The sequence below is a fragment of the Paenibacillus terricola genome (genome assembly GCF_014779765.1).
In the GTDB taxonomy this organism is placed as follows: domain Bacteria; phylum Bacillota; class Bacilli; order Paenibacillales; family Paenibacillaceae; genus Paenibacillus_T; species Paenibacillus_T terricola.
In genome coordinates this window covers 229895-345237 of the sequence record NZ_JACXZA010000007.1, presented here as the reverse complement: position 1 = coordinate 345237, position 115343 = coordinate 229895, and the positions used below count along the sequence as shown (strand labels likewise).

General features: G+C 49.1%; 111 protein-coding genes, 1 tRNA gene, 2 pseudogenes and 1 riboswitch (2 of these 115 running past the window's edge). Of the genes and pseudogenes, 72 read left to right on the top strand and 42 right to left on the bottom strand.

Annotated elements, in window-relative coordinates:
- The 3 genes from H8B09_RS25460 to H8B09_RS25450 all read right to left on the bottom strand — a co-directional run.
- On the bottom strand, positions 1-369 hold the beginning of the coding sequence (locus tag H8B09_RS25460) for an ABC transporter substrate-binding protein (RefSeq protein WP_191206392.1). Its footprint begins 1053 nt before the window's first position; only the first 369 of its 1422 coding nucleotides appear in the window; its start codon is at positions 367-369; the stop codon falls past the left edge of the window.
- A gap of 89 nt (positions 370-458) precedes the next feature.
- Positions 459-1280, bottom strand: a complete 822-nt coding sequence (locus H8B09_RS25455) for a carbohydrate ABC transporter permease (RefSeq protein WP_191206391.1) — start codon at positions 1278-1280, stop codon at positions 459-461.
- Positions 1277-2239 (bottom strand): carbohydrate ABC transporter permease, encoded by a 963-nt coding sequence (locus H8B09_RS25450; protein WP_191206390.1) that lies wholly within the window; start codon positions 2237-2239, stop codon positions 1277-1279. Before H8B09_RS25450 ends, H8B09_RS25455 begins: the two co-directional genes overlap by 4 nt.
- Before the next feature lie 425 nt (positions 2240-2664).
- Between H8B09_RS25450 and nirB the strand changes: the two genes are divergently transcribed.
- Entirely contained in the window at positions 2665-5439 is a 2775-nt protein-coding gene (gene nirB / locus H8B09_RS25445) for a nitrite reductase large subunit NirB (protein WP_191206389.1), read from the top strand.
- 50 nt (positions 5440-5489) lie between these two features.
- On the opposite strand, the gene H8B09_RS25440 is transcribed toward nirB, so the two are convergent.
- The 3 genes from H8B09_RS25440 to H8B09_RS25430 all read right to left on the bottom strand — a co-directional run bounded on the left by H8B09_RS25440 (position 5490) and on the right by H8B09_RS25430 (position 7744).
- Positions 5490-6200 carry a DUF421 domain-containing protein gene (locus H8B09_RS25440; protein WP_191206388.1) on the bottom strand — a complete coding sequence of 237 codons (711 nt, stop codon included), beginning with the start codon at positions 6198-6200 and terminating at the stop codon, positions 5490-5492.
- Between the two features lie 898 nt (positions 6201-7098).
- Positions 7099-7464, bottom strand: coding sequence for a FlxA-like family protein (locus tag H8B09_RS25435; RefSeq protein ID WP_191206387.1), 366 nt, complete (start codon positions 7462-7464; stop codon positions 7099-7101).
- A 203-nt stretch (positions 7465-7667) separates the two neighbouring features.
- A tRNA-Arg gene (locus tag H8B09_RS25430) sits at positions 7668-7744 on the bottom strand.
- Positions 7745-7902: 158 nt separating this feature from the next.
- On the opposite strand from H8B09_RS25430, the gene H8B09_RS25425 reads away from it, so the two are divergent.
- From H8B09_RS25425 to H8B09_RS25415, 3 genes are all read left to right on the top strand, one after another.
- Complete coding sequence (locus H8B09_RS25425) at positions 7903-8304, top strand: GntR family transcriptional regulator (RefSeq protein WP_191206386.1); 402 nt, start codon at positions 7903-7905, stop codon at positions 8302-8304.
- A complete protein-coding gene (locus tag H8B09_RS25420) occupies positions 8304-9524 on the top strand; it encodes a DUF1648 domain-containing protein (RefSeq protein ID WP_191206385.1) in 1221 nt (406 codons plus the stop codon). Before H8B09_RS25425 ends, H8B09_RS25420 begins: the two co-directional genes overlap by 1 nt.
- A gap of 174 nt (positions 9525-9698) precedes the next feature.
- Entirely contained in the window at positions 9699-9893 is a 195-nt protein-coding gene (locus H8B09_RS25415; protein ID WP_191206384.1) for an aspartyl-phosphate phosphatase Spo0E family protein, read from the top strand.
- Between the two features lie 15 nt (positions 9894-9908).
- Here the strand turns inward: H8B09_RS25415 and tadA are convergent, their stop codons facing one another.
- Positions 9909-10394: a tRNA adenosine(34) deaminase TadA gene (gene tadA, locus H8B09_RS25410; RefSeq protein ID WP_191206438.1), complete on the bottom strand. Its 486-nt coding sequence runs from the start codon at positions 10392-10394 to the stop codon at positions 9909-9911.
- A 429-nt stretch (positions 10395-10823) separates the two neighbouring features.
- Between tadA and H8B09_RS25405 the strand changes: the two genes are divergently transcribed.
- The 3 genes from H8B09_RS25405 to rluF all read left to right on the top strand — a co-directional run bounded on the left by H8B09_RS25405 (position 10824) and on the right by rluF (position 14253).
- The gene (locus H8B09_RS25405) at positions 10824-12644 is read left to right on the top strand and encodes a PAS domain S-box protein (RefSeq protein ID WP_191206383.1); all 1821 of its coding nucleotides are present in this window, start codon (positions 10824-10826) and stop codon (positions 12642-12644) included.
- Between the two features lie 109 nt (positions 12645-12753).
- Positions 12754-13542, top strand: a complete 789-nt coding sequence (locus H8B09_RS25400; RefSeq protein WP_318152762.1) for an NAD-dependent epimerase/dehydratase family protein — start codon at positions 12754-12756, stop codon at positions 13540-13542.
- Between the two features lie 6 nt (positions 13543-13548).
- Positions 13549-14253 carry a 23S rRNA pseudouridine(2604) synthase RluF gene (rluF, locus tag H8B09_RS25395; protein WP_191206382.1) on the top strand — a complete coding sequence of 235 codons (705 nt, stop codon included), beginning with the start codon at positions 13549-13551 and terminating at the stop codon, positions 14251-14253.
- A 70-nt stretch (positions 14254-14323) separates the two neighbouring features.
- On the opposite strand, the gene H8B09_RS25390 is transcribed toward rluF, so the two are convergent.
- On the bottom strand, positions 14324-15175 hold the full coding sequence (locus H8B09_RS25390) for a flagellar motor protein MotB (RefSeq protein ID WP_191206381.1): 852 nt from the start codon (positions 15173-15175) through the stop codon (positions 14324-14326).
- Positions 15162-15962, bottom strand: coding sequence for a flagellar motor stator protein MotA (gene motA, locus H8B09_RS25385; protein WP_191206380.1), 801 nt, complete (start codon positions 15960-15962; stop codon positions 15162-15164). Before motA ends, H8B09_RS25390 begins: the two co-directional genes overlap by 14 nt.
- 271 nt (positions 15963-16233) lie before the next feature.
- Between motA and H8B09_RS25380 the strand changes: the two genes are divergently transcribed.
- Positions 16234-16527 carry a hypothetical protein gene (locus H8B09_RS25380; protein ID WP_191206379.1) on the top strand — a complete coding sequence of 98 codons (294 nt, stop codon included), beginning with the start codon at positions 16234-16236 and terminating at the stop codon, positions 16525-16527.
- Positions 16528-16552: 25 nt separating this feature from the next.
- On the opposite strand, the gene H8B09_RS25375 is transcribed toward H8B09_RS25380, so the two are convergent.
- Entirely contained in the window at positions 16553-17044 is a 492-nt protein-coding gene (locus H8B09_RS25375; protein WP_397376097.1) for a GNAT family N-acetyltransferase, read from the bottom strand.
- A gap of 132 nt (positions 17045-17176) precedes the next feature.
- On the opposite strand from H8B09_RS25375, the gene H8B09_RS25370 reads away from it, so the two are divergent.
- The 5 genes from H8B09_RS25370 (at position 17177) to H8B09_RS25350 (ending at position 22651) form a co-directional block, all read left to right on the top strand.
- Positions 17177-18409 (top strand): MFS transporter, encoded by a 1233-nt coding sequence (locus H8B09_RS25370; protein ID WP_191206377.1) that lies wholly within the window; start codon positions 17177-17179, stop codon positions 18407-18409.
- 221 nt (positions 18410-18630) lie between these two features.
- Complete coding sequence (locus tag H8B09_RS25365) at positions 18631-19506, top strand: alpha/beta hydrolase family protein (protein ID WP_224753984.1); 876 nt, start codon at positions 18631-18633, stop codon at positions 19504-19506.
- A 412-nt stretch (positions 19507-19918) separates the two neighbouring features.
- Positions 19919-20767, top strand: a complete 849-nt coding sequence (locus H8B09_RS25360) for a sulfurtransferase (protein ID WP_191206376.1) — start codon at positions 19919-19921, stop codon at positions 20765-20767.
- Positions 20768-21280: 513 nt separating this feature from the next.
- Entirely contained in the window at positions 21281-21694 is a 414-nt protein-coding gene (locus H8B09_RS25355) for a MerR family transcriptional regulator (protein WP_191206375.1), read from the top strand.
- Positions 21695-21697: 3 nt separating this feature from the next.
- Positions 21698-22651, top strand: coding sequence for an aldo/keto reductase (locus H8B09_RS25350; RefSeq protein WP_191206374.1), 954 nt, complete (start codon positions 21698-21700; stop codon positions 22649-22651).
- A 105-nt stretch (positions 22652-22756) separates the two neighbouring features.
- On the opposite strand, the pseudogene H8B09_RS25345 reads toward H8B09_RS25350, so the two are convergent.
- Together H8B09_RS25345 and H8B09_RS25340 are read right to left on the bottom strand one after the other, a co-directional pair.
- Positions 22757-22951: pseudogene (locus H8B09_RS25345) on the bottom strand (DoxX family protein); the annotation flags it as partial.
- A 604-nt stretch (positions 22952-23555) separates the two neighbouring features.
- Positions 23556-24791 (bottom strand): fibronectin type III domain-containing protein, encoded by a 1236-nt coding sequence (locus H8B09_RS25340; RefSeq protein WP_191206373.1) that lies wholly within the window; start codon positions 24789-24791, stop codon positions 23556-23558.
- Between the two features lie 586 nt (positions 24792-25377).
- Here H8B09_RS25340 and H8B09_RS25335 point away from each other — a divergent pair.
- From H8B09_RS25335 to H8B09_RS25315, 5 genes are all read left to right on the top strand, one after another.
- Positions 25378-26001, top strand: coding sequence for a YdeI/OmpD-associated family protein (locus tag H8B09_RS25335; protein ID WP_191203390.1), 624 nt, complete (start codon positions 25378-25380; stop codon positions 25999-26001).
- Positions 26002-26261: 260 nt separating this feature from the next.
- Positions 26262-27272, top strand: a complete 1011-nt coding sequence (locus tag H8B09_RS25330) for a medium chain dehydrogenase/reductase family protein (protein ID WP_191206372.1) — start codon at positions 26262-26264, stop codon at positions 27270-27272.
- A 23-nt stretch (positions 27273-27295) separates the two neighbouring features.
- Positions 27296-27718: a MerR family transcriptional regulator gene (locus tag H8B09_RS25325; RefSeq protein WP_191206371.1), complete on the top strand. Its 423-nt coding sequence runs from the start codon at positions 27296-27298 to the stop codon at positions 27716-27718.
- Positions 27719-28415: 697 nt separating this feature from the next.
- A complete protein-coding gene (locus tag H8B09_RS25320; RefSeq protein ID WP_191206370.1) occupies positions 28416-28685 on the top strand; it encodes a CD3324 family protein in 270 nt (89 codons plus the stop codon).
- Positions 28686-28835: 150 nt separating this feature from the next.
- On the top strand, positions 28836-29366 hold the full coding sequence (locus H8B09_RS25315) for a GNAT family N-acetyltransferase (RefSeq protein WP_191206369.1): 531 nt from the start codon (positions 28836-28838) through the stop codon (positions 29364-29366).
- A 247-nt stretch (positions 29367-29613) separates the two neighbouring features.
- On the opposite strand, the gene H8B09_RS25310 is transcribed toward H8B09_RS25315, so the two are convergent.
- Together H8B09_RS25310 and cysD are read right to left on the bottom strand one after the other, a co-directional pair.
- Positions 29614-31218 (bottom strand): sulfate adenylyltransferase subunit 1, encoded by a 1605-nt coding sequence (locus H8B09_RS25310; RefSeq protein ID WP_191206368.1) that lies wholly within the window; start codon positions 31216-31218, stop codon positions 29614-29616.
- A complete protein-coding gene (gene cysD, locus H8B09_RS25305; RefSeq protein WP_191206367.1) occupies positions 31218-32114 on the bottom strand; it encodes a sulfate adenylyltransferase subunit CysD in 897 nt (298 codons plus the stop codon). The genes H8B09_RS25310 and cysD overlap by 1 nt, the downstream gene beginning before the upstream one ends.
- A 262-nt stretch (positions 32115-32376) precedes the next feature.
- On the opposite strand from cysD, the gene H8B09_RS25300 reads away from it, so the two are divergent.
- The 6 genes from H8B09_RS25300 (at position 32377) to H8B09_RS25275 (ending at position 37704) form a co-directional block, all read left to right on the top strand.
- Positions 32377-33411 carry a LacI family DNA-binding transcriptional regulator gene (locus tag H8B09_RS25300; protein WP_191206366.1) on the top strand — a complete coding sequence of 345 codons (1035 nt, stop codon included), beginning with the start codon at positions 32377-32379 and terminating at the stop codon, positions 33409-33411.
- A gap of 235 nt (positions 33412-33646) precedes the next feature.
- Positions 33647-34027, top strand: coding sequence for a nuclear transport factor 2 family protein (locus H8B09_RS25295; RefSeq protein WP_191206365.1), 381 nt, complete (start codon positions 33647-33649; stop codon positions 34025-34027).
- Positions 34028-34251: 224 nt separating this feature from the next.
- A complete protein-coding gene (locus H8B09_RS25290; RefSeq protein ID WP_191206364.1) occupies positions 34252-34983 on the top strand; it encodes a YybI family spore inner coat protein in 732 nt (243 codons plus the stop codon).
- Positions 34984-35276: 293 nt separating this feature from the next.
- The gene (locus H8B09_RS25285; RefSeq protein ID WP_191206363.1) at positions 35277-35723 is read left to right on the top strand and encodes an OsmC family protein; all 447 of its coding nucleotides are present in this window, start codon (positions 35277-35279) and stop codon (positions 35721-35723) included.
- A gap of 649 nt (positions 35724-36372) precedes the next feature.
- Positions 36373-37056 (top strand): zinc metalloprotease, encoded by a 684-nt coding sequence (locus tag H8B09_RS25280; RefSeq protein ID WP_191206362.1) that lies wholly within the window; start codon positions 36373-36375, stop codon positions 37054-37056.
- 24 nt (positions 37057-37080) lie between these two features.
- Entirely contained in the window at positions 37081-37704 is a 624-nt protein-coding gene (locus H8B09_RS25275) for a hypothetical protein (protein ID WP_191206361.1), read from the top strand.
- 95 nt (positions 37705-37799) lie between these two features.
- Here H8B09_RS25275 and H8B09_RS25270 read toward each other — a convergent pair whose 3' ends face one another.
- Positions 37800-38237: a DUF4362 domain-containing protein gene (locus H8B09_RS25270; RefSeq protein ID WP_191206360.1), complete on the bottom strand. Its 438-nt coding sequence runs from the start codon at positions 38235-38237 to the stop codon at positions 37800-37802.
- Positions 38238-38600: 363 nt separating this feature from the next.
- Between H8B09_RS25270 and H8B09_RS25265 the strand changes: the two genes are divergently transcribed.
- From H8B09_RS25265 to H8B09_RS25235, 7 genes are all read left to right on the top strand, one after another.
- Complete coding sequence (locus H8B09_RS25265; protein WP_224753983.1) at positions 38601-40112, top strand: hypothetical protein; 1512 nt, start codon at positions 38601-38603, stop codon at positions 40110-40112.
- Positions 40113-40158: 46 nt separating this feature from the next.
- Positions 40159-40389 (top strand): hypothetical protein, encoded by a 231-nt coding sequence (locus H8B09_RS25260; RefSeq protein WP_191206358.1) that lies wholly within the window; start codon positions 40159-40161, stop codon positions 40387-40389.
- A gap of 225 nt (positions 40390-40614) precedes the next feature.
- Entirely contained in the window at positions 40615-42354 is a 1740-nt protein-coding gene (locus H8B09_RS25255) for a sensor histidine kinase (RefSeq protein ID WP_191206357.1), read from the top strand.
- Between the two features lie 4 nt (positions 42355-42358).
- Complete coding sequence (locus H8B09_RS25250) at positions 42359-43924, top strand: response regulator (protein ID WP_224753982.1); 1566 nt, start codon at positions 42359-42361, stop codon at positions 43922-43924.
- Between the two features lie 150 nt (positions 43925-44074).
- On the top strand, positions 44075-44989 hold the full coding sequence (locus tag H8B09_RS25245; protein ID WP_191206356.1) for an ABC transporter permease: 915 nt from the start codon (positions 44075-44077) through the stop codon (positions 44987-44989).
- Between the two features lie 83 nt (positions 44990-45072).
- Entirely contained in the window at positions 45073-45936 is an 864-nt protein-coding gene (locus H8B09_RS25240; protein ID WP_224754010.1) for a carbohydrate ABC transporter permease, read from the top strand.
- A gap of 58 nt (positions 45937-45994) precedes the next feature.
- Positions 45995-47563, top strand: coding sequence for an ABC transporter substrate-binding protein (locus H8B09_RS25235; RefSeq protein ID WP_224753981.1), 1569 nt, complete (start codon positions 45995-45997; stop codon positions 47561-47563).
- Positions 47564-47783: 220 nt separating this feature from the next.
- Here H8B09_RS25235 and H8B09_RS25230 read toward each other — a convergent pair whose 3' ends face one another.
- The gene (locus H8B09_RS25230) at positions 47784-48413 is read right to left on the bottom strand and encodes a transposase (protein ID WP_191206354.1); all 630 of its coding nucleotides are present in this window, start codon (positions 48411-48413) and stop codon (positions 47784-47786) included.
- A gap of 20 nt (positions 48414-48433) precedes the next feature.
- Between H8B09_RS25230 and H8B09_RS31330 the strand changes: the two are divergent.
- Both H8B09_RS31330 and H8B09_RS31115 read left to right on the top strand, forming a co-directional pair.
- Positions 48434-48583, top strand: a pseudogene (locus tag H8B09_RS31330) (stalk domain-containing protein); the annotation flags it as partial.
- A 60-nt stretch (positions 48584-48643) separates the two neighbouring features.
- Positions 48644-49519 (top strand): WG repeat-containing protein, encoded by an 876-nt coding sequence (locus H8B09_RS31115; RefSeq protein ID WP_397376095.1) that lies wholly within the window; start codon positions 48644-48646, stop codon positions 49517-49519.
- 149 nt (positions 49520-49668) lie between these two features.
- On the opposite strand, the gene H8B09_RS25220 is transcribed toward H8B09_RS31115, so the two are convergent.
- On the bottom strand, positions 49669-50319 hold the full coding sequence (locus tag H8B09_RS25220) for an NADPH-dependent F420 reductase (RefSeq protein WP_191206352.1): 651 nt from the start codon (positions 50317-50319) through the stop codon (positions 49669-49671).
- A gap of 142 nt (positions 50320-50461) precedes the next feature.
- On the opposite strand from H8B09_RS25220, the gene H8B09_RS25215 reads away from it, so the two are divergent.
- On the top strand, positions 50462-50794 hold the full coding sequence (locus H8B09_RS25215; RefSeq protein ID WP_191206351.1) for a winged helix-turn-helix transcriptional regulator: 333 nt from the start codon (positions 50462-50464) through the stop codon (positions 50792-50794).
- Between the two features lie 79 nt (positions 50795-50873).
- Here the strand turns inward: H8B09_RS25215 and H8B09_RS25210 are convergent, their stop codons facing one another.
- On the bottom strand, positions 50874-52325 hold the full coding sequence (locus H8B09_RS25210) for an S-layer homology domain-containing protein (protein WP_191206350.1): 1452 nt from the start codon (positions 52323-52325) through the stop codon (positions 50874-50876).
- Positions 52326-52622: 297 nt separating this feature from the next.
- Between H8B09_RS25210 and H8B09_RS25205 the strand changes: the two genes are divergently transcribed.
- The 3 genes from H8B09_RS25205 (at position 52623) to H8B09_RS25195 (ending at position 54429) form a co-directional block, all read left to right on the top strand.
- Positions 52623-53033, top strand: coding sequence for a VOC family protein (locus H8B09_RS25205; RefSeq protein WP_191206349.1), 411 nt, complete (start codon positions 52623-52625; stop codon positions 53031-53033).
- 187 nt (positions 53034-53220) lie between these two features.
- Complete coding sequence (locus H8B09_RS25200; protein ID WP_224753980.1) at positions 53221-53595, top strand: VOC family protein; 375 nt, start codon at positions 53221-53223, stop codon at positions 53593-53595.
- A gap of 105 nt (positions 53596-53700) precedes the next feature.
- Entirely contained in the window at positions 53701-54429 is a 729-nt protein-coding gene (locus H8B09_RS25195) for an HAD family hydrolase (protein WP_191206347.1), read from the top strand.
- Positions 54430-54514: 85 nt separating this feature from the next.
- On the opposite strand, the gene H8B09_RS25190 is transcribed toward H8B09_RS25195, so the two are convergent.
- Positions 54515-54985: a CcdC family protein gene (locus tag H8B09_RS25190; protein WP_191206346.1), complete on the bottom strand. Its 471-nt coding sequence runs from the start codon at positions 54983-54985 to the stop codon at positions 54515-54517.
- Positions 54986-55368: 383 nt separating this feature from the next.
- Here H8B09_RS25190 and H8B09_RS25185 point away from each other — a divergent pair, with 383 nt between their 5' ends.
- On the top strand, positions 55369-56319 hold the full coding sequence (locus H8B09_RS25185; protein WP_191206432.1) for a phosphotransferase family protein: 951 nt from the start codon (positions 55369-55371) through the stop codon (positions 56317-56319).
- Between the two features lie 106 nt (positions 56320-56425).
- Here the strand turns inward: H8B09_RS25185 and H8B09_RS25180 are convergent, their stop codons facing one another.
- Positions 56426-56596, bottom strand: coding sequence for a hypothetical protein (locus H8B09_RS25180; RefSeq protein WP_191206345.1), 171 nt, complete (start codon positions 56594-56596; stop codon positions 56426-56428).
- Positions 56597-56772: 176 nt separating this feature from the next.
- On the opposite strand from H8B09_RS25180, the gene H8B09_RS25175 reads away from it, so the two are divergent.
- From H8B09_RS25175 to H8B09_RS25160, 4 genes are all read left to right on the top strand, one after another.
- Complete coding sequence (locus tag H8B09_RS25175; RefSeq protein ID WP_224753979.1) at positions 56773-57225, top strand: MarR family winged helix-turn-helix transcriptional regulator; 453 nt, start codon at positions 56773-56775, stop codon at positions 57223-57225.
- Positions 57226-57282: 57 nt separating this feature from the next.
- Positions 57283-58107, top strand: coding sequence for an NmrA family NAD(P)-binding protein (locus tag H8B09_RS25170; protein ID WP_191206344.1), 825 nt, complete (start codon positions 57283-57285; stop codon positions 58105-58107).
- Between the two features lie 557 nt (positions 58108-58664).
- Positions 58665-60014 (top strand): phosphoribosyltransferase-like protein, encoded by a 1350-nt coding sequence (locus tag H8B09_RS25165; RefSeq protein ID WP_191206343.1) that lies wholly within the window; start codon positions 58665-58667, stop codon positions 60012-60014.
- A gap of 89 nt (positions 60015-60103) precedes the next feature.
- Positions 60104-61135 carry a retron St85 family RNA-directed DNA polymerase gene (locus tag H8B09_RS25160; protein ID WP_191206342.1) on the top strand — a complete coding sequence of 344 codons (1032 nt, stop codon included), beginning with the start codon at positions 60104-60106 and terminating at the stop codon, positions 61133-61135.
- Between the two features lie 180 nt (positions 61136-61315).
- On the opposite strand, the gene H8B09_RS25155 is transcribed toward H8B09_RS25160, so the two are convergent.
- The 4 genes from H8B09_RS25155 to H8B09_RS25140 form a co-directional block, all read right to left on the bottom strand.
- On the bottom strand, positions 61316-63607 hold the full coding sequence (locus tag H8B09_RS25155) for a preprotein translocase subunit SecA (protein WP_191206341.1): 2292 nt from the start codon (positions 63605-63607) through the stop codon (positions 61316-61318).
- A 72-nt stretch (positions 63608-63679) separates the two neighbouring features.
- On the bottom strand, positions 63680-64171 hold the full coding sequence (locus H8B09_RS25150) for a small multi-drug export protein (protein ID WP_191206340.1): 492 nt from the start codon (positions 64169-64171) through the stop codon (positions 63680-63682).
- 28 nt (positions 64172-64199) lie between these two features.
- Positions 64200-64655, bottom strand: coding sequence for a hypothetical protein (locus H8B09_RS25145; RefSeq protein ID WP_191206339.1), 456 nt, complete (start codon positions 64653-64655; stop codon positions 64200-64202).
- Between the two features lies 1 nt (position 64656).
- The gene (locus tag H8B09_RS25140; RefSeq protein WP_191206338.1) at positions 64657-64863 is read right to left on the bottom strand and encodes a helix-turn-helix transcriptional regulator; all 207 of its coding nucleotides are present in this window, start codon (positions 64861-64863) and stop codon (positions 64657-64659) included.
- 211 nt (positions 64864-65074) lie between these two features.
- On the opposite strand from H8B09_RS25140, the gene H8B09_RS25135 reads away from it, so the two are divergent.
- From H8B09_RS25135 to H8B09_RS25115, 5 genes are all read left to right on the top strand, one after another.
- The gene (locus H8B09_RS25135; protein ID WP_224753978.1) at positions 65075-65620 is read left to right on the top strand and encodes a sigma-70 family RNA polymerase sigma factor; all 546 of its coding nucleotides are present in this window, start codon (positions 65075-65077) and stop codon (positions 65618-65620) included.
- Complete coding sequence (locus tag H8B09_RS25130) at positions 65607-66890, top strand: hypothetical protein (protein ID WP_191206337.1); 1284 nt, start codon at positions 65607-65609, stop codon at positions 66888-66890. The genes H8B09_RS25135 and H8B09_RS25130 overlap by 14 nt, the downstream gene beginning before the upstream one ends.
- 130 nt (positions 66891-67020) lie before the next feature.
- Positions 67021-67704 carry a response regulator transcription factor gene (locus H8B09_RS25125; protein WP_191206336.1) on the top strand — a complete coding sequence of 228 codons (684 nt, stop codon included), beginning with the start codon at positions 67021-67023 and terminating at the stop codon, positions 67702-67704.
- A 174-nt stretch (positions 67705-67878) separates the two neighbouring features.
- Entirely contained in the window at positions 67879-69930 is a 2052-nt protein-coding gene (locus tag H8B09_RS25120) for a serine hydrolase domain-containing protein (RefSeq protein ID WP_191206429.1), read from the top strand.
- Between the two features lie 19 nt (positions 69931-69949).
- Positions 69950-71221 (top strand): sensor histidine kinase, encoded by a 1272-nt coding sequence (locus tag H8B09_RS25115; protein ID WP_191206335.1) that lies wholly within the window; start codon positions 69950-69952, stop codon positions 71219-71221.
- A 579-nt stretch (positions 71222-71800) separates the two neighbouring features.
- Here H8B09_RS25115 and H8B09_RS25105 read toward each other — a convergent pair.
- From H8B09_RS25105 to H8B09_RS25095, 3 genes are read right to left on the bottom strand one after another with little or no spacing between them, the layout of a single operon-like run.
- The gene (locus H8B09_RS25105) at positions 71801-73906 is read right to left on the bottom strand and encodes a carboxypeptidase regulatory-like domain-containing protein (protein ID WP_191206333.1); all 2106 of its coding nucleotides are present in this window, start codon (positions 73904-73906) and stop codon (positions 71801-71803) included.
- A complete protein-coding gene (locus H8B09_RS25100) occupies positions 73881-74240 on the bottom strand; it encodes a hypothetical protein (protein ID WP_191206332.1) in 360 nt (119 codons plus the stop codon). Before H8B09_RS25100 ends, H8B09_RS25105 begins: the two co-directional genes overlap by 26 nt.
- A complete protein-coding gene (locus H8B09_RS25095) occupies positions 74209-74757 on the bottom strand; it encodes a sigma-70 family RNA polymerase sigma factor (protein ID WP_224753976.1) in 549 nt (182 codons plus the stop codon). Before H8B09_RS25095 ends, H8B09_RS25100 begins: the two co-directional genes overlap by 32 nt.
- A gap of 174 nt (positions 74758-74931) precedes the next feature.
- Here H8B09_RS25095 and H8B09_RS25090 point away from each other — a divergent pair, with 174 nt between their 5' ends.
- The 3 genes from H8B09_RS25090 (at position 74932) to H8B09_RS25080 (ending at position 78670) form a co-directional block, all read left to right on the top strand.
- Positions 74932-75831 carry a DMT family transporter gene (locus H8B09_RS25090; RefSeq protein WP_191206331.1) on the top strand — a complete coding sequence of 300 codons (900 nt, stop codon included), beginning with the start codon at positions 74932-74934 and terminating at the stop codon, positions 75829-75831.
- A 167-nt stretch (positions 75832-75998) separates the two neighbouring features.
- Entirely contained in the window at positions 75999-77591 is a 1593-nt protein-coding gene (locus H8B09_RS25085; protein WP_191206330.1) for an RNA polymerase sigma factor, read from the top strand.
- Complete coding sequence (locus H8B09_RS25080; RefSeq protein WP_191206329.1) at positions 77561-78670, top strand: cysteine peptidase family C39 domain-containing protein; 1110 nt, start codon at positions 77561-77563, stop codon at positions 78668-78670. The genes H8B09_RS25085 and H8B09_RS25080 overlap by 31 nt, the downstream gene beginning before the upstream one ends.
- A gap of 146 nt (positions 78671-78816) precedes the next feature.
- Here H8B09_RS25080 and H8B09_RS25075 read toward each other — a convergent pair whose 3' ends face one another.
- Together H8B09_RS25075 and H8B09_RS25070 are read right to left on the bottom strand one after the other, a co-directional pair.
- On the bottom strand, positions 78817-79431 hold the full coding sequence (locus tag H8B09_RS25075; RefSeq protein ID WP_224753975.1) for a zf-HC2 domain-containing protein: 615 nt from the start codon (positions 79429-79431) through the stop codon (positions 78817-78819).
- Between the two features lie 3 nt (positions 79432-79434).
- Positions 79435-79914, bottom strand: coding sequence for an RNA polymerase sigma factor (locus H8B09_RS25070; protein WP_318152759.1), 480 nt, complete (start codon positions 79912-79914; stop codon positions 79435-79437).
- Between the two features lie 420 nt (positions 79915-80334).
- Positions 80335-80421: riboswitch (cyclic di-GMP riboswitch) on the top strand.
- A gap of 196 nt (positions 80422-80617) precedes the next feature.
- Between H8B09_RS25070 and H8B09_RS25065 the strand changes: the two genes are divergently transcribed.
- The 3 genes from H8B09_RS25065 (at position 80618) to H8B09_RS25055 (ending at position 87138) form a co-directional block, all read left to right on the top strand.
- Entirely contained in the window at positions 80618-82369 is a 1752-nt protein-coding gene (locus H8B09_RS25065) for a methyl-accepting chemotaxis protein (protein WP_318152758.1), read from the top strand.
- A gap of 21 nt (positions 82370-82390) precedes the next feature.
- On the top strand, positions 82391-86152 hold the full coding sequence (locus H8B09_RS25060; protein ID WP_224753974.1) for a non-ribosomal peptide synthetase family protein: 3762 nt from the start codon (positions 82391-82393) through the stop codon (positions 86150-86152).
- Between the two features lie 209 nt (positions 86153-86361).
- Positions 86362-87138, top strand: coding sequence for a DUF695 domain-containing protein (locus H8B09_RS25055; protein WP_191206326.1), 777 nt, complete (start codon positions 86362-86364; stop codon positions 87136-87138).
- A gap of 68 nt (positions 87139-87206) precedes the next feature.
- Here the strand turns inward: H8B09_RS25055 and H8B09_RS25050 are convergent, their stop codons facing one another.
- Positions 87207-87608, bottom strand: a complete 402-nt coding sequence (locus tag H8B09_RS25050; protein WP_191206325.1) for a TerB family tellurite resistance protein — start codon at positions 87606-87608, stop codon at positions 87207-87209.
- Between the two features lie 252 nt (positions 87609-87860).
- Here H8B09_RS25050 and H8B09_RS25045 point away from each other — a divergent pair, with 252 nt between their 5' ends.
- Together H8B09_RS25045 and H8B09_RS25040 are read left to right on the top strand one after the other, a co-directional pair.
- Positions 87861-89726, top strand: a complete 1866-nt coding sequence (locus H8B09_RS25045; protein WP_191206324.1) for an AbfB domain-containing protein — start codon at positions 87861-87863, stop codon at positions 89724-89726.
- Between the two features lie 335 nt (positions 89727-90061).
- Positions 90062-90391, top strand: coding sequence for a DUF4870 domain-containing protein (locus H8B09_RS25040; RefSeq protein ID WP_191206323.1), 330 nt, complete (start codon positions 90062-90064; stop codon positions 90389-90391).
- A gap of 267 nt (positions 90392-90658) precedes the next feature.
- Here the strand turns inward: H8B09_RS25040 and H8B09_RS25035 are convergent, their stop codons facing one another.
- On the bottom strand, positions 90659-91630 hold the full coding sequence (locus H8B09_RS25035) for an alpha/beta hydrolase (RefSeq protein ID WP_191206322.1): 972 nt from the start codon (positions 91628-91630) through the stop codon (positions 90659-90661).
- A gap of 163 nt (positions 91631-91793) precedes the next feature.
- Here H8B09_RS25035 and H8B09_RS25030 point away from each other — a divergent pair, with 163 nt between their 5' ends.
- Positions 91794-92666: an alpha/beta fold hydrolase gene (locus H8B09_RS25030; RefSeq protein ID WP_191206321.1), complete on the top strand. Its 873-nt coding sequence runs from the start codon at positions 91794-91796 to the stop codon at positions 92664-92666.
- A 351-nt stretch (positions 92667-93017) separates the two neighbouring features.
- On the opposite strand, the gene nagA is transcribed toward H8B09_RS25030, so the two are convergent.
- The 3 genes from nagA to H8B09_RS25015 are packed head-to-tail and all read right to left on the bottom strand — an operon-like array spanning position 93018 to position 95784.
- Complete coding sequence (gene nagA / locus H8B09_RS25025; RefSeq protein WP_191206320.1) at positions 93018-94199, bottom strand: N-acetylglucosamine-6-phosphate deacetylase; 1182 nt, start codon at positions 94197-94199, stop codon at positions 93018-93020.
- On the bottom strand, positions 94196-94924 hold the full coding sequence (gene nagB / locus H8B09_RS25020; protein ID WP_191206319.1) for a glucosamine-6-phosphate deaminase: 729 nt from the start codon (positions 94922-94924) through the stop codon (positions 94196-94198). The genes nagA and nagB overlap by 4 nt, the downstream gene beginning before the upstream one ends.
- On the bottom strand, positions 94921-95784 hold the full coding sequence (locus H8B09_RS25015; protein WP_318152756.1) for a MurR/RpiR family transcriptional regulator: 864 nt from the start codon (positions 95782-95784) through the stop codon (positions 94921-94923). The genes nagB and H8B09_RS25015 overlap by 4 nt, the downstream gene beginning before the upstream one ends.
- A gap of 342 nt (positions 95785-96126) precedes the next feature.
- On the opposite strand from H8B09_RS25015, the gene H8B09_RS25010 reads away from it, so the two are divergent.
- From H8B09_RS25010 to H8B09_RS24950, 13 genes are all read left to right on the top strand, one after another.
- The gene (locus H8B09_RS25010) at positions 96127-96996 is read left to right on the top strand and encodes a PRD domain-containing protein (RefSeq protein ID WP_224753973.1); all 870 of its coding nucleotides are present in this window, start codon (positions 96127-96129) and stop codon (positions 96994-96996) included.
- A 37-nt stretch (positions 96997-97033) separates the two neighbouring features.
- A complete protein-coding gene (locus tag H8B09_RS25005) occupies positions 97034-97540 on the top strand; it encodes a PTS sugar transporter subunit IIA (RefSeq protein ID WP_191206317.1) in 507 nt (168 codons plus the stop codon).
- Positions 97541-97573: 33 nt separating this feature from the next.
- Positions 97574-99028 (top strand): N-acetylglucosamine-specific PTS transporter subunit IIBC, encoded by a 1455-nt coding sequence (nagE, locus tag H8B09_RS25000; RefSeq protein WP_191206316.1) that lies wholly within the window; start codon positions 97574-97576, stop codon positions 99026-99028.
- A gap of 60 nt (positions 99029-99088) precedes the next feature.
- Entirely contained in the window at positions 99089-99349 is a 261-nt protein-coding gene (locus H8B09_RS24995; RefSeq protein WP_191206315.1) for an HPr family phosphocarrier protein, read from the top strand.
- Position 99350: 1 nt separating this feature from the next.
- Positions 99351-101120, top strand: a complete 1770-nt coding sequence (gene ptsP, locus H8B09_RS24990; RefSeq protein WP_191206314.1) for a phosphoenolpyruvate--protein phosphotransferase — start codon at positions 99351-99353, stop codon at positions 101118-101120.
- A gap of 188 nt (positions 101121-101308) precedes the next feature.
- Positions 101309-101776, top strand: coding sequence for a MarR family winged helix-turn-helix transcriptional regulator (locus tag H8B09_RS24985; RefSeq protein ID WP_191206313.1), 468 nt, complete (start codon positions 101309-101311; stop codon positions 101774-101776).
- Positions 101777-101795: 19 nt separating this feature from the next.
- Positions 101796-102167, top strand: coding sequence for a VOC family protein (locus H8B09_RS24980; RefSeq protein ID WP_224753972.1), 372 nt, complete (start codon positions 101796-101798; stop codon positions 102165-102167).
- A gap of 142 nt (positions 102168-102309) precedes the next feature.
- Positions 102310-102645: a PadR family transcriptional regulator gene (locus H8B09_RS24975; RefSeq protein WP_191206312.1), complete on the top strand. Its 336-nt coding sequence runs from the start codon at positions 102310-102312 to the stop codon at positions 102643-102645.
- 11 nt (positions 102646-102656) lie between these two features.
- Positions 102657-103478, top strand: a complete 822-nt coding sequence (locus H8B09_RS24970; protein ID WP_224754004.1) for a permease prefix domain 1-containing protein — start codon at positions 102657-102659, stop codon at positions 103476-103478.
- Between the two features lie 213 nt (positions 103479-103691).
- Complete coding sequence (locus tag H8B09_RS24965) at positions 103692-104684, top strand: lysylphosphatidylglycerol synthase domain-containing protein (protein ID WP_191206310.1); 993 nt, start codon at positions 103692-103694, stop codon at positions 104682-104684.
- Positions 104677-105876, top strand: a complete 1200-nt coding sequence (locus tag H8B09_RS24960) for a glycosyltransferase family 4 protein (protein ID WP_191206309.1) — start codon at positions 104677-104679, stop codon at positions 105874-105876. The genes H8B09_RS24965 and H8B09_RS24960 overlap by 8 nt, the downstream gene beginning before the upstream one ends.
- Before the next feature lie 155 nt (positions 105877-106031).
- Positions 106032-106592, top strand: a complete 561-nt coding sequence (locus H8B09_RS24955) for a DUF1697 domain-containing protein (protein WP_191206308.1) — start codon at positions 106032-106034, stop codon at positions 106590-106592.
- Position 106593: 1 nt separating this feature from the next.
- Positions 106594-107139, top strand: a complete 546-nt coding sequence (locus tag H8B09_RS24950) for an AAA family ATPase (protein ID WP_191206307.1) — start codon at positions 106594-106596, stop codon at positions 107137-107139.
- 171 nt (positions 107140-107310) lie between these two features.
- Here H8B09_RS24950 and H8B09_RS24945 read toward each other — a convergent pair whose 3' ends face one another.
- Positions 107311-108084, bottom strand: coding sequence for a hypothetical protein (locus tag H8B09_RS24945; protein WP_191206306.1), 774 nt, complete (start codon positions 108082-108084; stop codon positions 107311-107313).
- On the bottom strand, positions 108081-108611 hold the full coding sequence (locus H8B09_RS24940) for an RNA polymerase sigma factor (RefSeq protein WP_224753971.1): 531 nt from the start codon (positions 108609-108611) through the stop codon (positions 108081-108083). Before H8B09_RS24940 ends, H8B09_RS24945 begins: the two co-directional genes overlap by 4 nt.
- Positions 108612-108797: 186 nt before the next feature.
- Here H8B09_RS24940 and H8B09_RS24935 point away from each other — a divergent pair, with 186 nt between their 5' ends.
- Positions 108798-109361: a P-loop nucleotide/nucleoside kinase family protein gene (locus H8B09_RS24935; protein WP_191206304.1), complete on the top strand. Its 564-nt coding sequence runs from the start codon at positions 108798-108800 to the stop codon at positions 109359-109361.
- A 176-nt stretch (positions 109362-109537) separates the two neighbouring features.
- On the opposite strand, the gene H8B09_RS24930 is transcribed toward H8B09_RS24935, so the two are convergent.
- Positions 109538-110197 carry a LuxR C-terminal-related transcriptional regulator gene (locus H8B09_RS24930; RefSeq protein ID WP_191206303.1) on the bottom strand — a complete coding sequence of 220 codons (660 nt, stop codon included), beginning with the start codon at positions 110195-110197 and terminating at the stop codon, positions 109538-109540.
- Positions 110198-110364: 167 nt separating this feature from the next.
- A complete protein-coding gene (locus H8B09_RS24925) occupies positions 110365-110994 on the bottom strand; it encodes a DUF975 family protein (protein WP_191206302.1) in 630 nt (209 codons plus the stop codon).
- Positions 110995-111257: 263 nt separating this feature from the next.
- On the opposite strand from H8B09_RS24925, the gene H8B09_RS24920 reads away from it, so the two are divergent.
- Positions 111258-111401, top strand: a complete 144-nt coding sequence (locus H8B09_RS24920) for a hypothetical protein (RefSeq protein WP_224753969.1) — start codon at positions 111258-111260, stop codon at positions 111399-111401.
- Between the two features lie 96 nt (positions 111402-111497).
- On the opposite strand, the gene H8B09_RS24915 is transcribed toward H8B09_RS24920, so the two are convergent.
- The 4 genes from H8B09_RS24915 to H8B09_RS24900 all read right to left on the bottom strand — a co-directional run bounded on the left by H8B09_RS24915 (position 111498) and on the right by H8B09_RS24900 (position 115088).
- Positions 111498-112460, bottom strand: a complete 963-nt coding sequence (locus H8B09_RS24915; RefSeq protein WP_224753968.1) for an NAD(P)-dependent alcohol dehydrogenase — start codon at positions 112458-112460, stop codon at positions 111498-111500.
- Between the two features lie 52 nt (positions 112461-112512).
- Positions 112513-112989 (bottom strand): gluzincin family metallopeptidase, encoded by a 477-nt coding sequence (locus H8B09_RS24910; RefSeq protein ID WP_191206300.1) that lies wholly within the window; start codon positions 112987-112989, stop codon positions 112513-112515.
- Positions 112990-113505: 516 nt separating this feature from the next.
- Entirely contained in the window at positions 113506-114186 is a 681-nt protein-coding gene (locus H8B09_RS24905) for a M15 family metallopeptidase (RefSeq protein ID WP_318152755.1), read from the bottom strand.
- A gap of 89 nt (positions 114187-114275) precedes the next feature.
- Positions 114276-115088, bottom strand: a complete 813-nt coding sequence (locus H8B09_RS24900) for a CPBP family intramembrane glutamic endopeptidase (protein WP_191206299.1) — start codon at positions 115086-115088, stop codon at positions 114276-114278.
- A gap of 221 nt (positions 115089-115309) precedes the next feature.
- Here H8B09_RS24900 and H8B09_RS24895 point away from each other — a divergent pair, with 221 nt between their 5' ends.
- Positions 115310-115343, top strand: the start of a protein-coding gene (locus tag H8B09_RS24895; protein ID WP_191206298.1) for a hypothetical protein. The gene runs 308 nt beyond the window's last position; only the first 34 of its 342 coding nucleotides appear in the window; its start codon is at positions 115310-115312; its stop codon lies beyond the right edge, outside the window.

Genomic DNA, 115343 nt, shown 5'->3' with positions numbered 1-115343 from the left:
ATTCGGGCTGTCTTTGGAGCCCATGGAAGCCTTCAACTTACTTAGGCTCTCGTCGTAAGTGCCTTGGAATACGGCTTCAACCTGAATATTCGACTGGCTGGCGTTGAAGTCGGATACGATCTTCTTGATCGCTTCCTCGTTAGCACCTGTCATGGAGTGCCACCAGGTGATCTTGACTGGAGCAGCCGAGCTGGTCGTCTTATCGCTGTTGCTCGGCTGTGTTGTCGATTCATTCGCGGTCGTCGATGCGGGGGTTTGTTCCGAGGTTTTGTTCGTATCGTTGTTGTCGGAGCTGCCACATGCGGATGCTACCAGCAGAAATGCAATGGAGGATGCGGCTAACATTTCTTTCGAACGAAGCTTCTTCATGTTTCAGTACTCTCTCCCTTTTCATATCCATTATTTTATTTATCAATCAACTGCTTATTGCAGCGGATCGCGTGCCGAAGAAGGTTGTCCTAACCCTTCAAAGCGCCAACGGTCATGCCGCGGACCAATTGCTTAAGCCCAAGCGCCAGCATGAGCAGCGATGGCAGAATAACAAGTACGATGCCTGAGAACACAAGGTTCCACTGCGTCGTCTCCTGGTGCTGCAGCATGCCAATGCCAATCTGTACGGTTCGCATTTGGTCGCTATTCGTGATGAGAAGCGGCCATAAGTAGGAATTCCACATATGAAGGAAAGAATAGACGGCGAGTGTTCCTAGTGCTGGCCGCGACAGCGGAATAACATGCGATAGAAAGATTCGGACGTGTCCGCAGCCATCCATGCGCGCCGCTTCGAACAATTCCATCGGAAGCTGCAGGAAAAACTGACGTAACAGGAACGTCCCGAACGAGGCGGCTAAGAATGGGACGATCAAGCCTTGATACGAATCTAGCCAGTCCCATCCACGAATGGTCAGGTAGTTCGGGATGATCGTCACTTCCCACGGAATCATCATCGTCGCCATAAAAGCGGCGAATAGCAGGTTCTTGCCTTTGAAGTTCATACGTGCGAACGCATAAGCGGCCATGCTGGAGGTCACGAGTTGACCAAGCATAACGACGATGGAGACGAGGAACGTGTTCTTGATGAAAGCCGCGATAGGGACGAGATCGAATACATCTACGAAGTTGCGAAAGTTCAAATGGTGTGGAACGACGTGCGGCGGGTACGAGCTTGCTTCACCCATCGACATGAGCGAGGTGGCGAAGGCGTATAGCACCGGGTATATCACCGCAAGCGCAAGGATGGCGAGTACGATATAGTGAACGGACGCTGTAATCTGACGCCTCATTGATAATGCACCTTCTTCTCCGCCCATTTGAACTGCACCAGCGTAAGGATAATGATGATGATGAACAGCACCAGTGCTTGTGCGCTGCCTGTTCCGAAGCGGAAGTTCTCGAATGCTTCCTGATAGATCGAGAAGACGAGCACATTCGTGCTGTTCATCGGACCGCCATGAGTCAGAATGTTGATCTGCCCGAAGGCTTGGAACGAGCTGATGATAGAGACGATCACAAGGAAGAACAGCGTTGGCGATAACAGCGGCAGCAGAATGCGGACAAACAGCCGAAGCGGGCCGGCGCCGTCGATTGCTGCGCTCTCGCGGATTTCATCCGGGATGCCGCGAAGGCCGCTGGATAGAATGATGTAGTTAAAGCCGAGATTCATCCACACGGTCATGAGCGATACGGAGAGCAGCGCCCACTTAGGATCGACCAGCCAGTTAATCGGCGACATATGCAGCAAGCTAAGAAAATAGTTGAACATGCCGAGACTGGGATGAAATAAGAACATCCAGATAACGGACGATGAGCCGACAGAAAGTACGACAGGAAGCGAGTAAGCAAATTGGAAGAGGGTAAGGCCTTTGCGCTTACCATTCGATAAGGCAGCCAGAAGCAAGGCAACAAGGATGCTCGTGGGCACAGTCAGCAGAGCGAAATATAACGTGATCTTCAGTCCATGAAGGAAGAAGTCGTTCTTAACGAGGTAGATGAAGTTATCAAGTCCGACGAAGCCATTTACGCGACCGGTCAGGTCGGTGGAGTGAAGGCTTAGATAGACGGATTGGATCATGGGATAAAAGAAGAAGATCCCGAACAAGATTAGCGACGGGCCTAGGAAAACGTAGGCGAGCAGATTCTCGCGCCATTTTAACCCGCTTAAGGTACCCGTTCCACGCAATAGAGCGATGCGCTGGCTTACTTTTTCACGAGGAAGGTTCAACGTATCATCCAGGCCGTTCATCCGAATGCTCCTTTCAAGATGAGAGTCAGTGGGTCGTGATGTCGAGGGATGTCCCAACTCACTGTATCCTGCTAGTGTAATCTGGAAGTTTTTCCTGCATTAAGTATCTGTTAAGAGGAAGTGTGCGGGGAGAGGACGAATATGAAAAATAGGACGTTTCTGTTAGAGACGTTTAGAAAGATTGTTAACTTGATTTGCAAGATTCGCGACTTATTGCTTATTGGATGGATGATTCAATTTTCAGAAAATGTCTTATTATCGTCTTGTAGTATCGTTGTAGCGTTTGGTCTGCTTTGTTATGTTAGGGCAAGAGATCATGCATTTCTAAATAATCTGTAACTTATATCACAGCTGCAGTTGTTGCTTACAATTAGAATGATAGAAACAGAGAGATGAACAAGCACGATCTTTAGGAGGGGAAAGGCATGAATGCACAGGAACGCGAGCGTTTAGTTGTCATTGGTAATGGTATGGCAGGGATTAACACAGTAGAAAATATGTTGAAGCTCTCACCCCATACTTTTCAGATCACTGTTTTCGGCAGCGAGCCCTATCCGAACTATAATCGTATTCAACTATCTTATGTTCTTGAGAAGAGTAAAGCAGTGGAGGATATCATTCTTAACGATTGGGATTGGTATCGTAACAACGGGATCGAATTATTCACCGGCACTACGGTCACAGCTATTGATACAGTAGGCAAGAGGGTTATTGCAGATAACGGAATGGAAGTTCCATACGATAAACTGATTATCGCGACGGGTTCAAAGCCTTTCATGCTGCCGGTTCCAGGCGTGGACAAGGAAGGTATCGTTGGCTTCCGGGATATAGCCGACTGCGAGCTTATGCTTCGCACCGCGAATGAATATAAGAAAGCGGCCGTCATCGGTGGTGGCCTGCTCGGTCTTGAAGCAGCGAAAGGTCTGTTGAAGCTGGGCATGGACGTTACCGTGGTTCACCTCTTCGAGGATTTAATGGAACGGCAATTGGATCATACGGCTTCCCATATGCTGCAGGTTGAGCTTGAAAGCCAAGGCTTGAAATTCGCAACAGGTAGAAAGACGGTAGAGTTCCTCGGAAAGGACCGCGTATCGGGACTGAAGTTCAGCGACGGTACGGAGCTTGATGCAGAATTCGTCGTTATGGCGGCAGGCATTCAGCCGAATGTCCAGCTGGCTAAAGCGGCAGGGATTGAAGTGAAACGCGGAATCGTCGTAGACGATTACATGCGTACTTCGGTACCGGATGTATTCGCAGTTGGCGAATGTAACGAGCATCGCGGAATATGCTACGGCTTAGTCGCGCCGCTGTTCGAGCAGGGAGCAGTGCTGGCCAAATATCTATGCGGAGCGGAAACCAAGCCGTATGAAGGAACTGTCGTTTCCACGCAGCTGAAAATTTCGGGCGTTGATGTTTTCTCCGCTGGTGAGTTTCAGGATGCCGCAGACCTTGCTGTCGTACGGATGCACGACGAATGGCGTAGGGTCTATAAGAAGATTTTGCTTCGCGAAGGCCGAATCGTCGGGGGTGTGCTGGTCGGTGACGGCAAAGAGGCTACGCGTCTTCAGCAGTGGATCCGCACGGGTACCGTCATGACGGAGGATATCCACGGTAGGCTCATGGGCGCAACTGTAACGGAGACCGGCAACTCGGTAGCGGAGCTGCGAGACGAAGAAATCGTATGCGGCTGTAACGGGGTAACGAAGAAACACATCGTTGATGCGATCAATGAGCATGGTTTGACGACGGTAGAGGAAATCAAAGTCACAACAGGGGCGTCGCGTTCTTGCGGTGGCTGCCGCCCGGTCGTTGAACAAATCCTGCAATATGTGCTCGGCGACAAGTATGATTCGGCTGCAGCGAAGAAGGAAGGCATCTGCGGCTGCACGACGCTGAGCAGGGACGAGGTTGTAAGGAACATTAAAGAGAAGGGCCTTATTACTTCGAAAGAAGTGCGATATGCACTCGGTTGGAGCAATGAAGAGGGCTGCTCGAAATGCCGTCCTGCACTCAATTATTATCTAGGCATGATATGGCCGACCGAACATGCGGAGGAGCGGGATGCACGTTTCGTTAACGAACGGATGCACGCTAATATTCAGAAGGACGGTACGTTTGGCGTCGTTCCACGGATGTATGGCGGCGTAACGACACCGGAGGATCTTCGCCTTATTGCGGACGTCGCGGTTAAGTACAACGTTAAGCTCGTCAAGGTAACCGGCGGTCAACGGCTTGACCTGCTGGGGATCAAACGGGACGACCTGCCGAAAGTGTGGGAAGAGCTTGGTATGCCGTCCGGGTATGCTTACGCCAAAGCATTACGCACCGTGAAAACATGCGTCGGCTCGCAATTCTGCCGATTCGGGACGAAGGACTCGATGGGCATGGGCATTCTACTGGAGAAGAAGTTCGAACGGCTCGACATGCCAGCGAAATTCAAAATGGCCGTCAATGGCTGCCCGCGCAACTGCGCCGAGTCCTCAACCAAAGATATTGGCATCGTCGGCAACGAAGGCGCATGGGAGATCTACGTCGGAGGTAATGGCGGCATCAAGGCGCGCCTTGCAGAGCTGCTGTGCAAGGTAACGACGGACGAAGAGCTTCTCGAGATCGTATCTGCCTTTATGCAGTATTATCGCGAGACGGGCAAGTATCTGGAGCGGACGTCGGATTGGATCGAGCGAGTTGGGATGAAGACGGTCATCCAGAACGTGGTTGAGGACGTGGAGCAGCGCAAACAGCTCGCCGAACGGATGGAGCTTGCACTGGGTCAGGTGAAAGAGCCGTGGAAAGATATTCTCGACAATTCGAAGCTGCGGGAGCGTCTATTCGAGAACAGCCAAAGCGCGGCCGGTGCTGTCGACGAGAAAGACTTCCATTACTACTCGGTTGGAACGCTGGAGCAGTATACAGAGCGGTTAGGCCGAGTCGCCCGGCTGGAAGGGCAAGAGATTGCCGTATTCCGAACTTCGGAAGGCAACGTATATGCGCTTGAGAATAGAAGCCCTGGACCTCGTGGCGGTACAATCGTAGAAGGCATCGTATCGGGCGACATCCTGTTCGATCCAATCTGCGATTGGAGGATCGGTCTGACGGACGGCCAAGTGCAGGCCCCGGATAAGGGCCAGGTTCGGACATATCCTGTTCGAGTGAAAGACGGCGAGGTGTTCATCGGGATTCGTGCGGGTGTAGTGAATTAGTTCGTAGTTAGGGTTTGAGGAGAACCGCGAAGCTCTAAGCTCGCGGTTCTTTATTCTTGATCGACCGGATGTTGGATTCGATCCTCATAGGAATCGAAAAATAAATGCCCATTCGAGCTTATTACGGCGTAGTTGACCGAATCCAACGCCAGCCCTCTTACTTTTGCCTGCGATACGAGCCATTCTTTCGTAATGCCGTTTTGCTGGAAATTGTCCTCAATAGTTTTACCGTCCATAATTAGCTCGATTGGGAACGATGTTCTGGGACCGGCAGGTATATTCATGTCCTTACGCGTTACAGGCAGATATTCTGGCTTTCTCAGCACCGAGACTCGTCCGTTCAGTTCGAGCACCGCATAATGGACTTCCTCTATATTAAAAATGAATTTCTCCCTTAGCTCCTGATTAAGCGTATCCAGCGTAATTTTCAGCTTTCGCATGTTACTCTCCATTATCTTGCCATCCTGAATCAGAATCGTAGGCTGACCGGAGATCCATTTGCGAAGCGGTCGGCTGCGCAGCGCTACTATCATAAGCAAAAAGGCAATGCCGCCGAACATAAGGAATGCCGTTAGCAGCTGCCGCAGACTAATCGTTGTATTAAAAGCAATATTAGCCGTAAATGCGCCTAACGTAATTGCTGCTACGAAATCATGATAGGTCATTTGGGAGATTGTCGATTTGCCCAGTATGCGGGCAATCACCATCATGATAAGAAAGGCTAAGATTGTTCTTAGGCCTGTTAATATAATATGATCCATCATCAATCTCTCCCTGTAATGCGATTAATCGGTTCATCTAGGCTAACTCTATCAAGTATAGCCAGATGTGGATTAAGATAAACGAGAGCGATATAGACTTTGAATGAAAAACTGCGAAAAACGTGGAAAAACCGCGATAGCATGACTATTTTGCGCCTAAATCACGTTCTACAGAATATTCTGAATATTTACACAAATGATAGAATCGTATATTCTTAAGTCAGCAACACGAACCACACAACCTACAAGAAAGGCTTCGATCAACAAGATTGAGCAACAATAATAGGAACAGAAGTAACAGAAACAAAGAAGCAAGTGAAGCAAGTGAAGCAAGAGAGACAAGCGAAGCAATGGAAGTATCAAACCTCGAAACAGAAAGGGGATAGTCCATTGTACTAGGTGAGCGAAGCGTGTTACGCATAAAGTTAAGCAAAAGAAACCAAAGGAGAAAGGGAAGCAAGTGAGACAAGTGAGCAATGGAAGTATCAAACCTCGGACGGAAAGGGGATAGTCCATTGGACCAGGTGAGGCGAAGCATGTTACGCATAAAGCTAAGCGAACATGCGGGTATCAATGAAGCACAGCGATTTATCAAAGGTAGGGTATCACAGATTGCTTGAAGGGATGAGATTCCACCTAACTACGAATGCGTTAACCCATCTGCTACATGAATTTTAAGATTCAAATAGAAGGGCGAGGATAACGGCATTATGAAGAAATGGAGCGCGAACAATTGAATAGTTACGATACGCGACAATAAGGGTTCCGGTTATCATGGATAAGCGGGACTCTTATTTTTGTGCGTATACATACCCCGAAACAAAAAGAACCGCACCATAGTACGGTTCTTGAATCTTCATTATATGGCACGCCCGATACGATTCGAACGGGCACATCCCTATACGCGATAATCGATCGTTCTATCGGAGTTCGCCACGGGGCCGACGTTCAAGCGGCCGCCTAGGGAGCTTGTCCCTTTCTGTGCTTCATTCTTCTCGCTTTCGCTCGTTCTGCTGCCGGCTGCGTTATTCTTAGCGGCAACTGCCCGTTTTTGCGCAATTTGCTGCTCCAACAGCTGCATTTGTTGTTCCAACTGCTTAATTTTCTCGCTCTTCGTTTTCTCATCGTCCTTGCTTTGGCGTTCCTTGGATATTTCTTGTTGAAGCTCGGTTTTCTGCTTTTCTAGAGCCGCTGCTTCGGATGAAGAAGAGTTGGACGTACTTGCTGTACTCGTGCCGCTGCTTGATACACCGGAAATATTCATCGTGATGCTCCTCACTTTGTGGATGATAGGCAATACTTTACATACACAAGTAAGTATAGAATAGGTTAGACCATCAAGCCTGAATGCCTGCTGAATAGATGCTGAATAAAAAAGGGTCAAGTCTCGGTCCTGCTAAAGTCCGACTTGGCATTTGCCCAATAAAACAAAAAAACCTTGCCTAGGCAAGGTTAATAGTAAAAGTATGGCGCGCCCGATACGATTCGAACGTACGACCTGCAGTTTAGGAAACTGTCGCTCTATCCTGCTGAGCTACGGGCGCGCAGTACTTCATATTTTACCATGGACAGCCTGTACGGCGCAACTTCATAGCATTTGACTAGTTGGGATAGGCTGACAGCTATTTACTTATTCATGCCCAACTGTTATATTAGATATATAACACATACAATAAACAATACAGTAAGGAGATGTCCGCCTATGTTTGTTCGGATCGATCTGGAGTCGGACGTACCGATCTATACACAGCTTACGAATCAGATCATGGAAGGGATCGCCACGGGAGAGCTCCAGCCGGGAGAGGCGTTGCCTTCGGTGCGGTCTCTCGCAGCAGATCTTGGGATTAATCTGCACACGGTAAACAAAGCCTATACGATATTGAAGGACAGCGGGTTCATCCAGATTCATCGGCAAAAAGGGGCCGTCGTGCAATCCGGCGGCATGCCGCCTGCCGACGACGCGTATAAGGAGCGGTTAGCGGAGGCGCTGCGGCCGATGGCAGCAGAGTCGCTGGGCCGCGGGATGTCATTGGAGGATTGGCTGACGATCTGTCGCGCCTCCTTCGAGCAGTTGAAAGCTAAGCGTGAAGGGAGACCTATCTAATGAACAATATGACACAATGGATCATTAATCTTGTACCATTCCTGCTCGTTGCGGTGGCACTCATCTCGACGCCGTACGCATCGCTGCGGACGCCATTCGGCGTATCGGTTCCGGCGGATGAACGTCATCATCCGGCGATTCGTGCGCTGCGTAAGTCTTATGCGCTTATGATATCCGCCGCCGCCGTTGTTGCAGCTCTGATTGTTGCGCTGCTCGGCAGTACAGGCGTAGTTGAGGGCACAAATAAGCAGTCGCTGCTTGGCGTAGGTGCAACACTGCTTCTGATGCTTGTAGGCTTCGCGATCTTCGTCTGGTACCATCGTCGGATGCTGACACTGAAGGAGCAAGAGGGCTGGCAGAAACGCATGAACAACCGTTATGCTGCGGCGCAGCTTTCTTTTCACAATAGTCCAGTCACTTATGGTATCGTCTGGTTTATCCCTCATCTAGTCGTTATTGCGGCATGCGCTTTTATCGCTGTACTGTCGTATGATTCCTTGCCGGATGTCATTCCGACGCACTTCGATTGGGATGGAACGGTGACGGATTGGAGCGAGAAAACATGGGGTTCCGTCCTCTCTCTGAACATCATTCAGTTGATAATGACTGTTATTATGGTGTTCGTGAATTGGACGATTCGTTGGAGCCGTGCTTCGCTTGACCCGAATAAACCGGAGCAGTCCGCACAGGCCGAGCGCAAATATCGCCGCAGCACGTCGCTCTTCATTCTTGTATTCAGCTTCCTGCTTATTCTGATGATGGGCTGGGTTCAAGCGATCTCTTTGTATGAACGCAGGATGGAGGGCAGTATGGTGATCGTCAGCATGCTGCCGCTGATCGTGGCGGGCGTATGGATGGTGTGGTTGTTCCGAATGAACCGCGAACGGAGCCAATTCGATCGGATCAGCCGCGACCAGGACCGGCACTGGAAATTAGGAACTTTGTACTGGAATCCGGAAGACCCAGCTATATTCGTCGAGAAAAGGTCGGGGATCGGCTGGACGATCAATTTTGCCAGACCATCCGCTTGGTTGGTTCTGTTCGGACCGATTATTCTTATTGCACTTGTTCCACTCATTGACTCCAACATTATGGTGCGGAAATCGACTGGACTTGGCTGGAGATTTGACTACACACAGGTAGGAACCTGGGTGGTGCTTGCACTAATTGTCATACTAGTTGCGGGAGTCTTGTTGATGAGACGTTTTCGGGGGCGTTAATACCAGAAAGGGTGAAAAGAACTAATTCATTCATACATTTGTCGAAAAATATGAGGGTTTTTCCCAAAATATTCGACAGATTCCAACACACGATCTTCATATCGTTCGTTATAATGAGTTAGATACTAACACCAGAGTGGTCGGAACGATAGGAGCGAGCCTAGAGCGTGTGTCATGAATAAGAATGAACTGCTCACCCAACTTCAAGCGCTCCGTCTGAAGCTTAATGCAATGGCTGAAGAGCGGGGGAATTTGACGGACCCGGAAGTACTTGCTGTCAGTGAAGAAGCTGACCGTATCATTCTTGTTTTGCAGCAAATGCATATGAAGGGCAGATCATGCGCGGCCTCGCCGCGCAACTCTGTATGATAGCTGCGGCTGTCGCTATCCGCGTTTATTGCGAAGTCGTCTGAAGAATGCTGTTAATAAAGTAGCACACTCCTCTTGCATTATCCCGCTAGTGAGCTCCGTTTCGTGATTGAAACGGGGCTCTTGCAGCAGGTTCATCAATGTTCCTGCGCATCCTGCCTTCGGATCATGCGTTCCATATACAACCCGTTTCACCCGCGATTGCACAATCGCGCCTGCACACATCGGACAAGGCTCGAGCGTTACGTATAACGTACAGTCGAGCAGACGCCAAGCCTCGATACGCTGACTTGCCTCCCGTATAGCTATCATCTCTGCATGGGCGGTTGCATCATGCCCGGTTTCTCTCAAATTATAGCCGCGTCCAATAACCTCGTCATTTCGTACAATAACTGCACCAATGGGCACCTCGCCAATGGCTTCTGCTTTACGGGCCTCTTCTATAGCTTCGGCCATCCAACGCCGATCCTCTTCTCGTTCAAACCGCTGCTCACGATCCATTACTTCCACTATTGATTCACCTCGCCTATATTGTAACCCGAAAATAGTTCCCCTGACGAGCCAAACACATTTCGACGAGCTGTAAGTGTCGAACAAAATCGAATTATGCCACGAACAAACATTCGTTGTTAACACCGTGTGCATAGTTATGTGGATAACTGGGGATGAATCCATTGAGTTGTCCACTAATTCATCCACAACTTGTTCATATTTGTGGGTAACTTTGTGGATAATGTGCGTAAGATGTGAGTAATGGCCCTTTTTTACACAATCTATACACACAATAACTGAGGATAACCGGAATGGCTCGTGAACGAAAGGGGCTGTTAGGCAAGTCGCTTTCATTTGATGGAAAATATGGTATGATGCAAATATAGAGAATAATAGCGAAAATGAGCGAAAAACCGAAAATAAAGGATGTGTCGTGCTGTGTCGGTCAAGCAAAAACTGACGCTGATCATCGCCGGTATCATATTCGTCCTTCTTGCCGCACATTTGGTTCATCTTCGGGTGACGTCTACTAATAACTTGAAGGAAGAAGCCTCTCTCTATCTGGAGGATGTATCAGCAAGGTTGTCAGATGAAGCTAGTTTACAGAATTACATAACCTCGGTGGGAACGCCGCACAGTCTTGTTGTGGATGATGTAATGGAGATGAGCGCGTTCCGAATAGTGGATAAGCAGCCTGTGCTTATCTATGGAACATTCAAGCTGAGCCGGGGACATGATGAGTTAGATCGAGTCCAGCAGGCGGTGCAGTCGACAGAGATGTCGCAGGACATTCGGCTAAGTGATGGAACGCATGTCATGATTTTTTATAGAAAGCTCGACTTCGCGGAACCGACGGTTGTGCGCACGGTACTGGATCTGAAGAGTGTGGATACGCTAGTGCGTAAGCAGATGACCGAGCAGATCATTCTCTCGGCAATCATGCTCGTCTTCATGACACTAATAGCGTACCTGCTGATGGGACGCGTGTTCCGGCCGCTGGACAAGATCGTCTGGAAGATCGGGAAGCTGTCGAATGCGCAGTTCGATGATATAATTCCAGTCCAAGGACGAGACGAGTTCGGGCAGCTATCTCTTCAGATGAATAATATGTCCAAGAACATCAGCGTTTATATGAATAAACTCAAATTCGCTTTTGAAGAAAACCGTGCAATGAAAGATCACCTGGAATCGTTCATCAATCATACAACGGATGCGATTCATGTCGTTGATTTGAACGGCCGCGTCTTATCGGTCAATCATGCCTTCACCCAGATGTTCGGCTATAAGGAATCGGAGGCAGTCGGATATAACTTACGGCTAGTTCCTGCCGAGCTGGAGCAGGAGGAGCAGAAGGCGAGGGAAGCTGTACTGGCTGGCAAGGTGCTCCCGCCGATAGAGTCTGCGCGCGTGACGAAGAATGGCGATCGGCTCGCCGTCAGCGTGACAACCTCGCCGATTCGCGATGCTGCAGGCACCGTCCGTGCGATTGCGAGCATTACAAGAGATATGACGAGTCGTAACAAAATGGAAGAGCTGCTCAGACGGTCGGAGAAGCTGACGACGGTCGGCCAGCTTGCCGCAGGCGTTGCGCATGAGATTCGTAACCCGCTGACCACGCTGAAGGGCTTCCTGCAGCTGCAGCGGCAGACGAATAAGCTGAACATCAACCATGTCGAGATGATGATGGCGGAGCTGGATCGGATTAACCTCATAGTCGGGGAGTTCCTCATTCTCGCGAAACCGCAGGCGACGAAGTTCGAAATTAAGGATATTCGCTATATTATGGGCGATGTGCTGTCGCTGCTGGATAGTCAGGCGCATCTTCATGGTATCGTGTTCAAGCATGAGTGTCCGGAAGACCCATGCTATATCTCATGCGAGGAGAATCAGCTGAAACAGGTATTTATCAATTTGCTCAAAAATGCGATGGAATCCATGCCTCGGGGAGGAACGATTTCCATTATAGGTGGCAGGGGGGACAATCGCGAAGCGATATACACGATTACCGATGAGGGCTGCGGCATACCAGAAGAGATGATTCGGAAGCTGGGCGATCCTTTCGTTACGGGGAAGGAGTCTGGCACAGGCCTTGGCATCATGGTCAGTCAGCGAATTATTCAGAGCCATCGCGGCACGCTGGAGTTCAAGAGCCGGCTTGAAGTCGGTACTGTCGTAACGATCAAGCTCCCTTGCGGGGACTCCATCATTGAGATGCAAGCTGAGAACGAGGCGATGGAAGCGATGCAGCAAATCTCCTAGGAGTGTCCGTACATCCGACTCGAGTCTCGATTGACGAGCCGAAATCAGGTACAATAGACGTTACAGATCGTTATAATTGAATGCGGCATATGAAGGATGGGATCGGCACGTGGTGGAACGGAATCAATCGCGATCCGCTCCTGCAATGGAGTATCGGGCGCTGCTGGTCGGCGCTACGGGCCTGGTGGGCAGCGCGCTGCTTAGAAGATTGCTGGCGGAGCCGAGCTGCGTCAGCTTAACCGTATTGGCACGACGGCCGCTGGACGGTGCATCCGGACGAATCGTTGCGGCAGCAGGAACGAGCTCAGGCAAGCTGCGGGTTATTGTCGCCGATTTCGATCGGATGTACGAGGCGTTGTCCGATGTGGAAGCAGACGTCGTCTATTGTGCGCTTGGTACGACCATCCGGAAGGCGAAGACGAAGGAAGCGTTCCGCAAGGTCGATCTCGATTATCCGCTTGTGTTGGGCGAATGGGCGAAAGCCCAGCAGGCACGCAAGTATGTAGCTGTAACTGCGATGGGCGCTTCGACGACGTCGCCGTTTTTCTACAGCAGGGTGAAGGGAGAACTCGAGGAGGAGCTGGCAGAGTTGAAGCTGCCGGAGCTGCACTTGTTCCGTCCCTCGCTGCTGCTCGGCAAACGGCAGGAGGTGCGTCTTGGCGAGCGGGTTGGCGCTTGGGCGGCAATCGCCCTGCGTCCGCTCATGCTGGGTGCGCTGAGGCGTTATCGGCCAATTAGCGGCGATAGGGTCGCTGCGGCGATGCTGGTTGCTGGATCACGTGCCGCTGCAGAAGGCGTGTACGTGTACAACTCGGCAGATACGGCTGAGCTTGGCGCTCCATCGCACAGTAATGGCGGCAACATGAACGATAGTACGGATAGCGGCATGATGGGGTGAAGACAAGTGAGAATTAATAAGTTTATAAGCGAGACGGGATTCTGTTCGCGTCGGGAGGCCGACAAGCTCGTCGAAGAGGGCCGAGTCACGATTAACGGCGAGAAGGCTCTGCTTGGCAGCCAGGCAGAACCAGGCGACGATGTTCGCGTGAATGGCAAGCGGGTTGGGGCTTCGAAGCGTCATGTGTATATCGCGCTTAATAAGCCTGTAGGCATCACGAGCACCACGGAGCAGCAGGTGAAGGGCAATATTGTAGATTTCGTCGGACATAAGGAACGGATCTTCCCGATCGGGCGGCTGGACAAAGACTCGGAAGGTCTCATTCTGATGACCAACGATGGTGATATCGTCAATCGGATTCTTCGTTCAGAGGGACGCCACGAGAAGGAGTATATTGTCACAGTAGACAAGGCGGTAACGCCGATGTTCCTGAAGGGAATGAGCGAGGGCGTCCGCATCCTTGGCACAATGACGCTGCCGTGCAAGGTGACGCGCATAGCGGAGCGGATGTTCAAAATCATTCTGACGGAAGGCAAGAATCGTCAGATTCGCCGGATGTGCGAAGTGTTCGGTTACCGCGTGGTACGGCTGAGAAGGCAGCGGATCATGAACATTCATCTGGGCGATCTTGCGATCGGCAGATGGCGCGATTTGCAACGCGATGAGCTGGACGAGCTGTTCCAGACGCTCGATTACCATCCGGCTGACTAACAAGAACAAAGGCTGAACCGTGTATCGCCTACGGGCGATTCGTGGTTCAGCCTTTGTTTTGTTGTGACGGTTATTTCGTGGTCGACGCATCAGCAGTAGCTGCTGTGTTGTTCGTAACCGTGTCGATATCCGTATATTTGCGCATGAGCGATACTTCTACGCGGCGGTTCTTGGAGCGTCCGGTATCCGTCTTATTCGAATCAACCGGACGGTATTCACCGTAGCCGGTCGAGCTGATGAGCGTTGGATCAAGCGACGAGCTCGTAAGCAGAACCTCCATGAAGTTGAGCGCGCGCTGCGAGCTGAGCTCCCAGTTGTTGCGGAATTCGTTGTTCGAGATTGGCTGGTTGTCCGTGTGGCCAGCTACGATGATCTCATAGCCCGGATACTGCTTGAGCATCTTCGAGATTGCCTGGCCCAGTTTCTTGGACTCTGGCTTTAGATTTGCACTGCCAGAAGCGAATAGCGCGTTGTCGCTGATCGTAACGAGCAGCTGCGACTGATTCAGCTTCGTATCGAGCTGGGACGTAAGTCCAGCCGCCTTAATATATTGGTCGAGCTGCTTCTTCAGCTTCTCGAGATCCTCTTGTTCTTTCTTGCGCAGCTTCTCCAGATCATCGTTCTGCTTCTTCGTGGAAGCTTGTGTAATATCCTTTGATTGATCTTTCTGAAGGTCCTGATTATCCCGCCCCGGTGTCGTGGATTGGTCGAGCGTCTTGAAGCCGTCCAATACACCTACGCCGCCGTCAAGCGCCGTATTGAACGCTCGGCTCAGCTCATCGAATCGCTTCGCATCAATCGAGCTCATGGAGAACAGAACGATGAATAGCGCGAGCAGCAGCGTCATGAGGTCGGAATAAGGAAGCAGCCAGGATTCGTCTGCATGCTCCTCGTGATCACTTCCGTGTTTACGCTTTTTCACCGCTGCCTTCCTCCTTCTCCTGCATCTTCGCACGTTCCGTAGGCGTCAGGTAAACCGAAAGCTTCTGGTTAATTGCAATTGTGGACACGCCGCTCTGAATCGACAGCAAGCCTTCCACCATCATCATACGAAGTTCTGTCTCACGCTGAGACAGGCGCTTGAGCTTGTTCGCGATTGGATGCCACATTACGTAACCGGTGAAGATACCGAGCAACGTTGCGATGAACGCGGCGGAGATTGCATGCGACAGCTTCTCCATATCCGTCATGTCCGACAGGGCGGCGATGAGACCAACTACGGCACCGAGTACCCCGAGCGTTGGTGCGTACATGCCGGCTTGGGAGAACATTTGAGCCCCAGCTTTATGGCGCTGCTCCGTTGCGGAGATATCCTCAAGCAGAACGTCGCGGACAAATTCTTGTTCGTTGCCGTCAATGATCATTCGCATGCCGTTGCGCAGGAAGGCATCGTCGATTTCATCGACTTTCGCTTCCAATGCGAGCAGGCCTTCGCGGCGCGTAATCGTTGCCCATTCCATGAACAGACGGATGAGTTCCTCCATTCTAGGAAGGTTCTGAGTCTTGAATGTGATCTTCAGCAGCGTAGGGAACTTCTTCATCTCAGACATTGGGAAGCCGACGAATAGCGAGGCCGCAGTGCCGGCGAAAATGATAACATAAGCCGCCGGGTTATTGACCAGATTGATAATCGGCGCTCCCTTTAGGAACATACCGAATACGAGCGCAGTAAGCCCGAGTCCAAGACCAATACCAGTTGATTTCTCCATAATACACCCCGTCCAGTAATAGAAAGATTCGGCGATGCAAGATGCATCTCTTTTCTATCTATATCGACATGACAGGGGGGAGAAGTTATAGATGACCGTCCCTTTTTGTGGAATCCGCTCGAAACTAATCAGACGCTGTAGAATAGCGATATGATGAAGGGATTAAAAATTGTTTTGCGCTCATAGCTTGGTTGGGAATGAAAGGGCTGTTATTTTGTTGTAAAATGGAATGACCACCATCTAGATGATTGGATAAGGAAGGGATGAAGTCATGGGCGTCAGACATGCACGCGAGTATGCAGACATATTATCGGATTTGACAGCTGCGGTAAGTGCAATTCCGAACAGCTATACATTTTTTGAGATGACGAGGGAAGAATGGGAGGAGCTTGGCGATCCGGAACGAGCTGAGGTCATGGAAGCGTTGGCCGATGACGTGTTCTACGGGCTGGGGCAGCAGACCGACATTCGTGTTGGCGACGGTGCAGTCGTCTATGTGCCGAAGCGGCATGTAATCGAAGTTGTCCAAGGGGACAATGTCATTCAAGTCGTTCGTCTGATCTAAAATGGTAAACATACGCCGTCGCTGCTCAGTCAGCGGCGGCGAAGACCATGCAGTGGAATTCGGCTTCTCCTGTTGGCGTCGGCCGTACATAAGTGTCGGTGATGTGGAAGCCTGCCTTCTGGTAGGCGCGGATGGCTCGTTGGTTCCACGTGAGCACTTCTAGATCGATCTCGTCTTGAGGCGCTCGACGGATCGCTTCTTCTGCAGCGGCCAGGGCGAATGCTGCACCAAGCCCTTGACCGCATCGGTCTGGGCGCAGCCCAAGTCCGAGCCGAGTGACGCCAAGCAGCGGAAACAGCTGAACGAAGCCGATCATGTGGCTTTCTTCATTAAGTACAGCAGCATATTGCTGGCTGCGGATATCGGGATCGCCGAATTCAATGCCTTCGGCTTCCATCCGGCCGAAGTCGGACCAGCCATAGAGGTCGAATGGCGGCTCATAGCGCCAGCTGCACAGCTCTTGGGCATGCTCGCGGCTCATCGGAACGAAGCGAAATTGCGGGGATGGGGATGGAATAGTCATTGTTGGCATGATCTCCTGTCACGAAAGATTCGAATCCTTGTTGGTGTCATTATAACGAACCGAGCTCGATCATGATATGATGAGAGCATTGCATCGCAATCTTAGCTTTAAGTTTAAGGAGCTTGTATGCGTAAACTGATCGCTGTCGGCAGTCTGTCCTATTTTTTAATAGGGCTAGCTATGGTTCTTACTGGTGCACTTTTGGAGCCGATTATTGCATATTACGATTTGGATTATAAAGTAGGAAGCTTGTGGATCTCCGATCAATTCGTTGGTTATCTGATCGGCGTATTGGTCGCTCCCCTGCTGACCTCGCGGATCGGCAAGCGAAGCACGCTCGTCATTGCCTTCGGCAGTCTTACGGTTGCGCAGGCCGCGTACAGCATTCTGCCGCCGTGGGGACTGATGCTGGTCATCGCTCCGCTCGCGGGTCTTGGATTCGGTATGGCGGAAGCGATCGTCGGCGCGACGATTATCGAGCTGTCGGACGATAAGAACAAAGCATCCTCGATGTCGTTCCTGGAAGTATTCTTCGGAGTCGGCGCGCTGGTTATGCCGCTCGGAGCGGCTTATCTCATTCACCTTGGTTACTGGCAGCTGACATTCCCGCTGCTGACCGCGATTGCCGGTGTAACGATGCTGCTGTGGCTAACCGTATCGTTCGGCAAGGCCGATGATCAGATTGGCTGGCCTTCCCGTTCGGCTGAGGCACGTGCAGTCGCAGCAGGCAAGGCGCCGATTGCGAAGTCGAAGTACACCCGCAGCATGGTGCCTTTTCTGACATTCGGCATCCTGTTCTTCTTGATTTATGTCGGGCTGGAGATGAGTTTCTCCAACTACCTGGCCTCGTTCTTGATGCAGCGTACGGGTGCACAAGAGACAAACGCCGCGTCGGTGCTGAGTTTGTTCTGGCTGTTCATGGTTATCGGGAGGCTGTTCGCAGGCAGACTGGCGGATCGTATTACCTATCCTGTCTACCTGATGATTGCTTGTATCGGTTCGGTCATTGTGTTCGCCGCGTCGGCGGTAACGATGTCGTTCACCGGCCTCGTCGTATGGACGTGCATTGGCGGTCTCATTATGTCGGGTATGTTCGCGGTTGGCCTTGTCTATGCGAATAGCCGCATTGAAGGGCTGACGGAGCGGACGACGAGCTTAATGGTTGCTGCAGGCGGTATTGGCGGAGCGATCTTCCCGCGCATCGCCGGCTGGCTGATGGACAGCTATGGCACGACAACGACGATGTGGCTCATCGCCGGATTGGCCGTGCTCATGCTGGTCTCACTCGCCTTCATGGCCGTAGCCGGCAAGCGCCGGATGGATGGTGTGAAGGAGCCAGAGGCTGTAGCGACGCCGTAAGGCGGAGGGTTAGGGATATTGGCGAAGAAGCGCAGGTATTGTTCGTGAGAACAGTGCTTGCGCTTTATTTTGTGTCGGAACAGGGTTAGGGGTAGTACGGGCGATGCAGGTCGATGATACGCTATCTAGCGGCTGGCAAGAATGCTATGATGAATGCACATTTGCGATAGCTGCGAGACCTGACGGGGGTCACAATACATACATAGAGGGAGTGGGCCGCCATGAGTATGCTGCATGAAACGTTCGCTTGGGAGCTGGAGCCGGGTATCTGGCTGCGGGGCGACGTTCGTATGAAGGCTGAAGGGGAGTCGAGGAGGCCGGTTATCGTTCTGGTTCACGGGTTCAAAGGCTTCAAGGATTGGGGAATGTTCCCGTATGCGGCGCAGCGCCTCGCCGGTCAGGAGTATGTGGTTGTTACGTTCAATTTCTCACACAATGGAGTGGGGGCGGTTGGCGCTGACTTCGATGAACTGGACAAATTTGCGCGGAATACACATACGCTGGAGCTGCGGGATCTCGCTGTGGTGATGGCTGCCATTCGGAACGGTCGGATGCCGCTTAGCCATGCGATGGATGCGGACCACGTGCTGCTGGTGGGTCACAGCAGAGGCGGTGGCGACTGTGTGCTATATGCTGCAGAACATCCGGCTGAGGTCAGAGGCATTGTCTCATGGAACGGAATTGCGGACTGCAACCTGTTCACGAAGGAGTTCCGTCAGCAGGTGCTGGAGGATGGCGTCGGCTATGTGACGAATGCGCGGACGAAGCAGCAGATGCCGATAGCGGCGTCATTCTTCGAGGATCTGGCGCTCAACGAGGAGCGCTATCATATCGCGGCGCAGGCAGCGTCGCTGCAGATGCCGGCTTTATTCGTACAAGGGGATGCCGACACGCCGAGACTGGTGGCAGGTTATCACCGTTTGCAGGAGGCGGCGCCTCAGCATCGGTACGTGCTGCTGCTGGATGCGGACCATACTTTTGGAACGAAGCATCCTTGGGCCGGGACGACATTGGCGCTGGAGAAGGCCATTGTGCTGACGCGCGGGTTCGCCGCGGGGTTGTTCGAGCGGGAGCGAATCGGGTTAGAAATGGACTAGTAGACGGTGAGAGATCGTTCGCGAAGTCAGGGGAGAATAGCAGTTATTGGTGTGATGGCGTGACAGGCAGGGAATGAATAGCATCTATTGGTGCATGTTGGACAAACGAATGGTCAAGCTCAGGCTGTTGCCAAATCACTCGGGGTGCAGTAGGGTAGGTACTAGGAAGAACAAGCTTTGTTCGGTGTTCGGCAGGTAACTAGAGGGCGGCGAGAAATGAAGAGTGGATTCCTCCATACTTAAATATCCGATCGCGGCGTTTATGGACAAATAGGAGTGGTTGCGACGTACTTAATTTTTAGTTTCGCCCTTCGGTGACGTTAAGTACAGGGTAATTGCGAACTTACTGCTCACGGTTTAAACTGCGGCAGAGGCTAATATATAAAATGTAGACAAAGGTGGTTGATTAGACGTGAATGTTTTACCGCAAACAGAGCTGCTGGCTCATTTGGACGATACAAGCTTGGTTATTGTAGATTGCCGGTTCCAGCTTGGCAAGCCAGACGCTGGACGAGAAGCGTACGAGGCGTCGCATATTACAGGCGCGATCTATCTGGATCTGGAGAAGGATCTGTCGGCTCCGCTTGATCCGGATGGATATGGCGGACGTCATCCGCTGCCGGATGCTGCCCAGTTGACGGGTACGTTAAGCCGAGTGGGCATCAGCAACGATTCAGTTGTTGTTGCTTATGACGACCAAGGCGGCGCGATGGCTTCGCGTTTGTGGTGGCTGCTGAAGTACCTCGGACACGAGAAGGTGTATGTGCTCGACGAAGGCTTCGCAGCGTGGGTGAATGCGGGACGTCCTGTATCGGCAGAAATTCGTACGCCTGAGCCAGCACAGTTCCTAGCAACGGTGCAGCACAATCGGTTGATCGAGATGGACGAGGTTCTTGAGAAGCTCGAGGAAGACGGCGTGAAGCTGATCGATTCACGCGACGGCGCGCGCTACCGCGGCGAAGTGGAGCCGATCGACAAGAAGGCAGGCCATATTCCAGGCGCGATGAACCTGTTCTGGGGCGAAAGCCGCACAGCAGACGGTACGTGGAAGTCGCAGGACGAGCATGTGGCACGGTTCGAGCAGGCTGGACTGGCGAAGGACGACGAGATTATCGTCTACTGCGGTTCGGGCGTAACGGCAACGCCAAACGTGATGGCGCTGGAGGAAGCGGGCTACACGCGCGTTAGGCTGTACGCGGGTAGTTGGAGTGATTGGATTAGTTATGGGGAGAATCCAATCGCAACCGGGAATGAAGAGTAACGAAATGACGAATACACCGCCATGTTGCCCAAAGGCTCTGGCGGTGTATTTTTAATGTCCGAAGTCAACACGGAGTCAACATGATCTTCCGAAAGTACTTACACCATAGTGATGACCGAGTTTTTACTCGTATCCTCCGAGCAGAGTAGGTCAGACTCCTCCTCTGAGGACTATGCCATTGATATTTCGCTGAGATCAACACATTAAGCACTTGTATGAGCCGAATCAACGTGACCTATTGATCGAAGGATTTAGTGTCAATTAAGAGAATAGATCGTGTAACACAAATTCTGTTAAATAAAAAACAAACTATTCGAGGGGGATGCAGTGCCTGTATTAAATGATTTATATGAGATTGGTTAGAAAATAGAGACTTCTTATAGTGCGGAGTCATATCAAGAGAACACCGAGTCGCGGACTTTTCACTTGATTCGAAAAATCGAAAACGGGGTGAGCCGCTATTGACTTAGAGCGTGCTCAAACTTGTAAAGTGATTTCGTAGGGGGGCTGGAAATGAAAGAGCAGGGGCAAGGGCAAGAGTTGACCATTCAGCAGGTGGCCGAGATGACCGGTTTCAGCGTACATACGCTACGTTATTATGAGCGGATCGGACTGATGGATCCGATTCCACGGGCCAAGAACGGACATCGGTTTTATCAGAAGAATGATTTTGAATGGATTGTATTGCTCGCTAGGCTTCGGAATACGGGAATGCCGATCGTACAGATGCAGCGATTCGCCGCGATGATGCGATTAGGCGATGCAGGTATCTCCCAACGTAGGGCGCTACTGGAGGATCATGAACGGATGTTGCTGGAACAGGCTCAAGAGATTCGTCAGACACTGGACCTACTTCGGGATAAAATTGACTACTACCGCTCCTGGGAAGCCGAAGTCAAAGGTGAAATACATGAAAAAGGAGGATAAAGCATGCAACAATTTTCATTAGGAACAACAGGGCTCAGTGTAAGCGCCTATTCATTGGGCTGCCTTAACTTCGGATCCCGAACGGACAAGGAAACATCATTCCGGCTGCTGGATCGTTATGCGGAAGCTGGGGGAAACTTTTTGGATACAGCTAACAACTACGCCTTTTGGAATGAGGGCTGCTTCGGCGGTGAGAGCGAGTCTCTGCTCGGCGAGTGGATCAGGGTAAGGAAAAATAGGAGCGGGATAATCGTAGCCACAAAGGTTGGAGCAAAACCGACGGTTCCGGGCGGAGGCTTCGATCAAATCGAAGGCCTGAGTGGTAAAGCGATTGAAAAAGCTATTGATGAAAGCTTGCTGCGTCTTGGAACCGATTATGTAGATTTACTTTACGCGCATATCGACGATACCAATACTCCGCTCGAGGAAACCCTAGAAACCTTTGACCGATTAATTAAAGCGGGCAAAGTAAGGGCGTTAGGGTGCAGCAATTACCCATTTTCGCGTCTCCTTGAGGCCAAAGAGATTAGTACCACAAAGGGCTTGGCGTCTTATAGTTGTATACAGCAGCGGTATACGTATTTGCAGCCTAGAATCAATGCGGATTTTGGGATTCAGGTGAGTGCGGATGATAACTTGCTCGCGTATTGCAAGGAAAATGATGATTTTACGATGCTAGCGTTCTCACCGTTGCTTGGGGGTTTATATAGTCGGGAAGATGCCTCCATCCCCGATGGTTACCGAAGCGAGGAGCAATTGAGTCGATTGCAAGCCATCAGGAAAGTAGCCAGAGAATTAGGAGCAACACCGAACCAGGTCGTACTTGCCTGGATGCTTCAGAACGTGCCGAAGGTTCTTCCCCTTGTCGCGGTTAGCGATCTGGCACAGTTGGAGGAGAATCTCGGAGCCCTCCATATTCAGCTAGACGCGGAACTGCTCGAGCACTTGAATCGGTAGAAGCGTAAGATCCGAGAGACCGAGTGACAAATCAACGAAGAGTCAACATTTAAAGCTGAAGATTAATCACGCTGAACCATACCATAACTAACGGAAAGTTGTGCATTACATAACAATAAGCGTGATGGATACACACAACATCAGCAATGCATTGATCGACATATAGGGGTTATGTGTGGCCCTGAAAAGATGTGCATGGATGGCACCGAGCATAAGAACGGCAATTAATACAGCAGGGTATTTCGAAAAATTGGAGTATCCGACTCCGACGAGTATTCCTATTGCTCCAATCGTTTCAAGAGCAGCTAAGTAGCTTTGTTTCCGAAGGGCTGATCAATAAGTCAGGCTTACGAAGCCCGTTATCTGTACAACCAGAACGTATTTTGAGTGAGATTGAAAAGTGTAATTAACTCGCGGTTATAGACAGCTTGGGGTCTCGTATAATAAGCCCATTCTTAAGCTGGAGTGATTGGATATCGTATAGGGAGAATCCCGTGGCTACCGGGAATGAAGAAGAATCGAAGGCGTATAACAGTGCTTTTAAATAAATACATCGTCATAGGGGAAACGCACCCTGGCAATGTATTTTTGTGGCTCGAAGGAGTCAGCATTTGCGCCATGGGAATTTTCGCCTGCCGGGCTAGACTGAATGCTCAATCGTTATCTCTGTGATGCCTGTATAGATAACAAGGGGGCGGGACGCCCCAACACTGAGGTGATGCTTCCTGGTTGTCGCATGCGAGTCAACAATTCAAAAGAATAGATGTGTCATTCAACATGAAATCAATATCAAGTTTAGCTCATAAGCGGTTGTGGAAGATAGCGAATAAGTAAAAACGGATACCTCCGATGGGGTATCCGTTTTTGCATCGTTGTAGAAAATAAAATAAATTACATCAAAAATCTAGAACGGGGTCGTAAAGGATTGCACTTCACTCTCGGCATGGTTGCTATAAATATCATCGACTAGAACGAGATAGTAGTAAGTCGTACCGGGCTGAAGTTGATCTAGAGTAGCAAGGTGGGAAGTTTCCCCGTCCTGTTCAAGCACGGCATATTGATCCAGGAAGTTAGGATCTGTACCGTATAACACTACTGAAGAAGAGTTGTTGCTTGTGTTCCACTGCAATTTGGCAGAAGCTGTTTCAATTGAGTAGGTAGTGAGACCTGTAATGGTTAAGCTGGTGTCAACAGCCGCTTGAGTCGTAAAGGACTGAACGTCACTCTCGGCATGGTTGCTATAAATATCATCGACTAAAACGAGATAGTAGTAAGTGGTGCTAGGCTGAAGCTGATCTAGAGTAGCAAGGTGGGAAGTTTCCCCATCCTGTTCAGGTGTGGCGTATTGATCCAGAAAATTAGGGTCTGTACCGTATAACACTGCTGAAGAAGAGTTGTTGCTTGTGTTCCACTGTAATTTCGCAGATGTTGCAGTAACAGAGAAGGCCTCCACCTCAGTGAGTTCTACAGAGCTTTCTAGTGGCGTTGTGACGGAATAGAGAGCGCTCTCTGTATGATTGTGAAGTACATCATCGGCTACAATGCGGTAATAGTAAGTATTTCCTGGTGACATCTCACTAGGGTAAGCCACGTGAAAAGTTCCTCCATCCTGAACAGGTTTAGCCGATTTGTCCAGATTATTAGGATCTATACCGTAGAGCAGAGTCGATGTCGCATTGAAATTAGTATGCCATTGGATTTTGGCGAATGAAGTATTAGGGTAAGCCTCTACTTCCGTGATTGTAAGAGGGTTTGTTGCTACGAGGGTTGTAAAGGAATATACACCGCTCTTAATGCTTTTTTCATTTTTTTGTGTAGAGACAGCTTCGATTTGATAATAATAGGTGGTTTTTGGGTTGAGTCCACTCATTTCAATCTTATACTGCTCTCCGGTGTGAGTGATAATCGGGTTGTTTAAACTCGCACTGTGGGGGTTGGTTCCAACATATAGCCTAGGTGTATAATGTTTCTTCAACTTAGCGGAGAGAACAGATGTAGTAGCATTGACGGACGAGATTTGAACTTGTTCAATGATTTTGGAAATCTGTTTGTCTCCTCCGTTGGAGGCTAAGGAACTAATTGGAAACAGGCATGAAATAAATACAAGAACAGATAATAGGAGACTAAGCTTACTACGCATGTTTTTCGGCACCTTTCGTTACTAGTCTAATAGAATCAAACAACATTATAGGCTACATTAACCAAAAAATCAAAGTATAGTAAAATAGTTATAGTGGGAGTTAAGTTCGAAAGGGCCCAAAGAAACAGAGGGCTTAAAGCCCTGGACGCTGAACGACCATAAGAGCCATTACCGCTACCTGCAACTCTGGCTGATGGAGCAATACCCGACACTAAAACTAGACGAACTCACCGTCGACAACGTTCGCCAGTACGTTCAATTTTGTCTGTACAGAGCATTGTGAGGCGTATTAGCGAGCGTTCGGTGATCCGTGCTGTAAGTACTTTTTGAGACTCGGAGAAAGATGTTGAAGTAATAATTAAGGGGATGATGCAAGATGACCGCAGCGGAAGTTAAACGTTCGCGGGTTGCTGTCGAGTGTGTCATATGAATCACTCCTCTCAAAATAGGTGCAAAAGAGTCACCAAAAGATGGCAGAAATAATAGGGTTCATATATAATAATTATAAAATATGGGAATCCAAGCGAACAAGGTATAAGGCCACACTAACGGTGAGATACCCTCTTGGTACAGGAGAATATATATAATGTCACTAGAGAGCACTGACCCAAAAGTTACACAGTACATCGAAAACTCTGAGGATTTTGCCAAACCAATCCTCAATCATCTTAGAGAGCAGATCCACAAAAACTGCCCTAATGTAGTGGAATCAATTAAGTGGGCCATCCCGCATTTTGATTACAAAAACGATTTCATGTGCGTATTAGCCTCATCTAAAAACCACTGTTCGCTCACGTTTATAAAATCTGAGTTCATGAGCGATCCCCGATTTGCTGGTGGCAAGAAGGTAAAGCCAGGCCAGCGATTTATGGGCAGAATCACGAGTATGTCTGAGCTGCCATCAGATGAAGAACTCGCAGGCTTTATCAAAGAAGCGATGGATTTAAATGACCGAGGCGTGAAACTTGACAAGACAGCCAAAGCAGCGCCGGGCAGCAACCCAGTGGAAACTCCGGCATATTTCCTGGAAGCACTATCGAAAAATCCTACTGCTCAACAAGTTTTTGAGAACCAATCACCGTCATTCCGCAAGAACTACATCGTATGGCTTGAAAGTGCAAAGACCGATGCCACAAAACAACAGCGAATAGATGAAGCCCTTGAATGGATCGCCGAAGGCAAAGGTCGATTCTGGAAATATGATAAGTAAAAGAGCGCCTAACCTCGCGATCGGGGTTTCGAATCCATGGGGGAGCTCCGACGTTTCCTGCTGATTGTCCGATGAAACATAGTTGGGACAAATCAACGGAAAGTCAACATTTATAGTTAAAGATTAATCACGCTGAGCCGTATCACTTGATTGAAAGACGCGGACGGACTGTAAACGGGAGACTTTATTTTTTTCCTTGACTTAAAGTTAACTTTAAACGCTACAATGAGAAGCATCACTCAATCAGGGGAGAGATGCTTATGTTTCGTTCGCATTGGGTCGTCAACCAGTTCGGAGGTCCGCACGCGATGGAATGGGTCAGGGAGCCGCTTCGTCCCCCGTTCGCGCAAGAGCTGCGGATCAAGATTCAAGCTGCTGGCGTTGCACTCGGTGATGTGTTGAGACGGGCGGGGAAATACCCGGCCTCCTTATCGCTTCCGTATACACCGGGATACGATGCAGTAGGAATCGTCGAAGAGGCAGGAGCGGAAATGGAGCACTTCCATCCGGGGCAACGAGTGGGCATCTTCTTCAACGGCGCCGGCGGTTATTCCACGCATGCATATGCCAAAGCCGATGAGGTATTCCCGATTCCTGATGGTCTAGATCCCTTGCTTGCGGCAGCAGTCATTCTGAATTACGTATCCGCCTACCAAATGCTTCATCGTCTGGCACGCGCAACCAAGGGTGAGCGAATATTGATTCATGGGGCGAGTGGCGGTGTTGGCACGGCTCTGTTGGAGCTTGGCAAGCTTGCCGGACTTCGGATGTACGGTACTGCCTCCGAGGTCAAGCATGCGGTTGTCACGATATATGGGGCCTTCCCCATCGATTATCGCAGTCAGGACTTTGTTAACGTGCTCCGGGAACAAGCGCCAGAGGGTATGGACATCGTGCTCGATCCGATCGGCGGCGACAACTATCGCAGATCCATGCAAACCTTAAGCGCCAAAGGTCGGTTCATCGGTTACGGCTATACCTCCATCCTTCGGGCGGGAGAGGCGGAAGACTGGGCAACCGCATGGAAGCGGCTGGCCGAACAGCAGGCTACCGAGAACGGAAATCCCATTTCGCTTTATAGTATTACGGGGATGAAACAGGAACAGCCCGATTGGTTCCGGGAGGATGCGGCGGCAGTGCTGGATCTGTTGGCGCGAGGGGAAATTAAGCCACTCGTTTCCCGCACCCTTCCGCTAGAGGATGCGATCCAGGCGCATGAGATGTTGGAGACTTCCAGGGCCGCAGGTAAGATTGTATTGGTCAATGCATAAACGCATAGAGAGGGTGCATCTGGATGTACGCGATCGGCGAAGTATCCCGAATGACTGGCATCCCCGCCTCAACGTTGCGCTATTACGAATCGATCAGCCTGCTACCCGAACCGCAGCGCGCGGACGGAAGTCAGGCTAGGCGCTATACGGATTCGGATTTGAAAATTATCGCGTTTATCGACGGGCTGAAGAAAACCGGCATGAGGCTCGAGGACATCGCACTGTTCGCGGAGGATGGCTGTCTTTTGACGCGGCAGGAACTGCCCGATACGTGGACTGCTCAGATATTAAGCAAACGCGTGGATCTGCTGACGAAGCATATTAACCACTTGCAAGAGCAAATCGCGCATCTGCAATGCGTAGAGCGCATCGCAGCCGAACGGAGAGCCATTTATGCCGATAGGCTTTCTTCCCTTCCACCCAGCGGATTGAACGGGGAACGATAGTTTAAACAGCAGCAGTCAAGGGCTTCGTCGGTTGTCCGGCGTACAGAAGCGGCGCACATCGTTTCGTTGCAGGAGAGGGCAGACCATATATACCGTTACGCAGCGAAGGCACCCATTAGGGTGCCTTCGCTTTCGCTTTATAGATGATACGGAGAACCGTACCATAGGTAAATTCCACAATTGGAGTGATTGGATTTCTTATGGGGAGAATCCGATTGCGACCTGAGACGAAAAATAGTGAAAAGCAGTACTTTAATGACGAATACACCGCCAAGCTGCCCAAGGGCTCTGGGGGTGTATTTTTAATACCCTGAAGTCTAACACGGAGTTAACAAGTAAACGGAACATGAAGGACAATCAACAAAAGATCAACGATTCCCCAATACAGTCAGCAATCAATTTTATTACTGGCTAACGAAGGGGTTTACCTGATTTATAAAGAAACTACAGTAGTAGGAAATTATTTTCGAAAGAGAGGTAGTCGTAATGATAGGGAATCAACAACTAATTCATCCGAAAAAGTTCTCGATGCAAGGTTTTGATCTTCGCTCCATGCAAAGTCTACGTGACAAGCGATAGCGGTTGTTTGCATGGAGCAGTATTAACTAACCGCTAACTGCACTGGTTCGGTGAAGTTAGTAAGATTGTCATGTGGGCTTTGTTACCTTGCCATCTACTAGATGAAAGGGCGAAGCCAATGAAATATTTATCTGCAAACGAGATTTTACCTGATGCGTTAGTTCGACAAATCCAAAAATATGTGCAAGGAACAGTACTCTACATTCCTTCTCCGGAAGGCCGTCGAAAAGGGTGGGGGCAAATTTCAGGCCAGAGAGAGTATCTGATGAAGCGAAATTCTGAAATGAAGCAATTACACCGTGAAGGTTATAGTCTGGATCAGCTCTCGGACTTGTATTGCTTATCTGAGGATAGCATTAAGAAGATCGTGTATAAGAAAGAAAAATAGCGAAAGGCTCGTGTTGGCTCATATCCGACACGGGCCTTTTGATTGATAGGGCAAACACTTATAAGTGTTCTCTGCCTACTTAATAAAAGGCTGGATCTGTATACTTATCGTTAATTAATCACATAAACCCAACGAAGGGAGAGGGAAATTATGAATGTAGAGTTGCAGCTGTGCGGCATTGGAGACAAATTTATTATTAATAATATATACCCGCTTTATTTGTATGATCTATCCGAGATATGGGAGCGCGATACAAACCGTTATGGTGTGTTTGAAGACGATGATACGCGGACATTAGCCGAGCAAATTCAGGTATTTGATGTGTGGTGGGAGCACCCAGGCGTTCTATTCCCTTATCTCATTAAGGTGGATGATCTCCCCGCGGGACTTATCTTTGTGGCAACTCCGCCTTATACGCCATGTCCCTCTTACATTGATTATTATTTGAACGAGTTTTTTCTTATGCGCAAGTATCGAGGGAAGGGTATAGGCGAGATAGCTATGCGGCAGCTGCTGGACATGATGCCAGGTCGTTGGGAGCTGCAGACCAATCCCACTGCTCGTAATGAGCGTGCGATAAAGTTTTATCGTAAGACGCTGCATGCATGCACGAACGGTGAGTACACCGAGGAGTTAGGTCGTCATCCCGAACAGGGGGAAATGCTTGTATTTCGGTTTTAATAAACCACTTCCCAATGTGTATGAAATAACTGATTAGGTAAGTGTATGAGAGGACGGGCTCCGCATTAAAGTTTACGGATCATAGCGCATTGTTATTATTTATAGATAATAAGTAATTAATCCGTAATTATGTAGATAAGAAATGCCTCCCCCAGATGCGCCTGTTCACGCAGGCGTATATCCAAGGGAGGCATTTTATATTATCTCCACGCAATCATTCATAGAGCGGTTTACCCGTCTCTATGTCTTATCCTTTATTGCGCACGAGAATATTACGGTATTTGCCGAAGCTTCCGGTGGTGCCGTTATCGGCTTCCAGTCCGTTCACATCAAGCAATGGCAATTGCGGATTGCGAGGGCCGAAGCCGGTAAATACGCCGCCACGGATATTAGCGAAACCAACATCCGACTGAAGATCGAAATCGGCAGGGTATGCGCATTGCTCGCTTTGCAGAGGCAGCGCATCTCCCTTGTTATACGTAGCGGCTGGATGTTTCTCACGCAGCACCATGTTCACATCGGGCTCAAACCAGAAGCTGTCGAACAGATTGACTTGCACCTTAGCATCGCCGTCCTGCAGAACCACGCCATCCTGATTCTCGCTGCCTACCGATACAACAACACCGCATGCCGCCGTCGCATGCGAGACTCGGTCGATCAGAATAAGTGCGCCCATCGTTTTGTGCAGCAGGAATTCATCGACAACGAGCGGTTCAGAAACTACGATATCGCAGCTGACGAGCTCGTTCTTGACCGCAGTATTAGTTGGAAGCAAGCTGCCGTTATTGACGTCTACCTTATGATGGATATCTGTCACCACGGCCGGCAGCATCTTCGTGCCCAGCTTAATCCAGTATTCCTTGCTCGGAACGAGCTGCTGTTCATCCATCCACAAGAGCGTCGTCGTAATGGTGGTTGCCGTTTTCAAGCCTGCATCCTTAGTCAGCACGCAGCCGCGTGAAACGTCGACTTCGCGATCAAGCTGAATCGTAACAGGCTGCCCAGCGATAGCGCTGCCTGCGTTCTTATCTCCGACATGAATCGACTTAACGATTGCCGTCTCGCCGCTAGGCAGAATCGTCAGTGTCTCGCCGACTTCAACTTGGCCTGCCTCAATCTGTCCTTGGAAGCCGCGGAAAGTGTGATCCGGACGGCTTACGCGCTGAACCGGCATGTAGAAGCCGCTCTCGGTGTTATCCATCGAAATGTCGACCGTTTCCAGATGCTCAAGCAATGCTGGACCGTCATACCATTCCATATTGGGAGAACGTTTCGTCACATTGTCGCCTTCTGTTGCCGAGACAGGAATGATAACCGCATTCTCGAGACGAAGCTCATTGCGGAGCTGCTGAATATCCTCAGAGATGCTCAGGAAACGTTGCTGATCGTAGCCGACAAGGTCGATTTTGTTCACTGCGAATATAAAATGTTTAATGCCCATCAACGCGCAAATGCGAGCGTGTCGGCGAGTTTGCACCAGAACGCCTTGTTTGGCGTCGAGCAAAATAATAGCCAGATCGGCGAAAGCTGCGCCTACGGCCATATTGCGGGTGTATTCTTCATGTCCCGGCGTATCGGCAACGATAAAGCTGCGACGGTCGGTGTTGAAGTAGCGGTAGGCAACGTCGATCGTAATGCCTTGCTCGCGCTCGGCCATCAGGCCGTCAAGCAGCAGGGAATAGTCGATCGCTCCGTTGCGGCTGCCAACCTGACTGTCCAGCATAAGCGCTTGCTCCTGGTCGGCATAGAGCATTTTGGAATCGTAAAGAATATGACCGATAAGCGTTGACTTGCCGTCGTCCACGCTTCCGCAAGTTATGAATTTAAGAAGACTGCTCGCTGTCTGACTCATTAGAAATACCCCTCCCGTTTGCGCCGCTCCATGCTGCCTGCAGCTTCCTTGTCAATGACGCGGCTTGTTCGTTCGGAAGTCGTAGCTGACAGCGTCTCTGCGATAACCTCTTCCAACGTATCCGCCTCCGACTCAACCCCGCCTGTAAGAGGGTAGCAGCCTAATGTACGGAAACGTACCTTCTTCATCTCAGGCGTTTCTCCTGGCAGCAGACGCATGCGGCTATCGTCCACCATAATAAGATTGCCGTCACGCTCAACAACCGGACGCTCTGCTGCAAAATACAGCGGAACAATCTCGATGTTCTCGCGTTGGATATACTGCCAGATGTCCTTCTCCGTCCAGTTGGAGATTGGGAATACGCGCATGCTTTCACCCTTATTGATGCGGGTGTTGTACAGCTTCCACATCTCCGGACGTTGGTTCTTAGGATCCCATGCATGCTTCTCGTTGCGGAACGAGAAGATGCGTTCCTTCGCGCGCGACTTCTCTTCATCACGGCGTGCGCCTCCGAAAGCGGCGGTGAACTGATATTTCGTCAGCGCTTCTTTGAGCGTCTGCGTCTTCATGATATCCGTATATGCCGATCCGTGATCGAACGGATTGATGCCCTCCGCAATAGCGGCTTCATTGCGATGAACAAGCAAGTCAACGCCGAGCTCCTGAGCTCTGCGGTCACGGAACTCAATCATTTCGTGGAATTTCCAGCTCGTATCGACATGGAGCAGCGGGAATGGCAGTTTCTCAGGATAGAAGGCTTTCAATGCCAAGTGCAGCAATACCGACGAGTCTTTACCTACCGAATAGAGCATTACCGGGCGCTCACATTCAGCGGCAACCTCCCGGAAAATGTGGATCGCCTCTGCCTCAAGTTTATCTAAGTGTGTCAGCGACAAGTGTATCACTCCTATAGTGCCAATTTGAATCGCAGCTGGCCACGATATATCGATGTAGTTCGACAAATCCAACCCGAAAAATCAGCATAATGTTCATCTAAGTATATGTTTTTTCGATAGGGAAGACCAGTATTGATTACGCAAACGTTTCACTTATGATTCCCACGCAAATTTGCGTTCGATTTGCGCAAATCTACTTTTATTTTGCGTAAAAACAAGCTATCATATTCCAATAAACAAGCATGAACGTGGGGTATGTCGGATGACCTTAAAGCAGATCGCCAATATGGCGGGTGTATCCATCTCAACGGTTTCGCGCATACTAAATTCCCCTGACAATAGCTTTGCCACGAAAGAGGTTCGCGACAGGGTGTGGATGTGTGCGAGAGAAATCGGCTATGTGCCAGATCAGAATGCCAGAGAGCTCAAACTTGGCAAACGTACTTCCCGCAAGTCGGCTCCGCCTTCCATCTCGTGCATATTGGGGCGCACCAGACAATTGGAGGATGATCCTTTCTTTGCGCAAGTGTCGCGTGCCATCGAACAACAAGCGCTGGAGCTGGGTTATGCCGTTCGTCATTCTTATTCGCTCTTTGATATTGAGACCGATTCCCTGCTTGATCAGATCGAGTCATCGCATACGGACGGTGCCATTATATTGGGCCGCTTCAGTAACGACAGCATGAGCTTTCTCGAGAAGCATTACAAAAACTTGGTCTATGTAGGGCGTAACGTGATTTCGGCAAACTGTGATCAGGTTATTTGCGACGGGTATGAAGCTACACAAATTGCGATGATGCACTTGATTGCCAATGGACACAAACGGATCGGATATATTGGCGAGACGTTAAACGAGGTAAGGTTTGAAGCCTACTGCGATATCCTTCGCAAATACGGACTGGAATACTCGGACAAATGGGTGAGTAACTGCCCGCAGAATGGTCCTGGCGGCTACCAGGGAGCGGAGGAGCTGCTCACGAAAGCTTCACCGCTGCCGACTGCCGTATTTTGCGCAACCGACATTGCGGCAATAGCTGCGCTGCGACGATTCTCGGAGGCGAGAATCAAGGTGCCTGAGCAACTGTCGATTATTAGCATGGACAATATCGAGCTGTCTGGTTATGTATCCCCGATGCTGACGACGGTGGGAATGCCAATTGTCGAGATGGGGAACTGGGCGGTTCAGCTCTTAATTGATCGTCTGAACAAGCGTCATAATCTGCCGGCCAAAGTGCTGCTGCCCAACAAGCTGGTTATTCGAGAAAGTGTCGCGAAGAGAAGTGTTAGTAATAGGTAAGAGCCGAATACATCGCCATATGGGCTTGTGCCCTGGGCGATGTTTTTTTATGCTCAAAGTCAATATGGAGTCAACGCTCTCTTCGAGCTTCTCCATCGTGCTGAAACCGACATCTTCCTCGCTGAGTGAGAGTCTCAAGGGGCGGATCGTGCAGGGAATTAGGAAGATAAAGGAATCTGACTGAGTTTAATCGAATAGAGAGGTATCTCTCGTGGACCTTGGAGGCGACTAAACAATGAGCGAGCACAACAAAAGAATCATTGAACGTTATATTGAGGCTTACAATTTATTTGATATTGAAGGAATGCTTAGACTTATGCATGAACAGGTACTATTTCGGAATTACTCCAATGGCGTGATGGATACGGAGACCAGAGGAATGCAACAATTCGGTGAGTTAGCAGCAAAGTCCGCTAAAATGTTCTCTAGTCGGTGCCAGACGATAACTAACTATAGTGCAATTGCCGACCAAGCGGAGGTCCAAATTGATTATGAAGCCATACTGGCGACAGATTTGCCCAATGGATTAAAAAGTGGAGATAAGATTCAGCTTAAGGGGAAGTCTGTATTCGAAATTCAAGAAGGCAAAATACTGGTGATCGAAGATTACAGTTAAGTAGTACCGTTGTGGTTCCGTTGGACCTGTTCCCACCAGCATTTGATAGTAGAATACATCGCCTCAGGAGCTGTATACCCTGCCTGGCGATGTTTTTTTTCTGTAATGGAGGCAAGAAGGAGAGGACATGCCGTTCCCATTCGCAGTAACTGTATGCGTTAAATGCCCATATCATAAAGAACGAGTGTTAAAATCCAGGGCATTTATAAAAGGGAGCTAACGGGATGAGTTATCATTACTATCGTGGGCTAGTAACGAGTCAGTCGAGTGTCGTAGCGTTCGCACAGGGTGATGTGACGGGAGACGGGGTATCCGACAAGGTGTATCTTACAGGGGTTCGAACGCCGGACAGTCCGTTTATTCAACAAATCAGATTGGTCGTGCAAGACGGAAGCAGCGGCAGAGTAACCCAAGTGCGATTACAGGATGATGCGGGATATAATCCGACCCTTTTCTTAGGCGACTTCACCGGGAATAAGGTGAATCAGATTCTGATCAGCATCAATACCGGCGGGAGCGGAGGGATCATGTACCACTTTATATACTCGTACTTGAATAACGTTCCGACAATCATTTTCAACTACAAGGCTTATAATGACCTCTATCAATATACGGTGACTTACTTGGACAATTACAGAGTTGAGGTTGTCAGCAAATTGAACAACATGAGATACATCATCGACATCTCCGGTAGAGACAAGGAATATCTGGGGGAGATCTACCAGACCAACGGGAAGCTGAAGCAGCCTATATCAGGGTTTGTAAATCCGTTAAGCGGTTTGTACCCTGTAGATTTCGACAGTAATAAAGTTTATGAGCTGCTTGCGTACCAGAAGATAGCCGGAAGATATAACGCGGATTCCTTGGGTTATGTCCTGAACACCTTGGCGTGGAACGGGAATCAGTTTGCTTTGAGCAATCAGAATGTTGCGATCTTTGGTTCGACTATTCAATAGTGTGATGCTATAGCTTGAGTTATTAATAGAGGAGCAAGATTACCGAGTTTAAAAAGAGGCCGCATCGGACGCGGGCTGGGGGTTACTACAGGTAGCGAGAACGCGGCCTGTTGCAGCCCTCTTTGGCGTTCTTTTCGGCTACCTTCGATAACATTAAGTATGACCGTCAGCAAACTTATTTACTAGATTGACGGTATGTAGGTTCAACACGTATAATATTTATAAAACATAGCTGAATACTAGGAATTACGTGTGTTGGAATTACATACTTCATTATCTAGGGAGAGATGACAATGTCGGCTGTTCAAACCTTTAAAGCGACTGCGCATTTGCAAGACGGAGTAAAAGTGAGAACGACCTCCAGACATTTCGAGCTGACCATTGACGAGCCTCAAAGTTTGGGCGGAACGGATACAGGCATGAATCCTGTCGAAGCTTTGCTTGCCTCGTTAGGCGCATGCCAATCTATTGTGGCAAGAGTATATGCACCCAAGTTCGGTGTGAAGCTCGACGATTTCCATGTTGAGGTTGAAGGCGATATCGACCTCGACGGATTTTTCAACAGATCCGATGTTCGTCCAGGCTACTCCGACATCCGATATACATTCCGAATCAAGACGGACTCGCCGAGAGAAAAGGTTGAGGAGTTTATACAATTTCTGGAGAGCAAGTGCCCTGTAGGCGATACGATCGCCAACCCTGTGAATCTCAAGTTGGCAAGTGTCATTATTGATAATTGAGCTAGAAAGACCTTGTGCCGGTTAAGAGGCACAAGGTCTTTTGTTTCATACAGCTATGTAAATGAAGCCGAAAGGCTGCGTCGGATGCGGTTTGGAGGGTCGTGAGGGGTTGGGAGCAAATGACCTGTTGCGACTCTCTTGAATGCTGATGTGAATCGGATGAATATCATCTTTCAATGAACCTATTCTATGCAGATTGTGAATACATCGCCAAGCGGCTAATAACCCAGGCGATGTATTTTTTATGCCGCGAAGTCAACATGGGGCAAACAAGCGTTCTCTGAGAGTACTTACAGAGCATGCCGATTCGAACTCTCGCTCCATAGGCAATTGATGGCACCAAGCAGATGGCCAGAGATATACTTAACCTTGAAAAATTTGCGTTTAATTGATGGAATTCCTTCATATACATCAAGTTTTATACATTAATAGAAATTAAGACTAATTAACTATAGCCGCATAAATAGTAATTATGTACCATATAAGGTGAATAATATATTCCTATTTTAGGAAGGTGATGATGAGGTCATAGGTTTTGAACGTTCTTCTGTTTTACTAATAAACTAATGTGCATCACTAAAGTTCCGTTTGAAAGGATGGTATTGAGCACTCAATTAACAACTATTAAAGAAAAGGAAGTGTTCTTGTAATGAAAAAGAAGTTAACTATTGTGCTGGCTATGTTCACGCTCTTTGCGTTCTTAACAAGTACAAATGCTTTTGCACACGAAATGTATTTTACACAAAGCGGCTCGACCATCACCACAATTCCACTTAGGTGGACTCCAAAAAACACGAGTACTGGCCGTCTGAAAGTCATTATTAATAAACAAAGTCTTACCGGATCTTGGTCAACGTATTATGAGGATGCTCGTACAGCATGGCACTCTTCTGCAGTTCCTGCTGAATTTACGACTACCACCACAACACCAGTACCCAATACTTATATGGTCACTGCTTCTCAGCAATATTGGGATTCTATGTACCCGGACGGGCCATTCTCGGAAACCTTGGGAGTTACAGAATTATATGATACTAATAGTTTGGCTATTACTTCCATTGCTACAGCAAGTGCTTCTACCAAACAGCTCAAAGGGGCAAATATTTATTTAAATCCGAGCCCTAATTCCCCTTCGGCTTTTATTTATCGGTTTACTATGAGCCACGAGCTCGGACATGTTCTTGCTCTAGGCCATTCCCATTTACCTCAATACTCACCGGCTAATACAAGTACGGATCCTTCAATAATGAGTTACGATTATTTTAGCTTAGGACAAAGTTACCTGCCTCAGAATCATGAAGTAAATGATGTAAAAAAAATGTACGGATATTAATCGAAAGAGAAAGGAAGAGGCAGGATGAAAAAATATATTCTACTAGTATGTGCAGCATTGGCTGTCACTGTCTATAGCAGTATTGAGCTGTCGGATACTAAAAGTAAGGCGGCAGAAGCACCTTCTGTAAAATCTCGTATTGTTGAAACCGCCAGCGGTAGATTAATCCGAATAACAGATCCCAGAGATTTGAAAGATCTAGTTAGTCACTCTACGTTGATTGTCAAAGGAAAAATCATTAAAACCGAAAATGTTCAGGAAGAAATCCAACTTATAGAAGGAACTCCGGAGAGGGCGGCAGTCGATGCTCAGGGCGGGAAGTCAACTCGTATCCGTTCGGGTACAAACTATACGATTTCGGTGTCTGATGTAATAAAGGGGCAGCCTGATAATCAGGAAATTACAGTGTATATATCGGAAGATGAAATCAGTCTCCGTCCAGAATTGAAAATCGGCGATGAGCTAATCTTTAACTTGGCCTTCAACAAGACAATAGGCAGGTATACCGACGTGCATCCTAGTGCTGGTTATTTAAAAGTTAATGCGGATAATAAGGTCAAACCTATGTTTGACGGCACAAATGAAATTTCGAGTTTGGAAAATGAATCTTATGATGAAGTAAAGAGAAAAATCAGGGATATTAAATAACCTTAGAAAAGCCGCGAAATTGCGGCTTTTCTTTTGAATATAAGATACGAAACGTTGTCATATGCTTAATCGCTCTCTGGAATACATTCCTTTTCTTATTTATTCGGAAACGTAATTGATCCCTTTAGATCGTCTACTGGATACCCCTCACAATTTGAAACTGAAAAGATTGTTGTCTTGTTCTCCTTCGTTCTATTTAACTTTTTACATTTATAAACTTCTATCTCTCCATTCGTGTATACATCTCTGGACGCATCATTTATCCATACAATTTCCTTGCCGCTTGAATTGATGTTAGTTATTACTGGCCCACTGTCTATATTAGGCTCTATTATCATTAAGTAATCGTCTTTATGATCTAGAAACTTCTCATAGAGTGTATTCATTCTGCTCAAAGCATTTTGATCGACTTTTCTAAGAATAATTCCCTGAAGGTCATCATCCTTGTTCGTGACATTCAACCGAATGGAATAAATGAGTCCACTGCCAAGGAGAACAATGACAAGTGAAAGCAACCAAATTGTATTTTTCATGTAATCCCTCCTCGTATTATTATATTAGTAAGATACGTAAAGTAGTTGAACGATTACCCCCTTCGCTTTCTCACCTTTTCATACTCCAGCCGATAGTCAACACAAGTCAGCTACCTCCACGCTAATGTGCCCATATGCTTTAGTTAAGCACTGTCATATTAAGGTTTTTCCCCCAATTCTAACACTTTATTGATCGGCTTGACACCTTATTCTCATTAAATATTGAGATATACACTACAGAGAGAGACGACAAGGCATCGATTAATTGAACGAAGTGCTTACAATGAAAATGCCGGGTTTTGTGATAAAGTAAATATAATCCTGAAAAATTATGAATACATCGAATGGGGTCATGGAGTCCAGATGAATAATAGTAAAAACAAACTGAAAATCATATATTTCAGTATGCTTATCGTTCTTATAATCTGTTTGCTGACTTCATGTGTACAAACTAAAGATAGTATTTCACCTACTCCAGTGACTGCGCCTACTTCTACCGCCACGAATTTAATGGATGAAGATGAGCCGGAAATGAATGATAAACCGCAGCTTGGTATCAATCAGGCAATTGATTTGGCTTCCGAGAAATTAGATATTAGCAAGGATAAAATCAAGTATGTTGCTACTGACCCTGCAAGTGGAATCTATGAGGTATCCGTAAATGACTATTTGAACTATTATATAGACCCCGTAAATGGCGATTTCCTAAACGAGAATAGAGAGAAAATCATTAATCTTCTTGGTGTTAAAGATGAATACAAAGATGAAAGCTTCCCGGATCTTAGCATTGAGGACATCGTTATTGAAAATTTAAAAAATAATGCAGAGCCTCACAGTGACAACGTCAAATACTCGGCGGAAAGAAAAATCCCCTTTTTTGATTCGTCAGGACAACGAATAAACGGAGGACTCATCAATGATAATACCTATATAACGTTAAGTGAATTAGGAATTAGTGAGTCCATTGATAGTGAGTTTAGGCAATGCTATTCTGCTGATGTCGATAATGACGGAACAGATGAGATCGGCTGCCATGGTTTAGGCGGTACGGGTCTGTATCCTTTTACACAGCTTTATAAACTAGACAGGGCAACTTCTAAATATTCAGAATGGTATCCTGAAATACCTGACAATAGTGAGTACGAAGGGAATTATTCGGATATTCAATTCTTTAAGAGTAGTAATAAAGTATATATGGTAGTGTTTGATGATATAGAGCTGAGAATATTTTATTTGCACAGCAATAAGGCTGACAGTATAGCTAGCATTCATATTACATATCCAACCTACGAGATTAACACCAACAGCAATGAAGACGTGATCCTTCATCTTAAAGATAAGTATGCTAAGAAAATTACTTTCTTGGACGGGGATATTCCAGATGAGCATGTGCTGCAAACGACTGATCCTCAATATTCATTGATTGATCATGATGTCAGGGAACAGTTTGTAGGTAGAACGTACACCATAGCAGACATTGATAATGACGGGGAAAAAGAATTATTTTTTAAATGGGAAGCCTGGTCACAAACTAGATTGAATTCAACGTTATATTTGAATGGCTACGCAATATTAAAGAAGAAAAACAATATCTACATGCTATATGACACCAACGATAAGGGGCGTACTTCTAGATATCAAATATATGATCAAAATGAAGGGTCGACTTATCCTGAAAATATCTATTTCGAGAATTATAACGGTAAAGTTTATACGATAATCGTTGATAAAGATTATTATGAGAATGTTGACTTTGATATGCGTAAAACAGATACATTCAATGTTTATTGTATGAATAAAAGTGAGTTTAAGAATTTAGGTACAATAGATGTTGTATGGACACCAGAAATAGAAATCACAGACCTTAAAAAGTAGCTGCATTTATTGGCGACGTGGAGAAGAGTACGAGAGGCTGCGTCGGATGCGAGTTGGTGAGGCGAAGCAATTGTTCGAGGAAAAAAGGAACGAGATTCAAAGCGCGGTAAATCCATACGAGTATAAAGGTTTGCATTTCGCAAACGAGGTGATATTCACCTATATCTATTATATGGAGGTCTCGGCACTAGGTGCTATTCCAGATGGTATGATTGGGCTCACAGTCCCAAGCAGCCTGAATGCTGATGTGAATCGGATGAATATCATCTTTCAATGAACCTATTCTATGCAGATTGTGAATACATCGCCAAGTGGCTAATAACCCAGGCGATGTATTTTTTATGCCGCGAAGTCAACATGGGGCTAACAAGCTGTCACTGAATATACTTGCAGAACGGGTCAAACCGAACGTCGGCTAGTAACCTCTTATGCATTCGGTGTAAAATGATTCAGAATTGTTCTTTATTCCTAAGACGACCTCGATCATAAGGAGAGCCTGAGCATGATCAGACTTCTATACAGCAAAAAGTACATGCCGTTCACTTACAAGACGCTGATTCCTTATCTCGCTCTTATGTTGCTGACCGATATTCTGGTGGGCTATATTTCTTACACAATGCTGGTGCAATCTAGAACCGATATGGCGGAGACGAATATTCGTACTTCTTTGCAGCAGACGCGGAATAATATCGAGTACCAAATGGAAGAAATTACGCGTTTAGCGAACGCGCTGTTCCTCAATGTAACGTTCCAGAACGCGCTGCAGTTCCATGGTGATCTACGGGAGAACATGCTGAAGATGCGGGACGATGTCGTTCCATATATGAAAGCTCCCCTGCAGCTGTACGGGAACAAGCTGAGGCTGGTGCTTTATGCGGTCAACGACGCGATGCTCGATATTACGGGCGACGATATGAAGCTTCCCATCGGAAAAAGCGATTACTACGTACTGTCGGACGATAGCGTTGAGAATACGGAATGGTTCCGTTCCATCGTATCTTCGAACATGGACAATTTATGGCTGCAGATCGACACGGACCGCGAGCTCGGCAATATTTCGTATTTCCGCAAACTGTTCGCCTCCAATGGCGATCAATCCGTAATTGGCTACGTTCGCATAACTGCGAGGTTCGACGAGCTGCTCGGCAATTTCGACGCGTTCCCGATCGAACAAGGGATTGCGCTTCGCTTGATGGATCAGCAGTCGGGAACGAGTCTATATGAGCGGGGGACCGTGAACGAGCGGGCGCGGGAAGGCTCGTATCTGATCATCGGCGAGAAGATCCCCGGCTCCAACTATTCCATTGAGACGTGGGTGCCCCGCGCTTATTTGAACAAAGACGCAAGCCGCATGCAGCAAGTTATTAGCGCTGTTTGCTTTATCAGCTTCTTGGTAATGGCGCTCATCGGTTTTCTCGTGGCCCGCTTATCCGGCAAAAAAATGAAGCGGATCGTTGCTTTGATCCAATCGTTTCAAGAAGGTAATTTCTACAAGCGGATCGGCTTAAAAGGGAACGATGAGTTCGTCTACATTGCGACCGCCTTTAACCAAATGGCCCAAAGCATTCAGGAACTGATTCGGGATGTGTATGAACAGGGCATCCAGAAAAAACAAGCGGAGCTAGACGTGCTTCAAGCCCAGGTCAATCCTCATTTCCTATATAATACGCTGTCAACGATCGGCAGCTTGGCGAATATAGGGGAAACCGAGAAGGTGACCCAAATGGTGCAAGGACTTTCCAGATTTTATAGGCTAACGCTAAACGAAGGGCAAGTGTATATTCCGCTTGAAAAAGAAGTGGAGCAAGTGAAGACGTATTTGGAAATCCAGCGCGTCAAGTATGCGGATGCGTTCCAGGTGTATATCGATATCGATCCGGATATTATGGACGTTGTCGTCATTAAATTAATTTTGCAGCCATTCGTTGAAAACATCTTCAAGCACGCTTGGTTCGGGGAATCGATTGCCATCCGAATTACGGGCAGGCGCTTGGGCGATAGGATCGAATTGCGCATTATCGACAACGGCATCGGCATGCGGCCCGATACGCTTCGTCAAATGCGGTCAAGCTTGACGCCTAACGGCAGCTATGGCCTGAGGAATGTGGAAGAACGCATCAAACTGAGATATGGCGGCGACTTCGGCATTCATATCGGCAGCTATTACGGAGCAGGTACAACCGTCCAGCTTATTTTACCGGTCGATAACGCGGAAATCAGGGAAGACAAAGGGGTGCAATAGACGGATGGCTATCGAGATACATGCGCTGCTGGTGGATGACGAAGCGGTTGACCTGGAGTGGCTAAGGCGCCGGGTGGCAAGTAATGAACGTTTGACGAGCGTCCGAACGGCTTCGAGCGGATTTGCGGCTCTGAAAGTAATGGAGCAGCATCGAGTCGACATTATTTTATCCGATATTCGGATGCCGATCATGTCCGGCATGGAATTCGCGCGGAAAGCGAAAGAGATGAACCAGCATGTCCATATCGTCTTCATTAGCGGGCATCAGGATTTCAGCTATGCCAAGGAAGCCATTCAATTAAGCGCGTCCGCTTATTTGCTGAAGCCTGTGGAGGATCATGAGCTGGAAGCGGTGTTGACAGAGCTGTTCAGAAAGATCGAACAAGAGCGAATGCAGCATATTTCGCTTACAGAAACGATGTCTTTGGTGAACCAAGAGCTGCTGATGCGGTGGTTTAACGAAACCGCTCCGGGCGAAGTCGAGGCGCATATTCGCGGGATATTGGAGCCGATGCTGCAAGGCGGGACGGCGGCAGCTATTATCGAGATCGACGATCTCGCATGGAAGACACGGGAGTCGGCTGGGGAGGAGCGGCGGCAATGGCTGAACAACGCGGCCCAATTCATCCGCACGTTCACGCAGGAGCACCACATGGGCACGGTCATCGCAACCTACGACCATCACTTCGTTATGTTGTCCGCTGTTCAGGAGACGTATTTCTCTTCGCTTCTGGAGGAACTGATTCGCTCGTTCTACAAGCAGTTCGCCTTCTCGATTACGGTCGGCACGGGAATGTATACCTATGAATTCGACAAGCTGCATGATTCTTACCGGCAAGCGCAAGCCGCGCTCAGCATCAAGTGGATCGTCGGGAAAAACCGACTGATTCAGGACGCTTCGCAGTGGCGCCCCCAAGAGAAGATCGCAGCCAATCTCGAGGAAATCGTCGATAGGATGCTCCAAGCGATGCTGGAGTATAACCTGACGGTGATCGACGATTGCCTAGTGGAGCTATTCACCGGGGACATGGGAAAGAACGAGATTTACGACTTAATCATTCGGATTACGTCCAAGCTTCACGCCGATTTGCGGCAAATGAACGAGCATCTGTACGAGATTCTGAACTGGGATGCGAACCAGTCGTTCGTGCTGTTCCAGTTCGAGACGGTGCTGGATATTATGTCATGGTTAAGAAGGCGGTTCTTCGAATTGTCAGAGCGGCTCTATCTGAAGCGGCAAAGGCAGAAGCGCAAGCTGATCGGCGATATTACAGATTACGTCAAGGAACGGCTCGATCAGAAGATCACGCTGAATGAGGTCGCCGCGCGATTCGACTTTACGCCGAATTACTTGGGACAGTTGTTCAAGGCTGAGACGAATAGTCTGTTCAGCGATTTCCTGAATGAGCTGCGGATGAAGCGGGTTTGCGAGCTGCTCGAGGACCCGACGAAGAAAGTATACGAAATCGCCGAACGGGTCGGTTACAAGAACATCGTATACTTCAATAGGCAGTTCAAACAGTTCATGGGCATGTCGCCCGGCGAGTATCGGAAGAAACACAACATTTGAATCGGATGTTTGATGAACGAGACCAGGTTCCTAGACGGAATCGGGTCTCATTTTTTATTGAATCGTTGAATTAGTATTAAGTTTAGTTGTTTCGCTGAATATTTATGAGATAATTTCGCTTTTATAATAGATTTACGGAGGGGAGTATAGATGATAACATTCTGGAACGATCTTAAAAAGTATAAAGTTCTATTATTAATGCTGACACCTGCAGTGATATTCTATATCCTGTTCGCCTATCTCCCAATGGGGGGTATCGTACTGGCGTTTAAGCACTTCGATTACGCTGGCGGCATATTCGGGAGCCCGTGGAACGGGTTCGACAACTTCCGCTTTTTCTTTGATTCCGGGGATGCCTTCCGGGTTACGCGCAATACGGCGCTTTATAACATTGCGTTCATAATTATTAACAATCTCTTGCAAATTTTTGCCGCGATTTTACTGTTCGAAGTCGGCGGCAAATGGTTCCGCAAAATCATTCAGTCCTCGTTGTTCCTTCCCTATTTTATCTCGTGGGTCGTTGTCGGCGCGATTGCCTACAACTTGCTGAACTACGATATCGGCACCGTGAACATGGTTCTTCGCGGGCTGGGTATGGAAGCGATCGACATTTACAATACGCCGGCATATTGGCCGTATTTGCTAGTACTCGTATCCGCTTGGAAAGGCCTCGGTTACGGAACGGTCATGTACTTGGCAGCGATCACGGGTATTGATACCGAGATGTACGAAGCGGCCGAGATCGACGGCGCTAACATTTTCCAACGGATTCTCAAAGTGACGCTTCCTAACCTGTACCCGACAGTGATCATTCTAGTGCTGCTTGCGGTCGGCAATATTTTCCGCGGTGATTTCGGAATGTTCTACAACATGGTCGGCAACAATGGTCTGTTGTTCTCTTCCACGGACGTTATTGACACCTTCGTGTTCCGGTCGATGATGACTTCGAACGATATGGGTATGGCAGCTGCGGCGGGCGTGTTCCAATCGGTGCTCGGCTTCGTAACGATTATGGCTGTCAACTATGCGGTCCGCCGGTATGACAAAGATCGCGCATTATTCTGATTGGAGGTCACGACATGAGTACAACAGAACTAAGTGTAAATAAATCGTTCTCCGAGCGTTCGCGCATCAGGAAGACGGACCGAATGATTTTCTCGGCTATCGGGTACGTTTCACTGACGATCATGGCGCTGCTCTGCTTGCTGCCCTTCTTGCTCGTCGTTTCGTCTTCGCTCACGAACGAGGATACGATTCTTACTAAAGGGTATCAATTTCTTCCGATAGACTTTTCCATGGAATCGTTCAAAATATTGTTCAAGTATCCCGGTGAGATTGTTCATGCCTATATGGTAACGATCGGCGTGACGGTAGCGGGTACGCTGCTTGGCTTGTTCTTAACCTCGATGACGTCGTATGCGCTATCGCGCAAGGACTTCAAGTGGCGCAATAAGTTTTCGTTCTTCTTCTTCTTTACGACGCTGTTCAGCGGCGGTCTTGTTCCTTGGTACTTGATGATCGTGAACTACCTTCACATGAAGAACACCTTATTGGCACTCATTATTCCAATGGTGCTGAACGTCTTCTATATCATCGTTATGAAATCGTTCCTTAGCAGCATCCCGGAGGCAATCGTTGAATCGGCGAAGATCGACGGCGCTGGCGACTTCCGCATCTATTACCAGCTGATCCTGCCGCTCTCTAAGCCTGCGCTGGCTACGATCGGATTGTTCCTCGCCTTGGCTTATTGGAACGATTGGTACAACGCGCTGTTGTTCGTATCCGACGATAAACTGATGCCGCTTCAGTACTACTTGTACAAGATGCTAGGAAACATGGATGGCATGCGCAAAGCAATGATGGGTGCTGGGGCTGTCGTAACGACGCCGCTTCCGAGCGAGGGCCTCAAAATGGCAATGACGGTCGTTGCGACTGGACCGATTCTGCTCGCTTATCCATTCGTGCAACGCTACTTCGTTCAAGGCTTGACCATTGGCGCTGTCAAAGGATGAATATGGGGAAACCCAGTGCATCATATACATGATTACTTTCATAGGGGGAAAGAAAGACATGTTAAAGAAAAGCAAAATGAGTATGTTGGCTCTGGCATTGACTTCGGTTATGGCGCTGAGCGCGTGTGGCAGCAATGGCAATAACGATAGTAACTCGACTTCATCGGATAGCTCGACACCGGCGGCAAACGATGCTTCAACTGCAACTGGCGGTATCGATACTTCCAAAGAAGTGAAGTTGAAAATGATTTTCGTTGGTCCTAAACCCGTTGACTACGATAGTGTCTTCACGGAAATCAATAAAGTGCTGAAAGAAAAAATTAACGCAACGCTCGAAGGCGAGTTCCTTGACTGGTCTGACTGGGCACAGAAATACCCGCTGAAGCTGGCAGCGAACGAAAATTTCGACCTGATCTACTCGGCGAACTGGGCTGGCTACAACGACCAAGCGCTGAAGGGCGGATTCTTGGAGTTGACGGAAGACATGCTCCAGAAGTACATGCCGAAGACGTGGGCAGCTATGCCGTCGGTTAGCTGGGGTCAAGCGAAAGTCAACGGCAAGCTCTACATGGTCCCTCAGAACAACGGCGAATCCGTCGAGAAGCTGATCCTGTATCGCGAAGACCTGCGCAAGAAATACAACTTGCCAGAAATCAATAGCCCTGAATCCTATGCGACGTATTTGAAAACAATTGCTGCCAACGAGAAAGGTATCGTTCCTTTCGAGCCGGAAACGGGCGACTGGAAATACCACAACCTCGACCGCATCCTGTTGAAGCAACAGAACGAATGGAACATGTTCGACTTGGATATGCCGTTCGCATATAAACTGGATGACGCAACGGGCAAAGTATTCAACGTGTATGAGACGCAGGAGTTTAAAGACCTTCTCGTTTATTACAAAGACCTGGCCGACAATAATGCATGGTCGAAGAACGTTCTGAACAGCAAGAATGACCACCAAGCAGACTTCAAAGCTGGCAAAGTAGCATCGATCACCCATAACAATGGTACGCTCGGCTCGCTTATTACGACGATGCAACAAGAAAAATCGCCATACGAAGTGAAATTGGCGGACATTAACCCAGACAAGAAGAAATCCGTCGCAATCTCGACGCAGAACGGTACGTCGATCCATGCAACTTCCAAGAACGTCGAGCGTTCGCTCATGTTAGTTGATCTGATGCAGAACGACGAACAGTTGCATGACCTGATCATGTACGGAGTTAATGGCGTTCACTACACGCCAGCTGGCGATGGCAAATATGCAGCTACCGACAAGAGCGCGAACTTCACGGGCTTCTCGAACTGGAACTTCAACTCGCCGCTTAACCTGACTAACGAGGCGTTCCCGCAAGAAGCTTCCGATCTCGTTAAGAAGTGGGAAGGGCAAGTGTACCACTATTCGCTCGAAACGTTCGTATTCGACAACAGCAACGTGAAGACGGAACTCGCTAACCTCGGCAACGTCATGTTGCGCTACGCGATTCCGCTCGAATACGGCTTGATTAAAGATATCGACAAAGGCATTGAAGAACTGAACAAGCAACTGAAAGCGGCAGGCCTGGACAAAGTTCAAGCCGAGCTGCAATCGCAGATCGATGCTTTCTTGGCGAACCAAAAGTAATAGGGACGTAAGCAATTAAGAGAAAGCTATTGTAAACAGGCCCCCATAGACTGGCAATGTCATTAAGTTAGACTCAGAGACAAGATCATGAATAGAGAATGAATTCGAAACGGCATGGGAAAAACTCCTATGCCGTTTGTTTTTCTGCACAATGAAGAAAAATGGGTATAGCAAACAAACGGATGGAAAATCCGCTTAAAAAATTTTCATAATAACCGAATTATGCTACTCTGTAAACGAAGCTAACTGCAGATTTGTAACGGATTTTGCGCGTATTCTGCTGCCCTGGTCGAATGGGTCGAATCGGCAAAACGTTTCTTCGAATCAGCGCTTCAACATCGGGCGGGGGTTCCTCGTCTCTTGAGCGCAGGAAATGTCTACAAACGTGAACGGCAACCGTGAAGTTGACTTGGTATTGGTGCTGTTTATCCATTTGAGAAATGACGACGTGCGAGGTCATCATTTCCGTAAAATTGTACATGATCATTCTTGCGAAGACCTCTTGGATGACGGACTCTCGTTTCTTTGCATGAAAACTTGTCAGACCGACGGTATATTTTAATGCCCTAAAAGAGGTTTCAATTCCCCATCGCATGTTATAGATGGACCTAAGTTCATCTGGTGGGAAATCGTCGGCGGAAAGATTCGTAATGACAGTTTCATAACTGCCACTCGGCAGGACGAACCGAACAACACGCAAGGAAATTGGGTAAAACAACTGCTCTTTCAAATCCAAAAAATCAAAGGTAGACGTAGAAGGGACGAACTTGTAAATTTCAGGATGGGCTTTGACCTCATTGGTTTGTTTTTTTGGTGAGTACCAGATGACTTTCCTTATCAAACGAACCACTAGCGGGCAACCGCAAGCCCGAGAGAACGGTGGATGTGAAGGAAGCCAATGTTAATGGTAAAATCATCTCGCTTAATGCAGCCCCGACAATCAGCAAGAATACGCTTTGGGTTCCTGCATCGGCAGTTGGAGAACTGTTCGGAGCTGCAATCAAAGAGGATCCCCAAGCAGCCACTCTTGCCATTACGCCTAGACTGTATCCAATTACTAGCGGTAGCCAACAAGGTTTCGTGAACGTATTCGGTGAGTCGGTTATTGCTCCAAGATACGAACATGCAAACAGCTTCAGCGAAGGTCTGGCCATCGTGAAGCAGGATGGTAAGTATGGGTATATTAATGCGTTTGGCCAAAAGGTCATTAGCGCTCAATTCGATGAGGCCTATGATTTTTCCGATGGCGTAGCTCTTGTAAGTAAAGATGGGGTATCGCAATACATTAATACAAAGGGCGAGACGCTGCTCAGCCCGACGGGCTATGATGTGCTTTATGACTTCTCTGAAGGCTTGGCACTCGTGCAAAAAGGGGATTTATTCGGTTATATTGACCTTTCAGGAAAAGAAGTTATCCCGGTCACATATGAAGATGCGTTCTACTTCTCCAATGGGCTTGCGGCTGTGCAAGTCGAAGGAAGGTACGGCTATATTGACAAGGCTGGAACCATTATAATCGAGCCGATCTACCAAAGCGTTTCCGATTTCAGCGGCGGTCTAGGCCTCGTGCAGGCTGAGGGAGAGAACGGGGAAGGCTCATTCGGGTTCGTTAATGCGAAGGGCGAAGCAGTAATCGCCCCTCATTACGCACTGGCATTCTCTTTTAGCGAAGGCTTAGCAGCCGTTCAGAACGACGGCACGTTCTCCTTCATTAATGCGAAGGGCGAGAGCAAACTGCAAACCGCATACGAAGATGTTGGCAGCTTCCATGATGGTCTGGCTTACTTTGAGCAAAATGGCTTGTACGGCTACATCGATCAGCAAGGCAAAGTCGCCATCCCGGCTCAGTTCGATGCCGCCGGCGATTTCCAGAATGGCTTTGCAGCTGTAGCGAATGGAACTGGTAACTATATCATTAATGAAAAGGGCATCATACTAGGATCAGCTGCAGAGTAATGTAGTTCCGTATGGCTCCAAATAGAAGACCGGCGTTCCACCAGACTGAAGAGTCTGTGGAGCGCTGGTCTTTGTCGTTTGCAGCTAGTAAATACACAGTAGCTCTGTATTTCAATACTGCGCCCGTTAGCATATAGTTAAGGGGAGACTTACTGCGAGACCTTGAAGTTCATCATTCCATGCCCAAGGACGGCAGCGACGCGGGAAGCCAATAAAGCTAGCCCTTCTGTTGCTTGCGCAGCCGAGATATCGCCAATATCATATATCCGTTTCCAACCAAACGCCTCTTTAAGTAAAGTGGAGACTGCTTGCTTGGCATCGCCATCGTTTCCGCACATGAATAGATCATGATCCCCATCAGCGACCACATTGGGGTTTACCATCACGTTTGCCGCAATATGGTTCATTGCTTTGACCACTTTAGCTTCAGGAAATGCGGATTGAATTCGTTCGCCTAGCGATTCTCCGGTCGAAGTGAAAAGCGTCATCCGACCGTCTGTGAAATCAATGGGTAGAGAAACGTCCAAGAGGGCTTTTCCATTCAGATTTTCTTCCCCAGCCAGCTTGAGCGCCTCGATTGCCTCACGACCAGTTATTGCATGAATAAGCAATTCGCCAAAAGCAGCTGCCTCACTAAGAGTGCCAACGAGGATTGTATTGTTGTTCTCATTCTCTATTTCAACCCAGTCCGTAAGTTTCTCTGGTTGCCTGGATCCGAGCATTACGGAATAACCCTTCCTAGCCAATGCAGATCCTAACGTTTTGCCGGCATTGCCGGCCCCGATAATTCCTATTCTCATCTTGTATTGTCCTCCTCCAAAGGTCGTTCATGGGACCCTGATAAGAGCATAAATCAGATGTTGTTTTCTCGAAAGAACGCAAAAAATCTAGTCATACGCTACTTTTATAGTCCAACTAACGTTTTGTAAGGAGGGTATTGTCGTGAATCAACCTAGTGAGATACCTTGCTATCCAGCAATCGTTGCTGCAATCGAGGTTATTAGCGGTAAGTGGTCGTATTCGGTGATCTCCCAACTGTGCCAAGGGGCGCAGCGTTTCAATCAACTCCAACGCAGTCTTACCGGCATTAGCATCAAATCGCTTACGGACACGCTTCGTCATCTGGAGCAGCGCGGCATCGTCAGTCGTAAAGTGTTCCCGACTGTACCGGTAACAGTCGAGTATTCTCTAACCGAGAGCGGAGTGGCATATAGCGAAATCCTTGTACGGATGCGTGACTGGGGAGTTACGTGGGGTGGGCTATCGCTGGATTAACAAAAGACCGAGATACCTCAAACAATATGAGGCCTTCTCGGTCTTCTTCAGTTTCCTATAATGAGGTGGCAGAGGCGTTCTAGTGCTTGCGCTGTCTTAGCATCTGCCGAATCGCCTGCTCGATCGAATCCATCGGGTCGCTGCCCGGTTTCGGAATGTAGTAGAGAGGCTCGTTCGACTTTATCTTTGTATACAATCCGCTTGCAACGGCAACGTCGGCGCTAATTGTCTCTTTGTCTTCAACGAGCGAACCGATCAGCGTCTTAGCGCTTCCGGATAGATTCGTCTGTAAAGCTGCATAAACGACTTCAACCATATCCCCACGTAGGAAAGGCATTACACTCGCAAGCCGCGCTGCTGCATCTGCGGTGAGCAGTCCATTATTCCTCGAGAGCTCCTCTGCAGCGGAAGGTGTGGCATCCGGATAACCTAGTAACCGATTGATCAGTGTTAGAAACTCTTTGCCCGACATTGCTCGATCCGGTGCAAATGCGCCATTCCCGATGCCCTTCACATAACCCTTGCTGACGGCGTAAGCGATCGCATTCGCTGCCCAGTTCGTGCTCTTCACGTCAGTGAAGTTAGGCTTCAATTGTGCTGCAGCGGCGTCATCAGCTTCACCGGAGAGACGAAGCAGCATCGCAACGCCTTGTGCGCGAGTGAAAGAATCATCAAGCTGATATCCGGTATTCGTTCCAGTAAATAGACCGAGCTGCTTCAGCGTATCTGCCTTTATCGTATTGCTCTGATTCGTGGATGCTGCGGCAGACAGGATGGATACTTTACCTCTAGGTTTATACGACTGCGGTTGCCCCGGTTGTTCAGTCGTCCCATCCGGCTTTGTCACCTCTGGAATCGTCGCATCTGGCCCCTTTTCTTCTGCGACTGGGTTCTCATCTGTTGATGTCTCTGGCGTAGGTTCAATCTCCACACCGTTCAATTCCCCAGTATGGACCAAGGAAGCAGGATTGGAGGTATAGAGTGAATCGTAGTAGTTCTGTGACGATGGATCGTCAAATGTAAATGAATTGCGGAGCTGATAACCCGTCAACGTTCCATCCGGATCAAAGGATTGGACAAGGGTAATCCCCTTAACCGTCTGCGTTAAATCCTTCACGACCGCGTTGCCGTCCAGCTTCTTACCTGACCAGAATTCAATTGTAGTTTGCTTCTTAGTCGTATAGGACGCGTCATAATATTCGTTGCGCATCGAGTTGCTTAGGAAGCGCTCTGAGCCGCCTTCTCCGGTTACGCTGATGAATTGCTCTTCAATAAATTGATCTCCCGTGTACAAATGAACAATACCGTATAGCGTCTGAATCGGCTTGTCCGGACCACCACCAAGAGCAGTTAACCAATGGTCGGCAGGAGCGTTCTGTGGGTATGCGGTGAACTCCGCAGCATATACGACCTCAATCCGATCAAAATCATACTTCAGTTGCCCTTCCTCTGCCGACGCTCGATTAAAGGGAATAAGGAGTGTTACAGCTAGCAGCAATGCAAGCGTCAAATAACAAGATTTTTTCACCATTCCAACACCCGTCCTCGCCATAATATTCCAAAATAATCATACAGAGAGACAGGACTGTTGTCACTCTCTTTCAGCAGGTTTACATCAAAATTTAGGTTGTGGGATGAAGATGAACATCAAACAATTGCAATAAAGGATTTGTTGAATCAACGAAGAATCAACAAAGTTAGATTTTGGATAAATGGGTGACACCCTTCGCGAGAGAGGTTGGAATTTTTTATAGCGTAAATGTTTGGTTTTTATCCAATTCGTCGTTTATTGAGTGAAGCTAAATTCTATGACATTGGAGGCAACACAATGGGAGCACAATCGTTAGGGGCCGTATTTATTCGCGTAACGAATTTAGAGAATTCGATTCCATTCTATTCTGCGCTCGGCTTGCGTTTTCGGGGAATCGAGGAGTGGAATCCGGGCCGCGGGGCAACATTCTTCTTGGCTCCGGATCACGATGGGTTTCCGCTAATGACCCTGATAGAATCCGACCAAGTTCAAGTGTTGGAGTTCCCCAGCTATAACCTGAACGCGACTCATGTAAAGGATATGTATCGGGATTTGGAGCTAAGCGGATACAAATTAAAGCCAATCGAAGAGTGGACTTCTCCTTGGAACCATCATATTATGTTCGACGTGTGTGACCCCGACGGACATATGATTAATATTATTGAGGTCATCCCCATTAACACCAAAACGGCAGAGTTCAGCGAGTAATAACAGAGACCAAACTTGATAAGAAAAGATACATTTCACATGACATTCATATGATATGATTCCATTAAATGGGGTGATGGAGATCAAATCCTTTGCAAGAAACGTAGACGGGTACAAGCCATTTTGCGCACCGCAAGCATTAAAAGTTATTAACGGACAAATGAAAATCCAATCGGAGGAAATGAGTATGGCAGAAGAGAGTAGTAAAGTCGTTACTGAGCCCCCGCTTGTTAAAAACCGGCTTGTCGATATTTACATATCTTGCGAGAATGAAAAGCGCGCCCGTGATTGGTACACAAACGTGTTAGGGCTGGAGAGCTTAGTTATGGAGAATGGTATCAGATTTATACTGATAGAGTGGGGAGAGCAGCATAAACCCGTGAATGAATCCGCTGTTTTTAGCCTCCAAGCGCCGGATATACACAAAGCGTATACAGAATTAAAAGCAAGAGGGGCCGTAAAAGACGGAGAAGAAGTTATACCCTATGGTGCCGACTGTTTAGGGTTCCATGTCACTGATTCTGAAGGCAATGCTATCATGATTATCGATAAGGCTGATTAAGGTAGAAGTAACAACATGCGAGTTTGAATACAGAGCACGGCAAATGGATGCTGTTGCTCTGTACTTTTTTTTCTATGAGTGAACCAATTGGGAGGATGTGGCCAAATGGATAGTATCAGGCCTAAAGCAATCTTGCTGGATCTGGACGACACCATTATTTCTTTTGATCATGGTGTAGATGCAGATTCGTGCTGGAGGAAAGCAATATGCAAATATATGCCGGAGGAAAACACTACAAACCCAGAAGGAATTCTCTCGGATATTAAGGAAAGAGCCAAGTGGTATTGGGGTGATCCAGTGAGACATAGAATTGGAAGGTCCGATTTAACTAAGGCAAGACAGGAGATTATAACAGCAGTCTTGATGAAGAGAGACATTAATGATATTTATTTAGCTTTCAATATTGCTGCATCATATACAGAGGAACGGGATAAGGCGATTACGATATTTCCTGATTCTATAGAAACCATTAAACAAATTCGTACCAAAGGGATAAAACTTGCATTATTAACGAATGGAAATTCTGAAGCGCAATGGAAAAAAATACGGCGCTTTGACCTTGCAGCTTTCTTTGATTGTATTGTGGTTGAAGGTGAGTTTGGCGTTGGCAAGCCAGAAGAGCGTATTTACTTTCATGCATTAGAGCAGCTGGGGGTCGCCGCTGACGAAACATGGATGGTGGGAGATAACTTTGATTGGGAGGTTGCAGCACCACAACGTTTAGGGATTAAGGGTATATGGATTGATCATAAAGGAATGGGGCTAACCGGTGAACCAATTACTCAACCTTTTATGATTATTAAATCGTTGGGTGATTTGCTCGCACTCATTTAGAACCGAATTCAAACAAAAAAAAATCAAACAAGCGAGGGTGTCTAGGATGGCTCCAGCAATACGGAGCCTAATATCCTGGAGTCCGCTACGAAGGAGATGATGCGTCCACGAGCCTGAATTTAATATACGAAGCGATTCTCCACGGTATAAGGTATCCGAACGCTACCGTTATAAGCAGCGCCATTTGACCTTGGGAGTCCATATCGGACAGCTCTTGGCGAAGAATAATTCGAACGATCGCCAAACTTAAGAAAGCAATGAAAAACCACCCGCTTTTCTTAGCGTAAATCAGATTGTCTTCTCTTACCTCGAACTGAGTCGTCAGAATCAGCGGGATCGAGAACATGATACCGAGTCCGAAGGCTGCGCCGAAAATCCAAGCCGGCTCATTCGCGGTCGCGTCAACGACCAGCGATAGACCGGGAGCCACGAATAACAAAGGAATTAACATTCTGATTCCGTTGCCCCGTATGGGACGGAACATGCTTCTCGTTCTTCTCCACAATACCAAAGCCGCAATCGCGGCGATCAACACATACACACTGCTTCCGTTCATTTCCGACTCACCTCATCGATTTGATACTCTAATCATAATTCGAGGCACCGCTCCTTGATCAGTGCAAAACATCACTTTATTGTCATGACAAAAGTCATGCAGCTATATTTCAGGGGGAAGAAAAAATAAGGGCCGGGTCAGTTCACCATACGTGAACTCCCGGCCATTGATTTGTTATGTTCAGTTTCGCATGAGGTCTTGAATCAGCATTTCGTAAAATACATAGACCCTAATCAACACTTTAACAGACGGTAAAGAAACAGTCTATACTTTCGGATGCAAATTCTATACATTTATGTAGCCGGCCGGCAAATACAGTTGGAATGGAGCGTTATACGATGGAACTTGTTAGTCATCTCACTCATGATGAAGTACAGGAGTATATGCACAACGTATTTGGTACCGGTTATCTTGTGACTGATATCGCAAGAATTCATGGCGGCGCACAAAAAGTCGTTTACAAGATCGACTGCAGAAATGGTTTTGCTTGTGTGCTGTATGTCTGGGATCTTTCCCGCAACTATTTCCGGGAAGAAATTATGAATGATTCTGGTTCTGTATTCCAGGGCTCCTACGGCGGCGGTCTGTTTGCTATGAATAATCGATGCTTTAGGCAACATGGAATTCGAACGCCGGCTTTATATGATCTGAATGAAGGTAGAGACCGGCACCCTTTCGACTTCGCTCTTGTCGAATATATAAAGGGGCAGAAAGCCGAAGCCTATTTTCAACATGAAGACCCCAAGGTTCGGGATGAGTTATTCCATCGAGTCGGGAGCATGTTATCCAACATGCATGCGATCGAAAGGAATCATCATGGAAACGCGGATAGCAATGACGAAAGCAACGACCGACCATGCTTTGAAGTTCAGCGGAAGCATGCGGAGAAGGCCTTAGCGTATGCCTCGGAACATATGGCAGGCGTGAGGGAGAATTACAGCGTCCTTCTTGATAAGTTATACGAACTAGAAGCGGGTATTGAGCCCAGGGATCGGTATAGTTTCATACACGGGGAGCTCGGTCCTGACCATATACTAATCGATCATGAACATATGCAGCCGTACCTCATTGATATTGAAGGGGCAGGGTTCTTCGATCTCGAGCACGAGCATAGCTTCTTGGAGCTGCGGTTTGGAGACTTCTATCGTTACTTAAGAAATACCGAACTTGACGATAGGCGGATGATATTTTATCGATATGCTCATCACCTCTCGCTGATCTCAGGGGGTTTGAAGCTGCTTTATCGGCAATTCCCCGACCAGCAATTCGCGAAGAGTCTCGCAGAATATCATGCCCGCCGTGCGATTCAGATGGCTTCTGGAGGTAGCTCTTAGCGTTATCGTTCAAGAGCAATAGTCATCCAGGACAATACGACCTTCGGAAGTGCAACAGGCATCAATGCGGATACTCACATTGAAGCCCTGTTCACTTCCGGAGCAGTCATCCCGAGAACGCCGATGTGTCGTCGGATCCGGAAGCCGATTGTCCTTCTTTCGGTTCGGCATCGTCGGAAGGCGCATTCTCATCTGGCGAGAGGGCGGCAGCCATTACAGATAGAGCTTCAAGGCTAACGAGATCTTCGACTTCGTCAAAATGTTCGTTGTCGGTCATAGCGATTCTCCTCCAGGAAGGGTTTACCTACCAGGAGATTATTCGCCTGCGGTTTGCATTTTATTCAGCAATCTCGGAGTTCTCATCCCTGTTGGATTCAGGTGTTGACAAATATAGGATAATACCTCTATATTTAAATTTAGTTAAATGTTTAATTATAAACGGGAGGGATTCGCTTGAGCATTCAGAAATACGTCCTGCAGCAACCGCTTGAGGTTCAGGCTTTCTTCACGCTGGTAGATACGACGGCCGAACTCGTCGGCGCCTCGGAGAAATATTGGGCCTCCAAAGAAACTAACGGAGCTCGCATCCGCATACTCGTCGAAATCGCGAAGGCAGGTGGCGCGATCTTGCCTTCGTCATTGGCCGAGCGAATCGGTGTGACGAAAGCGAACATTAGCGTGCTGCTTGTACCTTTGGAGAAAGCCGCCTATATACGCAGTTTCGATCATCCCGGGGACGGGCGCAAGAGGATGATTGAGTTATCCCCCGAAGGAGAGAAGCTGCTGGAAGACCTGCTGCCCGGCAACCGAGCGACGATCACGGATCGTATGAAAGCGTTGAATGAGAACGAGATGCACATGTTACTATCGCTCCTAGGCAAATTACAGGGAAGAGGACCATTGTAGATTTTTTTACGCATTTAGTTAAATGTTTAACTACTATAAAGAAGGGATGGGGTATCAATGACGATCGTGATCACAGGTGCGACAGGCAATCTAGGTAGACTCGTTATGCAGCAGTTGCTTTATCGAGTTCCTGCGTCCAAAATTGCGGTAAGCGTAAGAAATCCAGGAGCGGCGAAAAGCTGGGGCGAGCAGCAAATGGAAGTCAGATATGGTGACTATGATGTGCCGGAATCACTGGAGTCGTCGTTTCGCGGGGCGTCGAAGCTGCTGCTGATCTCGTCCCCCCATGCCGACGATGACGTTCGGCTTCGCCAGCATATGGCGGCTGTAGACGCCGCGAAGCGGGCAGGAGTCAGCCATATCGTCTATACGAGCATCGTTCGTCCAGAGCTAGGGAAGCTGCCTTTGCACCGGCTTCATCTGGAAACCGAGCGGGCTATCGCGAGTGCTGGCATTCCCTATACGATTCTCCGGAATGCTTATTACTCGGATATCGTGAAGCTGCTTGGTGTCCGGGAAGCGGTGGACTGCGGCGAACTTAGGAGTCCGCCCGGTCAATGGACCTTTAACACGGCGGCCCGAGAGGACTTAGCTGCGGCCGCGGTGACGGTGCTAACGGAGAAAGGGCATGAGAATCGAACGTACGAACTGACAGCGGAGCGCGCGTGGGGGCTTAGCGAGTTGGCGAAGGTGTTGTCGGAGGTGACGGGACGAAGAGTTGTGTATCGAACCGACCCCGCCATGACGAGTATCGTCTACCGAACGCTGCCTCTGGCAGATATGAAATTCGTGTCGCCGGATCTCGTGTGGCTGGCGGGAAAGCCTTTGCGAAGCCTAACAGATGAGGTTCGGGAGTTGTTCAGCCCGATTAACAAGCGATAGCGATAACTGAAGGTGGAATTGTTTAACTGGTGGCAGGGAAGAATCGAGGCTTACCCGTAGTAGATGCCGGCGCGATTGAGCAGATTACCATAATTATCGAGTGACCCACATCCAATGATATTTGGATATGGTTTTTCGCAATTGGCCCGTTTGATGCCTCTTACATGACGAATCGTTCCTGAAATGCCTAATCAAATATGTATCTATCAAATTGATCTTGCAGCGGATGGCATCTCTGACTTGCTATGGGAAACGACCTTCGACTCTACGAATATATAAAGGGTTTGGCTCCGAACTGCATAGAACCGGAATAGATTATTCTCATCATCTTTCCAAATCCGCTTACCTATTCCTACCATAGGACTAAGATTAGGTTTTGCAGCCCTAGTATGGTTATACAGAAACCAAATGGCGTGAGTCGAAAGATATTCTACTTTTGATTTGCTCCTTTTTGATGTTAATTAGAATTTAGGTTAACATTTTGATATTCTCATAATGAAACATATTTTTACTATTATTCATCTCCTCGAAATAGAAATAACGAAAGAGGGATTTATTTGACTACAGATCTTCATGCAACAATAGATCAGTTCCTTAGAAAAAATGATGTGTTTGATTCGGAAGAAGATTATGTAAGGGATTTCAAACAAAAAGTAGAACATTTTTTAGGGCAAAATAAAATTCAACAAACAAAAGATGTCAGTGATATTTTGTTGAAGATGCTAAGCGATTATCACTATTATTCGAGGTCATACATAGAGAAGATCTTTACGAATTTCTATAAGTATCTGCTTCCCAGGATCAAATCAACGAATACAATATATTGTCCTATCTCAAGTGAAAAAGATGTTACTAGGATGAATAGTTCATACTTTTATTTGCAAAAATTCCTTGAGGTCAACGATTTATCCAATGATCAAGCTATAAACTTAAGCTCTTTACATTTAGATGTTTATAATAAATTTTATAAAAAAGAGATTTTGAATTATGCCAACGAGAAGAAAGCTGCGGAACATGTAAAAGAAAATAAAAGAATATACAGTAAATTAAAATATATAGATTCAGTTGTTTTTATAGATGATTTTTCAGGTACTGGGGATACAATCAAGAGTTTTCTAAAAGTGGCTGCAGAAATGGTTAAAGAAAAGCAAGTTATTGTATATGTAATTCATATAACATCAAGGGCAAAAGACATTATAAATAAATCATTTGATCAATATGGCTATAGGAATGCTAAATTATTTTTTGAGGAAGAGAGCAATGGTTTTTTTGAAAAAAATAGCGAGCTTAAGACGGAAAGAGACATTCTCTTGAAATTCGAACAAGAGGTATTGGAAAGCAAACATCCGCTAGGATATAAGGAATCTGAAGTACTAGTAACGTTCTATAGAAATTGTCCTAACAATACGATTAGTAGTTACTGGTGGAATGAGAATGAAGAATGGCATGCGCTGTTTCAAAGAAAAAACAAAATATTGGACTTTTTTGGGGATAGAAAAATTGAGGAGATAAAAGAAGCAATACGTTATAATCTGTCACTACTAATACCAGAGCAATTATCAAAGAAATATGATATAAAAGAAATTCTATATCTATTATATTTAAATGAGTTCCCAAGCGATAAAGAGGATTTTGAAATAAGAAGAATTTTAGGATATAATGAAGCACAATTATTGGAACACCGCAGTCAATTATTAAGTAAAGAGTGGATCGATTCCCTGGATAATTTGTCTTCAATCGGTGCAGATATTTTAAGAGAGTTAGGGCTAAGTGCATGCACTTTTTCGGATTTAACTACCCCTAAGTCTTTAGCAGCTGGGCAGGATAGCCTATCTTTTGAGGACGAATATATACCGGTTCGATGCAGTAAATTAGGGTCGAAGGAAGACGAGTCGTCTGCCGAGTAAGCAATGGTTGAAAATCCGAATTTATGTAAGAGTCAATGGCGTTCAGTAATTTATACTTTACTTAATAATTAGGGAAGGGATGGGGTAGTGTGGATTTAGATGTTTTAAGATCTAAATTGATTGAGCGGAACGTGCCAAATGAAGAAATCGAATCCACATTATCTTATGCCCATATTCTACAGGAAAACGGTGTTCCAATAATTTTTGATTCCCAGCACCTACGAAGACTATTGAAGTTAACGGATACTGACTTTAAGAGACTGTATTATTCAAAAGAAATGCAGTATAGAACTAGAGAAATTCCTAAAAATAATGGTTCGGGAACCAGAACGTTATGTATTCCATCGCTAGATTTAAAATACGTTCAACGATGGATACTTGATAATATATTGTATAAAGTTAAAATCAATGAGCATGCAATTGGGTTTGTAAAAGGAAAATCAACTGTTTCTAATGCTGGTTATCATATGAATCAAGAATATGTGTTAAAAATGGACATTAAAAATTTTTTCCCAACGATATCGAATAGCAGAGTCTTTGGATTATTCAAATCTTTAGGTTACTCATCAAGCGTTGCTATGACTTTAACTAACTTTTGTACATACAATAATGAATTGCCTCAGGGGTCGCCGACCAGTCCGTATATATCGAATTTAGTTTGCAGGAAGTTAGACCGACGGTTGGAATTATTATGCCGAACAAGAGGGCTGCAGTATTCACGATATGCGGATGATATTACGATTTCAGGAGGAAGGAAGATTAAGAAAACGATTTCGTTCGTTCAAAGAATTCTTGAAGAAGAGGGATTTAAGAATAATGAGAACAAAATGAATCTGATTTATAAGAGCAATAGGCAACAAGTAACGGGTGTAGTTGTAAATGAAAAATTATCAGTCCCTAAAGTTATTTATAAATCACTGAGACAGGAAATTTACTATATTAGAAAATACGGGTTGGAATCTCACTTAGATAAAAAAGGGCTCAACCGTAAATCGCATGTTAAAGAGCATTATTATGGACTGGCTAATTATATGATGATGATTGACAAAGATAAGGGGCAACAATTTATTAATGAGTTGAATGCTATAGATTGGAAGCGTAAATCTCTAGGGAGAGATTGATAGTAGATATCTCGTTATGTAGACAGCCTGTATTAAAAGTCGGTTAAGCGGCCTTGGTCTTCATGTGACGGGGCTGTTTTGTTTGTAATCGTTTGTATTAATAAATTGTTGAGATGGGAAAGAGTCGAAAAAAAACATCGCCGAGGTGATCGTATGCCCTGGCGATGTATTTTTATATGGTTAGGAGTCAAATTCCGACCACTTAAACACCGGTCTCAGAATTTTACGAAGATAATAAGCCGCCACCGTCATTGGGGTCCATGAGCTGCGGGTCCTCTCGATGTACTGATCGTTGATGATATAGGTTCGTGTGGAAGTTGGGCTCTTAAGCCCGAACTCTTCCCACTTCGCCGGGTCATTCGAGCCTTCGAGCTTGGCGAGCATGTTCTCCGATGCGCGGTCTATCTTCGCTGGAATTTGCTCGTATGCTTCCGTGATCTGATCATGAAATTCTGCGATCGGATTGCGGCTGGCGAGGCTCTCCAGGTGGATGCCTTCGCGAATGTATGAGATGTATGCCAGATGGTCAGCCCAGAACTCGTCGATATAAAAAAGCCGAACCCGCTGCTCCGAAGGACTCATTGGCGTCTCGCCTGTCAAAATTTTGAGCCGTTCTTCGTACAGGAGTCGCCTCTGATCCTCCACCATATCCGAATAATGGTTCAGTTCGGTACGGATATGGTGGTTCTGGCCTATCATGACGCGCTGAATATGCGCGATTTTGCCGGGGAGGACAGGTCCTTCGAGCGGTTCATCCTGCTTAGGAACACGGAAAGCTCTGCTGGTGCCGAACCGAAGAATCAACTCGTCCTCCAAGCTGATGTAGAATACGGAGGCTCCGGGGTCGCCTTGACGGCCTGAACGCCCGCGCAGCTGGTCGTCGATCCGCATGCTTTCATTCACCTGCGTACCAATCACATACAGCCCGCCCAGCTTGGCGACCATCTCTGCTTGCATGGGGTTGCCGCCGCCGAGCCGAATGTCGACGCCGCGTCCCGCCATATTCGTAGACACCGTCACGGCGCCGACTTCTCCTGCCTTGGCGATGATCCCGGCTTCTTCCGCATCGTTCTTCGCATTCAGCACATGGCAAGGAACGTTGGCAACCGCCAGCATCTTCGCCAGCTTGTCAGACTCCTCAACGCTTGATGTGCCTATGAGGATCGGACGCCCCGTAGCATGAACGGACGAGATTTCTTGCACAAGCGCCTTAAGCTTGGCTTCCTTATGGGTATAAATCCGGTACGGATGGTCCATTCGAATGTTGGGTCGGTTCGGCGGAATCTGCACGACCTGAAGATTATAAATACTTTCGAATTCCATAGCGGACACGTACGCGGTAGCCGTCATTCCGCACATTTTCGGATACAGGCTAAGGAAGTGCTGAAGGGTGATCGTTCCGAGAATTCTGCCGCCGGCTGTCGATTGCAGTCCTTCTTTGGCCACAAGCGCGCTTTGCAGCCCGTCGGGCAAATACCGATTCTCCGCCACTCGACCGGTATATTCTTCGATCAGCTCGATTTTGCCGTCTCGAACGATGTAATCAATGTCCCGGGTCAATAACACCTCCACATGGAGCGCGCAATTGATTAACGATAATAGCTGACTATTATCGCTATCGTACAAATTACCGCATTCCAGCAGCTCCTCCACCTTTGCAGCCCCTGCTTCATTCAAATATACGTTCCGCTGGGACTCGTCGTAGTCATAATGCTTGACTTGTCTGAGCTGCCGAGCGATTTCCGCGTAACGATTGCCGTCGTTGCTGGAGAGGCTGGACTCGCCAGAGATGACGAGCGGCACCCTCGCTTCATCGAGAAGCAGGGAATCGGCTTCGTCGACGATGACGTAGTGGAAGGGGCGATGTACGGTATCGGCTTCGTCCAACGCAATGGTGTCGCGCAAAAAATCGAACCCCGCCTCTTTGGCTGTAACGTAAGTGATATCCGCGGCGTATGCTTCCCTTTTGCCGGACAGACTCATGCCCGATTGAACCGAGTTGACCGTTAACCCGAGGAATCGATAGATCGGTCCCATCCATTCCGCGTCTCGATGTGCCAAGTAATCGTTAAAGGTCAACACATGAACGCCTTTGCCGGTCAGCGCGTTAAGATAAGCAGGCATAACAGCAGAGAGTGTTTTTCCTTCGCCGGTATGCTGCTCGATTAACATCCTCTCATGTAGGGCGATAGCAGCCATGATCTGAACATCGTAAGGCTGCAATCCGAGCGTTCTCTTCGCTGCCTCGCAGACCAGCGCATAGGCATCAACAAGCAGCTCATCCAAGGGCGTACCAATCCGTGCTTCCTGTCGCAACCGCAGGGATTCTGACTGCAGCTGCTGATCGTCCCATAATTCCAAGTTCCGTTGCTTGATAAGCGCCGCCTTGTCTCGATAGCCTTGCAGCATATGCTGCATATCCTGATTTTCGTACTCTTTGTATTTGTTCATCAACTTGACGGCTAAATTCATAGGCGTTCGGTCTCCCCTCGGCATAAATACGCGCTTGAATTATGAATAATAATGGCGTTGAACTGTCACCTACTAGGATCTAATCCAATTCATATAACCAAAACCATACACCGCACCTACTGCCATCACTGTACTCCACACTGCAAGACTTACTGCCATCCAGCCGAAGACGCGTTTCGGTGTGGAACCAAGGACTAGCGCTATAGCAGCAGCTATGTCAGTGCCCACGGCGACGGGGGCTAGAAGAGCCAACGCGGGGAGACCGTATCGTTCCCACAGTTTCTTGGCCCGTTCTTCTCTCTTGGATAATGAGCCCCGTTCTTTGCCTTTGGCCACTCTGCGTCTTTCCCGCCATGCTGCAAATTGCCGTGAGAAGATGCATAACAGGATAACCGTCAACAGATTACCGATGAATCCGATGATGCCTACTCCAATCGGAGCTAAGCCCCACGCAATGCCTAGAGGCACGACTAGAAATACATCAAGCCAAGGGAGCGCAGCAAGAACAAACAAAACGACATATTGCCAACCGGCGGCGTCAATTTGACTTCCCCATTCCACCATGGACCGTCACCTACCCGTTCTAATAGAATCAGACGCGGCTATACTTCCAATTGGTCAAACTATAAACGAGATATTGGCCCAATCCCAACAATCCGAAAATAATGACAGCAGAGAAATAACTGGATGGAATAAATAAGATGGCTGCCAGCGCGGCTAACGGTAAACTGTAGCTGTAGTAGATATAGACGTTACGGCAAGCTTTGAACGTAATCCATTGCTGCCCTTCATCCACTTCCCGAAGCTCAGACGGAACTATGCCCCAGGGACTAATGCGGTCCTTCGGATTCTTCCGATTATGAATGCTTACAAGCGTCGCCCATAGGACTAGAAGGGCAATCAAGCAGTAGTTATAAATTTGCTGCATCGTACTCAATCGATAAGGTTCACCTGCCTCAATAACTTTCATAAGCAGATAGATATCCCCCAGCGTCGCGAGGAACAGTGTAGTCGAAATGAATGGCGAACGCATAATCCGTGACAACATCCTATTCATCCTCCTCTTTCAAATAGAAAACTTCCTCGACGGGCAGCTTGAAAGCCGCGGCAATTCGGAGCGCAAGCGTAATCGAAGGGGAGTAATCTCCTTTCTCGATTAACCCTACTGTCTGGCGAGTGGCGTCAATGGCATCCGCTAGATCCTGCTGCGACCATCTGAAGCGCGCTCTTAGTTCACGAACATTGTTAACAAGCATAGGAGAGATCCTTTCTAGTTATCGGTTGGGAATGATTGTATCTTATGTGTTTCGAAATGTAAACAATGTATTGCATTTTGTAAGCAATCATTGTCATGGACAAACAGGCGCGTTACTGTCTCTATTCAGAGGTGAATGACCTTTGTGGCTCTTTATTGTTATATTTAAAGCTAAAATCCGGCGGAGTGCGTCTAATGGGTAAAAGGTGAACATGAAGCAGGTGATGAGCATTATCGATTTAGTGAGAAGAGCGCAAAAAGGCGATGGAACGGCTTATATGGAGCTATTTCAAATGTACGAGGAAGATTTGTACCGGATGGCGTACGTGTACTTGGGGAATTCAGAGGATGCGCTGGATGCGGTCCAAGAAACGGCCTATCGCTCATTCAGATCGATTGCCAAGGTAAAAGAGCCGCAATACTTCAAAACCTGGCTAGTCAAAATAGCCATTAGCTGTTCGATCGACCAACTCCGCAAACGTAAAAAAGAAGTTCAAATGAAACCCGAATACTACGATTCCATCCTCGCAGTCGACGACAACGATATTTCGCTCACAATATCGCTGAAGGATTTGATCGAATCGCTTGATCTGGATGAAAAGCATGTGATCCTGTTGAGGTTCTACCATGATTTCACGATCAGGGAAGCAACAGAGATCATGAATATTCCGCTCGGAACAGGCAAAACGTTGTTGTACCGTGCATTGAAGAAACTGCGCAAGCGGGTAGAGGGGGAAGAAGTCTATGGAGCACAATAATGTTAAACAGCAGATAGAGACCATCCCAATTCCTCCTGCTCTTCGTCACAGAAGCCAACTAGGAATAGAGTTAGCGATTATGAAGCAGCAAGAAAATCGTCGTCAGAAGAGCAAACGAGTGAAGAGAAGCATAGGCATGGTTGCTGCGGCGCTAGCATTATTCTTGCTATCCGCGACTCTCATCAACCACGATAAGGTGTGGGCTGCTCTACAAAAAGCGCTGCAATTCGTCCCTGGCATAGGAATTGTCAAAGAAGATTCGGCATCGGAACGGTACGTCTTGAAGAAGCCGATTACGCTGAGCGTAAATGAAGGGTCCATTATCATTACAGGGATCATGTCGGATGATGAGATGACTTATATTACGATGGCAGGCAATGATGTGCCAAGACCCGCGCAGGTTATTCTAGTCGATGAACAGGGAAACGAATACAGTATCAACGGTTCCATGGCCTCGTGGAGTTCGGGAGAGTGGACTTCAGGATTTTGGTATAAAGGGAAGTTGGACGCGGTCGGCAACATGAAGCTGATTCTACCCTTAGATCCTCTAGTTGAGGTTCCTATAACGCTCGAGAGGGCTGAAACCTTCTCCAGTTATCCGGAAATGGGCGAGACGGCTGCCATTAACGGCGTTTCCATAACTGCAATTCCTGACAGGGTCGGTGACAAGGCGAGAGTATCGTTGGTTGCTGCTCATGCTGAGGATTTTTACATTAGCGATTACGGGATTTTTGGCGTTTATCAACATGATGAGAGCCAGAAACTGAATGTAATGGACGCCGAGGGCCGGAAGATGGAGATTGAATATATTCGAGGGGTCAGCGCTCCTGCAAGCGAGTTTTATTTTAAACTGTCGGGGGATGCACAAGCCCGTTATACCTTAACCTTGCCTGAGATCAGCGTCACGTATAAGGATGAAGTCACAATCAAGATTCCCACCGAAGCCCAGGATAACGTGAACCAGACCTTCGAAGTTGCGGGGTTCCCAGTGACGATTACCAAGATTGAGAAAGTAAAGGAAGGCATTCTTAGAGTATACCTGGATTTCCATTATGATGATCAAGCCGCTGCTTCCCTATACAACCTCGATATTGCAGGATTAAGCAACAGCGCTAAATTAAATGAAAGAACCGGGGCAATTGAATACATTGAATTCGAAGTGAAGCCGGGCACCAAGCAGATGAGTCTAAAGCTAGATAGACCAAGTGTAATTATTAGAGGACCTTGGCAATTTGAATTTTCGGAGGAATCGTTCAAGGCGAACGATTGAGTTCTGCATATGTTCTCTGTTAGCTAGGGGGTACCTATCAAGGGTACCTTCTTTATTTTGACACGAATGAATCAAAAATCCACCTTAATATGTTAACCTATCCTCATATTTGTTCATCATGGAGGAATCTATGAAGCTGCTGATCGTAGAGGATGACCTAGCGATAGCGTATACGATTGCTAGGGTTATGCGGGATGAAGGGTACGAGGTTACGGAGTGTCACAACGGGGAAGAGGGTTTGCATCATGCGCTGTACGGTGAGTTTGATCTGATTATTCTGGATATCATGCTGCCCCATGTAGACGGATTTAAGATTATCCAAGAGGCCAGAAGGTGGAAGGTAGATACGCCGATCCTTTGTCTTACGGCGCGAGATGGATTGAACGATCGGGTGAAGGGGCTGACGATCGGAGCAGACGATTATGTGGTGAAGCCGTTCGAAATCGCTGAGCTGATCGTCAGAGTCAAAGTACTGCTGCGCCGCCATGGCAAGATGAATCAGGAAGAGCAGGTCAGCTATGGACCGATCGCCATTCAAGTCAGAAACCGTGCAGCGACGATCGCAGGGGAAGAGTTGATTCTAACCGAAAAGGAATTTGAGCTGCTTGAATACTTGCTTATGAACAAAGAGCAGATCGTAACGAAGGAACAAATCTATAATCGGATCTGGGGACTCGATTCGGAAGCGGGAATCGGCATCGTTGAGCTGTATATCCATTATCTCCGGAAGAAGCTGTCCCCATGGACTGCGGATCAATTGATCCAAACCGTAAGAGGTTTGGGCTACAAGCTGAAGCTGCAGTCGATGCTCTAAGGAAAATCAAAGGTTCACCTCTTATATTCCCTTTATATGTAGATAAGGGGGATGCCATTCATGAACTTAGTTAGACGGATGTTTCTGAATAGTAGGCTGAAATGGTTTGCGGGAGTTGTACTGACTTTATGTCTGCTGCTAACCGCCTGCGATGACGGCGGCGCACCGGCAGATATGCAGGGCACGGCAGCGGAGCCGAATAAGGCCGAGGCGGCCGAACCAGTCGCTGCGGGGAAAATGAACGGGCCTTCTGCAATTACTTATGAATTAACCCGAGAAGATGCACAGACAAAGGCCAAGCTCCTCACGAGATCATACGGCGCGAACAGTGTGCAATACGCCATTATCGATCATGGCAGCATCGTCGTGTCCGGCCAGTTCGGCAAGAATGATGAGAAGGGGCAGCGGCCGCTCACGAAAGACACGATGTATGGAATCGGTTCGATTAGTAAAATATTCACCACGGTTGCTGTCATGCAGTTGGTCGACCAAGGGAAAATCGATCTTGATACGCCAGTCATCCAATACATCCCCGAATTTACGATGAAGGATGAACGCTATAAGCAGATTACGCCGCGCATGCTGCTGAATCATTCTTCCGGATTGAAGGGAACGTCGGGGAGAAACGCCGATTTATTCGAAGATAACGATACTTACGCCCACGATTCGCTATTGAAGCAGTTGGCGGGACAGACCTTGAAAGCGGACCCTGGTGCTTATTCGGTGTACTGCAATGATGGATTCACGTTGGCTGAGATTCTGGTCGAGCGTGTCAGCGGGATGAACTTCACCACCTATATTCATCGATATATTACAAAACCTCTAGGTATGGCCCATACGGCGACGCCGCTTGATTCACCTAATCCAGACGAGATGGCGGGCCTCTATTATCCTACTTATACAGGACAACTTCCCAACGAGACGGTCAACATAATCGGGGCGGGAGGCATCTATTCCACGGCGGAAGATTTGGTGCGCTTCTCACAGACTTTCATGGGTGAGGCAGAAGAGGTCTTGTCCGGCAAATCGGTTGTGGCGATGGCGAAGGAAGAGTACAAGACGCCTCTGTGGCCCGATGATGCGGATAATACATTCGATTACGGCCTCGGCTGGGACAGTGTCCGTCTGTATCCCTTTGGTGAATATGGGATCAAGGCGCTGACCAAAGGAGGAGCCACGACTCTCTATCATGCGTCGCTCGTTGTACTTCCCGAGCAGGACATGGCAGCAGCTGTCATCATGTCCTCTGGGTACAGTGGCGATGACCAACTTATGGCGAACCAAATTCTGCTTCAGGCGCTGAAGGAGAAAGGCGTAACTGCCGAATTCAAGCCTGAGAAGTCGTATGGCGTGCCGGTAGCTGCTGATATGCCGAAGTCTGTGCAGCAGTATTCCGGAATCTACGGGTCCTATACCGGAACAATTAAAGTCGATATTACCGAAGGCGGCGATATGTCCGTCACTTCGGAGCTGCTGCCGGGTAGTCCGGCCCAGACCTACGAGTATTCGGCGGACGGCACGTTCCGGAGTCTGGACGGGAATATGGTGATCAGCTTCGTGACGAGGGAGAATGGCCGCACCTACATCTGGTCTCGTTCTTACACTTCGAGGCCGGGCCTTGGGCAGACAGCATCATCCATGTACTCCGCGGAGAAGCTCCAGCCCCAAGAACTCCCCAAGGAGATACGCGATGCATGGAGTAAGCGCGACGGTAAGAAGTATTACTTGCTAGATGCAAAGTATACGTCGACCCTTTATTTGATGCTGCCCCCCATTCCGCTGAATATGTCGAAACAATTGCCGGGGTACATGTTGGATAAACGAATAACAGGCCCCAATACGGCCGTCTCCGAATTGCAAATCTCAGAAATGAATGGGCGGGATCTTCAAGATTTAACGTTTTTTACGGAGGAAGGCGTTGAGTATCTGAATATGGGCGGAAGAATCTTCGTGAGCGAGGACGCCGTGAAGCCCATGAACATCACTAAGAAATCAGTTGTTACGATTCCGTCGAGCGGATACGCTCAGTGGTTTACGATAAGTGACCAAGACGGGGGCAAGACCATTAAGGTGAACATGCCCTCGAAAGCCTCATTCGCTGTTTATGATTCGCAGGGAACATGCACTTACTTTAGCGTTGTTGGGGGCAAGGATCAGATCGAGCTGCCCGCTGGAGGAACCATTGTTTTTGCCGGCGATGTCGGAGCGAAGTTCGAGATTAAATAAAAGGGGAACAGACCTCAGTATGTTCAAGCGCACGCTGGTACGAATGACGATATGGAACAGCACGATCGTATTTCTCTTGTTCGTCGTGCTGGGGGGAGCCTTATATGGACTGGCGCGCTATCAGATTTATTCTGACATTGACCGTCTGCTGGTGTACGATATTGACCACATGCAACAAGTTTCCCTTAGTACGGGAGAAAAGGTCATTAACATTGATTCGAAGCATCCAGAGCGGTTCGTTCTAGTGTATTATTGGGGTTCGAACAATACCATGATAGGACAAGTTTATTATAAAGAACCCTTTATCTCAGTGGGATCGATACTGCAGGACAAACAGGACCGCAAGGGCCCCGAGTCGATTCATTACGGCAAAAAGACTTACCGGTTCGTAAGCAGACCCTATCAGGGCAACTTGCCGGGTATAGAGAAGCAGTTGAATTCGCCCATTCAAACTTTGCAGATCATAACGGAAATTACGGCCGAGTCGTATTATTTGAACCGGTTGTTGTGGTGCATTGGCATTGGAATAGGCATTGGAGCCCTGTTATCGGTCATCGTGGGCTATGCATTGGCTAGGCGGGCGCTCATTCCGATCCGGAAAGCTTGGGACAAGCAGCAGCAGTTTATCGCGGATGCCTCCCACGAGCTCCGGAGTCCGCTGTCCGTTGTTCAAGGGCAAATGCAGCTATTGCTGCGCCACCCCGAGCATACGATCGAGGAAGAGAGCGTACCGATCGCATCCGTTCTGAAAGAAACCAAACGAATGAGCAGCATGGTAAGCGGACTGCTTCTTCTGGCAAGAGGCGATTCACATGAGGAAGTCATCTCATGCAAGCCCGTAAGCGTTGACGGCATCATTAAAAGCATTGCGACCAATATGGCGCCGATAATGGATTACAAGCAGCTGCGGTTAGGGCTCCATGTTGGAGAAGGGGAACTTCTCATTAACGGAGACGAGGATCGGCTCATGCAGTTGTTCATGATTGTGTTGGACAATGCCATTAAGTTTACGCAAGAACAGGGACAAATCGATCTGGGATGCGTCAGACAGGGGAAATCGGTTCTCGTATTCGTTCAGGATAACGGAGCGGGAATCCCGGAACGCGATTTGCCGCTCGTATTTAATCGTTTCTACAAAGGAGATTCCGCTAGAGACAGAGGGGAACAAGGAGCTGGCTTAGGGCTATCGATCGCGCACTGGATCGTCGATCAACATCAGGGTTCTATACGCATTAACAGCGAGGTAGGGCGTGGCACGACGGTTGCGATTCGTTTCCCGGCTGTTGCGTAGATGGAGCAAAATGAAGACACCGCCATTGCCCTTAGGGCGTTGACGGTGTCTTTGGTTTATTAAATATAATAATCGCATTATCCTTATCTCGAACAAGGTCTTGCTCTATATCGATTTTCCAATCGTTACGTAACGTGTACTCCATTCCGTATGCATGTTCCGGTTCCTCTGGGGGAGGGATCTTTACGGACTTGCCTGAAGTGATGTCGTAATTGACATAGTAAGAGTTAATGACATCCGGGTTGCTGTCCTTATGATGTTTGAGTTTATAATAATGTAGTACGATACGATCGGGTGAAAGCCAATGATGGATTTCGACGTATTGATTTGATTTGGGTGTGGTTTGGATTCTACGAATAAGCTTCCCCAGATACTTTCTCGATATCAATCGCTTGCGGCGCAATACTATATTCTCCATAGGCTGTGTCAGGATTAAGAATATGCTCCTCGGATCCGATTTCGGGGAACAAAATTCCGTTGTAATTGAATTGTCAATATGTTGAAGAAAGGCCAAGTAGGGCATAACAAACAAGCCGCCATGAAGCCCTAGGGCCATGGCGGACTGTTTAGATCCTCTTCTTAATCGACCTCTGATACCGCCGTAATGAATGCCTTCATAGATGCAAATGCTGGTTCGTCAATCCAGTCATCCGTGTGTCCTTGATCGCCGCTGAAACAACCCTGCAGTGCTTCTTGGAGCTTCGAGAAGTATGACTCCTTGTTCGGGCCTTGGCTTTCTACCGACATCCCATGAACCAGCTTGCTCCAGTCCGGATTGTCTTGGCCGTAATAGGAGCGTTCCGGATACAGATTGGCGAGCCCTACAGCTTTATCGAAGTTGCCGGACGTATAGATGACGCTCGCTATATAGTCCCCGATGAATCGATTCGAGGGATCGTTCTCTTGTGCTTGTCGAAGCATCTCCTCACCCTCTTGAACTTTCCCTTGCTTTAAGAGCAGCCTGCCATACTGGGCTTGCGTGTAGCTTGGCACCTTTCCTTGATGGGCTTCATTGAGCATGTCGTAATATCGGTCGACTTGGGACCAGTTCCCGATTCTTCCATAGTAATCAATTAAGGAAGATAAGGTGTTCCCATTGTCATCAACGCCTGCCAGCTTCTCTAGGTAGGGTATTGAATCCGCGCCAAGCGGCTGCTTATTCTCTGTGGCTTTAATCCCCAGGAGCTTAACAATCATCCGAAGACTATGCGGGTCTTGCTCATTCCGTTCATAGTCTGCTTGGTACTTGAGCAAGGCATCGTCCATATGACCCGCCAGCAGTAATTGGTCGGCGTCGGTAAGGGTGTGCTCCTTCAAATAGAAGAAAGGAAGATGCCCCATGGTCTTCTCGTTCAACCGATAGCCGTCGCTCCGCGTCAACAGCTTCCCATTGGCATCGTAAGCTTCTACGTTCCAGGAGAACCGGCTGGAAGGATTGGCGTACCCGAGCACAGTGGTAGGGTCTGGCACGTCCTTATCGCCGATCTTGGTATATGAATAGCCGCTTGCGGCGTTATAGAGTGTTTCGAGAGGCAGCTCGATGGAGTTGCTCTCGATATGGTCTTTAATAATGCTGCCTACAGAGCCATTCTCGATTGGCAAGGTCCCATTTAGGGTATAGTAAGCGGCCCCTTCGACGGCCTCCCATTCAAATTTAATTGTCTTGCCGGTGATGACTTGCTCGTCTACCGGGGAGTGTATTTGAATTAACCGCTGCAAGGTAATGTTCCGGGTCACATTTTCTTCTCCCCGAATGTCGATCCACTCCGTGTCTTGCTTGGTTGGCCGTGTCCAACCGTCGATTTGATCGAAACTCAGGCCGATGTAGATGACATAACTGCCTGGAACAACACCCTTGAATGAAAAATTGCCCTCCGAGTCGGTCATTGTTAGGTAAGGTTCATCTTCCCTTAGGCTATGATAGACCTCTCTGCTGTCTCGCAAGAACACCCCGATGCCCGCCATCGGTTTACCGTCACTTCTGTTGATGGTGCCGGAGACGCTTGAGGCCTTATTATTATGCTGCTCCACGATCTGTGATTTGAGCTTCGCAATGCTATCGCTAAGATACGATGCTTCTGGAATCGAACTGAGGCTCAATTCATCTAACAAGCGTTCCGCAGCATCAAATGCATCGGCATTTACGCAGATTCTCGCACGCGCCAGCTTTAGCTCTTTACTCTGATTATATAAATTTCTTGGAAGTCTTTGCTCCGTCTGCTCCAGTGCACCCAGCGCGTTTTTGGTCTGGCCTAGCGTAAGATATTCCAGGGCTAACTGTTTGGCTGCTCTAACCAGATAGCCGTTGGCGGGAGCTCCGTTCAGGTAGTCCTTCAGGTATTTGATCTTCTCTTCACTTGTCCAGTGCGGTTCATCCGGGTACGACGTTACCATGTTGGAATAGAACGTTTCGACTCCTACAATAACATCGTAGCTAGTCGTGCCTAGGTCTGAACCGTTCTCAATCATGTATTGTTGAATAAGTGCCCACCTATCGTCTCCGGATGAGGCATCGATGACTTGGAGGAGTTCGCTTTTACCATTAGCCGTTCCTTGCTCATAATGCTTCTTAGCGACTACGACCTCGACCTTGGGCATTACAAGTAGCTGAAGCAGGATAAACGAGGCACCTAGGGCGACGATGAGCGCGAAGAGATGCTTAACTTTGATTTTTAACTTCAACATCGTCCACCGCCTTCTCGTAATCGTCTTTCCAGTAGGTGTTACCTCCGGCCTCGACGAGTTGTCTCTCGGCGCGCGGTAAATTCCTTGTCGGCTCGGCTTTGTCGACCTTCTCTTCTAGCTGGGTAACGAACACAATCGCTACCAGCACGGCAAAGCTTGCCCCTATCGAAATAAGCGGCAATTCGAGTTCGTAATTCCACACAGCCCTCAGCTTAGCCCACAATGAACGGGGATGGGTGCGAGCCACAACCTCCGCGCTTTTAAGAAAATGCATCTCCCCAAGCTCTTCCTCCAGCTTTGTTCTAATGAGCTCTTGTTCCTGCTCTGGTCTCATCCCCATCCTCCTGTTTCTCCAGCATAAGTTTTAGCTTCGCCCTGCCCCTTGCAAGCCTGGCCTTCACCGTATTCTCGTTGCTGCTTGTTTGCTCCGCAATCTCGGCTACGTTTAATCCGTTGTAGTAAAATAACACGATCGTCTCGCGATATTTGTAATCAAGCCTCAGCAGCGCTTCGCTTAAGTTCTCATTACGCCACGCGTCGATCAGGAGCTCTTCCGGGCCGGGCTCTTCTTCCGTGATCATTTGCTCCACATGGGATAGAGGCAATATGCGACTCCAACTCCAAGTACGCATTTTCTTGCGGCATCTATTCACCACGATACGAAGGAGCCAGCTTTCCAGCCGATCGGAATCTTGGAGCTGGTTGATCTTGTGATAAGCCTGTATGAACGTATCCATAACGGCCTCTTCCGCAACCTGCTTATCTTTGACCAATAAGTAAGCCGTACGCATCAACCTGCTGCCATACAGCTCCATTAATGCCCGCAGCGCGGCTTCATCTTTGTTCTTCAAGCCTTGAACAATATCCAGAAAGCTTCCTCCCCCCTATGTGAGATGCCTCTTGAATGATTTCGGTTGCGTAATTCTACAAAATAAATAAGTTTATTGATTAAACGAACTCGAGTGAGTAAGCTTAAATACAGTAGCTTGGTTCGTTAATGAAACAATCGAAGAAGGTGTACATCTGTGAGTTACTTGCTGCTTCTGCTGGCGACGCTGGCATGGAGCTTCGTCGGTGTGTTAGTGAAGACGGCGTCGACGATGGTCGACAGTGCCGTCATCTCATTTGCACGGTTTTTCTTTGGTGTCGTATGTTTGGTCCTTTATTTGTTCATCCGCGATGGTAAAGTGCAAATCCGATTGGGGATGAAATGGATCTGGATCGGCGCGGCAGGCAAAGCGGTCAATTACGTCTTCGAGAATATTGCCCTCAAGATCGGATATTCTTATGGCAACATTCTGGTTCAGCCTGTCCAGACCGTTGTCTTGCTGCTTGCTGCGAGCTGGCTGTTCAAGGAACGCATAGCGCCACGAGGGTGGGTTGCAGCAGCGTTATGCGTATTAGGTGTTCTCGTTGTTGGCTGGAACGGCACGCCGCTGGACGAACTGGCACAGGGAAGCGGCTTGACGACCCTGTTGTTCACATTCGCTGGGATCGGCGCCGCCATACACGTATTAAGCCAGCGCATGCTTCTTAAGACGATGGACAATGGGAACATGAACCTGTCTGTTTTTCTCGTCAGCACGATTATTGTCGCGGCCCCCGTTCCGATCTACTCGCATGGTTTTATCGGTCCAGTGTCAGTGTGGGCGTGGGTATCGCTGATCCTGCTTGGCGTCATAACGGGACTAAGTTTCTTCTGGTTTGCGGAGGCAATCAAGAAAGTGCCGTTCATGATCGTCGCGCTTGTTGGCAACAGCATGGTATTCTTTGCGGTGCTGTGGGCGTATTTGTTCTTCCGCGATCCGATTACGATCTATATTATCGGCGGTACATTAATTTTCGTAGCGGGTTTCCTGCTGCTGAATTTCCCAATGCGCCGCAAAAGCGCTGACGTACAGGAAAAAGAACAAGCGCAAGCATAGCCATCCCTTTCGGATGGCTTTTTTAGTGCGGTAAAGCAATACGGCTTTCCTACTATTGCAGGAGAGAAGGATATTCTCACGAATTTTTTCGTATAGGAAGAAAAATGGGTCAGATTTTCCAAAAGGAATGCATCACATAGATAGTTCCGACAACGGGAGAGGATCATATGCGGGCCGAAATGGATCTTACGGATAGCGAGTTGGTGGCCCAAAGCATAGCGGGGAACGACGACGCGTTCGGACAATTGATGCTTCGTCACCGCAGCAGTGCTTATCGATGGGCAATTAGACTGTGCGGCAATAGCCATGTGGCGGAGGACATCGTGCAAGAGGCGATCTGCCGCGTCTACGCAAACCTGGGACAACTGCATGATGCGGAGCGGTTCGTGCCGTGGTTTCGCCGGATTGTCCGTAATGAAGCGCTTATGGGGCTGCGCTCCCGTGCCTCAAGAACGGAACAGTTGACGGATACCGCATTCGACGAAATGGATTCGAGCGTGGAATTGAACAACATCACCCTCAGAGATGACAACGGGGAAGAAATGGTTCATCAGTTAGGGGGGAATTTAACTTTACATGAGAAGAAGGTGGTCCATGCGTTCGTCCTTCGCCAACTGCTGCCTTCGGAGATTGCAGATGAATACGGGATGTCGACGGACAATGTTTATCAGACGATGTCACGTTCTAGGCTGAAGATGAAAGAGGAGAGGACCGAGCATGAGATCAGGGAGTACATCCGGGAGCATCGGGACCACCGCGTCAGCGAACGAATGATGGTGTCTATGTCAGGCAAGTCATCGCGGGCTGTGTGGAGATCATGCTACAACTCTTTCGTTTGCTCCTTGTATTCGGCAATGCCAGCGAGTAATCGAGTTCAATACTCAATGGTAGACCTGATGGGGCTGACGAGCCAAGCGTTCCGTATAACGATCGAAACGGGGAGCGTCGATGCCTCAGGGCCTTACATGTATTACTGGGAGCCTGTGTTTCGTGAGGCGCTCGCAAACGTGGGGTTGTCCTGCGAAATATTCGGGGACGGCGGGAAGGCTCCGTCACCTTACATGCTCAGCAAGGGCATCAATCAAATTCGGAATGCGATATCTGAGGGTCGATCGTCTGTCGTATGGGGATTATCGCCTGCCGAGTTTGGGATCGTTTATGGCTATGATGACCGAGAAGAGCTGCTGTATGCAGACGGAGGAAGCGGGAAACGTCCGATTCGTTACGAACGTCTCGGGCGTGGGGAAAGCGAAGGGCTATTCGTGCTAAGTGCTGGCCCAGGAATCGATGTAATCAATCGCCATGCAGCTGTCATTCGTTCATTGCGGATGGCCGTCCGGCATGCGCGGACAGAGAAAACGTTCTTAGGTTATGCAACCGGATTGCAAGCGTATGACCATTGGGCGGAAGCTTGGCGGAGCGATTCCATTAATCCGGAGGGTTCCATCTATTGTGCCAAGCTGCTTACGAATGCAAGAAACTATGCATCCCAATACTTGTTCAGCTTGTCCGAGAGGTATGCGGCATTCGCATCGATTCGTGAACAGGCCATTGAGGTGGCAAGCCTTTACGGCGAACTATCAACACGAATCGCAGATTTGCACGAGCCAGAATCGCAGGGCCAAGAAATTAAGCTGCTAGATGAGGCAAGGCGGTTGGATACGGAATGCGTACTGCTATTGGAATCGATGATCGGTAAATTAGAAACGGTGAAAGCAGGGGAGACGTTATGGAACAAGCGGCCAAATCAAACGAGGTAACTGCACTTCATATAGAAGAGGAATTGAGGAATAAGAAGCTCAAAACGCTGGACAACTATCATTTTACAGGCTCACATGCTTCTCATATTGGTGCGATTCAGTCCAGCTTAGCTTACTACGGCATTGAAATTTCCGCCTCATCCGTGTTCGGGCTGACGGGACATGCTTTCTTGATGGTCGTTGATAGCGGCATGGCGAACCCTAATGTTGGCCTCCCGGAAGAGGATTTCTTTCAACTGGCGGGCAACCTGGGTATCCATATCGACGGTATCAGCCGAATTGTAACGGGAGACGAGCTACAAGCCCTGCAAGCCGAAGCCTGGGATCGTATCCGGGGCGCTCTCGATAACGGGCAGCCGGCCTTTGCCAAAGAGCTCGGTATTGGCAATGAAACGTCAGTCATCAACGCATACGGAACAAAAGGTTACTTCGCACATTCGTGGCACGGCGGGGACGGACATGAGGGCTGGGAGGATGAAATCCCATGGACGACGCTCGGTAGAAACTATTGTCCTTGCCGAGAGTGCCGAGACCGACCGCTTAAACCAAGTACGGATTTATATTTGGGCATGCATACAGAGGGCGCCTTCCTGTCCTACCATTGGGTCACAAGAACCGATGTGCAGAAGGATTTAAGACAAGCCTTGAGAGAGGCACTCGCTTTCACTTTGCAGTTTAATAGCCAGAAGAAATATACGTGGGGCAAAGGGATCTTCTTCACAGGGGTGGATGCTTATGATGCCTGGATCGATTCGGTGAGGACGGCAAGCATTCATGGGTTCTATATGGGTTACTTCGTGGACGTGTGGCAGGAGAGTCGGCACCATGCTGCACAGTTCCTACGCGAGCTGCAGTCGGCGATTCCTGAACTTCAGACGGAACTGGAAGCGTCGGCGGTAACATATGCGGCAATTAGCAACGTCTATTGGCAGTTAAATGAGTTGTTCCCATGGATGCAGCCGCGTGAACCGATCGCCGATCCATTCAGAAGGAAAGATGCGATCAACCTTCTGACAGAGGCCAAGGAGCTGGAGAGGACCGTCCACAGTCAATTGGAGAAACTATTTGCTAGGCTATAAATTCATGCAGAAACGTTAACGTAGAAAACATCGCTATGCGGGCTATTTGCCGCAGCGATGTTTTCTATGACTCTGAAGGAATACATATTGTTCATGATAAGAAGACAGCCGAACCTATCGGTGGCCTTTTTCACTCAATCACCACATCAACGCTGCTGAGCATCATAATTGCTTGGTGTAAAAACAACGTCACAGTCAGCCAGGCGGAGGACGACCTTATGATTGTATTTGGTAAAGCTGTCGATCGTGGTGCCATACATGAAGGAGGAATTGCCGCTCTCCAGAATCGGAGATGGCAGCAATTCACGGGGGGTTACAAGTACGCCTACAATGGGTTTGAACCCTTTATCGTCTTTATCACCATAGATTGGTTCTGTATGTACAAGTAGGGCCTTGCCGTTCGTAAGCTCCAGATTCATTTCCCAAGTGTCCCCTACAATGCTGGTTGTATAGACGAGGTCCTGCTTGCTGACGGTGGAGCCAATCGCGAATAGATAAGTTAATAGAGCAACAATTAGAATAAACACTGCAAATGCCGCTGCTACTTTCTTCGTTATCTTTCTTCTTACTTTCTTCAGAAAATCAATTTCCTTCTTGGCTGCGTGCGGCTTAGCGGTGTCAATTGAAGCAGATAGCTTGGCATGGAGTGAACGACAACCTTCGCATTCCTCCAAGTGCTGTCGGACGTCCTGTTCGGTCTCCCTGCTAAGCAAGCCATCCATATAACTTGGCATAAGATCTTGGGCAATATGGCACTTCATTCGCTACAGCACCTCCATCATTTTTTGTTTGGCTCGGTAGAAAGTGACGCGTGCCCAGTTTTCACTTTTTCCAAGGATTTCGCCGATCTCTGCAAAAGAAAACTCGCCGGAAATACGCATATGGACAATCTCCCGCATAGGCTCATCCAACTTGTGAATGGCTCGATATAAGTCCATCTTGCTGCTCTTGAGCAGCATAGCTTCCTCCGGTGATCTGCCTGTTGAAGGAATATCTTCGTCCAGCTCCTGGGTTTGCTGCCGTTTCCTCTTCCCAAGTTCCTGGTACCACACATGCTTGGCTATCTGGCATAGCCATACACTTATTTTGCAGGAGCCATTGTAGGTATGTATCGAGTATACGGCGCGATAGAAGGTTTCCTCGGTCAACTCTTCGGCCAAATCTTCATCATGCGTTAGACTGAGTAAATATCGGAAGACGCTTTGTGCATGGTTCCTATAAATCTCCTCTAGATCCTCCGCCACTTTCTCACCTCCTTCGACCATATATCCGATAAATGAGTCGTTCGTTACATAGCAAACTTATTTTTTCTTTGATTCTTCAAAATGAGTGCAAAAAAAGCCGCCAGAGCCTGGCGGCAGTCATTAGTTCATTTATGTCTAGTATATCCTCCATGATATCGACTGATAGGGTAGAACGCAAGAAATTATGGTTCCGCTATGAATGACTTACGATTAGGGGATTGCTTCATATGAAGCAGTGAGTCGTGTACAATAACGAGTGCAATCTACTAGAAATGAATTTCCATTGCCTGATCATTAGTATTTCTCATGTGACAAAATGTCGAATATAGTCGATGCTCGTTGAGCTTTACAAAACATTTTGTCGAAATTTGAAATGGTTTTCCTTGTAAATAAGCTGGAAAAATAGTACATTGGTATGGTGACCGATAATAGCACACTTGACGAAAGTCAAGGCCGCAAAGCCGCGGGTCTTAGGTTCTACGGAACGATGACAGCCGGGTTGCCGAAGTGTATGGACAAGATGATGTCTGATTGTGACAACGGCTGCTCGCTAGAGCGGCCGTTTTTTGTTATTCACAAGCTTCGATGCGGTCTGCGTGTCTATACCATAGGAGGGAGGTCGTGGTGAAGCAGGAATTTTACGAGGAACGATTACGTTTAGATCTGGCATTTCCCGTACTTCACAAAATCGGAGGTAACGTAAGTGAAAAGCAGAATACGAATGTCCTTTTTCGCCAAAAATCTATTATTCTCTTCTATTAACATTATTCTGATCGGCACCATCCTTATTGTCTCTAGTTACTATATTGAGAAAAGCATATTGACCGACCAGCTCCATCAGCAGATTAAGACGATTACCGAGGAATGGTCCAAGGAGATTAAACCAGAGATGGCCCGCGCTTCCCTGCAAGAGCAGGACTTCCAGGGCGCTGAACAACTGAAACTGAGACCGATTCTCGACTCCGTTAACCAGTACAATCCGAACATTGCACAAGCCTACGTAAGTGGTACGGAATTGCAGGACGGGAATAAGACGTCACAGATCGCTGTCCCTACTGCACTCTTAGAGCCGCTCAAAGAAATGAATCTATCGGCTTCAGATATGATCGAACAACCGCCTGTTATCGTCGAAACGCTGCACAGCATGATGAAGACGGGAGAGCCGACGTTCTCCGATATTTACTCCGACGATTTCGGCATATGGACGACCATCGCTTATCCGATCAAGGATGAGAAGGGCAACATATTCGCATATTTCGCAGCGGATGCGGACGCCAGCGCCATTAACACCGGGCTGCACAAGCTGCTTACCTACAGTCTTTCCATTATGGCGGGCTTCCTGATTATTGTTCTTCTGGTCCAGTACTACGTCGTGAGAAGGACATTGTCTCCGATTAAGTGGCTTATTGCGGGCATCGAGAAGGTAAGCGCCGGCGACCTTGACGTAGAGGTTAAGGCAGGTACCGACGATCTAGGAGTCGTAAACGACAAATTTAATCAGATGGTTCGCAAAATGAACGGCACGATGATCCAGATACAGGAGCTCTCGTCTCAGGTGGCGGAATCCGCCCAAACCTTATACCTCTCGACAGAGGATAGCAACCGCCAGACGGAATCGATTCACTCCAACATCAAGATGATCGCCGACAATATTATGATTCAGCAGCAGTCCGCTCGAGACAGCTCGCGCGCAATTACAGAGATGACGACTGTTATCCAATCGGTAGCGCAGAACTCGTCCAGTTTGGCCGAAGAAGCCGCTGATATGGAGAGCAAGTCGGAGCAAGGCAACACTGCGGTTAGCAATATGGTGGATCAGATGTCGGAAATCTCCGGATTCGTTAGCAACGTCTCGCACACAGTGGAATTGTTGAACCAGAGATCGAATGAAATCGGCAGCATACTCGTGATGATCCGCGGGATTGCAACGCAAACGAATCTGTTGGCGCTGAATGCTTCTATCGAGGCTTCGCGCGTAGGCGAGCACGGCCGTGGATTTGCAGTCGTTGCAGGGGAAGTACGGAAATTGGCTGAGCAATCGAAAGAATCGGCAGAGCAAATTTCAACCCTTATCGATGAAATACAAGTTAGCATTCAGCATGCCGCGCAATCGATGGAATACGGAACAGGCGTCGTGGAGAAAGGGATGTCCTTGGCTCATGAAACGAGCAGTTTGTTCACTGAAATCTCGCGAGCGACCAAGAATGTTTCCGGTCAAACGCAGGAAGTATCCAGCGCAGCTCAAGAAATGTCGGCAGCAACCGAAGAATTGGCTGCATCTGCAGATGAGTTAAGCGCAACCGTCGACGTGACAACGTCGGGAACGGTGAAGATCACCGATTCGGTCGAGTCGCAGCAGCAGCGGATGTCCTCCATTGTGGAAGCTTCCAATATGCTGTCTTCAGTAGCGGAGAAATTGAAAGAACAGATCGAAACATTCCGAGTCAAAGCATAGCACAGGACAGGAGGGAAGATAATGGTCAAGAATTCGGAGTTGGAACTGAAAACGGATGACATGAAGGATCACGGACTGCCTATTCTGCAGCTTCCAATGGATGGCGCGCGCCAATCAAGAACTTATAAATTCTCAAGCATGAATGTGGAGTTTCATCAAGATCTGCTGGCGTCTTATTCCGACAATGCGTACGGTGAGCACAGACGCAGCGCGTTCTTCCTGGCTATCTACGCTTCCCTTCTCTACCGGTTCTCCGGCGGAGAGACCGATATCGCGATAGGAGTATCAACGCCGGATAAAGGCAGATTGTATATTCTGGTTTCCTTTGAGAAGGATAGAACGTTCCAAGCCATCCTGAAGCAAATTTTTGAGCAGCTTGATAAGCCGCAACAATTCGGCACTTCAGTCGTAGATGCCTCATTTATCATTGAAGGCGGTCCGGATCAAGAACAGCCTCTTAGTTGGATGTTATCGTACGAACAGCAGGAAGTGCAATTGCAGATGCGCTACGATACGTCCCTGTTCAAGGAGTCGACCATTCAGCGTTATAGGGACGCTTACCGCAAGATTGCGGAGGCAGCTTGGATGAATGAAGCAGTAAACATCGAGACGATCGATTTGTTGTCCGCGGATGAATATGCCCTGTATGACAAACTGAACGACACCTATTTGGATTATCCCCAACATTTAACGATTCATCAGTTTGTCGAGAATGTGGTTCGGCAATATCCAGATCGAATGGCTATTTCATCAGCGGAGAATGCTTATTCCTACCGATCATTGAATGAACAGGCTAACAGAGTCGCTCACATGCTGCTGCACCAAGGAATACGCAAGGGCGATCTGGTGACGATCTTTATGGAGAGAAGCACGGATACCGTTGTCAGCATTCTCGGCATATTGAAGGCGGGAGGGGCGTATGTCCCTGTAGACCCTGAGTATCCGGAGGAGCGTGTCAGCTACATCCTGGAGGACACGAGGGCGGGATACATACTAACCAAACATTCTCATCTCGAGCGGGCAAAGCAGCTGGGGGCGAAGCTGGGTACGGTTAAGCATGTCGTTGCCATCGATTCTGCCGACCTTGGCGCTTACAGCGATTCCAATCCGGAGCAGAATATTGCTCCCGATGATTTGGCTTATGTGATCTATACATCAGGCTCGACCGGTCAGCCGAAAGGTGCATTATTGGCCCATGTAGGGGTCGTAAACCTCGGTGTCTTCAGCAAGAAGGAGTTCGAAATAACCGAGGAAGATATCGTGACGCAGTTCGCATCGTTCAGCTTCGACGCTTCGGTCTCGGAGATGATCTGCGCGTTGTTCAGCGGTGCTCATCTCTATCTGCTGTCCGCAGAGGAGCGCGTCTCGGTTGAAGCGTTCGCATCTGTCGTGGAGCGAACGAATGCGACGTTTATACCGTTCGTCCCGACCGTATTCTTCAACCAACTCGCTTCCGTACTCCCCGAAGAGGGATTCCGTAAGCTGCGTCGCGTTAGAACGATTATGACGGCAGGCGAAGCCTTGTACGGGGAGCAAGTCCGGGTCTTCCAGAAGAAAACGGATGGCAGAATCACCGTGTACAATCTATACGGGCCAACCGAATGCACAGTCGGAACGACCTACTATCGCATTCCTTCGCAAGTGAAGGATGATCTGACGCACATCCCGATCGGGTATCCGAACAGTAATTACAAGGTTTATGTCGTCAACGAAGGCATGCAGCTATGCCCGGTGAATGTTCCTGGCGAGATGCTGATCGAGAGCGTTGGTCTCTCCAAAGGGTACCTAGGGAAACAGGCTAAGACAGCAGAAGTGTTCATCACAAGTCCGTTCGACCCTGGGACAATGGTGTACAAATCCGGTGACATCGTTAAGCTGCTAGAGGATGGGACACTGGAATATGTGACCCGCAGAGATACGCAAGTCAAGATTCGGGGACATCGCATTGAGATCGGCGCAGTCGAGGATGTCATGGCGAAATATCCGAATATGCAGGAAACGGCTGTCGTTGCGGTCCGGGAGCCGGGCGGCCAGCTGGCACTGGTCGGCTATTACACCTCCAAGAACGGTGAGCGATTGCCGTCTTCGGAGCTTCGTGTTTTCCTCCAGGAGAAGCTGCCTGCTTATTACGTGCCCAAATGGTTGAGCCGACTCGATGCAATGCCGCTCTCTCCAACGGGTAAAGTCGACCGCAAGAAGCTTGCCACCTATGATCTTGCATCCATTGAAGAAGAACAATCTCTGGCGGACCCATCCATGCGGCCGCATACGGAGGTTCAGAAGCTTATCTCTTATGCCTGGAAGGAGGCATTGGGTAAAGAAGCTGCCAGCATCGAAGATGATTTCTTCCAGATCGGGGGGGACTCACTCGTTGCTATTCAAGTGCTCGTTAGTCTCAAGCCGCATTGTCCGGCGCTCGAAACGCAGCACTTGTATCAATACCGCACCATCGGGCAATTAGCAGACTGGATGGAGCATCTCACCGAACAAGGGCACGCAGCATCTGAAGTGGCAGCAGCATGGGATGGAGGCATCAAGCCGCTGCGGGAATATCCTAGAATGATAGGTCCTGGCCATTCGCATGCGGACTATAGCGAGCCGTCTTGCATTTTATTGACCGGTGCGACAGGATATTTGGGCTCTCATATTCTTTATGAACTGTTGAGAAAAAGCCAGGCGAAGGTTGTCGCCCTCGTTCGCAGATCGCAGGGGCAGTCCGCTGGCGATAGACTATGGGACATCATGAGAACCTATTTCGGCGACAGCTTGCTATTTGTGATGAATGAACGCGTCCGCGTCGTGGAGGGCGATCTTGAGATTTCCGGTCTGGGGCTGTCGTCTCAGGATAAAGAGATGCTCTGCAGCCAGATTGACATGATCGTTCACGCTGCAGCGGATGTAAGACATCTAGGCGATGAAGAGCAGATTTTCAAAACAAACGTTGATGCTACCCGGCACTTAATCGAACTTGCGCAATCCAGACCAGGCATACGATTCCAACATATCTCCACGATTGGCGTTCCGGAACAGCTGGCACTAGACGGAAAGTGGGAAGCGGTCGAGCATTCAGGCGAGATCGATCCGGAACTTCAAGTGGACAACGTGTATACGAACAGCAAGCTAGAAGCGGAGAAGCTTGTCTTCGCCGCCGCCTCCCAAGGACTGGCCGTTAGCGTTTATCGCCCGGGAAATATCACCTGTCACTCCTTGTCAGGCAAGTTCCAGACCAACATCGAGAGTAATGCTTTCTACCGAATGATCAAGGGTATGCTGCTGTTAGGCAAAGCCCCGGAAATCGACTGCTGCATCGATGTTACGCCTGTTGATTATGCAAGCAGTACAATAACCGACCTCATTCTGAAGAAGGAAACAATCGGACGCGTCTATCATATCTGCAACCCGAGTCCGATCACATATATGGAACTAATCGAAATGATCAACAAGTGCGGATATAACGTAGAAACGATGGAGTACGGCAAGTATGTCCAATGGGTGCTCGATCCGACTGTCGTGAAGAGCCAAGAGGCGCTCGAGCTTGCCATGGCATTGTTGGAGGGCGAAGGGGCAAGAGATTCGGCGTTCATCTACGATTGCGAGACGACAAGCGCGTTTCTGGACCCTACCAGCCTTCGATGCGCCTATACGGACTTGTCGTTCATTGACAAGCTGCTCGCGTATGCGAACTATGTTGGTTACTTCCCATCACCGCAGCAGAGTTCCCCTACAGTATTGGCTGGAGCGGCAGCGACGACGAATTCTGTTCAACAAACTAGACTGCTTTAATGTGAAATGTGAAGGGCACCCTTGTCTGGGTGCCCTTTATTGATCGATACAGACACCGAGGAAACGGCTAATCGCCTATTTTGAATAGAAGAGGCTGCTGTCTAGCTCAGGAGGAGAAAAAGCGATAATTGACGAATAATTGCATTTAAGTGTAAGACTTATCCAGATCTCTTGAAGAATCTAATGACGAAGGTGGTGCAGTAATAGGAATGTCTGATAACTGGAATACATACTTTACTTTCATCGATAATAAACCAGCGTCCTTCCTGTTGGATATGGAGCCTTGGAGTCATGGTGAGAGTGAAACGTTTGTCCATTTGTACCAGCTTAGCGTCGCCTTGAAAGAGCCTAACGAAGATGGGCTTACAAGCCAGAAGGAAGCATCCGTTCTATATGAAATTGAGGATTCCATTCATGACTCGTTAGAAGGTAATTATAAGTTCGTCGGAAGAGTCACGATTGATGGCCGGAGAGAGTTCTATTACTATACGGACTCTGCGGATGGAGACGGACTGAAACATGCAGCCGATAATGCTTTAATCGATTATACCTATACCGTCAACCGCATTGAGGAGCAGAAGCCGGGCGAGTTCTATTATGAGTTTCTGTATCCCAATGAGTCTGAACGGCATCGGATGGCCAACCGTCCGTTGGTCGATAAGCTTATCGAGCTTGGAGATAAGTTAGAGAAATCACGAGTCGTGAATCATTGGATTTACTTCGGTTCCGTAGAAGCGTGTGATCGGTTCGTAGAGAACGTGCAGAAGGATGGATTCCATCTGGAAGAGCGGGTTAAGCAAGAGGACAACACGTACTCGGCGAGAGTTTCAAGAAATGACTTCGTCGAGCTTCACGCCATCAACGAGGTAACGGACTACTTAGTCGCGGCTGCACAACAATGGCAAGGTGAATATGACGGCTGGGAAACCAAAGTCATAAAGGAACAAGAAAGCTTCCTTAAGAGGATTTTTAAGTCGAAGAAATAAATGGGGTACAGAGCACGGCGAAGAGCCGTTGCTCTGTATTTTTTATACTTAAGACCAAGACGCCAACCTTATGGCATATCCAAAATCAGCTTAACGCCCTCGATCTTCAGCTTGTCCAGCTGAATGACCCATCCCTTAAACGCCTCGTATTTCTCGTCGGAGATATCAAACCGCTGCTTCATCTCCATGATGACGGCTTTCTCATCGTCGTTGAAGTCGCCATCTACATAGCAGAGCAGCAGGATCTCAACTAAGAATATATGCTGCACACGTTCATCCTGCACGCAGCCCAGAATATCCGCAATCGAGCGCGATGTCGCAGCCGCTGCTGGCAAGTCCAGTTCCGCCGCGATCATGCGCAGCCCGCCTTTCTCTTTCAAGTTAACGAAGCCATCGGCATTAGCTACGATATTCGCGAGCTCGAGGAAAGCTTCTTTATGCTCTTTCTGTTGCAAGAAGTGTAAAAACAAGCTGCCAGCTCCCTTATCTGTTATAGTCGTCGATGGTTCTTATTTTCGACATCCAATGTCGTTTTCCTATCGCTCACACGAGGATATATAGATCGACTTGGGAAGACCACCGAATTGTACATAAGTTTGTCACTCGAATGGTACGATTCGTTCATTCAAGCATGAATTGTTCACTTGTAAACGACAGGCGGCGAACTAGAATGGAGTTGGAAGCCCTTACCTATTTGATTAAATATGGAGGTGGATGATGAAATGAAGAAAGGTTTGATCGGCGTCCTGCTCGTCGCTTTCTTCGTATCGCTGCTCGGCGTATCACCGGAACGGACGAGCGCAGCAAGCATCAGCATTACGAACGGCACGGATTGGGTGGACACTGCGGGCAATCCGATTAACGCGAACAGCGGCAACATTCTGCAAGTCGGCAGTACTTATTATTTGTATGGCGAGCATGCCGTCAGCGGCACGTTCGACAGCGTAAACGTATATACCTCCACGGATTTGAAGAACTGGACGTTCAAGAATGCGATTCTAACGAAAAATTCTGCTACGGAGCTGAACAGCAGCAAAATCGAGCGTCCGAAGGTCATCTACAATGCCTCAACAGGCAAATATGTGCTGTGGGCGCATTACGAGAATGGCACGGACTACGGCCTTGCACGCGTCGCGGTAGCGACAAGCAGTACGCCGGACGGCAATTTCACATATCAGGGCAGTTTCCGTCCGCTTGATTATGAATCCCGCGATATGACGGTATTCGTCGACACCAATGGTACAGGCTATCTCATTACCGCTTCCAAGAAGAATGGCGGAGCAAACGACACGATGGCCGTGTTCCAAATGAACGCCAGCTACACGGGTGTCACCACGTTCGTCGGTTGGTTGTTCGAGAACGCCTACCGCGAAGCGCCTGCTGTCGTCAAGAAGGGCTCGCGCTATTACTTGTTCACCTCCCAGGCATCCGGCTGGTATCCGAACCAAGGCGCTTACGCTACAGCGACATCGATGACCGGTACATGGTCGGCGCTGACGAACTTTGGCAACCCGTCTGCATTCGCTACGCAAATCCATGACATTGCGACGATTACAGGCAGCAGCACGACATCGTACATCTACATGGCCGATCGCTGGAATCCGCTCAACCTGAGCGATCACAAGCATATCTGGCTGCCGCTGACGCTCAATGATACAAGCGGAACCGCAACGCTGGAATGGTACTCCGACTGGTCCATCGATGCCGCGACTGGGGTCGTTACGACGCCTTCGCTGGTGAACCATGCTCAAGGCAAGACGGCTACCGCCAGCTCTGTCGCATCGGGTTCGTCAGCCTCGAATGCGAACGATGGTAACTACACGAACTCTTGGGCTGCTTCGTCCAGCTCTTGGCCGGCATGGTGGCAGGTTGACCTTGGATCGGTGAAGACGATTACCGAGGTAGACATTTCATGGTTTATGTACAAAGGGTCGGAAGGCTACTATAAGTACAAAATCGAAATCAGCAACGATGGCTCGACGTATTCAACGCTGGATATGACGGGCAATACGCGATACGGCTTCACGACCGACGCGGTACACTTCACGGCTCGTTACGTCCGCATCAACATGGTTACTGCGGTGTTGTTTAACAACCCCAACAACTGGTATACGCCAACACTGCATGAGGTGAAGCTGCTCGGCCCTTCAACGGCGGAAGCTACGGGTTACAGCACCTTTGCATCGTATAACTTCCCGACCTATAATATTCGCCACAGCAATTTCATAGCGCGGATCGACCCTAATGTCTCGCCGGTAGGGGACTCACAGTTCCGCGTCGTAACCGGCCTGGCCAGCTCGTCCGGTATTTCCTTGGAATCGGTTAACTACCCTGGTTATTTCCTGAAGCGCAATTCAAGCAACAAAATCGTGCTGGAGGCGTTCTCGAACACAGCAGCCTATAAGGCCGACGCGACATTCCTCGTTAACGCAGGCTGGGCCGACAGCTCTAAAGTGTCATTGCAGTCCTACAGCCAGCCTGGTTATTACATCCGCCACTACAACTATGTACTGCAGCTGGATCAGATCACATCGTCGAGCGATGCAACGACGAAGAGCGACGCTACGTTTACTAGAACGAATTTTTAATCGAATGGATAGCTTCAAGGGACAGTCCTCCCGAGCAAATCTCGGGGGAATTGTCCCTTTTTGGTTGTCCAATAAGCCCCGTTATGGAACGCCTCCGGGTTCTTGAACTTCATCTCGTTTGTAAAGAATAGAGCGCCGGATACCGGACACTTGCACTGTAGTCTGGGGGGAAACACGTTTATAGGTAGACGAGATCAACAAGATCAAGTAAAATTTGGTAGTAATCCGTAGAATTTTGACATATTATCTGTGGTTATCGGTCTTATTCGGATATCTAGCGATGTTCCTGATACTTGAGCTCTACCTGACAATAGACCAAGGAAGAGGTGCTGTTCATGCAAGAAACGCCCGTTCACTCGTTTGATCAAGCAGATGTTCAAAGCAACAAAGGGATGGCCATCGTCGCCTATATTCTATTTTTCATTCCGCTGATCGCTGCGGCGAATTCGCCGTTCGCAAGATATCATGCAAACCAGGGTCTGACCTTATTCATTACCTGTGTTGCACTTAACATCGTACTCGGCATCATTCCGTTTATTGGTTGGATGCTGCTCCCATTCGCTAACCTGGGATGCCTAGCGCTCGCAGTAATCGGTATTGCAAGCGCAGCACAAGGAGGCGCCAAGCCGCTTCCTATCATTGGCAAGTATACATTGATTAAGTAAATTGTAAGACCGAGAGACCGCGTTGATACGGATGAGAGGGGCTATAACAGGCTGAAAGCGAAATGGCCTGTCGCAGCCCCTCTTCGGCGTCGGCTAGAGAGGGTTCTACCTTGTGACGAAGGAGTCAGGATCATCGTGGAGGAGGTTAGACGCGGAGATCGGTAAACCTTAGTTGCACGATATAACGATAAAGAAGGCAGTCGCTGCGGCGGCTGCCTTTATTGATTCCATTGTGACTGGCAGAATAAGCGCGGTTCCGCTGATGGGCTAGTCTTCGGAAAGGGAAGTGCCTGCATAAAAAATCAAATAATCGCTAAGCATGCCGCCCCAATAAGCCCCGTTATGGCCTCCCGGAGTACTAGACCAGGTGACATCGGCATCCTGCTCCTGCAGCAGCTCATAAAGTGCGTAATCCTGCACCGCGAGTTGATCGCTTGCACCTGCGTCCAGGTAGATCTTCATGTCTTGCAGTTTGCTCGGATCGGCAGCCAGCTTGAAAGGATCCCGAATGGAGCGCAGCTCGTCGTTCGGATAGAGCCAATCCCGCTGATCGGTAAACTGGTCGCTGGATGAATAGTTCCATATGGCGGCGCTGTGGGCGCCGATTCGGCTAAACAGATCACGATGATTCAATCCGAGGTACAACGAGGCGTAGCCTCCCATGGATATGCCGCCTATGTACCTGCCTGCTCTTGCGGTCTGTGTGCTGAAATGCGTATCCATGTAGGGGATGATTTCTTGAATCAGATAGTCCTCATAGGGGCCAATGCTGACGCTTCCGGGGTCTTGACCTTCATCCGGCTTGGAATTGACGCCGAAGCTGTTCCCGTATTCCGGTTCGACGATGATAAGGGGATCGATCTGACCGCTCTGAATAAGACGATCCGTAACCGATTGAAGACTGAGATAGGCAGCATAATCGCCATAATTCCCGCCGTATCCATGGAACAAATAGAGCACTGGGTATGGAGTCTTGGAGTTGTAGCCAGGAGGCAGATAGACGGACGCGTGCATTTCTCGACCGAGCAGCTTGCTGTCCACACGTACCTGCTCAATAGCCGAACTTGGATTAGCCTGCGCCTCCCCATCCCCCTGTTCCTGTTTCGAGGAAGAGGCCGTGTCATTGGTACTGCTTGCGGCAGCAGGGGTTTCAGCCTGAGGAGCTGACGCTCTCGGATAGAAGGCCGCTGCCAGCAAACAGACCGCTGCGAGCAAGGCAAGGCTAACAACATATTTCATGCGGGGAGCCCCCTTTCAGGTTCATGCAATGTTTTACTAAATTATTACATAATAGCTAAGGATATAACAGTTAACAGAGTCCCACATTCCTGCAGCCGACGTGGTCTTATGGTGACAATTTAACTGAGACGAGTAAGGTTGGGGGTTAAAAGGAGACCTGCATATGACTAAATCTATGCAAGAGACGAATAACGGTTCATTCCGTTTGTCGACGGTTCATTCGCAGGACGGAACAAGGATCGGATACCGAAGCGTCGGTCATGGGCCAGCACTTATTGTAGTCCCAGGCGTTCTGACGACCTCGGAACAATTCACAACATTCGCCCGTTCCTTATCGGACTCGTTGACTGTTCATATCTTGGATCGTCGGGGACGCGGGGAAAGCGGACCGCAGGGCCCGGAATACTCGATGATTAAGGAATGCGAGGATATAAGAGCGGTTCAGGATGCTACTGGAGCGACTTATATTTTCGGCCATAGTTATGGGGGACTTGCGACCCTGGAGGCGGCATTAACGAATCTTTCATTCGCTAGGATAGCGCTTTACGAGCCGGGCGTACTTATTCATTCGGTGCCGACCGATTGGAATTGGATAGCTGATTATGAACAAGATCTGTCCCGACAAGACCTTAGAGGGGCATTCGCGACTTATGTACAAGGAGCGGGACAATCCCTCCTTACGCGGGTGCCCAGATGGCTTGCTAGACTTATCTTGTGTTTGACCGTACGCGGAGAGCGTTGGAGTCTCATAGCTCGCCTTTTGCATGAGAACCTGAATGAACAAAGAGAGCTGCGGCGCTTAGCGTCTAAGTACCGCCAATACGAGGCGATCGACGCCGATGTACTTCTAATGGCAGGCGGCAAAAGTCCGGAATTCGTGCACCAGATGATCCACGAATTAAATCATACGATACAGAGATCACAGGCAATGACGCTTCCTAAGCTGAATCACTTGTCGCCCGAGAATGGCCATAAGCCTATTCAAGTTGCGGAGCTTGTTAGAGCGTTTTTCTTAGAAAACGGGCAACTGAACTGAATTTAAACGCAGACGACAAGAGAGCCAGGACGTCACAAGCGATGACGGACCCGGCTCTGTGCATTAACGATCGACGATTACTTCGACTTCTTCTTCGCTGCGGAACGGCCTTGCTTCTTCGGGTCGTTCGACGGCGGCGCGGCATGCTGCGAGCCGTTAGGCTTAATTGAATCGGTCATGTCGTAGCTAGCTCCTTTCCAGAGAATCATGAGTAGTTATTTGCATATGTCTTAGTTTTATCCAGAAGGTGGGATCGTAGCTGCTTGGGCATGAACATCTGAAGGTCGCTTGGACGAGAAAAACACCGCACGAAGCGCGCTTCGTGCGGTGTTCTTAAATTATCCCCATTCGTTAGCGGACGATTTCCCGTCCGCCGATCCATACGCGCTCGAGCTCCAATTGATCGCTCAGCAGCAGGACGTCGGCCCGTTTGCCGGCCTCCAGCGTGCCTGTCACGCTGTCGATGCCGAGCTGGCGGGCCGGATTGCCGCTCGCCATGCGGCTCGCTTCCGCAATCGGCACGCCGACCTCGCGAACCATATGGCGCAGCGCGCCGATCATCGTGAGCGTGCTGCCCGCGAGATTGCCCGAATTGGTCAGTCGCGCAACGCCGCATGTCATCGTAACCGGCAACCCGCCTAGATGGTAATTGCCGTCGGGCATGCCGGCTGCAGCCATTGCATCGGTGACGAGGATGACCCGATCAGGCCCCTTAGCGCGGCGCAGCAGCTCGATGCCTGCGGCATGGACGTGATGGCCGTCGGCGATCACCTCGGCGATGATACGGTCGTCGGTCAGGACGGCGCCGACCGTGCCCGGCTCGCGGTGGTGATAAGGCCGCATTGCATTAAACGTATGCACCGCGTGGCGCAGCCCGCGATCCGCAGCCGCAATGATCTGATCGTACGTCGCATCCGTATGACCGCACGCAGGGACGATGCCGTGGCTGTTCAATCGCTCGATATAATCGAGCGCGCCATCCGACTCCGGTGCGAGTGTCTGGAGTCGGATGACGCCGGGATAACGGCTCACCCACTCCTCGAGCCATTCGGGCTGCGGCGGCAGGATGTAATCGGGGTTTTGCGCGCCCTTCCACTTGTCGCTGACGAACGGGCCTTCGAAGTGCACGCCGAGCACTTGCGCATAGGGCATAGGAGCTGCCATGAACCGACTGACGCGGTCAAGGACGCCGGTCAGCTCATCACGGGATGCCGTCAGCGAAGTGGCGAGGATGCCGGTCGTTCCGTGGCTGGCGTGGAATCGGGTAATCGCGCGCAGCCCTTCCTCGTCGGCATCCATGAAGTCATGTCCGGCGCCGCCGTGGACGTGGACGTCGATGAAGCCGGGAAGAACCCAGCCGCCGCCGCCGTCCATGACGTCGGCTTCGCCGACGATAGCGGCTGCCGCCGTTCCGCTGCCCAACGCCTCGATACGGCCTTCCGTCAGCTTAATCCAGCCATCCTCCAGTACGCCTTCAGGCGTAATCAGCTTAACGTTCGTCAGTATTAGCGAGTTCGTTGATGTGCCGCTCATGCCAGCTTCTCCGCTGCAGTCCGATCGAGCAGCACGACCAGATGCGGATGCGTCTGCAGCAGCGATGCCGGGCAATCGGTCGTGATCGGCCCTTGCAGCGCACGCTGCACGATGTCGGCTTTGTCCGCGCCCTTAACGACCAGCAGGATCATCTTCGCCTTCAGAATCGTGCCGACGCCCATCGTAATCGCTTGGCTTGGCACTTGCTCGATGGAATCGAAGAACCGAGCGTTCGCTTGGCGGGTTTCCTCCGCGAGGTCAACGACATGCGTTCCCCGAATGAGCGCGTGAGCAGGCTCATTAAAGCCGATGTGGCCGTTATGTCCAAGACCTAACAGCTGAAGGTCGATTTGGCCGGCGTCTTCGATCATCTCATCAAAGCGAGCGCATTCTGCCTTCGGATCGGGAGCATTGCCATTCGGAATATGCGCCTGAGACAACGGGATATCGATATGATCGAACAGATGCTGCCGCATGTAGGAGCGATAGCTCTCGGGATGCTCGTCGGGAAGGCCAATATACTCGTCCAGGTTGAACGTCGTGACGTTCTTGAAGCTGAACATGCCGCGATTGAAATCGCTCACCACATGCTTGTATAGGCCGACCGGCGTTCCGCCTGTCGCCAGGCCAAGCACCGCACGCTTATTGGTCTGCACGACGCCCGTAATGATGCCTGCGCCGGCTTCGTTCAATTTGTCATCCGAATCGAAAGTGAGGATGTTCATAGGGTAGTTCGCTCCTTTTTACCTGTATATTGTGTAACGGTCTGGAAGGATCGTTCCAGCCGCGGGACGTAGTCGTCGAAATGCTCGCTGACAAGACCGGTGAACAGAATATCGATCACATGCAGCATGGCCATCCGCGATGCCATGTCTCCTCTGCGCATGCCGGCTTCGGAGGAAGAGGTGTACAGACGGATGTCCGCGTAGTCGGTCAGTCCTTCGGCGCCGAAGCGGGTGATCGAGATCGTCGTCGCGCCTTGCTCGGCGGCGCAGCGCAGCGCGTTGATCGTTTCCAGCGTCTCTCCCGAATAAGAGATGCCGATGGCAACGTCATGCTTCGATAACGATGAAGCGGAGGTGAGCTGCATATGCGAATCCGTGAACACGGCGGCTGCTTTGCCGACCCGAATAAGCTTATGGAAGAAGTCCTGCGCCACAAGGCCTGAGGTCGCCGCCCCGTACAGATCGATTCGCGACGCTGCGTGCAGCGCTTCGATCGCCCTGCGAAGCTCGGCGATATCCAGGATGTGCGTCGTGTCCGTAATCGATCGAAGGTGATTGATCGTAATGGCCGATACGATGTCGGGAAGCGGATTCCCTGCCACGATATCCTGGTATTTGGACGTATCGGGAGGCTGCGCCAACTCGCCGGCGAGCTGCATCTTGAACTCTGCGAAGCTCTGAAATCGAAGCGTTCGGCAGAACCGGGACACCGTCGCGGTGCTGCTGCCTGCTTCTCTGGCCAGCTCGGTAATCGTCAGCCGGGCCGCTTCTTGCGGTCTGGAGAGGAGGAAAGCCGCAAGCTCTCGTTCCTTCGGGTTGAAGCTATCCATTTTGTCGCGAATCGTGTTCAGCAAGCTCACTTCTGCGCCTCCTTCCTTCACGAGGAAAATTAATTTCACAATAAATTTATATTTTAAGAAAAATATTTTCATATCTCTTGCTTCTAAGATAACGGATCGCAATGAAAACTGCAACTGCGAAATATTATCCCTCAACCATACAAAAGTTTCCCATTGACGAAAGCGCTATCTTTTTTTATATTTGAAACGGTTACAACAACGGCGTGTTACTGCGATGCAGGCATGAGCCGGGAGGAGGAACCGACCCTTATTAGGGATCGGCGCCTTTTCCCGGCTTTTTTCGTTGCAGATAGGCGTAACCGTGATTGCGCAGGGAAATCTATCGGTACGGGAGGGATTGGATTGACGTCAAGCGACAGCATGAAGGTGGAGAAGATCGTCGGCAACAATGTTGTGCTGACGGTAGATCCGGTAAGTTCCAAGGAGTACGTTCTGTTCGGTAAAGGCTTGGGGTTCGCCTGTAAGAATGAAGCAGTGATCCGTAAAGACGACACTCGTATCGAGCGAAGATATAAGCTCGACGAGGGAGATTCAAGAGAGCGGTATGAATCGCTCGTCGACGATCTCGACCCGGACGTCATCGAAGTTTCGGAGCGGATCATCGAAATGATGAAGGAGCGGCTAGGTACGCCGGTTCATCCCAAAGTGTACTTCGCTCTCCCCAATCATATTCAGTTCGCGGCGTATAGGCTGCGCAACGGGATGGCGATCAACAATCCGTTCCTGCTCGAGACGAAGCTGGGCTTCCCGAAGGAATTCGAAATCGCAGGCATTGCGGCGGAGATGATCGGGCGCAAGCTGGGCATTGAGGTGCCGGAGGACGAGACGGGTTTTCTGGCGCTGCACGTTCGTTCCGCATCGGTGACGATGCCGGTAGGAAGACTGGCGCTGTTGGCGGCGGCTATCAATGACACGGTAGCGCGGATCGAGAGCGGGCTTGGCATTGCCATTCCGAGGGACAGCAGAAGCTATCTCAGGCTCGTCGCCCATTTGCGCGAGGCATTCGAGTCGCTGACGGAGGGTCGTCAAGCCAAGAATCCGCTCACGGCGCATATTCGAGAAAGCCATCCGCTTGAGTTCGGCATCGCGTCAGACGCGATTCGCCAAGCGGCGGAGGCGCTAGGATTCACGGGCGCAATCGAGGACGAGGCCGGGTATTTGGCTTTAGCGTTGAATCGTTTCGTTCAGACGTTCGAGACGAAGCAGCAGTAGCATTTCTACAACAAGATCAGGCAAGGGGTGCATGGATATGTTAGGCAAATTATTCGGCGGCGGCAAAACAAAAACAAAGACGGTGGAGATCGCAGCGCCGCTCGCGGGGAAGCTCGTTCCGCTTGCGGAAGTGCCGGACGAGGCGTTCTCGCAAGGCTTCATGGGACCGGGAGCCGCTATTGAACCGGCCTCAGGTACGGTAACAGCGCCATTCGACGGAACGATCGGGCATCTGATCGATACCGGCCACGCTGTCGTGGTGGAGCATGAGTCGGGGCTGGAGCTGCTCATTCATGTCGGCATCAACACGGTCGAGATGAAAGGCGAAGGGTTTAAGCCCTTGGTCCGAACAGGAGACAGCGTGAAGAAGGGTCAGCCGCTTATCGAGGTCGATCTGGAACGCATTCGCGAAGCGGGTTATTCCGTCGTGACGCCGATCGTCGTCGCAAACGAGGACCTCGCCGAGTCGGTGGATAGCGCAAGCGGCAATGTCGCTGCGCAAGCGCCGGCCATTCTAACAGTTCATCTTAAGTCAGGCAAATAAGAAAATAAATTAAACGAGAAGGGGAATCCATTTATGTTGGCATTCTTGCAAAAGATCGGTAAATCGTTGATGCTGCCCGTTGCCGCATTGCCGGCTGCAGCGCTGCTGCTCCGTTTCGGCAGCATCGATTATGTCAAAGATTTCGGTTGGGGATCGTTCGGCGATTGGCTCAACCATTATATTGCGCCGTTCCTCGCGGCGGGCGGTTCGGCAATCTTCGATAACCTGCCGCTCATCTTCGCCATCGGCGTCGCGATCGGAATGGCGGGCGATGCCGTAGCGACGCTTGCGGCCGTTATCGCATATCTCGTGCTGCAGAATGTGCTGGAGAAGGTGCCGGTTGCATTCACGGGCATCGTCGGCAAAGATATGAAGCTCGACATGGGCGTACTTGGCGGCATTCTGGCAGGTCTCATCGCATCGTACATGTATAACCGATTCCATAATATTAAACTGCCGGATTGGCTCGGATTCTTCTCGGGCAAACGGTTCGTTCCGATCGTCACCTCGTTCGCGATGGTCATCGTCGGTCTGCTGTTCGGCTTGATCTGGGGTCCGGTGCAGAATGCGCTGGATCAATTCGGCAACTGGGTTGTCGGTCTGGGAGGCGTTGGCGCCTTCATCTACATGACGGCTAACCGTCTGCTCATTCCGTTTGGCTTGCATCACGTGATCAATTCCATCGCTTGGTTCCAGATCGGCAGCTACACCGATGCGGCAGGCAACGTCGTTCACGGCGACCTTCACCGTTTCTTCGCGGGCGACAAGTCTGCAGGCCTCTTCATGACGGGCTTCTTCCCGATGATGATGTTCGCGCTTCCGGCAGCGGCATTCGCGATCATTCATACGGCGAAGCCGGAGAAACGCAAGCTTGTCTCGTCCATCTTCGTCGGGGCAGCGTTCGCCTCGTTCCTGACAGGTATTACAGAGCCGCTTGAGTTCGCTTTCATGTTTGTCGCGCCTGCCCTGTACGTTGTTCACGCTATTCTGGCTGGCGCATCCGGCTGGCTGATGACATACCTTGGCGTCAAGCATGGCTTCGGCTTCTCGGCAGGCTTCTTGGATTATGCGATCAACTATCCGCTGGCGACGAAGCCGCTGTTGATCATTCCGGTCGGTATCGGTTTTGCTATCGTTTATTATTTCCTATTCCGGATCATCATCGTGAAGTTCAATCTGAAAACGCCTGGACGGGAAGACGGCGAGCTCGTCACGGACGGACAGGTGTCGGAAGGCGCAAGCGCACAACCTGCTAACGACAAGCCGGGTCAAGTGCTCGCGGCGCTTGGCGGACCGGGCAACATCCAATCGATCGACGCCTGCATCACCCGCTTGCGGCTCGTCGTGAAGGACGAGAAGGCCGTCAACGATGCAGAGCTTAAGAAGCTGGGGGCATCCGGCGTCATTCGCCTTAGCAAAGGCGCGGTGCAGGCGATTTTCGGCACGCAATCGGAGCGGTTGAAGGACGACATTAAGAAAAGATTATAAGAGGGTAGAACTCGAACTGAACTATAAGCGATCACAGATATATAGGAGGCAGGAGAAACCATGCAGAAAACATTTACAGTAGAGAATCCGACGGGCATTCACGCACGTCCCGCGCGCAAAATCGTTGAAGCGGCGAAGTCGTTCGACGGTGACGTTCTTCTGGAGAAGGGCGGAAGCCGGTTCAGCGCGAAGAGCCTGGTGAAGGTATTGTCGGTCGGCGCCAAGCAGGGCGATTCGATAACGGTCGTGGCGGAGGGAGAAGGTGCCGAAGCAGTAATCGACGCAGTCGGTGCAGTCCTCGTTCTGCAGGAAAGTCACTAATATGAGTACGACATTACAAGGAACGCCGGCATCCTCAGGCATCGCAATTGGATACGCCAAGGTGCTGCGTACGAATATAGAACCTCATGTCGTAAGCAAGATCGAACCTGCAATGGCGGAAGCCGAAGCAGCAAAATTCGATGCAGCCGTATCGACGGCCGCCGAGGAGCTGGACGCGATCCGCACGAAGCTTCTGGAGGATGGCAAGGCGCATGAGGCTGAGATCTTCGAAGCGCATGCCTTTCTGCTAGAGGATGAGGAATTGGTCGGGGCTGCTCGGGAGAAAATAACAGCTGAATTGTACGATGGCGTATCGGCCATCCTCGAAACGGCGAAGGAAGTTGCGGAAGTGCTCGGCGCAGTGGACGATCCGTACCTGCGCGAACGGTCCGCAGACGTGCTCGATGTCGGCCGCCGAGTCGCGCGGCTGTTAAGCGGCGAAGAAGCTGCTGACGCTGGACAGGATGCGATGGCAGGAGCGGGTGGTGCGACAGGGAATCGAGCCATTCTGATTGCGGAGGATCTGACGCCGTCAGAGACGGCTGGCCTCAATGCATCGACCGTCGCCGGATTCGCGACTGCGGTGGGAGGCGCAACGTCCCACTCTGCGATCATTGCCCGGTCAGGTGGGTTTCCGGCTGTCGTTGGCATTGGCGAGAGCCTGCGGGACATACGGAATGGACAGCTCGTCATCGTGGACGGCGGGGCCGGTCTCGTTCTTATCGAGCCAGATGCAGCGGCACTGGCAGAGTATGAAGCGCGTCGTTCGGCAGAAGGCGGCAAGCAGGCGGAGTATGAGGCTTTCCTTGACCGTCCATCCATGAGCGCAGACGGCGTACAAGTCGAGCTTGTCGCCAATATCGGCTCCTCGGCGGATGCGAAGCAGGCAAAACTTAAGGGTGCAGAGGGCATCGGGTTATTCCGTACGGAGTTTCTGTTTATGGGACGCGATACGCTGCCTACCGAGGATGAGCAATACGAAGCGTATCGGACCGTGGCTGAAGCATTCGGCGCGGATGCGCCCATCGTAATCCGTACGATGGATATCGGCGGCGACAAGGAGCTTCCGCTGCTTGAGCTCGAGAAGGAAGACAATCCGTTCCTTGGCTATCGGGCGATTCGGATTAGCCTCGACCGGCCGGAACTGTTCAAGACGCAGCTTCGCGCCATCCTTCGCGCGAGCGCGCATGGCAATGTGAAAGCGATGTTCCCGATGATTGCAACGCTCCGGGAATGGCGCATGGCGAAGCAATTGTTAGAGGAAGCGAAGCAGGAGTTGTCGGAAGCGGGCATCCCGTTTAATCCGAGCATGGAGACTGGCATCATGATCGAGATTCCGGCGGCGGCGATGATGGCGGACCGTCTTGCACGCGAGGTCGACTTCTTCAGCATCGGTACGAACGACCTCGTGCAGTACACGATGGCGGCGGATCGGATGAATCCGAAGCTGTCGAGCCTATCGGATCCATTCCATCCCGCTGTGTTGCGGCTTATTGACCGGGTGATCGCTGCGGCGCATGCCGAGGGCAAATGGGTCGGGATGTGCGGCGAGATGGCCGGTAATCCGCTCGCGCTCCCCGTTCTGCTCGGCATGGGGCTCGATGAATTCAGCATGAGCGCCGGCTCGGTGACCCGTGCGCGCTGGCTGTTGGCTCGGCTTGATCGGGAACGGCTGCAGAACCTCGCGAGAGCGGTTCTGGACGTGGACGACGCGGCGGATGCGAAGGCGCTTGTGCTGAGAGAAGTGCCGGAAGTTAGCGAGATTGTTTGACGTGCTAAATTAATGTATTTCCAAGCAGAGTACAGCCTACGGCGAGGTTGTACTCTGTTTTTTGTTGTGTGTCAATTGGAGCCGTAACTGGCCATACAACTTTTGTAAAAAAAATAGTTGCAATAGCATCCTATTTGGCATACACTGCAATTAGTTGCAATAACATCCTATCTGAGGAGGGAATCGAAATGACCGACGAAATCTGGCGTCCGGCAGGCAATAGCGCAGTGGAATCGCATGGCCAATACATCTCGGCGATTTATCGCCACATGCAGGTCGTCATTTCAGCCGAGCTGGCGCCTTATCGAATCGGGAGCGGCCAATACATTTTCTTAATGGCGATTGCATCAGGCCAGCCGATTACGCAGAAGGCGCTGAGCGAGAAGCTGCTCATCGACAAGACGACAACCGCGAAGGCGATTGCGAAGTTGGAGTCGGAAGGTTATGTGCGGAGGGAGGTTGACCCTGCGGATAACCGGTATCAACTGCTTTATTTGACGGAGTCAGGACGCGCGGTGGTGCCGCAAGTGCAGGAAGCGCTGGGCCGTGTCAAGAGCAAGACAAGGAAGGGCATTAGCGATGGGGAGTATGACTTGCTGTTAGGACTGCTGAAGATTGTGCTTCGCAATTTAAGCGAGACCAATATAATCGAATGATTCAAGGAGAGTGGATGAGATGATGATTGCGTACCCGATTATTGCAGTAGAGAACTGCAAGGATGAAATTCAGTATTATCAGAGCGTGCTGGGCGGGGATATTACGATTCTGCGCAAGCAGGGAGACGATGTGCTTAATGCGGATCTGAATGTTGAGGGGGCTGTTCTTAAGTTCAGTGATGTTAAGGCAGCGAGGCCATCCGTAAAGGGTGACTACGTAAGAGTTTTTCTGCGAATCGATACAGAAGATGCTTATCGACGAATCTACGGTGAATTTGCTTCCAGCGGGACGATTCATACGGAGATGTATGAAGCGCCATTTAACGGACTTCTCGCCATTGTTGCCGATCGTAACGGCGTGAGCTGGGTATTGTCTTATTATCGAACGTAGTCAACGCCATAACGTAAGTCATTCAAGCAGAGCTCGGCAAACAAGATGCCGATGCTCTGTTTTTTTATAACGTATACGCAGCGAAAACTACTATACAGTATAGAGTACTTTATGATATACATATTAGGAGGGGAGGATTATATTGGAAATTAATAAAGAAATGCTAAAAGGCTACATTGAGAGCATCATATTGAGCCAAATCTCGCAAGAGGATCAGTATGGCTATGAAATCTGCAAACGAATCCGCGACATTAGTGAACATACATTCGAAATCAAAGAAGGAACGTTATACATCGTACTGAAGCGGTTGGAGAACAACCAATTGGTCGAGTCGTATTGGAATGAAGACATGGAGAGCGGGGGCGGGAGGCGAAGGTACTACCGAATTACGGAGGCAGGCGTCGCTTATTTGCGCGAGAGGAAGGAACAGTGGGATTTTTTCAAAAGCATGATGGACATGTTCTATAAGGGGGTCTGAAGTTGAACCGAATGGAGAGTTACATTGCTAAGCTTAGCAGACATGTATCGCTGGAGCCGAAGGAGCTAGAGGAGTTCAAGCATGAGATCAGAAGTCACTTGACCGATACGGTGAAGGCGCTGCAGCAGGAGGGCTATTCCGAAGAAGAGAGCATGTCAATTGCGCTCAAGCGGTTTGGCGAAGAGGAACAGCTGAATACGGAGCTGAGGAGATTGTATCGATTCCAGAAGGGCTTCAACAAATCCATGCTTATCGCTTCTTGCTTGATGCTTGTTTTATCAGTTGTTTGCATCCTATTTGCCATGTCTCACAACGCTCGTAATAGCGACGACTTCGACAACATGCTGCATGGCTATCACAACCTTCTGGCGGGGAAAGTCACGGACAGCAGTATCACGCAGGAGGAGATGGAGGCCTACTTCAACGATAACAAACGCATTGTGCAGGCGGTTTCGTTATTGCAGATGAAGGACAGTCAGCCGACAGATACGTATACTTATCCGGTTAGCATGGAGAATTACGATTCTAGCGCAGTCTCATACGTTCCATTCAAGGTGGAGAACGATAAGCACGAAGTGATACGCGAGTTTCGCGTCGTGCTGGATCGGTCCGCGTTGTTCTCGCCGCAGCCCCATACTCTCACAACATCGGCGATGGTTTGCTTCGCCCTGTACTGGATTCTGTTCGGTCTGTGGAGCGTCATGAATGCTTATCGATTGGGTCGATTGAATATCTTCTGGGTGATCCTATTCTTCACCCTCAATATCGTTGCTTTCCTCTTGTTCCGGATGGTAGGGCAGATCCAGATGGGCCGGCTTAAGACCGCTGTGTAGATGTTAGACATAATGAAGAGAACATGAATGCATCGCCAATGGGACGAAGCCCTGGGCGGTGTATTTTTTTGTTTTACGAAGCTGGCTTCACTATGAGCTCACGACTGTTTTCGACAGTTGCTATGCGAAAACTTAATAAATATCTGCATCGCCGTTTACCGTTCCGACTTACAATCAAGGGATTACGTTACCGAATCGGAAAGTGGTGAAGCGATGGCGGCATTGCAGAGATGGGCGCCAAAGGTGCTCAAGTCGATTCTCGTGGTGGTAACGGTGTATTTCGTTGCACGAAGCGTCCCATTAAGAGCATCGGACATTCCAGCATTGCTAATGCGGGCAGATTATCGGTTCTATGCATCCATGCTGCTGTTCGCCGTATCTCTGATGATGCAGGCTAGCATTTGGGTGCTGATCGTGAATGCCTCGGGGGCGGAGGGAGAGCGGAAGGGGAGCAAGCTGCGACTGGTGACGGGGCTGCGCATCTTCATTGATTCGCAATTCGCCAAGTATATCCCGGGCGGCTTCTGGAACTACGCAGGCCGCATCGTGCTGGCGACGCGGGAAGGCGTTCCGATGCAGGCGCAGCTCGCCGCTATCCTCTACGAGAATGTTCTCCTAGTATCTGCCGCGCTCGTATACGCGCTTACTCTCGCTTTAAGCTTAGGCGTGTATCCATTGCCACTCCTATCAGCCGCAATCGTAATCCTTGGCGCAGCTTATTTATATTACCACCGCATTGCCACTTGGATTCGTCATCTGCTTGCTCCAGCGTCCCGTTGGAAGCCGTTAAAGAAGCTATTTGCCAAAATGCTAAGGCCCCATGCATCTACAGATGCCGACGGTACAGCGGTGTTGTCCCGAAATTCTTTCTTCGGCTATTTGGCGTGTTTTCTCGGCAGCCATTTTGTAATGGGAATGGCCTTCTGGATGTTGACCGATAGCTTCGACGCGGGTCGTATCGGCTTATTGTACGCAGCGGGAACGTTCGCCGCCTCTTGGCTGCTTGGATTGTTCAGTCCGCTTCCAGGGGGGCTTGGCGTAAGGGAAGGCTTTCTCGTTTATTTTCTCTCATTTAAGCTGGGTACGGATATAGCCTTACATATTTCGGTTATTGCGCGATTGTGGAACATCATGGCGGAAGTGACGTTCTGGTTACTCATTAAAGCGGTAGGCCATTTACCGAAAAGGGTGAAAATGTATGAGTAGAAAAGTCGTTCTCGTGACTGGCGTGTTTCCTCCCGGAATAGGCGGCATGCAAAATTATTACTACAACCTGTCGAAGCATACGAAACATGCGATAACCGTTCTCGCTTCAGACTATGAGGGAAGTGCTCCATTCGATCGGAATCAGCCATTCCAGATCATACGGGGATCGTTTATGCGAGGGGAGCGGGTGGATGTTACGAGCTGGGGACGGCTGTTCCGCTATGTTCGAAGAACACTCCGCAATGAAGAGCCAGACATTACGGTGTATGGATATGTGTTGATTGGCTTTATCGGGCTGCTGTTCAAGATGTTCGGCGGTCGGCGATACGTTATTTCGACCCATGGCATGGATATGCTTATGTTTCGGAAGTACATCGGATTGAATCAGATCGTGAAGCTGATATTGCGCAAAGCTGACGGTGTACTGACGAACAGTGAATATACGCGAAGACTAGTCGAGGAGTACGGTGTGGATTCGAGTCGCATTGGACTCGTGAATCCCGGGGTCGAAGCGATCTTCGATCGAGAGGAGAAGAATTCGGAGCTGCTGAGACAGCATGGCTTGGATGGGAAATACGTCATTCTGACGGTTGGCCGGTTGGTCACGCGCAAAGGGCATGATCGGGTGATCGAGTCCATGCCTGCTATATTGCGGCAGCTGCCGAACGCTGTTTATGTTATTGTCGGGGACGGTCCGGAGCGTGGGCGCCTTGAACAGCTTGCGAAGAGAACAGGCGTCTCTGAGGCTGTTCGGTTTATCGGCAACGTATCCGGGAGCGAACGGCTGAACGATTATTATAACCTCGCCGATCAATTCATCATGGCCTGTCGAGAGCTGGAGGAAGGTGACGTTGAGGGATTCGGCATCGTCTATCTGGAGGCGGCGTCAGCAGGCGTACCCGTTATTGCGGGACAGTCCGGCGGCGCATCGGAAGCGGTCTTAGACGAGGTGACCGGACTTATTGTGGCCCCAGAGTCGCATGAAGAAATAACTTCGGCGGTCATCCGTCTTGCGAGCGACGTCGCGCTAAGAGAGCGTCTTGTACGGGAAGGATATAAGCGCGCCAAGACGCAGTTCCAGCATGGAAACCTTGCAGAAACATTCGATCTGTACATCGGGCGGCTGTGCGCACGTCCGCTTCCGGGCAAGAAACGTGCCAAGAAGCCGGCTATCGAGCGAATGCGGTCTTGAGCCAAGACTTGAATAAGGCGATAAGACGGCCATTCGAAGGGGCATCTTATCGTTCTTTTTATTACCCTTTCGATAGATAAATTGCTGCTGAACGCTTGGTGAGTAGTATAATAATGTCAACTGGTTAGGATAGAAGAGCACAGGGAGGGCTAGCGGTGATATTCGTAGCTTTGCTTAGAGGCATTAATGTAGGCGGCAAGAATAAGGTCGATATGAAGAAGCTTAAGCTTACATTCGAAGGGATCGGCGCAACCGATGTCGTGACCTACATCAATACGGGCAACATCATATTCAGGGACGATAATCGCTCCGCTGCTGAGCTGAGCGGCAAGCTGGAGGAAGCGATAGCTGCCGACTTCGGTTTGACGATCCGGGTCATGGTCCGTACGCTGGATGAAATCAAAGGCATCATGGACAAGCTGCCCGAGCATTGGACGAACGACACGGATATGAAGAGCGATGTCCTCTACTTATGGGATGAGATCAATGACGAATCGGTGCTCGAGAAGCTAACGATTAATCCTGAGGTCGATAGCGTTACCTATGTGCAAGGTGCCGTCTTCTGGTCATATGACCGTGCGGATGCGGACAAGAGCGGCATGAACAAGATGGCGACCAGCAAGAAGGTTTTCCAGCAAATGACGGTACGAAACGTGAACACAGCGCGCAAAATCTACGAGCTCATGCAAGCCGCTGATAAGAAGGAGCTCACCTAGTATGTCAGAAGAACGGCCTATTACGATCGTCATTACCGGAATCATGGCTAGCGGCAAATCGACTGTTGCGCAGCTGCTTGCTGAACGATTTGAGCAATCGGTGCATTTGCGCGGAGATATTTTCCGTAGAATGATTGTCAATAACCGCAAAGAGGTTAATCCGGATGCGGGCAATGACGAGCTGGATCAGCTGCGATTGCGATATCGGCTGGCTGCACAGTCCGCGAAGACTTATCATGACGCCGGGTTTACAGTTGTCATGCAAGATGTCGTCGTTGGACCGTTATTGAATGATTTTCTTTCTTACGTCAATAATCATCCCTTGTACGTAGTGGTGCTCTGTCCAAGCACGGAGGCAGTCGCATTAAGGGAGGCCGCTCGTTCCAAGAAAGGTTATGGCGCCTGGACCGTCGAGGCATTGGATCATGTGCTGCGTAACGAAACGCCTCGAGTCGGATTATGGCTGGATACAACGGAACTGACTGCCGAAGAAACGGTAAATGAAATTATCGAGAGACTCCAGGACCGGGCATTATTAAATCGGTAAGGATTGGAAATGCGTACGACCTACCCCAATTCAAGGGACTTGAGGGAAGCGATCCGCTTCATTCATGAGAATTGCCATAAGCCGCTGGACCTTGCTATGGGGAGGTGGATGAAGCAGAAGGCGGCTTATTGCGAGCCGCCTTTTTCTATTTAATTAATGCTATTTGTACGTCTAGCTTGTAATGATGTTGCCGTGGGAGTCCAGACCTTGTACGGTGTATTTTTCATCCCGATGGAATGGAAGGGGGGCAAACCAGTAGGTGTACCCCTCCTGATAAGGTATGATCGTCGCGCTATGTTGTATCCCTTGTCCGTCCGTTACTCGGACTTCGGAAATGTCTGAGTCAACGACAATTCCGTAGAATAAAGTAGTGGTTTCTAGTCCACCACCTGCCGTAATTAATTTATCCTCTGCTCGTTCATAAAAGATCCCGTCTTTATCTACTCTAAATCCAGTGGATACAGTACCTCCCCATTGCCACGGCTGCCACTGCTGCATGGTCGGCTCAAAATTATCGACACGCAGCGTTATAACCTGAACGCCGGGGGGGTCATTTCGTCTCGCGATGACGGGAATGCCTGTGACCTTGGTAATTCTTTTGGAGAAAACCAGTGTGGACTTATCACTATAGTCCCGCACATAAAGCACATCATAACCGGGGCTCTGCTGGTTCACTAATTGCTGCCATTCGCTGTTATCAGCGGGCGTAGAACTGGTTGTAACGGTTGGCTTGATAGTCTCTCTTTCATTAGTAAACAGAATGAGTCCCAGTACGCATGCCATCGCAAGGCCAATGAAGGATAACCTGCGTGGGATGGAGGCTGTCTTACGTGTTGATGAAATCGCATTGATTGTGATCTTTGACGCTAATTGATCGGTGAATGTCTGCTCCTTCAATGGGTTGTCCTGCAGCGCGCCGTACCAGTCGGGATTCGGTTGATTCATGACCATTCCTCCTTCAATAACGCGGACATCCGCTTGCGTGCTCCGAACAATCTGGACTTTACGGTTCCTTCAGGAACTTGCAGAATACTTGCGATCTCTTTAAGAGAAAGCTGGTATTTGGCATGCAGCACAAGCACTTCCCGGAATTTGAGCGGCAATGTGAAAACCTGCTTCCAGACGTTGTTCGCCGCCTCTTTCTCAATGAACGATTGTTCTGCCGAATGCGAATAATCATTGGATGTTATGCCGACTAACAGCACTCTTCGAAAGAAAGCCGTATTCCGATAGTTGTAGCTGATGTTTCGAGTTATTTTCATTAACCATGTTTTGACCGAGGCTTCTCCGCGAAAAGAAGTGACATGCCGATACACCTGGATAAAAACATCCTGTGCGATGTCGTCGGACATGCTCCGATTCTTAGTGATGGAGTAAGCGAAGTTCCAAACCTCTTGCCCATATTTCGCGATAAGGTCTTCTAATGTTTGGGGATCCATCTCGGTCAGGTGCTTTAATGAATCATGGCTCAATCTTGATCACCTCGATATATAGACAGATTATACCTTTATTTGGTTCATTTTAATTGAAATTGGAAGGCAAACTTTTATACCGAGAATAAGTTAACCCAAACTAGCAATACCCCACGCATGGGGCTTCGACTATGATGAGGGAATGAGAATTCTATTACTCGCAACGAGGATAAGGAGGATGGACGAATGGAGACACTGCCATTATTCATTGTGACGGGAGCCAGCGGCGTCGGGAAGACAACGGTCATGCAGCACCTGAGAGCGATGATGCCTGAATTCGTAGTATTCAGTACAGACAATGATAATTTCGGTTCGACAGCTGCTAAGCTTGAGTATCAGGATCGATACAATTTGCTGCTTCACATGGCTTATGCCATTGCGCAGTCCGGTCGGGGCACGATTATATGCGGAACCGTCATGCCTTGGGATGCTCAGAAGTGCGATACGTATTCTAACTTTAGTGAAGTCTGTTTTATAAACCTCCACTGTGACGATGCAACTCGCAATTCCCGTCTGCGGAACCGTGCGGACAGCGCGACGTGGACGGATGAAATGCTGCAGCAGCACGAGCAATTCGCGCAGTGGCTTCTTGATAATGCGGATACCGCCTACGATCCGCCGATGCCTATCGTTAATACGACGGATACACCACCTTCCCAGGTGGCGGAGCAAATCCAACAATACATACAGCTGAGGTGGAATGAACGGGCATCTAGTGGAGATAAGAGTCTTGGGGGAGCTCTAAGCTAAGTTAATGTACAATTGGTCATAAAAAAGCTCGCGAATCCTTCCGGCCGTTAGGGCCGGTCGGATTCGCGAGCTTTATTCATTATTTGCCTTGCGAAGCTTCCTCTCTATTAAGCAGCAATAGCGCCTTCTGCCCAGTTAAGATGCTAGAAGTGACGTTTCGTCATTTATTATAAAAACTAATTTGAAGCTGCCATTTGGGTGAGGGCCCGGACGGCTTCACGACGGTTTTTGGCTGGAATTTTGGAGAAAATATGTGTCAGATGATTCTTTATCGTTCCCTGTGACAGACCTAATGCATCGGCGATTTCTTGATTTGTCAATCGCTGCATGAGCAGTTGAATGATCTGTTTCTCCCGATCTGAGAATTGATGATCTAAATGCATAGGAAACTTGATTGGACTAGAGGAACCATTAAGCTGCCTTAGTAAATACTGCGCGAGCATCGTCGCCACATTGTTAGGGTAGACGTGCTGTCCTTTAAGAACGTCTCGAACCACCTGCACGACATTGGAGAAGTTCTGATCTCTCACCAAGTATCCATTAGCGCCATAAGCAAGATATTGAATGATCGAATCCTCCTCGCAATCGGAAGCCACAATGACAATCGGAAGTCTTGGCGCAATCATTCGAATGGCTTGAATGTACGCGACTCCTTCTGCGACAGGCATGAACGTATCCAGCAGCATCAGATCGATCGGGTGTCGCCAAATATGCTCGAGGGCGCTAAGACCATGATGCATAAGGGCTGCGACCTCCATGTCCGGCTCTGCTTGAATCTGCTGGGATGCTGAGGTGGAGCGGGGATTTCCATCAACGACAATGACGATTTGATTCACATAAACCAACCTCTTTAACTAATAGGTATATTCTCCCACCAATCTACCATGTTCAACTATACATTTTCTGAACGATACCCCTACTTTAGAACTAGATTTAGATAAAAAAGACATCTACCCCTTCAAGAAAGGGTAGACGTCTAGTTAATAATGATGCAGGCGTAAGCTTAGAACGTGAGCGGAACAGGAGGTTTCTCCTCTTTGTTCTTCAGCTCGTCGTAGAGGTGAGCCGTCGTGACGGCCATGTACGGTCCGAGCCAGAGATAACCGATGCCGAACGTCGGGATGCACAGCAGCATCCAGCCGATGAAGGTGAGCTGCAGGACGAACATGCGCCATTTGTTGCCGGCCATCATCTGTTTGCTGCGGCGGATGGCTTCGAGCGGACTCATTCCCGGATTATCTGCAAGAATGTAGTAAGCCATGGAGTAACGGAAGGTAGCGATAATGCCGGGAATGATGAGCAGCAGCGTCCACAGCACGGTGAAGATCAAGATCAGAATATAGAGCAGGAAAGCCTTGACCGGGAAATTAAAGCCTTGATAGATGGATGTTGCAGGCGGTCTCTGATGACGGGCGATGGCCAGGAAGAAGCCAGCAGAACCAAGCGCAATCATTCCTGCAAGCAGATAGCTCATAATGTTGCCGGCAACTTGCATCGAGTGAGAGAAGAGCCCCAAGAAGGCGAGAATGACAGACGGAATGGCAGCGAGCAGGATGGCGCCAACCGACTTGCCCCATTGGCCTCGCAAGCTTTCTCTAGCTCTGCGGCGGAATTCAGAATAAGTGACGTTCACAATAATATCCTCCTAATGGCTTGTAGACTTAACAGCAAAATGTAAATCGATCAACTTGATATTCGATCATTCCGTCGGAAAACCTTCTTATTTGTCGAAAGTCATCGGGACAATAGAGGGGAATTCAGTCCCACTTAAGAGTATATACGCAAATGGGGCCGGGCTGATTCGGAACTTTTTTATTTGAGACCTAACATAAATGAGGGAGTTGTCATTTAAATCCAACTTTAACCATTTTTATGAGACGGATGATTTCACCGTTCTTGAAGCTGTTTTATTTCCCGCTGCCATACATATTGGCAGGTGTGGTGCTCGTCTACGCGATCAACATCGCGTCGGGTCTGTTCCCGGTGTGGAGGCTGACAGGCCGTTCGCCATCGCAGATTCTGAAGCATCATGACGGGTAGGGCTGAATAGATGGACACGAAGGAATAGATTAAGCACGTAAAATACAGAGCGCGGAGGAATGGATGCCGCTGCTCTGTATTTTTTTGTACAGCGGGTTAGTTCAGGTTCGGGGGATGATCGATGGATATAGCTACGCCGCCTGTTTTGCGGCCATTCTCTACATACTCGTGAGCTTCGGCAATCTGCTCTAACGGATAAGTTCGATCAACGATAGGGTGAATGCTGCCTGCTTCGATTAATGCCGTCAGCCTGGTAAGACGATCTGATTTCAGCTCCAGCTTGCCGTCATCGATGGAGATATGTTTGCCGTTCGCTGTTAAGGCGTTTCGGCACATGTCTTTCACCGGTGAGCGTTTAGCCTTGCCTGCTGTGTCGAGCATTAGGTCATACCGGTCGATTAACTGCCGCGCGTCGTCGTTGGAATTGGTGTAATCGATGACCTTATGAGCGCCAAGCGATTGGACGAATGCGAGATTGCGGGTGCTGCATACGCCAGTTACTTCGGCTCCGTAATAGCGTGCTAGCTGGATCGCGATTGTCCCGGAAGTACCCGAAGCACCGTAAACGACAACTTTGTGTCCGGGTTGGATTTTTCCTTCCTCAATGCGCTGCAGGGCAAGCAGGCCGCCATAGGCTGCGGCTGTTGCTTCCTCATAGCTGATCGTTGAAGGCATATGGGCGATACATCCGCGCATGGAGTCGGTTTCCTTCATACATTTGTACTGCGCATAGGTGCCGAGCCCAAGGCCCGTAACGCCGTACACCCGGTCGCCGGGCTGGAACCGCTTGATGTCTCTGCCCACGGACTCCACTTCACCAGCCAGTACCATCCCGATAATAGGCTTTCTTGGTTTGGTTAGGCCCAGCGCAAGGCGCATTGGCAGCCAGAAATGAAGGGGCAGCTTGGAGCCTCTTATATAGGTGTCGCTCGCCGTAACGGCTGAAGCATAAATTTTGATACACACTTCGTCGGGTCTTGGGGTAGGCTTCGGTACTTCTTTCAGCTGGAGAACATGAGGCGAGCCATACTTGGTGCATACTGCGGCTTTCATGAGCATTGGATCAGCTCTCTTCCGGGGGAAATAAACGCAGTTTCCGTGCATTCTCTCGTTACTTGTTCAACATGGCATCATGCCATTTCGTGAAGAATTGATCAAGCGGCATCGATAGCAGCTGCTCCATATGCTCTTGCTCCGGTTGCCGAATAATATCGTTCAACGTATCGGGCCCGAATGTATCCGTGATGTATTTCACCATGAGTCCGCTATAGAAGTAGGCCGCTCCGTGGGCTTTGTCGAAATAGTCGGGGTCGGCAAACTGTTCGAAGGTGGGGATATCGAAGTAGCGGTTCTTGCTCTGCATCTCTTCCTCCAACTGACCTGTCGCATAGTAGGCAGTGCCTTCGTCCAGCCATTTGAGATGACCGACATCTGGATTGATTCGCTGAATGATGAGATGAACGAATTCATGAACGATTTGCTGGTCAAAATTGCGCTTGGTCGTCTCGTCGCTTAAGTTGGCGGGCGTATATACTTTAATTATGCCGTCCCGTGCGTCGTAAGTACCTTCCGTGTCGCGGCCTATCATAGTCTGGTAGGCCTTCCTATCCGTATAGACATGAATAACGGTCTTATCCTTAACCTTGTACTGGAATAGCCCGGTTAGCCGAGTATAGTTCGCTTCGAATGCCTCTGCGAGCGACGCGACTGCATCAACTGCGTTATCGTTCGGACTGTTGTCTATAATTCTAACAAAAGTTGTTTAAATAGGATATATAAGTACGGATAGACGCTGGTCAATGATTGATGGGCAGGTGGTTGAATACCTGAGGTTACATTAGACTCGTAACAATCGTGTATAACAAACCGAGGCCTACTGAATATCGACCAAACTTATTGAGGTGATTCTATTATGAAGAAAAAGATAGTTGTTCTATTACTGATTATCTTAGCTATTGTTATTGTCGGAGCTGTTTCTATAAATAATTTCGGTGAAAGCCTTGGAGATGTAAATCAACAAATGGGCTGAAAAATAAATTCGCCCTCTCTATAAAGAAAGGACGAATTGTATTGTCGTTTCTCTCTCTGGCTCTCTAAATGAAAGCTAAGCCTCGACCACCGTATCCACCGATGGATAATGCCCTCTCTTCAACTGCCGAATGCTGTACCCGAAGTCCATCTGCAGGTGGGGGTTATCCTTGAAGCCTTCCCAATCGCCTCCCCAAGTGAAGCCAAGCTTCTTGGCGATTGCTACGACTTCCATCCAATCGGCTTTGCCATTGCCGTTGCCGTCATATTTCATATCCCAGATCACATCATTGCTCGGTGTCCGCAATGCAAAATCAATGGCGAGTCCGTAGTTGTGGTACGAATCGCCGCCCTTCACCTGCGTAACGACTGCGCCGCTGTCCCCACGGCCTTGGCGGTAAAGCGCATCCTGCTCGGCGGAACTGCGGAAGCCGTCTGTAATGACGACTGTAATGCCAAGCTTCGCTGCGCCAGCAACCAGCTTGTCGCCTGCCTGTGCAACAGCAGGATGAAGTCCGACTGGAGCGGGCGATTGCTCGATTGGGGCTTGTCGGTAAATCCAGACGGAGGCGATGATAATCAGGGCCAGCACAATAAGGACAAGCAGATTGATTTTCGGCCAAGGAAATGTATGTGCAGTAGAGCGTGCTCTTGATCGAACAGGGGTTGTATAGTCTGAACTTTGATTGAGATGCTGCATCGTAATAAGGGCCTGCCTTTCTTCCACGCTGAGAATGGTGGTCGGCTCATTGAACAAGCTGATATCTCTATTGTAAAAGAAACTTTCTTAAATAATCTTCAAGCAAAACTTAAAGTTTATTTAAGAATTGGATGCAGCAGACAACCTTAGATGTGGGTTGTTCGATACGTTCGATTAGTAGACCGCTTCTTGCTCCTTATAATCTGTCCAACCACCACAGCAATAATCGCAGCCATCGTACATGTAATCGACAGCGTTCCCATCGCCAACCGGCTGCCGTCTTCCTCATTGAACCAAAGAAGCAGGCCTAGATTGATTAACGCGTGGTATGCAGCAGCTAGCAGCAGTGTTCCGCCCCGTATGTTCCGCATTAGCTCGCCAAGGATAACAGATAGAGAAACGGCGAAGAGGATAAATGATGATGCATACATAATTCCCTCTGAGAATACACCGACATGCCAGATCCCCCATAGAATACCGACAACAATGGAGGCGGGGAGAACACCCATCCGCTGCTGAAGCGTGGGCTGGAGGAAGCAACGCCAGCCGATCTCTTCGCCTGCAGCTCCGATGAATTGCGCGATCACGATAAGCCAGAACGGATGGGATAGGGACGATGGCGGAGTATATGTCACCGAATGGTCGGTGAGCGTGTACCAGAGCCAGGCGCCGACGAATGTGAAGGCGATAAGGGCGGCTGAGATGATGATCCTATTCACTGGCAGCGGCCAGAGCCGCATATCGAGTGTGAATAAAGACCGGTTCTTATGACGCCACAGGAATAGAACGACGGCTGCACCGATAGCAGGTCCGAACTGCGTAAGTTGAATAACAATTTCTGGAATTCCAATCGAAGGCTGAAGAAGGCCAAGCAGCAGTGCCCCGACGGAGGTAACGATATAGAAAATGACAACCAATAGAAACAGACTTGGCTTCTTGTTTGCATACGTATTGTGCATGATCGAACTCCCTTTCCCAATAACAATTGTTGGAAAAATAATAACAGAGTCGTTCGTAACCCGTAACGGTCTCAGGGTCAATTCATACGCACCGCCTCAGGTCGAGGAGCTGCCGCGACTTGAGGCGAAGGAGGTACTGCAGTATTTTTAACATAGACTATTGCATCGCATACCATTCCGAGTATAATACTAGGTAAATGGTGGTCAGGATGGAGATAAGCATGATGCGCGCAGCCGAATCATTCGAGAAACAAT

Bases quoted from the DNA above. Each gene is read 5' to 3' on its own strand.
- H8B09_RS25455 (WP_191206391.1), bottom strand. From the start codon at position 1,280: ATGAGGCGTCAGATTACAGCGTCCGTTCACTATATCGTACTCGCCATC.
- H8B09_RS25450 (WP_191206390.1), bottom strand. From the start codon at position 2,239: ATGAACGGCCTGGATGATACGTTGAACCTTCCTCGTGAAAAAGTAAGC.
- nirB (WP_191206389.1), top strand. From the start codon at position 2,665: ATGAATGCACAGGAACGCGAGCGTTTAGTTGTCATTGGTAATGGTATG.
- H8B09_RS25440 (WP_191206388.1), bottom strand. From the start codon at position 6,200: ATGGATCATATTATATTAACAGGCCTAAGAACAATCTTAGCCTTTCTT.
- H8B09_RS25435 (WP_191206387.1), bottom strand. From the start codon at position 7,464: ATGAATATTTCCGGTGTATCAAGCAGCGGCACGAGTACAGCAAGTACG.
- H8B09_RS25425 (WP_191206386.1), top strand. From the start codon at position 7,903: ATGTTTGTTCGGATCGATCTGGAGTCGGACGTACCGATCTATACACAG.
- H8B09_RS25420 (WP_191206385.1), top strand. From the start codon at position 8,304: ATGAACAATATGACACAATGGATCATTAATCTTGTACCATTCCTGCTC.
- H8B09_RS25415 (WP_191206384.1), top strand. From the start codon at position 9,699: ATGAATAAGAATGAACTGCTCACCCAACTTCAAGCGCTCCGTCTGAAG.
- tadA (WP_191206438.1), bottom strand. From the start codon at position 10,394: ATGGATCGTGAGCAGCGGTTTGAACGAGAAGAGGATCGGCGTTGGATG.
- motA (WP_191206380.1), bottom strand. From the start codon at position 15,962: ATGGAGAAATCAACTGGTATTGGTCTTGGACTCGGGCTTACTGCGCTC.
- H8B09_RS25380 (WP_191206379.1), top strand. From the start codon at position 16,234: ATGGGCGTCAGACATGCACGCGAGTATGCAGACATATTATCGGATTTG.
- H8B09_RS25370 (WP_191206377.1), top strand. From the start codon at position 17,177: ATGCGTAAACTGATCGCTGTCGGCAGTCTGTCCTATTTTTTAATAGGG.
- H8B09_RS25365 (WP_224753984.1), top strand. From the start codon at position 18,631: ATGAGTATGCTGCATGAAACGTTCGCTTGGGAGCTGGAGCCGGGTATC.
- H8B09_RS25355 (WP_191206375.1), top strand. From the start codon at position 21,281: ATGAAAGAGCAGGGGCAAGGGCAAGAGTTGACCATTCAGCAGGTGGCC.
- H8B09_RS25350 (WP_191206374.1), top strand. From the start codon at position 21,698: ATGCAACAATTTTCATTAGGAACAACAGGGCTCAGTGTAAGCGCCTAT.
- H8B09_RS25340 (WP_191206373.1), bottom strand. From the start codon at position 24,791: ATGCGTAGTAAGCTTAGTCTCCTATTATCTGTTCTTGTATTTATTTCA.
- H8B09_RS25335 (WP_191203390.1), top strand. From the start codon at position 25,378: ATGTCACTAGAGAGCACTGACCCAAAAGTTACACAGTACATCGAAAAC.
- H8B09_RS25330 (WP_191206372.1), top strand. From the start codon at position 26,262: ATGTTTCGTTCGCATTGGGTCGTCAACCAGTTCGGAGGTCCGCACGCG.
- H8B09_RS25325 (WP_191206371.1), top strand. From the start codon at position 27,296: ATGTACGCGATCGGCGAAGTATCCCGAATGACTGGCATCCCCGCCTCA.
- H8B09_RS25320 (WP_191206370.1), top strand. From the start codon at position 28,416: ATGAAATATTTATCTGCAAACGAGATTTTACCTGATGCGTTAGTTCGA.
- H8B09_RS25315 (WP_191206369.1), top strand. From the start codon at position 28,836: ATGAATGTAGAGTTGCAGCTGTGCGGCATTGGAGACAAATTTATTATT.
- H8B09_RS25310 (WP_191206368.1), bottom strand. From the start codon at position 31,218: ATGAGTCAGACAGCGAGCAGTCTTCTTAAATTCATAACTTGCGGAAGC.
- H8B09_RS25300 (WP_191206366.1), top strand. From the start codon at position 32,377: ATGACCTTAAAGCAGATCGCCAATATGGCGGGTGTATCCATCTCAACG.
- H8B09_RS25295 (WP_191206365.1), top strand. From the start codon at position 33,647: ATGAGCGAGCACAACAAAAGAATCATTGAACGTTATATTGAGGCTTAC.
- H8B09_RS25290 (WP_191206364.1), top strand. From the start codon at position 34,252: ATGAGTTATCATTACTATCGTGGGCTAGTAACGAGTCAGTCGAGTGTC.
- H8B09_RS25285 (WP_191206363.1), top strand. From the start codon at position 35,277: ATGTCGGCTGTTCAAACCTTTAAAGCGACTGCGCATTTGCAAGACGGA.
- H8B09_RS25280 (WP_191206362.1), top strand. From the start codon at position 36,373: ATGAAAAAGAAGTTAACTATTGTGCTGGCTATGTTCACGCTCTTTGCG.
- H8B09_RS25275 (WP_191206361.1), top strand. From the start codon at position 37,081: ATGAAAAAATATATTCTACTAGTATGTGCAGCATTGGCTGTCACTGTC.
- H8B09_RS25270 (WP_191206360.1), bottom strand. From the start codon at position 38,237: ATGAAAAATACAATTTGGTTGCTTTCACTTGTCATTGTTCTCCTTGGC.
- H8B09_RS25265 (WP_224753983.1), top strand. From the start codon at position 38,601: ATGAATAATAGTAAAAACAAACTGAAAATCATATATTTCAGTATGCTT.
- H8B09_RS25260 (WP_191206358.1), top strand. From the start codon at position 40,159: ATGCGAGTTGGTGAGGCGAAGCAATTGTTCGAGGAAAAAAGGAACGAG.
- H8B09_RS25255 (WP_191206357.1), top strand. From the start codon at position 40,615: ATGATCAGACTTCTATACAGCAAAAAGTACATGCCGTTCACTTACAAG.
- H8B09_RS25250 (WP_224753982.1), top strand. From the start codon at position 42,359: ATGGCTATCGAGATACATGCGCTGCTGGTGGATGACGAAGCGGTTGAC.
- H8B09_RS25245 (WP_191206356.1), top strand. From the start codon at position 44,075: ATGATAACATTCTGGAACGATCTTAAAAAGTATAAAGTTCTATTATTA.
- H8B09_RS25240 (WP_224754010.1), top strand. From the start codon at position 45,073: ATGATTTTCTCGGCTATCGGGTACGTTTCACTGACGATCATGGCGCTG.
- H8B09_RS25235 (WP_224753981.1), top strand. From the start codon at position 45,995: ATGTTAAAGAAAAGCAAAATGAGTATGTTGGCTCTGGCATTGACTTCG.
- H8B09_RS25220 (WP_191206352.1), bottom strand. From the start codon at position 50,319: ATGAGAATAGGAATTATCGGGGCCGGCAATGCCGGCAAAACGTTAGGA.
- H8B09_RS25210 (WP_191206350.1), bottom strand. From the start codon at position 52,325: ATGGTGAAAAAATCTTGTTATTTGACGCTTGCATTGCTGCTAGCTGTA.
- H8B09_RS25205 (WP_191206349.1), top strand. From the start codon at position 52,623: ATGGGAGCACAATCGTTAGGGGCCGTATTTATTCGCGTAACGAATTTA.
- H8B09_RS25200 (WP_224753980.1), top strand. From the start codon at position 53,221: ATGGCAGAAGAGAGTAGTAAAGTCGTTACTGAGCCCCCGCTTGTTAAA.
- H8B09_RS25195 (WP_191206347.1), top strand. From the start codon at position 53,701: ATGGATAGTATCAGGCCTAAAGCAATCTTGCTGGATCTGGACGACACC.
- H8B09_RS25190 (WP_191206346.1), bottom strand. From the start codon at position 54,985: ATGAACGGAAGCAGTGTGTATGTGTTGATCGCCGCGATTGCGGCTTTG.
- H8B09_RS25185 (WP_191206432.1), top strand. From the start codon at position 55,369: ATGCACAACGTATTTGGTACCGGTTATCTTGTGACTGATATCGCAAGA.
- H8B09_RS25180 (WP_191206345.1), bottom strand. From the start codon at position 56,596: ATGACCGACAACGAACATTTTGACGAAGTCGAAGATCTCGTTAGCCTT.
- H8B09_RS25170 (WP_191206344.1), top strand. From the start codon at position 57,283: ATGACGATCGTGATCACAGGTGCGACAGGCAATCTAGGTAGACTCGTT.
- H8B09_RS25155 (WP_191206341.1), bottom strand. From the start codon at position 63,607: ATGAATTTAGCCGTCAAGTTGATGAACAAATACAAAGAGTACGAAAAT.
- H8B09_RS25150 (WP_191206340.1), bottom strand. From the start codon at position 64,171: ATGGTGGAATGGGGAAGTCAAATTGACGCCGCCGGTTGGCAATATGTC.
- H8B09_RS25145 (WP_191206339.1), bottom strand. From the start codon at position 64,655: ATGTTGTCACGGATTATGCGTTCGCCATTCATTTCGACTACACTGTTC.
- H8B09_RS25140 (WP_191206338.1), bottom strand. From the start codon at position 64,863: ATGCTTGTTAACAATGTTCGTGAACTAAGAGCGCGCTTCAGATGGTCG.
- H8B09_RS25135 (WP_224753978.1), top strand. From the start codon at position 65,075: ATGAAGCAGGTGATGAGCATTATCGATTTAGTGAGAAGAGCGCAAAAA.
- H8B09_RS25130 (WP_191206337.1), top strand. From the start codon at position 65,607: ATGGAGCACAATAATGTTAAACAGCAGATAGAGACCATCCCAATTCCT.
- H8B09_RS25125 (WP_191206336.1), top strand. From the start codon at position 67,021: ATGAAGCTGCTGATCGTAGAGGATGACCTAGCGATAGCGTATACGATT.
- H8B09_RS25120 (WP_191206429.1), top strand. From the start codon at position 67,879: ATGCAGGGCACGGCAGCGGAGCCGAATAAGGCCGAGGCGGCCGAACCA.
- H8B09_RS25115 (WP_191206335.1), top strand. From the start codon at position 69,950: ATGTTCAAGCGCACGCTGGTACGAATGACGATATGGAACAGCACGATC.
- H8B09_RS25105 (WP_191206333.1), bottom strand. From the start codon at position 73,906: ATGTTGAAGTTAAAAATCAAAGTTAAGCATCTCTTCGCGCTCATCGTC.
- H8B09_RS25100 (WP_191206332.1), bottom strand. From the start codon at position 74,240: ATGAGACCAGAGCAGGAACAAGAGCTCATTAGAACAAAGCTGGAGGAA.
- H8B09_RS25085 (WP_191206330.1), top strand. From the start codon at position 75,999: ATGCGGGCCGAAATGGATCTTACGGATAGCGAGTTGGTGGCCCAAAGC.
- H8B09_RS25080 (WP_191206329.1), top strand. From the start codon at position 77,561: ATGGAACAAGCGGCCAAATCAAACGAGGTAACTGCACTTCATATAGAA.
- H8B09_RS25075 (WP_224753975.1), bottom strand. From the start codon at position 79,431: ATGAAGTGCCATATTGCCCAAGATCTTATGCCAAGTTATATGGATGGC.
- H8B09_RS25060 (WP_224753974.1), top strand. From the start codon at position 82,391: ATGGTCAAGAATTCGGAGTTGGAACTGAAAACGGATGACATGAAGGAT.
- H8B09_RS25055 (WP_191206326.1), top strand. From the start codon at position 86,362: ATGTCTGATAACTGGAATACATACTTTACTTTCATCGATAATAAACCA.
- H8B09_RS25045 (WP_191206324.1), top strand. From the start codon at position 87,861: ATGAAGAAAGGTTTGATCGGCGTCCTGCTCGTCGCTTTCTTCGTATCG.
- H8B09_RS25040 (WP_191206323.1), top strand. From the start codon at position 90,062: ATGCAAGAAACGCCCGTTCACTCGTTTGATCAAGCAGATGTTCAAAGC.
- H8B09_RS25035 (WP_191206322.1), bottom strand. From the start codon at position 91,630: ATGAAATATGTTGTTAGCCTTGCCTTGCTCGCAGCGGTCTGTTTGCTG.
- H8B09_RS25030 (WP_191206321.1), top strand. From the start codon at position 91,794: ATGACTAAATCTATGCAAGAGACGAATAACGGTTCATTCCGTTTGTCG.
- nagA (WP_191206320.1), bottom strand. From the start codon at position 94,199: ATGAGCGGCACATCAACGAACTCGCTAATACTGACGAACGTTAAGCTG.
- nagB (WP_191206319.1), bottom strand. From the start codon at position 94,924: ATGAACATCCTCACTTTCGATTCGGATGACAAATTGAACGAAGCCGGC.
- H8B09_RS25005 (WP_191206317.1), top strand. From the start codon at position 97,034: ATGTTAGGCAAATTATTCGGCGGCGGCAAAACAAAAACAAAGACGGTG.
- nagE (WP_191206316.1), top strand. From the start codon at position 97,574: ATGTTGGCATTCTTGCAAAAGATCGGTAAATCGTTGATGCTGCCCGTT.
- H8B09_RS24995 (WP_191206315.1), top strand. From the start codon at position 99,089: ATGCAGAAAACATTTACAGTAGAGAATCCGACGGGCATTCACGCACGT.
- ptsP (WP_191206314.1), top strand. From the start codon at position 99,351: ATGAGTACGACATTACAAGGAACGCCGGCATCCTCAGGCATCGCAATT.
- H8B09_RS24985 (WP_191206313.1), top strand. From the start codon at position 101,309: ATGACCGACGAAATCTGGCGTCCGGCAGGCAATAGCGCAGTGGAATCG.
- H8B09_RS24980 (WP_224753972.1), top strand. From the start codon at position 101,796: ATGATGATTGCGTACCCGATTATTGCAGTAGAGAACTGCAAGGATGAA.
- H8B09_RS24970 (WP_224754004.1), top strand. From the start codon at position 102,657: ATGGAGAGTTACATTGCTAAGCTTAGCAGACATGTATCGCTGGAGCCG.
- H8B09_RS24965 (WP_191206310.1), top strand. From the start codon at position 103,692: ATGGCGGCATTGCAGAGATGGGCGCCAAAGGTGCTCAAGTCGATTCTC.
- H8B09_RS24960 (WP_191206309.1), top strand. From the start codon at position 104,677: ATGAGTAGAAAAGTCGTTCTCGTGACTGGCGTGTTTCCTCCCGGAATA.
- H8B09_RS24950 (WP_191206307.1), top strand. From the start codon at position 106,594: ATGTCAGAAGAACGGCCTATTACGATCGTCATTACCGGAATCATGGCT.
- H8B09_RS24945 (WP_191206306.1), bottom strand. From the start codon at position 108,084: ATGAATCAACCGAATCCCGACTGGTACGGCGCGCTGCAGGACAACCCA.
- H8B09_RS24935 (WP_191206304.1), top strand. From the start codon at position 108,798: ATGGAGACACTGCCATTATTCATTGTGACGGGAGCCAGCGGCGTCGGG.
- H8B09_RS24915 (WP_224753968.1), bottom strand. From the start codon at position 112,460: ATGCTCATGAAAGCCGCAGTATGCACCAAGTATGGCTCGCCTCATGTT.
- H8B09_RS24910 (WP_191206300.1), bottom strand. From the start codon at position 112,989: ATGATAGGCCGCGACACGGAAGGTACTTACGACGCACGGGACGGCATA.
- H8B09_RS24900 (WP_191206299.1), bottom strand. From the start codon at position 115,088: ATGCACAATACGTATGCAAACAAGAAGCCAAGTCTGTTTCTATTGGTT.